We start from the raw sequence: 115343 nt of genomic DNA, 5'->3' as shown, positions 1-115343 counted from the left end.
GGACGTTGTCGACTCGTATGGTTCGAGGCGCACCACGCCATTCGATGATCTGGTTCAGCGCCCTGACGACGCGTTCCGCGGGTAGCGAGAAGTCGACCTCGATACCCAGCCCTTCACGGTTGAAGTCGTCCAGGACATTCAGCAGCCGGAACTGGCGTCCGTCCCCGAGGCGATCTGCCATGAAGGCCATGGACCAGACTTCGTTCGGCTGTTCTGGCACGGCCAACTCGTCGGGCTTCTCCCGTTTCAGCCGTTTGCGCGGCTTGATCCTGAGGTTCAGCTCCAGCTCGCGGTAGATCCGGTAGACCCGCTTGTGGTTCCAGCCATGGCCCTGGACATTGCGCAGGTAGAGAAAGCACAGGCCAAAGCCCCAGGTCTTCTTCGCCTTCGTCAGCCCAAGCAGCAGGTCGGCGATCTGCTCGTTCTCATCGTCCAGCTTCGGGCTGTATCGGTAGCAGGTCTCGCTGACATCAAATGCCCGGCACGCCAGTGCGATGCTGACGCCCTTCATCGCCACCGCTTTCACGGCCAACTCTCGGCGTTGAGCTGGCCGCTTCATTTTTTTCCGAGCGCCTCCTTCAGCAGGTCGTTTTGCATGCTGACATCAGCGAACATACGCTTCAGGCGGCGGTTCTCCTCGGCCATCGCCTTCATCTCGCTGATCAGGCTCGCATCCATACCGCCATATTTGGCCCGCCATTTGTAAAGCGTGGCACTGCTCATGCCATGTTCACGGCACAACTCGGCAGCAGGAACGCCGCCTTCCATCTGGCGCAGCACGCCCATGATCTGGGCTTCTGTGAAACGTGTCTTCTTCATCGGTATCTCCTCGTTCATCCTGCCGAGAAAATTCTACTTCCGCAGCCCCCTAAGATCGGGGGGGATTACCCACGGCATCACTGCCGAGCACCCGATGCAGCGAATTGAGATGGACGATTGGGAGATTGATGTCATGTCGCTCCTTGGTGAAAGTGGTGCGCTTGATCGTCTTTCCCCGGCAGAGCGCGCGCGCTTTGATGTCGGACGTCGATGGCTTTGCCTTGCGATCGATTGCGCCACACGATGCGTTGTCGGATTTCGCCTGACTGAAAAGCCCGAAACGACGAATGCGCTGGCGACACTGCGTCTGATCACCCAGGACAAGTCGCCTATTTCGCAAGCCGCGAATTGCGATTCGTCTTGGGATCAGTATGGAGGTATCGGCATTCTGGTCACCGATCAGGGGTCGACCTTTGTTGCGAACATGTTTCGGACGGCTGTCGCCGATGCGGGCGGTACCTATGAGGCGGCAACTGCCGGAGTGGCGAAGCTGCGCGCGCGCGTTGAACGTATGTTTAGAACATTGGGTCAGCAACTTGCCCCAATGCTGACCGGACGAACCTTCGGCAATCCGCAAGAGCGTGGCGATTACCCGTCGGAAGAACTCGCCGCGCTGACAGATGATGAACTGGCGCAAGTCATCACCCTCTTCATCGTCGATATCTACCATAACTCTCAGCATGCGGGGTTAGGCGGAGAAACCCCGGCAAATGCATGGAAACGGCTTGCTGCCGAGCAAGGCGTCACCCCGCCACCGGATTCCAACGGTCGGCGCGTGTTGTTTGGGCTTGAGCTCGAGCGAAAACTCGGCCGACATGGCGTTCGTGTTTTTGGCATCAACTACACCAACGCCAAGCTCCAGGAACTGCTCCTCCATGGCAGGCAGAGGGAGGTGAAGATCCGTGTTGATCCACACTCTCTGACATATGTTTCGGTTCTGATCGGCAAAGAATGGCATCCCGCTGAGGCTGTGAACCAAGGGGTGGAAGGGCTGTCTCTTGATGAGTGGCAGTCGATCGTTCGAAACCTTCGGACGGGTTTCAAGGATGATGCCAGGTTCTCGGTGCAGACCATTTGGGGCGCCCGTAAAAAGATCAAGGCTATTGATGCGCGCGCACGGGCGCTCAGACAAATTATGCCAAGTACGTGGACCACGGCTGATCTGGACCGTGCCGAGCGTCATTTGTTCATGGGCCTTAGAATTGGCCCGGAAGGAACATGTGCAAGTGGCACTGCACCCGTGGGCACAGGCGATCTTCTGGATGATGTAATTCATCCGCCAGAGCCGATCTCTCCGACTGACCAAGAGGATGACGCCGACACCCCTCCCGATACCGACACTCCGCCTCGCTGGAGGATCTCACGTGACTGACCCCGGTCCGGAAATTGGGCAGCGCATGCTGGCGCTCAGAGCGCATTTCGCGCATCACCCCGTTTATGAACAGCTCGAAGGGCAGTTTGAGCGCCTTCTCCGCAATCGACGCGTGGAGGTCGACAAGGGGGAGGTGCGCGAAGCGAGAGCGATCGCCCTGATTGGAGCTTCAGGCAGCGGAAAATCCACCGCCATTGATCGCCTTTTGACCAAGACATCCGGTTTGATCCTGCCCCAAGAGGGGCAGGATCATTGCGACGTTGTCAGCCTGATGGTTCCTTCACCCGCAACCCTGAAGTCCGTCGGGCGGTCTATCCTTGAAGCGCTTGGGCGCCCTCTGCGACGAGAACGAACCACCGATGCGATCTGGGAACTCGTGAGGGGGTTTCTCAAGGAGCGGAAAGTCCTGTTCCTGCATCTCGACGAAGCGCAGGACATTGCCAGGCACCAGACGCCGAAAGAAATGCAGTCGGTAATCAACACGCTGAAATCACTGATGCAGTCTCGGAGCTGGCCCGTCGGGCTCATTCTATCCGGCATGCCAGGATTGAAGGATCTTCTCAACTACGATCCGCAGTTGGCGAGACGGGTCTTCCCGCTGGAGCTTCCGCGCCTCAGCCCCTTGGGTGATATCGGCGAGGTTCGGGCTGTTGTCGGCTTCTATTCGGCAGAAGTGGGAATTCCCTGGGAGCCGGCAGCGACGGCAGCGGACGTTGCGGCGCGATTGATTCACGCCGCAGGCAGAGAATTTGGACTGCTGATCGAGATGACGATCGACGGCCTCGAGGAAGCGTTGCACTCGGGTGCTTCATCCCTTTCGGTCGAACATTTCGCTGCGGCCTTTTCTCGGCGCTCGGGATGCATCGCCGGGCTCAATCCCTTCATTGCCGATGAGTACGAGCGTATTGATGTCCGCAAGCTGCTTGGCCGGGAAGGTGAGGAATGATCCGCCTTGCGTTGACCCTGCCACTCTCGGCTTATGAATACCCGGTCGCCTATCTGTCGCGTTTGGCCCGTCGAAATCTGGCAGGGTCTGTTTCCCGGTTTGCCGAGGATGTTGGTATCGATCTTTCAGCAATGGCGCGCGGCGATGAGATATCGCTGAACCAGTTGCGATACATGGCAGGTCTGGAACCGGATGCCTTCCTGTTTACCACGATCAGGATCGCAAGCGCGACAAAATGCTTTGCGGGCAAGCAAGTGCTGCACCGGGAAACCCTGACGCGCAGAGATCTGTATGTCTGCCCTTGTTGCCTCAAGGAAAACCATGCGGGTCAGGATCCGAAATGGCGCCCGATCCACCGGCTACATTGGCAGCTTAAGCATGTTGCGGCCTGTGACCGGCATGCGGTCAGACTCATTGCCGTGCCGCAGAAGAATGATCCGGGGAGCTATCGCGATGTCACCGCAAGAATCAGCGCACATTGGGATGAGATAATCCGTCAGGCGAGCCGCGAGGAGGCCTGTCCTGCGAGCAGTCTGGAATCCTATCTTTCGGGTCGGCTCTATCGTCCCTTGGGGGACGACTGGGTCGACCAGATTGAAATTCCGACATTGTGCAAAGCCGCGGAACTCCTTGGAAGCCTCATTCAGCATGGCAAGCGAAGCCGCTTCCTTGCGCTGACAGATAAGCAGCAAAGACAGGCCGCTGAAGTTGGTTTCGACGTTTTTGCCAAAGGCCCTGACCGCCTGATCAGCACATTGGAGAAACTGCGTCGAAGCGACCCCGAGATGGTTGGAAACCAGCCACATCCACAGTTCGGAGAGTTTCAGAGGTTTCTTGCCAGTTCCAAGAAAAGCCTGAGCACAAATACCCTGCCGATCAGGCAGGTGGTCAGGGAGTATTTCGTCAGTAATTTCCCGTTCAAAGGTGGATCTGTTGTTCTGGGACAGGCGCTGCCGGAGCGAAAATTACATTCGCTGAATTCGGCCTGTATCCAAGTCAAAAGACGCCTTGAGTTTTTCAAGGATATGCTCGTCGCGGATGGGTTGGCAACGCAGGGCGCGGCTGGTCAGGTGGTTTTGACAGGTCCGCTGACCGTCGAAACTGTCGAGCGGTTGCGACACCAGAAGGACCGTCTGCTGTTTGAGAACGAAACGGCCAAACGGTTGGGTATCACGGTCGAATCGTTTCGGACACTCGTTGCTGCGGGGCTTCTGCGCCCGCGAACAGACCAAAGCCACAAGCAAAAGAAGACCTTCGACTTCTGGGTCGAAGATGTCGATGCCTTCAAGGAAGCACTTTGCGGCAACCTTCCGACGCTCGGCTCTTCCCTGAAGAATTCAGACTGGGAGCGGATCTCCAAGGTGCCGGTTCGAGCAAACTGCAACCTTGCGGAAATCCTTGAAATCATTGTGAAGGAGAAGATCAAGCCGAAAGGATTGCTGAACGGTAAATCCCGACTGGATCATCTGGTGATCTCTGTTTCCGAGCTTCGCGCTGCTCTGCCGAAAGCCGAGAACCCCGGCTTGCCCCGGATTCCTGCCTTCCGCCATCTCGGGATCTCGAACGCCACGCTGAACTGGCTTCTGGAGCAGGAATATCTTTCGTCTGTTCGTTGCTACAACAGCGACAGCCGGTTCGTCATTGAAATGGTGACCTGGAAATCAATGGCGGATTTCCAGGAGAGTTACGTCACGCTTGCTCACGTATCGCGTAAGACGGAACTCGTGCCCGGCGTGATCTACAATCGTTTGAAAAGCCGGGGAGTCACCCCCGTCGTTGACGAGAAGGGCCTCAGCAAATGCTACTGGCGGACCGATGTGCAAGACCCGCACCTCTACCTCCTGCCCGCGAAGCCAGGGCCCAGAACCGGAAAGCTATGGTCCCGGCTGTCGCCAGAGGAGCAAAAGACAGCCGAAACAGCCATTCTGGATATGACCCTTCTACGACCTGCATTGGGGCAGGTGGGCCTGTCTCGAAAGCTTCAACGCGAAGGTGTCGATATTTCAGACCAAGGTGTCCGATCGGTTCTTGTTCGGCACGACTTGGCAACCAAAGACAAACGGAAAAACAGGGCCAACTTGTCGTGACCGTTTCACGTAGTTGATCGGGTGGTCCAAATTACTGCCCTTGTCCTGTGGAAAGGGCGGACAGTCGCCATTGTGGCAAGAAATAGCGGCCAGCGATCCCTACTCGGTCAATTTGAGAAAACCGAAAACGCAGTTCTCAGAAATTCACCCACGGCCTCTGGCGACGCTTGGCGTTTTATCAAAACCATCGCGCTGGCCAGTTGCAAATCGACATAGATCGCTGCGGCGGGGTTAGACAAATCAGTCGATATCTCACCATTCTCTTTGGCGCGTGCGATCCAGTCTTCGTATATATCTAAAGTCTCTGCCCTGAGCATATCGATGGTATCTGCAGTCAACTCCCCCATTTGCCCCCGCGTCGCGGACATATCTTGCAACAGACACCCTTTTGGAGTGGGTGAATTCAGTTGGCTTGACCGCAAAAGGTCAATCAAGGCGTCCACGTTTTCTGAGAACCGACCACCAGATTGAAAAATCGCGTAAAGCGGTTCCAAGGTCTCATCGCGGTAACTTTTCAACACAGCCTGCCTTAGACCATCTTCGTTGCCAAACTCACGATACAAGCCAGGTTTCGACACCCCGGAGCGTTTGCAAATCTCGTTGATCGAGACATGCGTCGGCCCCTCGGCCCAATAGCTTTCTTTTGCAATTTCAATGAGATGATCGCGATTGAGCGTCTTGGGGCGGCCTCTGGGTGTGGGTTTTTTCTGTGTCTTCATATTTATGTACCGGTTGGTATTTTAATCTTTCCTTATATTTTCGTACCATGTAGTACGGATAAAATCAACACAGGATTACATGCCAGATTGGCAGGTTTTAGATGGAGAAGGTTATGACGAAAACTGTGCTTTTGACCGGAGTTTCCGGGTTTATTGGATTGCACTGCGCCAAAGTGTTGCTGAACCAAGGATACATTGTCCGTGGCTCGGTTCGCAGCAAAAGAAAAGAGCAGCAGGTCCGCGATACGCTGACGGCTGCCAATGTAGATGTCTCAAATCTGACGATTGTCGAGCTGGATCTGGCATCTGACAAAGGCTGGGACGAGGCCGCGGCGGGCGCGGACTATATCATGCACGTTGCCTCGCCCTTTGTCTCTGCTGCCCCCAAACACGAGGACGAAATCATTGTCCCGGCGGTTCAGGGGACATTGCGCGCCATGCGCGCCGCTAAAAATGCCGGTGTTAAGCGGGTCGTACTGACCAGTTCCGCAGGCGCAATGTTCAGCAAGCTAACAGGTGAAATTGGCCCAAAGGACTGGACCGATACCAACGCGCCTAAAATGAGCGCCTATCTCAAGAGCAAGACACTTGCCGAGCGCGCCGCTTGGGACTTCATGAAGAACGAAGCCGCCGGAACGGATCTGGAACTGACCGTCATTGCGCCGGGTGCGACCTTTGGGCCGCCTGTGGGTGACGATATCTCGGGCGAGGCCCTGTCCACAATTGACCGCATGCTTCGTGGGAAAATGCCAATGGTTCCGAAAGTTGCCATGCCCATGGGCGATGTGCGCGACGTTGCGGCGCTGCATGTCAAAGCGCTGGAAACACCCGAAGCGGCAGGCCAAAGGTTCCTTGTCGCTGACACGCCGGCCAGAAGCTTTCAAAGTGTTGCACAGATGTTGAAAGACGGAGGGTATAGTGGTCCCAGCACCCGTCTTGCCCCGAGTTTTCTTATGCGCATCATGGCGATCTTCGACAGCGAGGCCCGTGGTATGGTCGGTTGGCTTGGCCTGAATCTGAGCGGAGACAATTCTGCGACCCGCAGAACATTTGGCTGGACGCCAATGCCATTCAGAAAAACCCTGTCTGAAACGGCAGTCAAAATCTCGGCGTTGCAAACCTAAACCGATCAATCCGAACCTGATCAAAAAGAAATGTGAGGCGCGCCGAATTCACTGCGCGCCTCGGTTCAACAGGCCGCGTGCCTAAACGCTTCCCTATTTCCATTCTAAAAGGAACAACCATGTCCAGCTTTCGCGACAGAAAAAAATTCGCAACCGTCTTTGGCAGCCAGATGGCCTATATCGAAGAGGGTGAGGGAGATCCGATTGTCTTCCTGCACGGCAATCCGACATCGTCATATCTTTGGCGCAACATCATGCCGTATCTTGCAGGCAAAGGCCGCCTGATCGCACCCGATCTGATCGGGATGGGCGACAGTGACAAGCTCGAAAACAGCGGTCCTGACCGTTACACCTATGCCGAACAGCGCAAGTACCTGTTTGCGTTGCTCGAACAGTTGGGCGTGACTGAAAACGTGACTCTGGTGCTGCATGACTGGGGCTCGTCGCTTGGCTTTGATTGGGCCAGCAAGAATGAAGGGGCCGTGAAGGGCATCGCCTTTATGGAAGCGGCTGTTAAGGCATTGCAAAACTGGGATTCGTTCGACGACGAGGGCCGTGCGCTGTTTGAGGGCTTTCGGTCCCCGGCAGGCGAGCAAATGGTTCTGGAAAACAATATCTTTGTCGAAGGGTTCGTTCCCGCAGCCGTCATTCGCGACCTGAGCGAAGACGAAATGAATGAGTATCGTCGCCCGTTCCTGAATGCGGGAGAGGATCGTCGGCCCACGCTGACCTTCCCTCGCCAGATCCCGATCGCAGGTGACCCGCCAGAAGTTGCCGCGGTGGTTGACGCCTATTCCGAGTGGCTGGGAAAAACGGACATTCCCAAGCTGTTCGTGAATGCAGAGCCAGGTATCATCCTGACAGGAGAGCTTCGCGACTTTGCCCGGAGCCTGTCCAATGTCAGCGAAGTAACGGTTCCCGGTCTTCACTTCATTCAAGAAGATTCACCCGATGAAATTGGCACCGCCATTCGGGACTGGTTCGACACGCTATAGCCCGAACCAACGTGACGTAGTCATGGCGGAATGGCGCGAACAGCAAGCCATTCCGCCGTCCCCCCTCACATTTGAACGCAGCCAAAAGCCGCCCCCCTGCCGCTAATCTTCTGACGTTGTCGCCGTCCATCCCCAAATGCGGGTGGGCGGGATCGGTGCTTGGAACATATCAGAGATTTGTCCAAGCACTCATAGAAATCTGCGAACTCTCCACACCCGAAGGCGGCTGAAATGACTTCAACGCCTCCGGATATGTTTCAGCTTACAAGCTGGATGCTTCAGGACCGTCAACCGATATCAAGAGATCAGGCTTCGCTTACCCGCACGATATGTTTGCCCAGCATTTGCGATTTCGACACGGCGATCATCGCGTCCCGAACGGCGTCAAACTCGTAAATTTTGTCAACAGGCACCGATATTTTGCCTTGCTGATACAGGTCTGAAAGCTGTCTGTAGGCTGCGTTGAGTTCTTCAGCCGTGCTGTGTAACGGCAGGACACCCATGGCGCTGTACCCGCGGGCCGTCATATCACCGGCATCCAGCTTCGTCCACGCACCGCTGCCATAGCCAATCAACGCCAAACGGCCACCGATACCAATCGATTTGAGAGCATCCTCACCGGCTGCGCCACCGACCGGATCATAGATGACATCCACAGTTCCAACCAGGTCTGTCACCTGCTCTGAAATGGATCCAGCGCGGTAATCCACCACATGATCCGCCCCCAGCGACTTGCAAAAGGCAACCTTTTCCGGCCCACCTGCAACCGCCACAACAGTCGCGCCAAGCGCTTTGCCAAGCTGCACCGCAGTAGACCCGGTGCCCCCGGAGGCACCCAGAACCAACAGAGTTTCCCCAGCCAGAAGCTTAGCCCGCTGCACCATTCCAGTATGCGCAGTTAAATAGGCCACGACAAATCCGGCGGCTTGCTCGTCAGGCATTCCTTCGGGAACTTTGGTCATCAGCATCTTCGTTGACATATAGCAATATTCGGAAAACCCACCAGAGCCGCCCATAAACAGGGTAAGCCCCATGACCTTGTCGCCAACGGCAAATTCTACACCTTCGGCAACCTCTGTAACGATACCGACAACTTCCGATCCTGGGCTGACAGGCGGGGTTTGAACAAGGGGATATTCACCTTTGGTCATCAAGACATCCGGCATCCCCACCGCGGCGGCCAATACCTTTACTGTCACACAGTCGGCGGGTGGGGGTGCCAAATCGGGCGCATCAACACGTTCAAGGACTTGCTCGACTGGTCCGAAGGCTTCAGCTTTCCATGTTTGCATCGTTCTGTTTTCTTTCTGATTAGGGTGACATTTCCCCACTCTTCGAATGGAGACGAATCTGAATTTCGTACCTATCGGTATTAAATTAATTCGTCAAGGCGGCGATACACCGGCTCGCAAACCCAGCATCAATAGACAGGGGTTATCGCGGTATCTGGCTAAGGTCGCTCTTTTGCTTGGATCCTTGGCTTGGACACAGGGCTTCGAACAGTTGACCGGCAAATTGGATCTCCCCTTTCACGCTCGGTTGCTCGTGATGAACGTGGCCATGTATGATCGTTGGAATGGTTTAGGTTTCGCTGAGCGTCGCCCTTTTCGGACCGAAATGATCGGAAGCTTTGGCTGGGGCAGAGGCAAACGGCGAGTGAGCCGCCCTTACAAAGGTAGCGACAGTTGCACGGGTTTGAACAGCCGGTGGTATTTGGTCATGGCCTGAGCCCGCAGAACGACGATGTTGCGCAAATCAGGTTCGAGGATGAATGCGCCCTTTCCCGCCTTTTTTCAGCGGACGGCTTCGATCTCGGCCCGCCCGAGGGCCGAGTAGCGGTTCATGATGGCGATGCGGATCTGGATTTCGGCGGTCTGGCGGTCGGGGTCTCGTGACATGATCCGCTCGCCGAAGAGCTTCAGGCAGTTCATCAGAGCTTCGACCCGACTTCGGACGTGGTAGCCGGTCCACTTCTTCCAGAGCGTCCGGCCCAAACGCTGGGTTGCCCGCAGGATTTCGTTTCGTGCGATGGCAGCGGGACAGTCTTCTTTCCAGGCACGGCCATTGCGCCGGATTGGTATGACCGCGGCGGCACCTCGGCCGATGATCGCGCCATGGCATCGTCGTGTATCATAGGCACCGTCAGCGGTGACCGTGCCGATCGCCTCCTCCGGGGGGATCTGCGCCAGCAGGTCCGGCAGTAGTGGGCTGTCGCCTTGGCGGCTCGAGGTGAACTCGACCGCGCGCACATCCCGGTGCCCGCGTCCATGGCGATATGGACTTTCCTCCATTACCTTCGGCGGGATGGGCCATGCTTGCGGGCCTGCCACTCGCCATCGCCGCGAAACTTGATGCCGGTGCTGTCGACAAGCAGGTTCAGCGGCTGGCCAGATGTGCGATATGGGACCTGCACCGCGATCCGCGCCTGCCGCCGGCACAGCGTCGAATAATCCGGAACTGGCCAGTCGAGCCCCGCCATCTGGATCAGGCTTTCGACCAGCCCGACCGTCTGCCGAAGCGGAAGACCGAAGAGCACCTTCAAGGTCAGGCATGTCTGGATCGCAGCGTCCGAGAAGGTCTCGGGCCGTCCGCGCTTGCCGGTCTTGCCGCCATGCCAAACCATCTCGGGATCGAACCAGACCGACAACGAGCCGCGCTTGCGCAGCGCCGCGTTGTAGTCGGACCAGTTCGTCGTGCGGTAGCGGGTTGGGGAAGGCTTTGGCATGCCTTCGAGCTAACAGTCAGAACGCGCTCAGTGAATCCCCCTCACCGAGATGTGCAACAGCGCCCTTTTCAGATGAAACCAACATCAATTTCCTATCTGGGCAGATATTCGGATCGGATTAGAAGTTATATTTCACCACGTTTGGGCAATGATCAGAAGGCCAGTTTTCGAATGGTCCAGTAAACGCATATTCATATGCGTCCACGCTCTTTGTCAGGTCTGTGAATGATTGCGATACTATCTGGTAATCTATCGCTGCCTTGTCTTGCAGAGAGCATTTTGACACGCCTTCGTGGGACATGATCTTGAGCCCCAACTGTTCATTGAAGCCCAATGTGTTCATGGCTTCATCACCCCTTTGAGAAAGCCGGCGATTGAAGTCTCCGCCTATCAGGATAGGGATTCCCTTGTCGTTCTGGCTGGCGGCATAGGCCGTCAGATATGGGATCTGTTCGAATAGGGTAGAGCAAGCCTCCGCGTCGTCGCCCTCGCTGCACCCCGCTTTCAGATGCACGTTCAGGATCTCGACGGGCTGCGCGTTCAGCAACACTGTTGTGGTCAATCCGTGACGCAATGCCCCGAAAATACCAGTTCCGCCAATCGAACCGGCGCGGCTTGAACTGTGCGTGCATTCGGCTGCGTTTTGTGGCTTCGGCAGATCTGGTTGGCTCTGACAACGCCAGGTTCAGCTTTCGATGAGGCATCGAGCGGAGGACGTTTGTCATTCGATCTCTTGCGTTCTCATCCGGAGACAAACCAACCGACAAGATCCAACAGAAATTACGTCAGGCTTGCTGCCGCAAAGGTAAGAAATTGGCGGGAAAGGAAGACTTATCTGTCGTTTGACAAAGTCTGTAAAACGACAAGCTGCTTTGCCTTCCAGACGACGTGATATCAGTTACTTATGCAGTTTCCCGTCAATGAACCTTTCCCTTTTCGCCAAGGTAATATTCTTCGTCGTAATCGCGGAGGTGATCCATCGGTGGTTGATGGATGCGCCGGCGGGCCAAGCCATCGGGGATATCTTCATGCTGCGCCAGATGACGACACCGACGACACCGATGGTATCGTGCAGGTTGTCTCCAGTCTAAAATAGGGCCTGATCGCTTAAACTGATTTCAGTTCGTCAAAGCTCGCTATTGCTGCACTCAGATTGTCGATGATCTCGGCCAAAAGGATATCAGGTTCTGGCAGTGAATCGAGGTCGGTCATTGAGCTATCCTTGAGCCAGAAGACATCAAGACTTGCTTTGTCACGGGCGAGCAGTTCTTCGCGCTCAAATGCCCGCCACCGCCCGTCCGATTTTTCTTCGGACCAGGTTGCTACGCGTTCATGACGGTTTGAGGGGTTGTAGCAGGCGATAAAGTCCTGAAGATGAGCATATGTCATCGGTTTTTGCTTCAGCGTGTGATGCACGTTCGTCCGATAGTCATAGAACCAAACTTTTGACGTCTGCGCTTCGGGGCTCGCGGGTCTGTTATCAAAGAAAATCACGTTCGCCTTGACGCCTTGAGCATAGAAGATGCCAGTCGGTAGGCGAAGAATCGTATGAAGATCAGTATTTTGCAGTAGCTTTCGACGGATTGTTTCGCCGGCACCACCTTCAAATAGCACGTTGTCAGGTACAACCACAGCTGCCCGCCCGGTGGTCTTAAGCATAGTTCGGATATGTTGAACGAAGTTGAGCTGCTTGTTCGAGGTCGTCGCCCAGAAATCCTGGCGGTTGTAGGTCAGGTCGTCACTCTCTTGCTCACCTTCTGCGTTCGTGAAGGTCATTGAGCTCTTCTTGCCGAAAGGCGGGTTGGCGAGAACATAGTCGTAGGTGTCTGACGGGGGCGAGATCAGCGCATCTGCTGGTGAAACACTTGGTTCGCCGCCCATCTCGCCGATTCCATGCAGAAACATGTTCATCAAGCAAAGACGCCGTGTGCCTGCCACGATCTCGTTGCCGTGGAAGGTGCCGTTTTTCAAGAATGCTTTCTGTTCACGGTCGAGTGCAAAATTCTTCTGATCAGTCAGAAAATCATGTGCTGCCAGAAAGAAACCGCCCGTACCGCAGGCTGGATCCGCTATAGTCTTTCCCGGTTCCGGACGAATACACTCCACCATTGTGCGGATGAGTGCACGCGGAGTGAAATACTGGCCTGCGCCCGATTTCGTATCCTCGGCATTTCGCTCCAGCAGTCCTTCATAAATGTCACCTTTGACGTCTGCTCCCAGCGTCACCCATTTGGTGCCGTCCACCATGGCGATCAGGCGAAACAGCTTGGCCGGATCGGTAATTTTGTTCTGCGACTTGGTGAAAATCTGACCAAGCATACCTTTGTGTTGGCCGAGTTCGCGCAAGATCTTGATATAATGCGCTTCAAGCTCTGCTCCGCGTAGGGCGGTAAGACTCTCCCAATTATATTCAGCTGGTACGCCCACATCGCGGTTATAGGGCGGCTTGGCGTATTCGTCGGCCATCTTGAGAAAGATGAGGTAGGTCAGCTGCTCCAGATAATCACCATAGCCAACGCCGTCGTCACGCAGCGTTGTACAGAAACTCCAGACCTTGTTGACGATGGGGGCAGTGGTCATTCTTCCTTCCCCGAGTTCGCTAAAACGCCTGTTTGATCAAGCTGCGCGGATTTCCCCATAGCACTTTCGACGAGCCTGAGAAGTTCAGCCTTTCGGTGAGCGTAGAAAGCATGGAAATCGTTGGCACGAAGCAGGTCGGCAGGGATACGGTGTGTCGTCAGGATGTCGTTCATTGCTTCATCGTCTAACGCGACTTGCGTATGCTTTTGGAGCGCGGCGAGGTACTCGGATGGCGCTTTGCGCCCGATCATGCGGTTAGCCTTGTATGAAATGGGCGTCTTGTTGACGATAGCATTGTATATGTTCGCCTTGATCCCGTTGTCCTCGCACCAAGCCCTTGGAAAGATGTGGTGAATGTCCAGCGCGGTATCTTCGTCAGCCAATTCCTTGATCGTTGCTTTCCAGAAGAAATCGCGGGCGCCCTCGCGGAGGACAAGAATATTCAGGCCCTTGTATGCGGCGCTGTTGCGCGAGCGAAGGGTGTCAAGGCGGCTTTCTTGGAATGCGGCTTCACTGATTGTTCGTGGAAGGCTTCCGTTCCGTTCATTGCTTTCGTTATCGGGGTCACTCAAGAGCCAAGGCATCAGATCTTCAAAATCGTTTGCGATACGCGTTTCGACCGCCCCACCATAGAGTTCACCCAAAACACCGCACCAGAACCAGCGGGACAGGCGATCATGCACCTTGGGTTCGAGCCACCGCTCCTTGATCTGCGACAGAACGGCGGCAAGCGGCACAAGTTGCGTGCGATAAGGCAACTCGCGTCCGTCAAAGAAGCATTCCTTGCGCATGAACTTCGCTGCCAGCATAAAGCCCTCCTCCACGAGAGGGGCCCACTTTTCGTAGTCTTGGAGTGTCAATGAAAGCACGGTGGCACGCTTGGCGCTGACCGCAGAGATCATCTTCCCTTTCTTGTCAGCCTGGATATCAGCTTGGCGCTTCTCCCAGCTTTGTAGGATCGAGATCGCCTGCAGAAAATCTGCAGGTTCGGTTCCCCGCAGGATAGGTTCCTGGCTGAGACGGTGGTAGCGCCCTTCGACACTCCGCAACGTGCTGCCATACCAGTCGTCACGCAGGTTGAAACCATCAGCGGCGAATGTCGCGGTCATCAACTCGAATACTGACAGGGGCACGCCGCCCGTGTTCACCTTTTCGAACACAAGGCAAACGGCCTCCTTCGAAGTTGCCTTGCCAAGTGTGATCGCGGGAAGCTGGTAGCTTCGGAATGCCGTAAGCACATTTTTCCGGAAGGCCATGAATTTGCCGAATTTTTCGGGGGCGTACTCATGCAGGTCTTCTTCCCAAGCATCAGAACTCAGGATTTGCGAACAGGGGAAAAAGAAATTCTTGATCTCCAGTTCGCGGGTCGACAGGTCGAGAACAACATCACGATCGAAATTCGTCTTGATCTTCCGGTCGTCGGGCACAGAGATGAACGCCTCTTCCAGCCGGTCATCCTCCAAGGCGATATCAATATCGATGTAGTAATGGCGGCTGATCGCCTTGCCCTTTTCATTGAAGGTCTTGACGGGCTTGTCGAGTGCGAGGACCTGAGTCAATGATGTCAGGCGCTGCTGGCCGTCGAGGATCAGTTTTTCCGGCTCGGGCACCGGCCCGTTGAAGTCGACGTTCTCGACCGGACGGACCTGAAATCGCACATCTCCGCCCGTATCGAGCATCATGACAGCGCCCACGGGAAAGGAGCGGGCAATGCTGACCAAAAGGGATTTGACATGTTCATCGTCCCAAACCCAGCCTCGCTGAAAATCAGGGAGTTGGATCACGCCGCTTGTCACATCGGACAGAACTTGGGGAAGAGGGAGTTTGGTGCTGTCGAAGGTGCTCATCTCAATCCTTGTGTATTACGAGCTCGTCGCTCTCCCGGGCAAGTTCCCAGAATTCAACATTGTGAGGGATCATGTGGGCTTGCGTCCGGCGAAAATAGCCCAATAATGTTTCCCCGCGCCCTGGCCTCAGGCTCTGTTCAACGAAGAATATCCTTCGGTACTCAGGAGGAGCCATGTGAAAATAGAACATGGCCTCTGCCCAGTTCTTCATTTTGGCGCTTGGTACGTTGCCACTTGCTGTCCACGTCTGTGATTTGCACTCAACGATGATCTTCGGTGTCTCTGACCCCAGGTCAAAGGCATGATCCTTCTTGAGACTGTGCAAGCCACAGGGGACCCGGTGATTCAACTCCAGCGACAGACCTTGAGCGGCAAGAATTTTTTGGGCGCGCAGTTCGAATGCGCGGCCGACATGGGAGTTGCTGATCGAGCCGTCTCGCTGAAAATTGTTCATGCGCGGACCTTCCGTCTCTTCGACTTCGGGGCCTTGGCGCGCTCGGCCTTGATCCGTTCCAGCAGGACAGAGGCAGGTTCGTCCTCGGGGTCTTGGGGGACGAGACGGCCGGAGAAGGCTTTTTTCAGGATGGATTGGCGCAGAGCGTCGGCGCGGGTGAGGGCGGCGTCGATCTCGGCTTCGAGCGCATCGGCGGCTTCGAGACGCGCGTCGAGGATGCGGGTGATTTCGGCTTGTTCGGCGAGGCAGGGCAAGGGAAGTGTGAAGCCAGAAACGTGGTCTTGATTGATCTTGTAGATGCCAGCAGTTGTGCGCGCGGCCTCTTCGATTTGGCTGCGCACCGTCCAAGAGTTCCAGGCAAGCAAGAAGAAGTCGGGACGCACGGCAGAGGTGTCGAGCCGCACACGGATCATAGTATCCGGGAAGGCAACCGGCATGGGCTTTTCCATGACACGTCCGCCAATCCCGACCAGCTTCTTACTACCGTTACCACGGGCTAGGAAGATGTCCTCGTGTTCTACGAGGAACGGGCGGGCTTCATCTTCGGTCCAGTTGCCCTCCTTATTTTCAGAGAGAGCAATCTTGCCATTCTTTAAAGCAGTAAGGCGCAAGACCGGAAATCCACCAGCCTTGTCCTTGACTGAGCGCCCGTTGATCAATGGCGCTCTTAGAGTTGCTTCAACTCGGACGGTTGGCCAAAGTGATGAATTTTCCTGCGCTTGGAATTCGAATTCGGCTTGCCGCTTCGGCTTCGTGGGCTTCTTGCCCTTCTCGGCACCAGCGCGCCACTTGGCGAGGGCCTCTTGCCAAGTGTCCAGGGCGGCCTTGTAGCGGGTCTCGCGTTCCTTTTTGATGCGGGCGAGGAGGGTTTCGGGGCTTTCCAGCTTGTCCGCGTTCTGCGCGCGCCAATCGGCGGTGAGGCGGCCCTCAAAAGCGGATTTCAGCAGGGACTGGCGGTAGAGGCCGAGGGCGGTGCGCGCCGTTTGCAGGCTCTCGACCCCCTTGTCGATCTCGTCGAACATCGCCTCGATCTTCTCCACGATGCGGCGTTGTTCGTTCAGGGGAGGCAAGGGAATAGGCCATTCCTTGAGTAAACCCAGAGAGATATTTGGCTGCGCTCCACCTTTTCCTTCTTTAATCAAAGCGGCCTTCTCCGAGCGTAGAAAATGGTAAAGGAACTCGGATGACGCGACGCCATCTATTGGCTGAGCTACCGCGCAAGCCTGATTGGTCGAAGCCTCAATTCCCCAGATCGAGACTTTGCCAATGGTTGCACCGTACATCGCGATCCCGACCGAACCCTTGGCGAAAATTTTCGCGCTGCTGTTCTTTAGGCCAAGCTCTGAGAGTGACTCTTCTGTTTCGCGGATATACTTGCCAGTAAGCTCCCCGGTTTTGACCCATGGAATGCCGCCACCGAAGTAGTCGGATCGTTTTCGGCTTGGGGTGCCGCCTGACGACCACTCGGCTATTTCCTTCAAAGTCGTTGAGACCCATCCGCTCGGCAAATCCGTCATGCCGAAAGCGCCTCATTCATCTCGGTCATGACCTCGTCCATCCCATCGCCAAAGAGCGCGTACATCTGCCCCATTCCGCCCTTGCCGTCAAAGGGGGCCATCTCCAGATCGTCGCGCTCGATGGTGAAGGAGGTGGCGAGGTGGTCGCGGATCATGCGCAGCCACTCCATCTGCTCCTCGGTAAATTTCTGACCTGCGCCCGAGTGACGTTTCAGCACCCAGTTCTGGAAGTTGCGCCGCACCCGCTCGGAATGGCGGGTCAGCGTTTCGTCCAGCCCTGTGACCCTGCGGATCAGCGCCACCAGCGCGGTCAGGTCGCTGGCGGGGTTGCCACCCTTGTAGTCATCAAGATGCGCATAGGCGCGCCAGACGGTGAGCGGTGCCAGGCGGGGGCGATCCTCGGTCAGTTTCTTCAACACGTCCTTGATCATGGCAAAGGTGACCTCGGAGCGACGGGCGGGGGTGTTGAAGTAGATCTGTAGCGCCTCGATCTGATCGCGGTTCTCGGTCAGGTATTCCTCGAACTCCTGCGCGATCTGCCTGGCGTTCTCGGCCACGTCGCCCGCCCATTCGGCGCGCAAGAGCGTGTCGAGGTTGTCATGGTCGATGGTCTGTTCGTTGTCGCGGCGGATCGTGTCCATCAGGGTGATCAGCGGGCCGGTGAAGACGTTGGCGGCCTGCTTGATCCGTTCCTCGCGCGCGGCGTTCATGGCGGCATCGTCCGGCTCGGGGTGACCCGCGGCCTTGGCGTCGGCCTCGACCTTGTCAGGGTCGATGGCGTCGAAGAGGTCGCGGACGATGGCGGTGAGGGATGTTCCGGCCTCGGTTGCGATCTTCTCCTGGTCCTCGGCACCCAGCTTGTTGTCGAGCCGCGAGAGGCGTGCGGCGAGCGAGCTGACGGTTTCCTCGGACCGGTCGCCCATCATCAGCCCCATGGCGAGATCCTTGAAGGGGATCGAGGGCTTGGTGTCGAGCGGCTGACTGGCGGTCTTGAGTGACTTGGTGACACCGACGGCATCGACGATGACGTAATGGGTCTTTGCCTGGGCTGAGGGGGAGACCTTTTTCAGGTCATCGGGTTTCAGAACACGGGTGCCGCGGCCCTTCATCTGTTCGAAGTAGTTCTTGGACTTCACGTCGCGCATGAAGATCAGACATTCGAGCGGTTTGACGTCGGTGCCGGTGGCGATCATGTCCACGGTCACGGCGATGCGCGGGTAATACTCGTTGCGAAAGGCGGAGAGCGAGGATTTGGGGTTTTTCGCGCCGTTGGTGATCTTGCGACAGAAGTCGTTGCCTTCGCCGAATTCCTGCCGGACCGTCTGGATGATGTCGTCGGCGTGGCTGTCGGTCTTGGCGAAGATCAGGGTTTTCGGCAGTTCCTTGCGACCGGGGAAGATCTCGGGCCACTTTTCGTGGAAGGTGCGGATGACGGTGCGGATCTGGTCCGGGTTGACCACGGATCGGTCAAGTTGGGTCGCGGCGTAGGCCTGCTCGTCGTCTTGTGTTTCCCATCTGCGCGCGCGGGTGTCGCGTTCTCGTTTCTCGACAAGTTGCTCGGCCTTGAGCGTCTCGCCACCTTGAGTGATTTGAGTCTCGATCAGGTAGATTTCGTTGCCGACGTTGACCTTGTCGGCGACCGCCTTCTCATGCGTGTATTCGCTGACCACATTTTTCTGAAAGAAGCCGTAGGTGCGGTTGTCGGGCGTGGCGGTCAAACCGATCAGGTAGGCGTCGAAGTATTCGATGACTTGACGCCAGAGATTGTAAATCGACCGGTGGCATTCGTCGATGACAACGACGTCAAAGTATTCCGGCGGCAGCTTTGGGTTGTAGACGACCGGCAGCGGCTCCTTGCGGCGCCATTTCCGTTCAGCCGGGTTTTCTTCTTCTGCGCCTTCGTTCAGTTCCTCGCCCTTGAGTGTGGCGTACATGCGCTGGATCGTCGAAATGACGACCTGGCTGTCGTTCGCGATGGAGGGCGAGGTGAGGCGCTGGACGTTGTAGAGTTCGGTGAACTTGCGGTTGTCGTCGTTCGGGATGAAGGCCATGAATTCCTGTTCGGCCTGCTCGCCAAGGTTTTTGGTGTCGACGAGGAACAGGATGCGGCGTGCGCCGGCATGTTTGAGCAGGCGGTAGACTTGCGTGATAGCCGTGAAGGTCTTGCCGGACCCGGTCGCCATCTGGACTAGGGCACGTGGCTTGTCGGCCTTGAGCGAGGTTTCGAGGTTTGTGATCGCCGTGATCTGGCAGTCGCGGAGGCCGTCCGGGTTCAGCTCTGGCAGCGCGGCAATGCCGGTACGGAATGATTGTGCGGCCTGTGCCCACGCCTTGAGGGTTTCCGGGCGGTGAAAGGTGAACACTTCGCGCGAGCGAGGATTGGGGTCACGCCCGTTTGTGAAGCGGGTGACTAGACCGGTGCTCTCATAGAGAAACGGAAGCGGTTCAGCGTTGGAGACCCACTTTAGTTTGGCGTTCGCGTAACCCTCGGATTGTTCCTCGACGGAGGTCAGCCTCACACCCCAGTTGTCGGGCTTGGCTTCGACCACGCCGACCGCCTGCCTGTCGGCGAAGAGGACGTAGTCGGCGGGTCCGATGTCTGTTTGATATTCACGGACTGCGATGCCTTCGCCCGCAGTGAAATCAATTTCAGACTTGTTTTGGACAATCCAGCCTGACGCTCTTAGCCGTTGATCAATTCTGTCACGAGCCTGTTGTTCGGGATTTTGATTGCGCAAGGACGACATCACAAGCCTATACAAATTTGCCCGCATGTTGCGTCATGTCTAATATGATCGCAATATGGGTCCCGCTTGGTTCACTATCGCATGTGTTGCAACGCTGTGGAGCCACGATGCGGGATGTTCACCGTCAGGATCTTCTGGTGGCGGGTCAGCATGCTGAAGTTGGACACCGGCCAGTCCAAGCTGTTCAGCTTCACCAGGTTCTCGACAAACCCGGCTATCTGCTGAAGCGCGATGCCGAATAAGACCTCAATTGAAAAGCACGTGCGGTTTGCGGCATCACCGTAGGTCTGTCGGCACGACCTCCCAAGCCGTCTCGGAGGCAAACCAGATCGTCAATGAGCTCCGATGCTTGATCGCTTTATTGTAGGCTGGTCTGTACCCGATCTTGTAGGTCGGTGCTGCTCATGTTGCCCAGTTACCACGTCAAGTTTATTGGATGAATTCCTGCAGGGATTTGCACAGCATAGCCGCTGTGCGGCCCCGAGCGACGCAAGGGCGTGGCAACCTCGAAAGCCTATGCGCCGAGTTTTTCCGCCTTCCGTCGAAGTAAAAGCTGAGTTTACGTGGCTGATCAGGCGATTTGCTTGAGCCTCCTTGAAACTGTATCCGCTGAAATACCCAGAATTCTGGCTGTTTTTCGGGTGTTCCGCTGGCCGGGTCCCGAGTAGGTCGTGAGCACCTGGCGGTTCGAGATGTTGCGGCAGTGGTTTCCCCGAGGCAGCTTCCCGAAGACCGGCTCAACGATGCCTGTGACAAACGAGCGATGTTTGTGGAAGAGGGCCGCGAGTTTGCGGATCGTCATGCCAGCTGCAAATTGCTCAACGATGAGAGCGTCAGGCTTCAAGCCCTCCTTCTTTGCCAGATGGTAGGCATTGCGGGGATCCTTCGCCAGTAGATCTGACATGCATCTGGCGCGGCTGTCACTTTGATACTTCTTTCCATCAGGAAGCCGCATTTCCTCGGCGATTTTCGGTCGGGTTGGATAGAGCGGATGTGGCAGGAAATGATACATGCTCGGATTGCTGCGACAATACGCAGTGAAGATCTCGCCAGATGGGGGAATTCCTACCATTTTCCTCGCCAGATTCTCTTGGGTCACGGCAGATCCAAATCGGACAACTATATGAAATTAGTTAATTAATTTGTTGTGTGAATGATTCCCTGATGCTACCTTCAAATTACTAAATGCTGTCCGCTACACCAGATGTTGGGGGTTCTAATGCAATTGGACATAGAACGGCATGATCACGTCAAGCGTAGACTTCGTGCGTTACGCGTCACTTTTGTCGATATCGCCGCCGAACTGGGGTGCAGGCCGAGCTTGGTCACAATGGTCAGCCAAGGACATCGGCGATCCGAACGGATCGAACAAGCTATTGCGGGCCATCTGAAACTATCTCCGAGCGAGATCTGGCCTGACCGCTATCCTACAGAGAAGAAAGGAGTATCCCCATGACCGTTTAAAAGAACGACCCCGAAAGCTTGCGCTCCCGAGGTCGGATTACGATTGGTTCTCGTTATTCGATCCTCATGCGACAGCTTCAAAAAGTCAAGGCAGAGCACCGCTTTGAGTGGTGTCTGATCCCTGTTTTCTGTCAAAGGAGGCACGCCCTTGGGCGATCGGTCATGAACGGCCGGTCGTCGGGCTGACACATCATGATCAACAAAGAAATCGACGTTTACCAACCGCCATCACGCAGCCTCGCTTCGCGAATTCCGTCGGCAAGGTCACGTGGAAGCAGTCGAGGGCTGATTACAGCTCACCTCCCGGCAGATTCCGGGCCGCGGTATTTCTGGTATGAGAGCAAGCTGGAGCAGAAGGTATTCTACTTGCTCGCTGGACGCCGCGATGTCTTCAATATCCACGAGCAATCGGCCCCCATTTCCTATCGCAATCGCCGCGGCCGCCCCCAAGCTCACTATCCCGACTTTCTGTTGACGAAGCGATGCGGGACCAGGTTGGCGATAGCGGTCAAACCTCACGGACTCGTCGAAAGTACCGGTTTTCGTGACGAACTTGCTCTCGTTCGCAAGAATATGCCGCTCAGCTATGCGAAGGATCTCGTTCTCATCACCGAGAAGAGCTTTGCTCCCTGCGAGGCGCGAAATGCCGAACGGTTTCATGAATTCCGCCGCCATGCGGATCCTGACGCCGACGCGCTGATCCTGGACCTGCTGGCAAACTTGAAGATGGACACCACTATTGCTTCCCTGGTCGCGGCCAGTGGGCTGGAAGGGCGCGGTTTCCGTGCGGTGTTCCGCGCGATTTACAATGGGCTGGCAAGTACGATCAGGAAGGTAGACATCCGCCCGTCGACGGTCATCCGCACGGAGGTCAGCAAATGACTATGCGTTTTCGCCTTTCTCCGACCGATTGCGTCTCCATCTCAGGCATTGAGCACAGAGTGCGGTCTCAGTGCTCATCAGGCATCATTTTGGAACGCGTTGAAGATCCCGGCATCAACCGATCATATACACATGACGAATTCATGGACCTCCTCGCCGCGCCAGATGTGTCACTTCGGCGCGGAGAATTCAGCGCAACTTCGGCCGCACGTCGCTTGCGCTGTGACACCAAATATCTTTCGTCTCTATCGACGCAGGACAGCGATCAGGTTCTGTGGCGGGCGGCTTGGGTAGAAACCTTTCTGCAGGCCGAGCGGCAGGGTGAAGTGAAGCGGACGGAAAGATCTGTAAGTCAGATCCTTCCAGCCCTGACCGAGCAGATCAACGATGCTGAGTACCGCCGACAGTATTCTGGGAAATGGCGGCGGGCAGGGTTCGAACTGAAATCGCGGCAGGCACCTTGCCCGAAATCACTACTCTCTTGGGTTCGGCAGTACGAGGAACACGGCGCAACGCCATTGGCACTGATGCGTAAACTGCGCTCACCGTCGAGTTTTCACGTTCATTTCCGGCAGGAGGAGAAAGAGCTCCTTGCAGAATGCGTTGCAAATTATCTGGATCGCGGGCGGCCAACAAAGACGAAGATAGCAGATGACACGCGTCGGACGTTCACAGAACGTAATGCTGAAAGGGCGCTGCACGGCACTCAGCCACTTAGAATACCTTCAACTCGGACCGTCGAGAGGCGCATTGGACAGCTGGATCCTTTCGAGACCGCGGTGCAGCGTCATGGCCTCGAATACGCAAAACGCAAGTTCAGCTTCTATGAAGACGGCATCACTGCCGAGCACCCGATGCAGCGAATTGAGATGGACGATTGGGAGATTGATGTCATGTCGCTCCTTGGTGAAAGTGGTGCGCTTGATCGTCTTTCCCCGGCAGAGCGCGCGCGCTTTGATGTCGGACGTCGATGGCTTTGCCTTGCGATCGATTGCGCCACACGATGCGTTGTCGGATTTCGCCTGACTGAAAAGCCCGAAACGACGAATGCGCTGGCGACACTGCGTCTGATCACCCAGGACAAGTCGCCTATTTCGCAAGCCGCGAATTGCGATTCGTCTTGGGATCAGTATGGAGGTATCGGCATTCTGGTCACCGATCAGGGGTCGACCTTTGTTGCGAACATGTTTCGGACGGCTGTTGCCGATGCGGGCGGTACCTATGAGGCGGCATCTGCCGGAGTGGCGAAGCTGCGAGCGCGCGTCGAACGTATGTTTAGAACGTTGGGTCAGCAACTTGCCCCAATGCTGACCGGACGAACCTTCGGCAATCCGCAAGAGCGTGGCGATTACCCGTCGGAAGAACTCGCAGCGCTGACAGATGATGAACTGGCGCAAGTCATCACCCTCTTCATCGTCGATATCTACCATAACTCTCAGCATGCGGGATTGGGAGGAGAAACCCCGGCAAATGCATGGAAACGGCTTGCTGCCGAGCAAGGCGTCACCCCACCACCGGATTCCAACGGTCGGCGCGTGTTGTTTGGACTTGAGCTCGAGCGAAAGCTCGGCCGACATGGTGTTTGTGTTTTTGGCATCAACTACACCAACGCCAAGCTCCAGGAAATGCTCCTCCATGGCAGGCAGAGGGAGGTGAAGATCCGTGTTGATCCACACTCTCTGACATATGTTTCGGTTCTGATCGGCAAAGAATGGCATCCCGCTGAGGCTGTGAACCAAGGGGTGGAAGGGCTGTCTCTTGATGAGTGGCAGTCGATCGTTCGAAACCTTCGGACAGGTTTCAAGGATGATGCCAGATTCTCGGTGCAGACCATTTGGAGCGCCCGTAAAAAGATCAAGACTATTGATGCGCGCGCACGGGCGCTCAGACAAATTATGCCAAGCCAGTGGACCACGGCTGATCTGGAACGTGCCGAGCGTCATTTGTTCATGGGCCTCAGAATTGGCCCGGAAGGAACATGTGCAAGTGGCACTGCACCCGTGGGCACTGGTGATCTTCTGGATGATGTAATTCATCCGCCAGAGCCGATCTCTCCGACTGACCATGGGGATGACGCCGACACCCCTCCCGATGCCGACACTCCGCCTCGCTGGAGGATCTCACGTGACTGACCCCGGCCCGGAAATTGCGCAGCGTATGCTGGCGCTCAGAGCGCATTTCGCGCATCACCCCGTTTATGAACAGCTCGAAGGGCAGTTTGAGCGCCTTCTCAGCAATCGACGCGTCGAGGTCGACAAGGGGGAGGTGCGCGAAGCGCGTGCGATCGCCTTGATTGGAGCTTCAGGCAGCGGAAAATCCACCGCCATTGATCGCCTTTTGACCAAGACATCCGGTTTGATCCTGCCCCAAGAGGGGCAGGATCATTGCGACGTTGTCAGCCTGATGGTTCCTTCACCCGCAACCCTGAAGTCCGTCGGGCGGTCTATCCTGGAAGCGCTTGGGCGTCCTCTGCGACGAGAACGAACCACCGATGCGATCTGGGAACTCGTGAGGGGGTTTCTCAAGGAGCGGAAAGTCCTGTTCCTGCATCTCGACGAAGCGCAGGACATTGCCAGGCACCAGACGCCGAAAGAAATGCAGTCGGTGATCAATACGTTGAAATCATTGATGCAGTCTCGGAGCTGGCCCGTCGGGCTCATTCTATCCGGCATGCCAGGATTGAAGGATCTTCTCAACTACGACCCGCAGTTGGCAAGACGGGTCTTCCCGCTGGAGCTTCCGCGCCTCAGCCCCTTGGGTGATATCGGCGAGGTTCGGGCTGTTGTCGGCTTCTATTCGGCAGAAGTGGGAATTCCCTGGGAGCCGGAAGCGACGGCAGCGGACGTCGCGGCGCGATTGATCCACGCCGCAGACAGAGAATTTGGACTGCTGATCGAGATGACGATCGACGGCCTCGAGGAAGCGTTGCACTCGGGTGCTTCATCCCTTTCGGTCGAACATTTCGCTGCGGCCTTTTCTCGACGCTCGGGATGCATCGCCGGGCTCAATCCCTTCATTGCCGATGAGTACGAGCGTATTGATGTCCGCAAGCTGCTTGGCCGGGAAGGTGAGGAATGATCCGCCTTGCGTTGACCCTGCCACTCTCGGCATATGAATATCCGGTCGCCTATCTGTCGCGTTTGGCCCGTCGAAATCTGGCAGGGTCTGTTTCCCGGTTTGCTGAGGATGTTGGTATTGATCTGTCAGCAATGGCGCGCGGGGATGAGATATCGCTGAACCAGTTGCGATACATGGCAGGTCTGGAACCGGATGCCTTCCTGTTTACCACGATCAAGGTCGCAAGCGCGACAAAATGCTTTGCGGGCAAGCAAGTGCTGCACCGGGAAACCCTGACGCGCAGAGATCTGTATGTCTGCCCTTGTTGCCTCAAGGAAAACCATGCGGGTCAGGATCCGAAATGGCGCCCGATACACCGGCTACATTGGCAGCTTAAGCATGTTGCGGCCTGTGACCGGCATGCGGTCAGACTCATTGCCGTGCCGCAGAGGAATGATCCGGGGAGCTATCGCGATGTCACCGCAAGAATCAGCGCACATTGGGATGAGATAATCCGTCAGGCGAGCCGCGAGGAGGCCTGTCCTGCGACCAGCCTGGAATCCTACCTTTCGGGTCGGCTCTATCGTCCCTTGGGGGGTGACTGGGTCGACCAGATTGAAATTCCAACATTGTGCAAAGCCGCGGAACTCCTTGGAAGCCTCATTCAGCATGGCAAGCGAAGCCGCTTCCTTGCTCTGACAGATAAGCAGCAAAGACAGGCCGCTGAAATTGGTTTCGACGTTTTTGCCAAAGGCCCTGACCGCCTGATCAGCACATTGGAGAAACTGCGTCGAAGCGACCCCGAGATGGTTGGAAACCAGCCACATCCACAGTTCGGAGAGTTTCAGAGGTTTCTTGCAAGTTCCAAGAAAAGCCTGAGCACAAATACCCTGCCGATCAGGCAGGTGGTCAGGGAGTATTTCGTCAGTAATTTTCCATTCAAAGGTGGATCTGTTGTTCTGGGACAGGTGCTGCCGGAGCGAAAATTACATTCGCTGAATTCGGCCTGTATCCGAGTCAAAAGACGCCTTGAGTTTTTCAGGGATATGCTCGTCGCGGATGGGTTGGCAACGCAGGGCGCGGCTGGTCAGGTGATTTTGACAGGTCCGCTGACCGTCGAAAGTGTCGAGCGGTTGCGATACCAGAAAGACCGTCTGCTGTTTGAGAACGAAACGGCCAAACGGTTGGGTATCACGGTCGAATCGTTTCGGACACTCGTTGCTGCGGGGCTTCTGCGCCCGCGAACAGACCAAAGCCACAAGCAAAAGAAGACCTTCGACTTCTGGGTCGAAGATGTCGATGCCTTCAAGGAAGCACTTTGCGGCGACCTTCCAACGCTCGGCTCTTCCCTGAAGAATTCTGACTGGGAGCGGATCTCCAAGGTGCCGGTTCGAGCAAACTGCAACCTTGCGGAAATCTTTGAAATCATTGTGAAGGAGAAGATCAAGCCGAAAGGATTGCTGAACGGTAAATCCCGACTGGATCATCTGGTGATCTCTGTTTCCGAGCTTCGCGCTGCTCTGCCGAAAGCCGAGAACCCCGGCTTGCCCCGGATTCCTGCCTTCCGCCATCTCGGGATCTCGAACGCCACGCTGAACTGGCTTCTGGAGCAGGGATATCTTTCGTCGGTTCGTTGCTACAACAGCGACAGCCGGTTCGTCATTGAAATGGTGACCTGGAAATCAATGGCGGATTTCCAGGGGAGTTACGTCACGCTTGCTCACGTATCGCGTAAGACGGAACTCGTGCCCGGCGTGATCTACAATCGTTTGAAAAGCCGGGGAGTCACCCCCGTCGTTGACGAGAAGGGTCTCAGCAAATTCTACTGGCGGACCGATGTGCAAAACCCGCACCTCTACCTCCTTCCCGCGAAGCCAGGGCCCAGAACCGGAAAGCTATGGTCCCGGCTGTCGCCAGAGGATCAAAAGACAGCCGAAACAGCCATTCTGGATATGTCCCTTCTGCGACCTGCATTGGGGCAGGTGGGCCTGTCTCGAGAGCTTCAACGCGAAGGTGTCGATATTTCAGGCCAAGGCGTCCGATCAGTTCTAGTTCGGCACGACTTGGCAACCAAAGACAAGCGGAAAAACAGGGCCAACTTGTCGTGACCGTTTCACGTCGTTGATCGGATGGTCCAAATTACTGCCCTTGTCCTGTGGAAAGGGCGGGAAGCTGACTTTCGCTGCTGAATGCGCGAACGGCCGGTTTCGGCTTGAGAAGCTGACAGACCGCTCTTGACGCCAAGGGCGGGACCGGAATTCTCAATTCCGTGCGTATGCTAAAGGGGGATTTCAATCGCGAGGCGCTTTGGTACTCTCGCATTAGATGAGCCGGTATTGGCGCAAAATGTGCAGGAAAGATGGCGTGCATGGCTACAATTGCAACGATAAAGACGCTGAGCGGCGTCGGTGTCCTGGCAGATAAAGCTGCACGAGAAGACATACCGCCATTCCGCCAGTTTAATCTCGTTTACGGTTTCAATGGATCCGGCAAGAGCACGTTGTCGAGATTATTTGCCTGTCTTGAGGCAGGGAAACTTCACGAAGATCTTCCGGCAAACTGCAGCTTCGAGATTGCACTCGATGACGGTGAAACGTTCAAGGCCCCCAAAAAACTGGGAGGCCTTGAGAGCCACGTACGCGTATTCAATGAGGATTTCATCGCGCGGAATTTGGAGTGGAAAGAGGGCCGCGCATCGTCGATCTTTTATATTAGTGAAGAGCAGTCCGATCTTGCGGCCGAACTCCGTGCTGCCCAGCAGACACTCGCGGAAAAGAAGCAGTCACGGGATGCTGGCAAAAGAATCGCTGACGAGCGCGAAAAGGCGCTCAAGAGCTACCGCACAGAACGGGCCAAGCTGGTTGCGGCATCGCTGCATCTGGGTAACCGAAGGTACGAGGCCAAACAGTTAGAGAAAGACTACCAAACGCTACCACACGACAAAGGCGCGAGGTTGGAGGCAGAAGCCCTCAATGCTCTTGTCGATGTAGCCCGCCTCACTGCCCCGCCGCCCCCTCTGAAAGCCATTGCAATAGATGTTGATGGCATTCGGAATACGGTGGAAGGCGCACGGCACTTCGCTGAGCTGAGTATTGGGACGGTGGTGCTGGACGAAATGGAATGCCACCCTGCTATGGTTCCTTGGCTAAAAACCGGTCACGATTATCACAGCGCGAACGGCCTGGAAAATTGCCTGCTATGCGGCAATACGATCAGCGACGCTCGAAAACAGAAACTCGCTCAGGCACTGGACGACCGACTCTCGAAGCTGCTTGGAGAGCTGAAAGACGCGGGCGCGAAGGCTTCAACACTTCTGACCGAGATCCGATCCGCTTCAGACACTTGGCCCAAGGCTGCCGAACTCGAACTGCAGTTTGCGGAGCGTTACGCTGCCGCGCTCCGTGACACAGAAAGCTTCTTGAACGACTTTGTCCCTGTCATCGAGGAAGCGTCCCGAGTTTTTACTGCTCGCGTGGAACAACCAACCACTGCCATTCCGCATAATCTGCCGAGCCCCGACGAAATCGCGGCACGGAGCAAAGCCCTCAAAGAAGCCATCGCCGTGCAGAATGCCGTTATCGGCGAGCACAACGAAGCGTCTGCGGATTTTGCTAAACGCCAGGGCGACGCCCGCGAGGCCATCAAGAAACACTATCTGGCCGAAGGACACGACACCTACGCCGAACACCAGAATTTGCTGGCGGAAGCGAATGATCGGGTGAGCTCTTTCGAAGAAGAGATCCGCAAGCTGGAAGGCGATATTGCTGAACTCAGCGCCAAAGTGCGAACCCATGGCCCAGCCGCCGACCAGATCACGAAGCTTGTTCGCGCCTACCTGGGCCACGGTGAGCTGACGATAGTCGCGACCGACGACGGATACGAGCTTCGTCGCCACAACAAGATAGTTAAAGGACCGCCCAGTGAAGGCGAGAAGACTGCTATCGCGCTCTGCTACTTCATCTCATCACTGGAGGCCGACGGGCAATCGCTCAAGGACCTGATCCTCGTCATCGACGATCCCATCTCAAGCCTCGACACCAAGGCCATGAACTATGCGTGCTCGCTTATCCGCTCGCGCCTGACCGCGGCCGCCCAGCTTTTCATTTTGACCCACAATCAGCACTGCATGAACGAGTTCAAGAAAGCTTGGCGAAACCAGGCTAAGGCAAACCCTCCGACAGCCGCGCTGTTATTTCTCGATGTTTCAATGCCCGAGGGCTCAGAAGCCAGAAGTGCCCGCATTGCCGAACTGCCGTCCCAACTGCGCGCTTACGACTCCGAATACCACTTCCTGTGCCACAAGATGCTTCAGTTCGAAGCGGCTGGTGGCCAATATTCGGAGTATTGGTTTATGATGCCTAATGTGATCAGGCGGGTTTTGGACATCTTCCTCGCCTTCAAGGTTCCGGGTAGCCACCCCCTGCAACAGAAGCTCGAAGCCCTGACGAAGAAGTGCCCGGATATCGACGACGTCCGTATCAAGGCATTAGACCGCTTGATCCAGGTGGAATCACACTCTGATAGCCTCGACGATCTCGTCTCCCATTCCTCGATGACGATCGAGGAGACGCGGGATGCGAACACCGCTCTGCTCGAACTAATGGAGGCGGCGGACGCTGACCATACCAAGGCGGTCCGCAAGCAATGTAAGGCCGCATGAAACAGCCCAAGGACCGAGGAAAGCTCGGCCAATAAATCAGTTGCACGAGCGTTTGAAGCGATGGCGGCGTCCCTCGAGCCGCTGACGACCAGTTGACTTGGAACCGAAGCAGGCGTTGGCCTGAGGGGCATTGAGCATCCGCTCTGGGCCGGAAACGACTTGGTCGTGGTCGGGACGGCGAGCAGCTATTCGCTTGACTCCGAATGAATGACTGCAATGGAAGCAACCGACACTCTGCCACCGTTGCCTCCACTCAAAGATCAAGATACACGTGACCGAGCATCAGCGGCCTGCAATCAACCAAGTGTTGTGTTACCTGCGACACCTGCGAGAAGGTTACTTTCAACTCGCCCCGCTACATGCTGTTACGGAATTGCGAAATTCCCGCGATGTTGGGAATGCGAGATTGTAGGTCGTTGATGCACCCATGTCGTTAAAGCCCTTTGCCAACCTTAGACAAATCGCCTTTGCGCTTCGCCGGAATTATCGGAAGAGATTTGTCTACATCGCTTACGGACTTGCTCCAGGTGCGCGATACAAAGAATTTACCATACCAAAGAAAAGTGGTGGGACACGGCGTATTTGCGCACCGCGTATTGCGCTTCTCGGGTTGCAGCGTGACATCCTGCGCCTTCTGGAAAGCGACTATCGTCCTCGCGCCCACGTCCACGGTTTTGTCGGCGGGCATCAACGCAGCATCGTGAGCAATGCTCGACAACACGTCGGCAAGCGTTGGGTGCTCAACATTGACCTTGAAGACTACTTCGAGACCATTCACTTCGGTCGCATTCGCGGGCGTTTGATGGCCCCGCCTTATGACTATCCAGAAGAGATTGCCCAGTTCATCGCGCACATCGCTTGCTTTCAAACAGAAAAGGAGGTCGAAGGCAGTCTTCGAACAACCCATGTCCTGATGCCTGGCGCCGCACTGTCGCCAATACTTGCAAACATCGTTTCAGACAAACTCGATGCTGAGTTGGCTCGATTTTGCAGGCAACTTGGATGCACCTACACGCGATATGCCGATGACATCACAATCTCCTCCAATCGCAGGACCTTTCCGGCACCAATCGGACGTTTTGCAAACCCCGACAGCCACGATGACTTCATTCTATCAGACACCTTTCAGCAGATGATTGAGGACAACGGATTTAGAATTAACCACGCAAAGACACGACTGCTGGGCGCCGCCTTTCAACAGGAAGTCACCGGTCTGGTTGTGAATGAGAAAGTTAACGTTAAGCGCAAATTTGTTCGCGATGTCAGGGCGATGCTTCATGACTGGGAGTTTAATGGCTATGCTGCGGCATCGGCGCGCCACTTCAACGATAAACGCCCGGATAGAGGCCGGTTGCCGGAGCAGGAAGCTACGAACTTCGAATGGGTGCTCCGAGGGAAAATAGAGTTTATTCGGCAGGTGAAGGGATCCACTGACCAGGTCTTCCGCGGCCTTGCCGCGAGGTTCAACGCATTGTCCTCGGGCGGACAATTTTCGATTCCGTTGGTCGAGGATAGCGAGGTTCTAAACGCAGCCGTTTGGTATCTCGAAAATGACACAGATGGCGGATCAGTGGGCACCTGTTTCGCCGTAGCCGAGAACCTGTTTGCGACCTGCGCGCATTGCCTCGGACCAAATCTGCGCATCTTTCCGCGACAAAGCCCGGCATTCGCAATGGAAGCGGACGAAGTAGCCCGCGACGAACACAACGACCTTGCGCTCATTCGGTTAAGAACTCCAATGCCCGCATTCAATCCAGCAGCCACGCTGCAAATGGCCTCGAGAGCCGAAGCTGGCGCGCTCGGCATCCGCTCTGCGGTGCAGGCTGCGGGCTATCCTTCCAATCTGGACAGCACGTCTCTGACGATCCGCGACACCGAGGTGACAGGTTTCTCGCGGCAGACCTTTGACGGCACGCCCGCCACATCCGATAACGTGATCGCCTTGTTGTCGGGAACTTACGAGGGAATGAGTGGTGGTCCCGTGCTATTCTCTGGAAAAGTTGTCGGCGTAATCGTTAGGGGGCCAAACGACGACGACCGGACAATCCCCTTCCTCGCGGTCAGGTCAGAGTTTGTTGATGCTTTGCTTGCAACCCTTTAGCGGACATTGACGACCCAGGTGGGTGACCGTCGGCTAAGGGCCGGGATTGACGGCACACCTGGGGACACGTGTGCGCCCCGCCGCGCCGCCGCAAGTCCGGTTCGAGCCCATACCGTCCAGGCGTCCTCATCGGTTCAGGCCCATCAAAAGTTCCCCGAGAGCCATAGTGAATCCCTGATCTTCGTGCGATTCCCTGTCCTGATGTCGACCACTCATCGCAGTCGCCAGGGCAGCGCCATGGGTGAAGTCCACGAGTATGTCGCGCCACAGCTTCGTCCTCTGATGTGGCAGGCCGACTTCGGCCAGAAGGGCAGAAATCTCGTTGGTGATCCGTTCTGCCTGCTGCGGAAAAACGACAGGCCGGCTGAAGATCAAGGTGGTCAGTGCCGGGTGGCGGAGCACCTGGGCATGGTAAGCTTTTAGGAGATCACCAATCCGATCGATTGGGGTGCCGTCCTCCGGCGCCATTACCTGCGCATAGACCGCGTCCGACATCGCGCCGATCAAGCCATCCCGTCCGCCGAAGTGATGATGGATCGTCATGGGGTTGATGGCGAGGCGCTCCGCCAACGCCCTCATCGTGAGGGCGTCTGCCCCCTCGCGATCCAGAAGTTCGAGGGCGGCCACAACCATCTCGTCGCGCGAGACAGGAGCTTGCGCCCGTGGCGGCCGCCCCCGGGGCCGCTTCATGCCTCGACCCGGTAACGGGACTGGACGAGTCCGGATGGAAAGCTCTTCACCTCCTCAAGGCAGAGGGGAATGTCAGCGGCGACCTTGCCGAACAACCGGCGTCCTTCACCAAGGAGCACCGGAACGCTCGTGATCACCATGTCGGCGATCAGGCCGGCCCGAAGGAAGGACTGAATGAGAAGGCCGCCATCGACATATACCTTCCGGTGTCCTTCGACCGCCAGCATATGCATCGCCTCCTCAGGCGCTTTAGTCACGACCCGCACCTTGTTGGCCAGGTCGTCCGGCACGTCGGACTGCGACAGGGTCGAAGACAGGACGACAACTGGACAACTGTAGGGCCATGGTCTTACGGCTGCCATCTTTTCGAATGTTCCGCGTCCCATCAGAATGATGTCGATGTCCGCGATGAAGGCATCATAGCCATGGTCTTCGTCGGGATTATCGCGGTCCAGGAGCCACGCGATATCGCCGTCCTTTCGAGCGATGAAGCCGTCCAGACTGGTAGCAATGAAAACATGCCCTGTGATCATTTCACACCTTTATTTATACACTGTATAATACATGAAGGTGTGCGTCCCTCGTGTCAAGTGCAACGCCCGTCCACAGCGTTGGCACCGCATAGACTTCGTTTTGATTGACGTAACCCGAGACCGAAAGCGAACGGCAGCAGGGTCCGCATCAGCGGCATCCGACCTAGGATTTTGCTGCACCAAGCCATGAACGGCCGCTTCAGGGCAGCCGCACCGCCGCATGTGCGCGTGCTCGACCGTCCGCAATGGGCCGAAAATGCCAGTTCCGCCAATCGAACCGGCGCGGCTTGAACTGTGCGTGCATTCGGCTGCGTTTTGTGGCTTCGGCAGATCTGGTTGGCTCTGACAACGCCAGGTCCAGATTTCGACAAGGCATCGAGCGGAGGGCGTTTGTCATTCGATCTCTTGTGTTCTCATCCGGAGGCGAGCCAACCGACAAGATCCAACAGAAATTACGTCAGGCTTGCTGCCGCAAAGGTAAGAAATTGGCGGGAAAGGAAGACTTATCTGTCGTTTGACAAAGTCTCAACTGGTCGGAGCGAGAGGATTCGAACCTCCGACCCCCTGCTCCCGAAGCAGGTGCGCTACCAGGCTGCGCTACGCTCCGACCGTAGGTGGGGCAGGTAGCGCGATGTTGCGCGGATTGCAAGCCCAATCAGCTGCGTGGATGCCATAATCTTTGCAGAAGGGCTGTCTTGGGCGCGGTGACGGTCTCGTTGCGAAGCCTTGCAGAGGTTGCGGGGCGGTTGGTCGAGTTGCCGCCGCTGCGTTCGCGCCAGACGATATAGATCCCGGAGGCGATGATGATCGTCGCACCGACAAGGGTCGGTGTGTCCAGTGCCTCGCCGAAGAGGAACCAGCCATAGGCTGTTGCCCAGAGGATTTGCGAATATTGCATGGGTGCGACCAGCGCGGCCTCGGACATGCGATAGGCCTGGATCAGCAGAAAGCCCGCAGTCAGCCCCAGCGCCGCGATCACGCCGGTCAGGGCCAGATGAGGCAATTCCATCGGGCGATATTCAAGCCCCAGCGACGCGCCGGTCAGAACGAAATTCCCCAGCATGGGCCACATGATCAGCACCAGTGGACGTTCAGAGCGGCCCAGCTTGCGCACGATAACCGCCGCGGTCGAACTGCCCACGGCCCCGATCAGCGCGGCCAGGTGGCCAAGGGACAGCGGCTGGGTTCCCGGCCTCAGCACGATGAGGACGCCGATCAGCCCCATGATCACTGCGCCCCAGCGATGTGCGCCGACACGTTCGCCCAGCAGCGGGATCGACAGGATGGTGACCAGCAGCGGCGAGGCAAAGAGGATCGCATAGACCTGTGCCAGCGGCAGATGCGAGAAGGCGTAAAAGCCCCCCATGCCGGCCACCACTCCGCAGAGCGTGCGCAGCGCGACCCAGCCGGGATGTGCTGGCCTCAGCGTGCCGCTGGTCGGGTCCCGCATCAGGACCATCGACACCAGGGGAAATGACAGCAGCGAGGAAAAGAACAGGATCTGCAACGAAGGATAAGAGGCGCCCAGAACCTTGATGACCACGTCATGCGTGGCATAAAGGCCCATCGCCAGCAGCGCCAGAAACGCCCCCCGGATGTTCTCTGCGCCCATCGGCCTCTCCTGTGCTCCGTTACCGCGAACACAGAAGCCACGGACCGTTTTGTCAAGTTTTTACTGCAGGGCGGGCCGACTATTTGGCAGGGACGCCGTCTTTCCAGTCATCCCAATTTGCAATCACGGCCTGTGCAAAGGTATTGCCGACCCGGAATGCATTTTCCGTTGCCGGGCCAAAGCCACCGGAATTCGCCCCCAGCGATTCCGCTGCCGTCTGGCCGTCGTGCTGGCGGTCGAAATTCGAGGCGGTGCGCAGAACGGCGATCCGGTCGAGATCGACCCGACCGGCGGTGGCGGCGCGCGACAGCGCAGTCAGCGTGGCATTGTCTTCCATCTGCGAGGTGCAATATTCGGCCTTGCCCGCGCTTAGCTGTGCGACGTGATTCTCGATCATCTCGGCGGCGATCTTTCCGTGCCAATAGGTGTCGGCCGAGACCGTGTCGCAGAGGCTCACAAAGGGATCCCCCTGCGCAGCGGTCTGGCTGTAGGCGGCGCGATATTCCCTGGCGCGTTCGGAATCGGCCAGTTCGACATCGCGGGTCAGTTGAAAGGCCCGCTCGGCCAGATCGGCATTCAGGGCGAACACTTCGGTTCCAGCCGTCCAGCCGCCGTCCTGGCCGGGTTGCGATGTTCCCAGCTTAAGCCAGCCACTCGCCCAGTCCTGCGGGATCTCGCGCGCATCAATGTAATGCATCAGGCCACCATCCAGAACCTGGCGCGCCCAATGTGCCGATCCCAGCGTGCCCAGTTCGGGGTCTACCCCGGCAATGCCGGCGATCAGGATATAGCTGCCGGACAGGTCGACCTTGTCGCTCAGTGCGACAGCCGCGACCGAGCTGGCGGCATTGCCAAAGCCCATGGTCGTGGTCATCACGCAAAGGTCGTCATTGCAGGACAGCGCGGGTGCGGATTCCGGTAGCCCGGCGATTGCCACCGTTTTCGACAGGTCCAGATTGTCCAGCCATGGCCGGGTTTCCCCGTCGAACATCGTGATGACCAGAATCTTGGGGGCCGTCACATCCTGCGCCATGGCGGCAAGGGGGGAGGCAAGCAATGCGGTAAGCAGGGCGGTGGTGTATTTCATGTGGCGGCCTTTTGGGTCGGTGCTGGCCCGATGTGCTGTGATTGCGGCGACCGTGAGGGTCGCCGCAGGAAGGTGATCAGGCGGCAGACAATGCGGCGATGATCTTGTCGCCCATTTCGGCGGTCGAGACCGGCGTGCCGCCCTCGGCCCCCATCAGGTCGGGCGTGCGTACGCCATCGGCCAGAACCTGTTCCACGGCACGTTCCAGTTCGGCAGCGGCATCGCCCTGATCAAAGGAATAGCGCAGCGCCATGGCAAAGCTGAGGATGCAGGCAATCGGGTTGGCCTTGCCCTGACCGGCAATATCGGGAGCAGACCCATGCACGGGTTCATACAGGGCCTTGGGACGGCCATTGGCCATCGGCGCGCCAAGGCTGGCCGAGGGCAGCATGCCAAGGCTGCCGGTCAACATGGCGGCCGCGTCGGACAGGATGTCCCCGAACAGGTTGTCGGTCACGATCACATCGAATTGTTGCGGGCGGCGGACCAGCTGCATGGCGCCATTGTCGGCATACATATGCGACAGTTCGACATCGGGATATTCGTTGTCATGCACCCATTGGACCTCTTCGCGCCAAAGGATACCGGATTCCATGACATTGGCCTTTTCCATCGAGCAGACCCGGTTGCCGCGGCGCCGCGCCAGTTCAAAGGCCGAGCGTGCGACGCGCCGGATCTCTCCGCTGGTATAGCGTTGGGTGTTGATGCCGACGCGCCCGCCTTCATTGTCGGGATTGTTGTCGTCGTCATGGATGCCGCGGGGCTCGCCGAAATAGATTCCCGAGGTCAGTTCGCGCACGATCAGGATATCCAGTCCCGCGACCACATCGCGTTTCAGCGACGAGAAATCGGCAAGCGCATCAAAGCATTGCGCAGGACGCAGATTGGCGAAGAGATCCATTTCCTTGCGCAGGCGCAGCAGGCCGCGTTCGGGTTTGACGCTGAAATCCAGATTGTCATATTTCGGGCCGCCGACCGCGCCCAGAAGGACTGCATCGACGGCCTGCGCCTTGGCCATCGTCTCATCCGCAAGGGGGACGCCATGCACATCATAGGCCGATCCGCCGACCAGATCGTGGCTGACGTCAAAGCTCATGCCGCGGTTGGCCTGGAACCAGTCAATGACCTTGACCACCTCAGTCATGACTTCCGGGCCGATGCCGTCACCCGGCAGAATAAGAAGCGAATAGGCGTCGGACATGCGAAATCTCCCTCGGGTCGCGCGATTGGCTGATGGGATGTGGGGTTAGACCCGGGCCGCAAGCGGGTCAAGCTCACGTTGATTTGGTTTGCACCTCGGGCCGGCTTCATGCCCGATGGCGGCGCGAAGGACTGACTGGATATGCGATGAAACTGCTGGATGCCCTCATGGTCGCGACGATCGCCGGTGCAACGCTGCTGCTTGCAACGGCGGATGCCTCGTTTGGACAGGACCGGCTGGTGGTGCCGCTGCCCGATGTTTCGGGTTTGTCCCGGGATCAGGCGCAGGCCCTGACCGTGCGGGTCGTCGAGGCGGATATCATCGGCTCGAACTGCGGCGATTATGCCATCACCGACGGGGAATGGACGCTGCTGACCGGCACCGGGGAATTGCTGGCCGAGAAGCTTGAACTGGACCCGGTAGGATTCGAGCGGGAATTCCGCGCCCCAGCCTATGAACTGCTTGACGATCCCGGCGCCTGTGAGCGCCTGGGCCCCAAGGTCGCACCGCTGATCGCGCAGCTGGTCGGGATGGGTGGCGCAACCCGGCCACAGGCAGCGGAAGCGGACTGAACTCCAGCCTTGCACCGGACCGCGCCATGGCGCAGCTTGCCCGCGCCACAAGGGGAGGTCGCGCATCATGCCAGCATTGTCCGCCGGGCTGATAAGCCTGACGCTGGGTTACACGCTCAGCCAGTTCTATCGCGCGTTCTTGGCAGTTCTGGCCCCGGTCCTGAGCGCTGAACTGGGCGCGACGCCCGGCGATCTGGCGGTGTCATCGGGGTTGTGGTTCATCTCTTTCGCGGTGATGCAGATGCCGGTGGGCTGGGCGTTGGACCGGTTCGGGCCGCGCCGGACCGTGGCGGCAGCGCTGGGTGTCGGCGGCGCGCTGGGGGCGATGGTCTTTGCGCTGGCCACGGCGCCCTGGCACCTGCATGTCGCCATGACGCTGTTGGGCATTGGCTGTTCGCCCGCCCTGATGGGGCCATATTATATTCTGGCCCGGGAATATCCGCCGGCTTCCTTCAGTGCGCTGGCGGGAATCGTCGTCGGCTTCGGCTCGCTTGGCAATATCCTGGGAGCCGCGCCGCTCGTCTGGCTGATCGAGGCTGCCGGCTGGCGGGCGACGCTGTGGGGGCTGGCTGCAGTGACCCTGGCGGTTGCCGCGACAGTGCTGATCCTTGTGCGCGATCCCGAACCGCTGGAGGCCGATCAGCCGAAAGGCTCGATTGCACAGATCCTGCGCCTGCGGGCGCTGTGGTTCATTCTGCCACTGTTCTTCTGCAATTATGCCGCCTCGGCGGCGATCCGTGGCCTATGGGCCGCGCCCTATCTGGAACAGGTCTATGGCGCTGATCCCGAAAGCATCGGCCGGGCCACGCTGGCCATGGGGCTGGCGATGGTGATCGGCAATTTTCTGGTCGGTCCCGCCGTCAAGCTGGTAGGCAGCCTGCGGCGCACGGTGCTGATCTCGACGGCCTGCACGGTGCTGGTCATGGTCATTCTCTGGGCGTTTCCCGATGTCGGGATCGGCATTTCGACCTTGTTGCTGACGCTTGTGGGCCTGTCGGGGGCGGCTTATCCGCTGTTGATGGCGCATGGACGGTCCTTTCTGCCCCGGCATCTGGTCGGACGCGGTGTCACCTTTCTGAACATGTTCTCAATCGGCGGGGTCGGCGTCATGCAGTTCGCCTCGCGCCCGATCTATGGTGCAGCAAGCGCGACCTACCCTCCGGCGCAGGCCTTCGCTATGTTGTGGTTGTTCTTCCTGATCCCTCTGGCGGTCGGGTTCGCCCTGTATTTTCTGACGCCGGAGGCCGAAAATGGCTGAGAACCCGACCGACACGCCTCTTGTGATCGCGCCCAATCTGAAACGCCGCCTGTCGGGCGTGACGGCGACGGTGGTCCGGCTGATCCCGGTTCAGGCCGCGATGATCCCCATTCGCGCCACCGGGCCGGGCCTGCCGCCCGAGGTGCCCCATATCCCGCTGCTGCGCGCTGCGACACTGCCGCGCGACCGCTGGCGCGTCTGGCATGCCCGCCGCAACACCGAGATGGCGCTTGGCCTGATCCTGCGCCGTATCCTGCGCCGCAAGTTCCGGCTGATGTTCACCTCGGCTGCGCAGCGTCACCATACCGGCTTTACCCGCTGGCTGATCCGGCAGCAGGAGGCCTTGGTTGCCACCACCCCGCAGGCCGCCAGCTATCTTGAGCGTCCGGCCAAGGTGGTCATGCATGGTGTTGACACGGAAATCTTTCGTCCCGCCAACAACCGCGCCGCATTGCGCCGCCAGCTGGGACTGGATCCGGATGCGGTTCTGATCGGCTGTTTTGGCCGCGTGCGCGAACAGAAGGGTGTGGATCTGCTGGTGAAAGCGGGGCTGCGCCTGCTGCCCGACCGGCCCCGTGCCCAGATCATCTTCACCGGCCGGATCACTGCGGACAATCGCGCATTTGCCGACGATCTGCAGGACCGTATCAATGCTGCGGGGCTGCAGGAGCGGATAAGATTTCTGGGGGAGCTGCCGTGGGAGCGGGTCGTGCAGCATTATCAGGCGCTCGACCTGTTCGCTGCGCCCGCCAGATGGGAAGGCTTCGGCCTGACCCCGCTGGAGGCCATGGCCTGTGGCGTTCCCGCGATCGGCTCGCGCGTGGGCGCCTATGAGGCCATCATCGCGGATGGCCGCACCGGCAGCATTGTCGAAACCGGCGATCTGGATGCACTGGCTGATGCCCTGCGCCACTGGCTGGATGATGACGCCGCCCGGCAGCAGGCGGGGCGCGACGCCCGGACCCATGTCGAGGACAATCACAGCATTCAGACCGAGGCCCGCGCCTTGGTGCAGGTCTATCGCGATCTGCTGGCGCAGACGTGACGCGGCTGGGCTTCTATACGGCGCGGCTGATGCGCAATGAGGCCGCATTGGCCCGCCTGTCTGTTTCGACGGCGGAGCTGCTGGATGATCTGACCGATCGTTCGGTCGCGCTGGTCGGCAATGCGCGGGCATTGGCCCAAGGCAGTCAGGGGGACGAGATCGACGCGGCCGACCGGGTGGTGCGGATCAATCGCGCCCCGATGCCCGGTCCGGTCAGCCACGGGACCCGCACCGACTGGCTGGCGCTGGCCACGCGGTTGTCCGCTGCCGATCGCGCGCGCATCGCGCCCGGACGCATTCTGTGGATGTCACCCAAACGCAAGCGGCTGGACTGGTCCAGCGCCTCCTCGCCCGGCTTCTATCTGCACCCGCTGGAGGCTTATCGTGCCCTTGGGGACCGTCTTGCCGCGCCGCCCACGACCGGGGCGATGATGATCGACCTGCTGATGCGCTCGCGCCTGAAGAAGCTGTCGCTCTACGGGTTCGATTTCTTTGCCAGCCAAAGCCTGTCAGGCAAACGGACTGCCGCGCAGGTGCCTCATGATTTTCAGGCCGAGGCCGCCTGGGTCGATGACCTCTTGCGCCGTGACGCCCGCCTGGTCCTGCATGCACGGGGCGGGGCATAAGGCTGCCCTGACACAGGCTGCCCCTTCCATCCCGGACCTGGTTGCGCTAAACGCCAGCGACTGCAGGAAAAGGGAGTCCCCAATGGGCTACAGAGTCGTTGTTGCCGGCGCCACGGGGAATGTGGGCCGCGAGATGCTGAATATCCTGGCCGAACGCCAGTTCCCGGTGGACGAGATTGCCGTTCTGGCATCGCGCCGCAGCCAGGGGACCGAGGTCAGCTTTGGTGACCGGACCCTGAAGATTCAGGATATCGAGCAGTTCGACTTTACCGGCTGGGACATGGCGCTGTTTGCCATTGGCTCGGATGCGACCAAGAAATATGCGCCTGTCGCCGCCAAATCGGGCTGCGTGGTGATCGATAACAGCTCGCTGTATCGTTATGACCCCGAGATCCCGCTGATCGTGCCCGAGGTGAACCCCGAGGCGATCACGGAATATTCCAACAAGAACATCATCGCGAATCCCAACTGCTCGACCGCGCAGATGGTTGTCGCGCTGAAGCCGTTGCACGACCGTGCGCGCATCAAACGCGTCGTCGTCTCGACCTATCAGTCGGTGTCCGGCTCCGGCAAGGATGGCATGGACGAATTGTGGAATCAGACCAAGGGCATGTATGTCCCCGGTCAGGAAGTCGCACCTGACAAGTTCCAGAAACAGATCGCCTTCAACGTGATTCCGCAGATCGATGTCTTCATGGAAGACGGATCGACCAAGGAAGAATGGAAGATGGTCGCCGAAACCAAGAAGATCGTCGACGCCTCGATCAAGGTAACGGCAACCTGTGTGCGCGTTCCCGTCTTTGTCGGCCATTCCGAAGCGATCAATATCGAATTCGAGGATTTCCTGGACGAAGATGAAGCCCGTGACATCCTGCGCGAAGCGCCGGGGATCATGGTCGTCGACAAGCGTGAACCCGGTGGTTACACGACGCCGGTTGAATGCGTCGGCGATTTCGCCACCTTCATCAGCCGTATTCGTCAGGATGGCACGATCGAAAATGGTCTGAACATCTGGTGCGTCAGCGACAACCTGCGCAAGGGCGCGGCGCTGAACGCCGTGCAGATCGCGGAACTTCTGGGCAATCGTGTCCTGAAAAAAGGCTGATTGGCCAGAAAAATCGTCAGAACGACGGGCAGCACGACGGATGTCATTGCTGCCCGTTTTCTTTTGATCCGGGCCGTTCGATCCGTCCGGCAGGTGGATACGGACAGAGAGCCTGATCGGGCATCAAATCCTTGGCATTCCGGGTCCTGCCGCAAGCGAGAAAAGTCGGGTGGACCACCGCGCGATGGCGATGTCGCCGGTGTGCTGAATCTTTGGGCAGCGCGCCAGTATAGCCATCATTCAGAGCGGGAAATTGCTGAATGCCGCGCTGCAGCGACGCGGTGACTCAATCCTTGATTGAAGTCGTGCCCGTTGTTGGCGCAGATGGTGAACAGATAGTTGTTCTTCTTGTAGTTGAATCGTTCTGCTGCCTGCTCGCCGATGAAATCTGAACCCACCGGGAGGTATATGCATGAATACAGAAGAGCTTTCGGTGCCCATGCATCCTGTGACGATCTCCATTCCCGGACAGGTCGATCTGGTTCAGGAAGTCATTGCCACATTTCCTGCATGTGGCCGCATTCTGGACCTTGGGACCGGCTCGGGGATTGCTGCCCGGCATTTCGATCAGGCCGGTTGGGATGTGACCGCGACGGGCTATAACATGGAGGCCTATCTGCAGGACGAGCCCCTGCCCGAAAGCATCCGTGTTCTGCCGGATGTGGATATCTGCGATGCGCATCAGTTCCGCGACGGCGAGTTCGACGCCATCTGGTGTGCCCATGTGCTGGAACATGTCTCGAATACCGGTCTGGCCCTGGCTGAAATCCGACGCATTCTGAAACCTGACGGATGGCTGTTCATCGCCGTCCCTCCCTACAAGGATCAGGTCGTTGGCGGTCACGTGAATACGGGCTGGAACGTCGGAATGTTGATGTATGTGCTGGCGGATGCGGGCTTTGGCTTGGCGGAAGGACGGTTCATCCATCACGGCTACAACATCTTCGGCATGGTCCGGCGCGGGCCGGGTCCGCTGCCCGCCGGTTCCCTGCGCCGCGCCAATGGCGATATCGAGATCCTGTCCGACGCAGGGCGTTTTCCAAAGGGGTTTCCGGCGGCGCAGGGTTTTGAAGGGCGGCGGCGCGCGGTCAACTGGCTGTGGAACCAGGTTCCGCGACAGATCCCTGTGGCCCGCAAGGAGCTTGCCAACCCTCCGCCCGTTGCATCCATGAAGATCGGCCTGTTCCTGCCCTGGATCACGATAGGGCAGGGAAACGCCGAGAATGTCGGTCAGATGATGGCCAATGCCATGGCCGCGCGAGGCCATGAGGTCACTGTCTTCACCTTTGACGACAAGCAGGCACCGTCGCGCTGGCCACTGGATGATCGCATCACGCTGGTGCATCTGCCCGAGGCCGATGACGAGTCCGCCGATGATCGTATCGCCATCGAGATTGCCAGTCACGATCTGGACCTGCTGGTTGGACTGCAGATGAATCGCTTCGTGCTGCGCTATCTCCGCTGCGCCCACAGGCTTGGTCTGCCGCTGGTGCTGTCCGAACATGGAGATCCGCGCTGTCGCGACGGCATCGCAAGACCTCTGACCGGCGACCGCGCCGTGGCAATGGGCGGCGCAACGCTGATCCATCTGTCGCATCCCGAATCCATCAGGATTCTGCCCCCGGCGCTGCAGCGCAAGGCGCGCCTGATTGTCCCGGCGCTTCACGAGCCCGATCCGCTGGCCGCAGCCGCCGATTGGGAAGGCGAAGATCGTATCCTGCTGGCGGTCGCCCGGCTGGTGCCTGTCCAGAACCAGCTTCGTTTGGTCGAAGCATTTGCAGGGCTGGCGCAGGATTTCCCGCAGTGGCGCTTGCAGATTGTCGGAACCGGCCCGGTGAAGTCCCATCTCGTTGCGCGGATATGGGAACTGGATCTGGCCGAGCGTATCGATCTTGTCGATGAAAACGAGGATATCGCTGCGCTCTATGCCGGCGCGGATCTGTTCGTATCACCCTCGGTATCCGAAGGTTTCGGGATGGAACTGTGTGAAGCCATGGCGCATGGGCTGCCTGTCGTCGGTATCCGCGCCTCTGCAGGTGCGCGCGCCAGGATCGTTGATGGCAAGACAGGAGGGCTTTGCAAGGATGACGATCCGAACACGATTGCCGCCGCTTTGCGAAGCCTGATGTCGGATGACAAGACCCGCCATCGGATGGGGGCCGCTGCACGCCAGCATTTCCTGTCGGATCTTCGCAATGACGTCATTTACGCTGCCTGGGAAGAACTGTTTTCCGAGGCAAAGGACATCTACCGCCCGCTTCGAAGTCCCGATCCGGAAACCATGATGGCCATCCGCCTGTGGAAACTGGCCGAAGGCTTGACGACTGAGCCTCACGCAATCGCCAAACACAAAGTGCCCTGATCCATGTCCCATCAGCAATCATACCTTCGCTTCCAGAAATTTCTTGAAGAACGTCAGCGGTCACATGACCGCAAGCGCGACATTCGCCAGCATGTGCTGTCCTTGACGGCGAGTCAGGTCGGGACCGGATTGGTTTCCGAGGTTCTGAACACGCGATTCGGTGCCAATCTGCCCAATCTCTTTCCCAAGATTCGCGCAGTGGATGCCGCGGGCATCGAGAAATGTTCTGCCTATTTCATGCATGGAACAGTTCAGGAAAGTGAGGAAAGTTCCCACAAGGGAGCGGTGAAGCTTCTGTCCGTGGCCCCCGCCAACAAGCCGGTCATTCTGATGGAAACGAGCTTTCTGGCCACCACGCATAGCTGGATTCACAGCTCGACGGAAAAGGACCCCGCCTATGCCTGCTTGGGCTATGTCTATGACGACATCGCCCATTACTTCATGGCCGATTATCCCAACCGACTGATCCGGAAGCTGAACAGCGTGGAAACACCCTCCGAGGAGGAACTTGCGCGTGCCGAGCGGTTGTTGACGCGGATCGTGGATCAGCGGATCAGCAAGTATAATGCCCAGCCCATGCGTGCCCCGGCGATGACCGAGGGCTATGCGCGCCGGGTGATGGTCTGTGATCAGGCCTTTGCGGATGCCTCGACCATTTATGGCAAGGTTGGCGAAGCCGAGTTCGAGCAGATGCTGCAGGCTGCCATCGATGAGAACCCGGATGCGGAAATCCTGGTCAAGACCCACCCGGATACCAGCTGGGGAAATGGCAAGCGAACCGGCTATTACACGCATCTGCAGTCGTCCGGTCGGGTCCGGGTCCTGCGTGATCCGGTCAACCCCTACATGCTGTTCGATCAGGTCGACACAGTTTATGTCGGCACCAGCCAGATGGGGCTTGAGGCGCTGTTTGCGGGCAAGAAGGTGGTGACCTTTGGCGCACCTTTCTATGCGGGCTGGGGTCTGACCGACGACCGTCAGCAGATCCAGCATCGTCAGCGTGAACGGTCGCTTGCCGAAATCTTCCACTATTTCTACATCTGGTACACGATCTATCATCTGCCCGGGCAAAAGGGACCGGCCGAGATCGAGGACGTGCTGTCCTATATCGAGACGAACCGTCCCTATCCGCTGCCGCCAACCAAGGCCGAGCTTGCTGCGCCGCCAAAGGTTTCGGTGGTTGTCCCGGTATATGGGGTCGAGAAATATCTCGAACAGTGCATCAACTCGATCCAACGCCAGACGCTGCGTGAAATCGAGATCATTCCGATCAACGATGCCTCTCCGGACAATTCGCAGGCCATCATTGACCGCCTTGCGGCCGACGATGGCCGCATCCGGCCGGTCATCCTGACCAAGAACATCCAGCTGGGCATGGTCCGCAACCGCGGCATCGCAGAGGCGCGCGGAAAATACATCTGGTTCATCGACAGCGATGACTGGCTGGGCAACCCGGACATGCTGCGCCAGGTCTATGAAGTCGCGGAAGAGCGCGGTCTTGATATGGCGCGGTCCCGAAAGGCTTATGAAGCTGTCTTCGACGAGAACGATCAACTGCTGCGCAAGCGGAACGATTACTGCGAGGATTTCTTCCAGACGACCGTTCCCGAGACCAATTTTGCCGAGTCACCCGTGATCCTCAAGAGCCGGCATTGCTGGACATGGCTTTATAGAACAGAGTTTCTTCGCGAGAAGAACATCCGCTTCATGACTCCGAAATGGGAAGAACGTGCCTTCCTTCATCAGGCTTTCGTAAAGTCCCGGGCGATCGGGCTGGTTGCCACGGATGGACCCGTCTACCGCATTCGACAGAATTCCATATCCCGCAGCACGCGCAGCGAGTTCGACTATCAGTTGATGCAGGAGAACTTTCACCACACGTTCAACAGCTATCTTGAGGTGGGCGCAGAAAACCGCAACCACCCGCTGCGGGGGCATCTCAATTACCAGCTTTCCCAATTCGTTCAGCAGGTGATGACGGGGCGCGTCTATCCATACTATCGGGACATGGGCGAAGATAAGGAAGCAGAGTTCCTGTCGCGTCTGCGGGACGAATTTCAGCGCTGTGACTTTCGACCGGATGATTTCGTCACCGATATTCCAAGGCTGAGCAAGGATCATCTTCTGGGCGAAGCTTTCCCGCTGATGATTGCTGCGATCCGGGCTGATCGGGTCGACCTGCTGCGTCATGCCGTGGACCTGACAGCGGTTCCGCAGAAAACCCTCTATCAGACGCTCATGAGCGAGCCGACCAGCGAGGTGATCGCCGACCTTCAGGCAGCGGTCAACCGTTTCGCGCGCAACGAAAGGGTGCAGATCTCCGACATCACGCCTGCCGAGGGCAAGATCACCAAGCCCCGTGTCATCATCCATATCGGGGCGACCAAGACAGGCAGCACCTATATCCAGCACATGCTGGAGAAGAATCGCGCGGCCCTGCTGCGCAAGGGCGTCTGGTTCCCCGAGGTCGGCCTGTTCTGGCAACCGACGCGACCACGCAAGCAGGCAGGGCATGCCAATTTTACCCGCGCCGCCGTCAAGAAAGAGCCCGCCCTGATCGATCATATCCAGCGCGGCCTGGAATTGATGGACGGGCAGATCCATACCATCGTGCTGTCGAGCGAAGCGTTCTTCTTGCACGAAGCCGCACACCGTCTGGCCGATTACTTTGCCGGTCATCAGGTCGAAATGGTGGTATATCTGCGCCGCCAGGATGAATGGGCAAATTCGCAATACAGCGAATTCGTCGCCGGTGGTGCCGTCGGTCGCGTGGATGTTCCCTTCGGTGAATGGCTTGAGAAGGAAAATGTCCGTCGTCGGCTGGACTATTCGCTCTTGCTGCGCAAATGGCGCGACAAGATCGGTCTGCCCAATGTTCATGTACGGATTTTCGATCGGTCCCAGTTCGTTGATGGTGATCTGCTGAGTGATTTCGCGGATGCCACCGGTTTGCCGCAATTGCTTGACCTGCCGCGCCCGGATGAAAAAGAACAGAATGACGCGCGCCTGTCCGCTGCGCATGTCGAATTGTTGCGGCAGTTCAACATGCGTCCATTCAAGGACCGCGACAGCTATTTCGACTTCATTGAAGAGGTCGGAACGGCAATTACGGACTGGCGCCGTGAACGCGATCTGCCATTGCCCAAGCCCTGGATTCCCAGCGAAGCCGAGGCCGATGCGCTGATGGCTGAATATGCCGATATCAACAAGGATATCGCGCAGGAATACCTGGGCCGGCAGGATGGCGAAATCTTCGGGCCCCGAGGCAGGATTCCCGAACCCGCCTCGGTTCATGCCGGCGAAATCGAGTTGATCGATCAGATCTATCGCCGTCACGCGGCACCCTCGGCTGATGCGGTTCAGCAAAAGCGTATCAAGTCGCTGGAAGATCAGGTGGCCGATCTGTCAGCCAAGCTTCGGCGCGCGACAGAGAAAAAGCCCGCGCAGGCTGCAAAGAAAGTCAGCCCCGCTGCGGGACCGAAAAAGACCGGTTCCGCCCCGACCAAGCCGCCCCATAAGCCTGCCGCTCAGGCAGAGTCGGCAAAACCGGTCAAGGCCCCGGCCGGGAAGGCTTCGCCTCCGCTGGCAAATGGCGTCGCAGTGTCTTCCGGGAAACCGGGATTGGTTGCTGCGAATGCCATTGCCAATGACACGAAACCCAAGCAGGCCAAGCCGCATAATCAGGTCAAGCCGAAGGCCAAGGCGCCCTCGCGCCCAAGGCCGTTGCAGCTGCGTCGTATCGGCGGAAAGCTGGGCAGGATCGGGCACAGACTGTCTCGGGCGCTTCGCGCCTGAGACAGCGGCTTCATCCGCGTTTGTCGCTCTGGTGCATGGGGCAATCCTGGACTAAACCCCGGGATTGCTGATGCCCGAAGGAGCTGCCCATGTTCACCGTTTCGCTGATTGCCTCGCCCGTCACTGCCAATCTTGAAAGTGCGCTTCTGGATGGCCTGGCAAAATCATGGGAGGGCGGCGGGCCGCGCTGGCTCAATCCGGGGGTGGCCGGGGAATTCGACATCACGGCCATGCCCGCCGACGTCGAGCAGGTGTGGTCCGATCTGCAGACGATTGGCATTGATCTGGCGATTCAGCCGACCATCGGACGGCGCAAGTCCATTCTGCTGGCGGATATGGATTCGACCATGATCGAGCAGGAATGCGTTGACGAACTGGCCGATGTTGCCGGGGTCGGGCCGCGCGTCGCCGATATCACCGCCCGTGCCATGAATGGAGAGCTGAATTTCCACGAGGCCCTGGTCGAGCGGGTCGGCCTGTTGGCGGGTTTGCGGGAGACGGTCATCGAGGACGTGTTGGAAACGCGGATCACCATGGCCCCCGGCGGGCGCGAACTGGTGGCCACGATGCGTGCCAATGGCGGCTATGCTGCGCTGGTCTCGGGCGGGTTCACATCCTTTACCGGGCCTGTGGCGGCGCGTCTGGGTTTCGACGAAGATCGCGCCAATACGCTGCTGGCTGAAGGCGGGGTTCTGACGGGGCATGTCGCGCTGCCGGTTCTGGGGCGCGAAGCCAAGGTCGAAGCCCTGCAAGAGATCGCCGCGGCCCGCGGGCTGACAACCGCAGATGTGATCGCGGTCGGTGATGGCGCCAATGATCTGGGGATGCTGCAACTGGCTGGCACCGGCGTAGCCCTGCATGCCAAGCCCGTCGTGGCGGCACAGGCGGGCATTCGCATCAATCACGGTGATCTGACCGCGCTGCTGTATCTGCAGGGTTACCGGGTTTCGGAATTCGTTACCGACTGATCGCGGATCCTATCCAGACAATGTGGCAAAGCGGCTGGCGATCGCGCCGTCGCTTTGCAAGACAGCGGCAAAGGCGCATGGGTCGCATATGTTCGAACTTACCGTGGAAATTGCCCTCCTGCTGGTGGCCGCAGGCTTTGCAGCCGGATTCGTAGATGCGATCGCCGGGGGTGGAGGGCTGATCACGGTGCCGGTGCTGATGCTGGTCGGCATGCCACCGGCTCAGGCTCTGGCGACCAACAAGGTGCAGGGTGCCTTCGGGGCGGCAACTGCCGCCGTCAGCTATGCCGCGCGCGGGCAGGTTGATCTGAAGTCGCAATGGAAGTCCGCACTGCTCGCCGGGCTTGGCGGGCTGGCGGGGGCGGGGCTTGTCAGTCATCTGCCGACCGATGCCCTGCGGGTGGTCTTGCCCGTGATCCTGATCGGAATCGCCGTTTTCTTTGCGTTGAAACCGGGCCTGAACGATCTGGACCGTATTCGCAGGATGGGGGCGGGGCTGTTTGCGGCTACCGTCGTGCCGCTGATCGGCTTTTACGACGGGCTGGTCGGGCCGGGGGCCGGATCCTTTTACATGATGGCCTTCGTAACTCTTGCCGGATATGGCGTCCTGAAGGCCACTGCCCATACCAAGCTGCTGAACTTGTTTTCAAACCTGGGTGGCCTGGCGATGTTTGCCATGGTCGGACAGCCGTTGTGGCTGGTCGGGATCATGATGGGAGGGGCCCAGATCATCGGAGCCGCGATCGGCGCAAGGCTGGCCCTGCGCATCGGTTCGCGGTTGATCAAGCCGCTGCTGGTCGTGACCTCGACGTTGCTGGCGCTGCGCCTCATCTGGCAATTGATCTAGCGACAAAGGAAAAAACCGACGCCCGCTCTGCCAAGGGGGCGCCGGCTGGTCTGCTTGCCGAAAAGGCGGTCATTGGGGGATGCCGCCTTCGAGGTCATTTCAACAGATGGACATGTCGATCCTGTGACGATCTGGCACGTAATGTGCGGTTCAGACCGGGAAACCGGGGGCGGGCCGCAGTTCGCCGGTCACCATGCCGCGCCAGTTCTTCATCGGATCGGTCAGCAGCTTGCCCACCGTGGGATCGGCCTTGTCCAGAACGCCCAGATGCACAAGAAGCGCAGTGATCGCGGCCTCGCTGGCGCGGGTGCCACCATCAAGAACCTTCAGCGCAATGCCCAGCCCCATCTCGGGAAGAATGGCGACATAGACCGCCTCGGCGCCGGTCTTGGCCGCCACACGGCCCCCGGTCGCGCGCATCAGCCGGGTGCAGGCACGGCCCTCGCCTGCCACCATCTCGGGGTGGGCACGCATGGCATCTACCAGCCGTTGCATGGCCTGCCCGCGCCGGTCCTGTGCAGGATTCGCAAAGGCGGCCATGGCGCGCCCCAGCCCTTCAAGACTACAGGACCAGTTGGGGGCCGAACATCCATCGATGCCATAGCCGGGGCTGGTTTCCCCGGTGACCTCTTCAAAGGCTGATCTGACGGCCTGCTGAACGGGATGATCGGGATCGACATATTCACTGCCGCCGCCCAGTTTGCGGTTCAGGGTCAGGAAACCTGCATGTTTTCCCGAACAGTTGTTGTGCAGCTGACAGGGCGATTCGTCGCTGCAGGTCAGGCGCCGGTTTTCATCCTTGTCCTGCGGCATATGGCTGCCGCAGCGGAAATCGCTTTCAGAGATGTCTATCGCGCGGATCCATTCATCCACGGCATCGACATGGATTCGCGCGCCGCTATGGCTGGCACAGGCCAGCGCAAGCTGGCGCTCGGTCAGGCGGGCGTCATCGGCTGCGCCGCTCTCGATCAGGGGAAGCGCCTGAATCATCTTGCAGGAGGATCGCGGAAAAATGATCTCGGACGGGCTGCCCCAGGCTTCCACAACGCCATGTCTGTCGCAGACCACGGCGTGGCCCAGATGCAGGCTTTCCCGCTGATTGCCGCGCCAAAGTTCGATTAATTCCGCAGAACGCATCACTGCTCCCCTGACATTTACGCGATTTCCTGACTTGCGCTCTTTTTTGCGCAATGATTTTGGCTATCCTGATTGCGGATGGTTGAAAAGACCAGCGCAATCAGGAAAAACGCCCGTCGAAGCGGCGAAATGAATGGCAGGAGGCCAGAGCATGAAAATCATTACCTTGCGCGCCATGGCGGCCATCGCGGTCATGTCAGCGGCAGGACTGAGCGGTGCCGTTGCGCAGGAATCCACGAATGTCGTGGCGACCGAAGGCGACTGGACCGTTTTTGCTGCCAGCAATCCCAAGGAATGCTGGGCAGTATCACCGCCCAAATCGACCCTGAACACCAGAAACGGCAAAGAGGTCGAGGTGATGCGCGGCGATATTCGCCTGTATGTTGCCTATCGCGCCGGTCAGAATGGCGAAGTGTCATTTACCGGTGGCTATCCTTTCGCACCTGACTCGACGGTCGAGGTCGATGTCGGAGGACAGAAATTCGATCTGTTCACCGAAGGTGAAAGTGCCTGGACCGGCAGTCCGAATGAAGACAGCAAGCTGATCGCTGCCCTGCGCGCCGGGGTCACGGCCGTGGTTACCGGGCGTTCGGCACGTGGCACCACCACGAAGGACACCTTCAGCCTGACAGGCGTGACCGCGGCGACGAATGCCGCCAAGGCGCGCTGCCAGTAAGCCCGGCCCGAGCGGGCATTCACGGGACCCTGCAAGGGGAGCGCCAGGACAGCGAGACAATGTCCTTAAGCGCGGCCGGTTGATTTCCGGCTGCGTTTGTCCTATGTGCGGTTCTTTCACGCGCAAACTTGGTGTCCCTATGTCTGCTCCGATCACGCAGGATGTCCTGACCATTCCCCGCAAGCTGCCGGAAGGTGGCCGGAAGAATATTGTCGGCTTGACCCGCGAACAACTGCGCGCGGCGCTGATCGAGGCCGGTACCCCGGAAAAACAGGCCAGGATGCGGGTCGGGCAGGTCTGGCAGTGGATCTATCACTGGGGTGTGCGCGATTTCGCGCAAATGACCAATCTGGCCAAGGATTACCGCGCCCTGCTGGACGAACGCTTCGAGATCGCGCTGCCCGAGGTCGTGACCCGTCAGGTCAGTGCCGATGGCACGCGCAAATACCTGCTGCGCATCGCGGGCGGGCATGAGGTCGAGGCGGTCTATATTCCCGAAGAGGGGCGTGGCACCCTTTGTGTGTCCAGTCAGGTTGGCTGCACGCTGACCTGCTCCTTCTGCCATACCGGCACACAGAAACTGGTGCGCAATCTGACCCCGGGTGAAATCGTCGGCCAGTTGATGGTTGCGCGCGACGATCTGGGCGAATGGCCCCAGCCGGGTGCGCCCCGCGACGAAACCCGTCTTGTCAGCAACATGGTCCTGATGGGCATGGGCGAACCGCTGTACAATTTCGAGGGCGTTCGCGACGCGATGCAGGTGGTGATGGACAATGAAGGTCTGTCGCTGTCGCGCCGCCGGATCACCCTGTCCACCAGCGGCGTCGTGCCCGAGATCGCCCGCACCGCCGAGGAAATCGGCTGCCTGCTGGCCGTCAGCTTCCATGCCACGACCGACGAGGTGCGCAACAAGCTGGTCCCGATCAACAAGCGTTGGAACATTGCCGCCCTGCTGGATGCCCTGCGGGAATACCCGCGCCTCTCCAACAGCGAGCGGATCACCTTTGAATATGTGATGCTGGACGGCATCAATGACAGCGACGAGGATGCGCGCCGGCTGGTGCGGCTGATCCGCGGCATCCCGGCCAAGATCAACCTGATCCCCTTCAACGAATGGCCCGGCGCGCCCTACAAGCGCTCCAGCTGGGAGCGGATCGAGTCCTTCGCCGACATCATCTACAAGGCCGGCTATGCAAGCCCCATCCGCACCCCGCGTGGCGAGGATATCATGGCGGCCTGCGGGCAGTTGAAATCCGCCACCGAGCGCGGGCGCAAGTCCCGTGCGCAGATCGATGCCGAGGCCGCAGGCTGACCCGCATCTCTGTCACGATCTGATTGCCGGGTCAGAACGCTTCTTTCGTCACAGAACGGGCCATGCCGCATATGGGTGCGGGCTGGCCCGTTTCCGGGTCAGCATTCGTCAGGTTTCCAGTTGTCGATGATCGCCAGGGCCTCATCGGCGGTTTCGACGAAATGCACCAGGTCCAGATCGGCATCACTGATGGTTCCGGCATCTGCCAATGCCTGCCAGTTGATGATTCCTTCCCAGAACTCGCGCCCGAACAGCAGGATCGGAATGGCCTTCATCCGCTTGGTCTGGATCAGCGTCAGGGTCTCGAACAACTCGTCCAGCGTGCCAAAGCCACCGGGAAACACGGTGATGGCACAGGCGCGCATCAGGAAATGCATCTTGCGCACGGCGAAATAGTGGAAATTGAAGCACAGATCCGGCGTGACATATTTGTTGGGCGCTTGTTCATGGGGCAGGACAATGCCCAGCCCGATGGAATGCCCACCGGCCTCATCGGCCCCCATATTGCCTGCTTCCATCACGCCGGGGCCGCCGCCGGTACAGATCACATATTCACGGCCATAGGTCTTCATGCTGCGCTCGGTCATCTTGCGGGCGAAGATGCGGGCTTCCTCGTAATATTTCGACAGGCTGGCCAGGGTCCGTGTGCGGGCCTGATCTGCCTGTTCCGGCGCGGGAATGCGCGCGCCGCCGAACATGACGACGGTGGATTCGATGCCGCGTTCATCCATGACCAGTTGCGGTTTCAGCAGTTCCAACTGCAAACGCACCGGGCGCAACTCCTCGCGCAGCAGGAAATCACGGTCTGTGAAGGCGAGGCGATAGGCAGGCGCACGGGTCTGCGTCGTGTCCGGCATCAGATCGGCGCGGGCCGCATCTTCATCGCTGTGGGGGAAGGGATGGGCGCGATCGCGGTCGTCGGTCTGTGTCATCGAAGCCTCGTCTCTGGGCCGGCGCGGATTGCGCGGCGTTACACTCAGGCTTATAGCCCTGATGTGACAGTTTCCAGCCGCACGACATATTTCAAGGAGAAGGCCCCGATGACCCAAGCTCTAGAGACCGCCATCGAGACCGCATGGGAAGACCGCGCCGCGATCACCAGCGCCACTACCGGTGAGGCCCGCGAGGCCGTTGAGGAAACCTTGAACGCGCTGGACAGCGGTGCGTTGCGCGTGGCCGAAAAGCGCGGTGCCGACTGGCATGTCAACCAATGGGCCAAGAAGGCGGTTCTGCTGTCCTTCCGCCTGAACGACATGGAAGAAATGTCGGGCGGCCCTCAAGGCGGAAACTGGTGGGACAAGGTGCCCAGCAAATTCGTCGGCTGGGGCGACAACCAATGGCAGGCCGCAGGCTTTCGTGCCGTGCCCGGTGCCATCGTGCGCCGCAGCGCCTTTATCGGCAAGGGCGCGGTCCTGATGCCCTCATTCGTGAACCTGGGCGCCCATGTCGGCGAAGGCACGATGGTCGATACCTGGGCCACCGTCGGCAGCTGTGCGCAGATCGGCAAGAACGTCCACCTTTCTGGTGGCGTCGGAATCGGTGGTGTGCTCGAGCCGCTGCAGGCAGGTCCGACCATCATCGAGGATGATTGCTTCATCGGCGCGCGGTCCGAGGTCGTCGAGGGCTGCATCATCCGCGAAGGCTCGGTTCTGGGCATGGGTGTTTATATCGGCCAATCGACCAAGATCGTCGATCGCGAAACGGGCGAAGTCATGTATGGCGAAGTGCCGGCCGGATCGGTCGTCGTATCGGGCACCATGCCGTCAAAGAATGGCGTGAACCTCTATTGCGCGGTGATCGTCAAACGGGTCGATGCCCAGACGCGCTCCAAGACCTCGGTGAATGAACTTCTGCGCGACTGAACGCGGCGGCGTGCCCAAGGCTGCCTGCCCCCTTGGGCGGGCGGCAACTGACCGGGGAGGGCCTGATGACGACATTGTATATCGATGCGGATGCCTGCCCCGTGAAAGGCGAAGCCGAACGCGTCGCGACGCGGATGCGGGTGCCGATGGTGCTGGTCTGCAATGGGGGGCTGCGGCCCTCGCAAAATCCACTGGTTTCTCTGGTCATCGTGGATGAGGGACCGGATGTCGCGGATCAATGGATCGCTGATCACTGCGGTGCCGGAGATGTCGTGGTGACCGCCGATCTGCCATTGGCTGACCGTTGCCTCAAGGCCGGTGCACGGGTTCTGAAACATGATGGCGAGGTGCTGACCGAGGCCAATATCGGCCCGCGTCTGGCCACCCGTGACCTGATGGCCGATATTCGTGCGGCCGATCCCTTCCATCGCGGTGGTGGTTCGGCCTTTTCCAAGGCGGACCGGGCGCAGTTCCTGCAAAGCCTGGATCGCCTGCTGTCCGCAGCGAAGCGGGCATGAAAGATCGAACGCCCTGAACCTGTGATGCGGTTGCGGCGTTGCATTCGGAAGACGGGTGGGGCGGGACATCGCGATCCTGCGTGAACAGGGGTGCAAATGGCAGACCGGCAATCTCTTCAGGAAATTCTGGACCGTTTCGCCCATGCCTCGGATCAGGACAAGACCAGCGTTGCCCAGGTGATGCGGGCGCTGGGGGACAGATCCTTTGCCGCCAATTTGCTGATTGCCGCCGCAACCGTGGTGTCGCCCTTGTCCGGGGTGCCCTTCGTTTCGACCATATGCGGCATCACCATTGCCATCATCTCGGCGCAGATGCTGGTTGATCGTGACCACCTCTGGCTGCCTGAGTTCCTGATGTCGAAACGGATCAAGTCGGGATGGTTGCGTCAGGCGGGGAAACATATCAGCAAGCCGGCGGGCTGGATGGATCAGATCACCCAGCCAAGACTTGTCTTTCTGGTTCAGCAGCCCTCGTTGTTCCTGTCGCAGCTGCTCTGCCTGCTTTGTGGGCTGGCAATGCCCTTCCTGGAGATCCTGCCGTTCACCTCGTCGATCATGGGAACGATCGTTTGCTTTTTTGCCTTTGGAATGCTGGCGAGGGACGGGCTGTTTACCCTCTTGGGCTATGGCACCACCCTGGTGCTGCCATTGACGCTGTTGCTGCTGTTGCGCTGAAGGGAAGACCTGTCCGCGATGGGGAGAGGGCGCATGGCCCGGCCATCGAGGCCGGGCCATGCGCCGCCCTTCTGCCGGCCTCGATGGCCGGCAGAAGGGCCACCCCTGTTCAGGTTCCGGGCTTGATCTTGTTCGCGGTTCCCTTGGCAAAGGCGTCCAGACGGGCTTTTGCGTCTTCTTGCGTATTGACCACGCCTGCGACGACGGCTTCGGCATAAGCCGCATCCAAAGCGCTCATGTTCTGCATATGGCTGATGGCCGAGCAGATGGCGAAGTTGGACAATGGCGGGTTCTGCGCGGCATTCCGTGCAATCTCTTGCGCCTTGGCAGCGGGGTCATCGACCAGATACTGGCACAGCCCGACGTCGACGGCTTCCTGCCCCTGGTACAGACGCCCCGACAGCATCATGTCGATCATGCGCGCCTTGCCGATCAGATCTGCGACGCGGATGGTCGCCCCGCCACCGGTGAACAATCCGCGCTGGCCCTCGGGCAGGCCGAAATAGGTGCCAGGTCCGGCCACCCGGATATGCGCGGCCGAGGCCAGTTCGAGCCCGCCGCCAACCACGGCCCCCTTGAGCACCGCGATCACCGGCACACCACCATATTCCATCTTGTTGAAGGCCTCGTGCCAGCGCAGGCAGACATGCATGAAATCGCTGGCCGAGCGGTTTTCGCGATGATGTTCCACCAGATCCAGGCCGGCACAGAAATGATCGCCATTGGCATGCAGGATCGCGGCGCGGATCCCCGCGCGTGGCAGAGTGACAAAGATATCCACCAGTTCGTCGATAGTCGCCAGATCAAGGGCGTTGCGTTTTTCCGGACGGTTGAGCGTCACGGTGGCAATGCCGTCGTCATCAACCTCCAGCAGGATGTTCTTCAGTTTCAGATCGGCAATATCACGCATCAGTTCCCCCGCTTTGACTCTGGTCTTTGCATAGCCTGCCAATGGCGGCGGGTATAGTGGCCAGCCCGATCAGCCCCCGATCAGCAGGATTGTGACCGGAATTGTCAGGATGCTGAAGGCCGTCGAAATCAGGATGGCGGTCGAGACTCGCTGTGCCGCAACGCCAAAATGCTGGGCCAGGATATAGACATTCCCCGCAACCGGCAGCGCGGCGGTCGCGACCATGACTCCGGCGGCAAAGTGGTCGACATCGAACAGCCCGAATGCGGCAATGGCGACTGCGGCGGGATGCAGCGCAAGCTTGGCAAAGCTGAGCCAGAGCGAGGGACCCAGCCGCCTGACCTGCAATGCGGCAAGGCTGGCACCAATGGCAAAGAGCGCTCCGGGTGTGGCGGCCGCTCCAAGAATCGACAGGAATTCATCCAGCGGACCGGGCCACGGCAGATGCAGCGATGACCATGCCAGGCCGGCCGCCATGGAAAGGATCATCGGGTTGGCCGCGATACCCCGCAGGACCGGGAAGAGGCTGCGCAGACGCAACCTTCCACTGCGTGCGCCATGCACGATCAGGGTGATCAGGGTCGAGAATATCAGCATGTCGATGGTCAGCACCATCAGAACGGGGCCGATCGCGGCCTCGCCCAGCAGAACCACCAGCATTGGCACACCCAGAAAGCCGGTATTCCCGGCAATGCAGCATTGGGCCTCCATCGCGGCTTCGGGCAGCGGCAGTCCGCGTCGTCGTGCGACCACCAGCCCGATCAGCCAGACCAGAAGTGAACCGCTCAAATAGGCCAGAACGAAGGGCAGGTCGAAGAGCGCCGGCAGGTCAAGCCGCGCGGCAAAGCGGAACAGCATCGCCGACAAGGCAAAGAAAAACACGAATCGTGTCAGCGCGGCTGCGGCATTTTCGGGAAACAGTCGCGTGCGCACCGCCATCCAGCCCAGGCCGATCAGCCCGAAAAAGGGCAGCGTCTTCAGGAAGACCTCAAGCATCAGCGATGGCGCGCCAGATTGTCAGCGAGCAGTCCTGTCTCCGGTCTCGGCCGCTGCCGATCTGCTGGACGATGTTGCAAGCTTTTCTCCTGCAGGTTGTGCCGGCTCATCCCGATCCGATCAGCACGCCGGTTGCAAAGACCAGGCCACCACCGACCACCACCTGCAAGGCGGCGCGCCAGAAGGGCGTCTGCATCCAGCGGTTCTGGATCCAGGCGATGGCCCAGAGTTCGACAAAGACGACGATGAAGGCAATGATCGTCGCGGTCCAGAAATGTGGAATCAGATAGGGCAGCGCATGTCCCAGCCCGCCGATGGCGGTCATCACCCCCGAAGAAATGCCGCGCTTCAGCGGAGAGCCTCGTCCCGACACCACGCCATCATCCGAGGCGGCCTCGGTAAAGCCCATGCTGATCCCGGCGCCAAGGCTGGCAGCCAGGCCGACAAGAAAGGTCGTCGAGGTGCTTTGTGTCGCAAAGGCGGCGGCAAAGATCGGTGCAAGCGTCGAGACGCTGCCATCCATCAGCCCGGCCAGTCCCGGCTGAACCCAGGTCAGCACGAACTCGCGATGGGCGACGGCATCTTCCTGTTCCCGCGCTTCGGGTGTCAGGTTCTGTTCGGTCAGATCGGTGGCGCGGGCTTCATGGCCGCGCTCTGCCGCGGCCAGATCACCCAGAAGCTTGCGCGTTCCGGCATCGCTGCTGACCTGCGCGGCGCGGGCATAGAATTCTGCCGAGTCATGTTCCATCAGCGCCGCTTCGCTGCGGATCGCCTCCAATGTCAGGTTCTGCATCATCCAGGCCGGGCGGCGTTTGTAATAGCCTGCCACATGTTCGCGCCGGATGACGGGGATCACCTCGCCGAAACGGGCGCGATAGGCCTCGATCAGGCGGCGGCGATGTTCGTCCTCTTCCGCGCCCATCTGCTCGAAGACCTCTGCCGTGGCGGCGTAGTCCTTGCGCAGGAAATCGGCCCAGTTGCGATAGATCTGCGCGTCATCCTCTTCCGAGGCGATTGCCAGTGCCAGCACCTCGCGTTCGGTCAGGTCCGAAAAACGTCTTTGATGTCCTGTGATCCGCATCATCCTGTTCTCTGTTCATTCCGTTTCGGGCGCATTCGGGTCGTCCTGCGACCTGTCGGGACCGCGTTCGATGACAAATTCGTGCTGGCCATCCCCCAGATCGCATGTGGTGACCATGACATGACCGGCACCGGCACAGAAATGCGGCACATCGACCACCGCCATCGGATCGCTGGCCAGCAGGCGCGCGCGGCCGCCCGGAGGCAACCCCTGCAGGATCTTGCGCAGCCGCAGAACCGGCAGCGGGCACAACATCCCCCGTGCATCGACCAGAACCGGCGCCGTCACGGGCGCTCTGCCACGGCCCGGGCGCACCAACGCCCCAGATCTTCTGGCGCGATGCGCTGTGCCAGATCACCGCTGAACTGCGCGAACGCCTGACGTTGCTGCGCAGGCACATGGAGGATGACCGGCAGGTCTTCGGAGGCAGCCTGTGCGATGACCGAACAGAATCCACGGCCCAAGGCCTCTTGCCGGCCGAATTTCGGCAGCACCAGCAGTTCAGCGCCCGCCATCCGCTGTGACACGCGCGCCGCTGCCTGTTCCAGCGCACCGGGGTCCAGACGGCAGCCCGTCGATCCCGTTCCGAGGGACTGGGAAATGCGAATGGGCGGCGCATCATCGCCAATCACGACGACATCCATGTCGCAGGCGCATTCGGGATCGGGGGTGCTGTTGACCTGCACCGCGCCAGCCACACGGACACCCTGAGCCGAAAGGTCACGTGCCAGCTGGCCCAGCAGATCGTCTGCTGCGCCGGGTTGCGCGTCTTCGTCCAGCCCGAACCACCCCATCAACATGTCACCATCCTCACTGCCAGGGTGCGGCGATCAAACGCCGCTATCCAATGCAAATTTCATCAAACCGTTGATGCCGTCCACGTCAAGTTTGCGCTTGAGCGCGGATGAAGTATTCGCGGCCGTCTTGTAGCTGACCCCCAGCTGATCCGCGATGGCCTGCAGGCTGAGCCCGCGCCCGATCAGGGCCAGCACCTGGCGTTCGCGATCGGACAGCGCTGCCAGCGGGTCGGCGCTGGCACCGGCGCGCAGCGTGGCCAGGGCCACGGCCTGCTTGGCGGACAGGTAGAATTCGCCCTGCTCCAGAGTTTTCACCGCATCGCGGAAATCGGCAGGCGGAGCGTGTTTGGACAGGAAGCCCTGCGCCCCCGCCTGCAGGGCGCGTGCGGCGAAGCCGGTCTGGTCATTCATCGAGAATACCAGAATGGCAACCTGGGGCAGAGCATCGCGCAGCGACAGGATCAGATCCAGACCGCTTGCGCCGGGCAGGTTGATGTCCAGAATGATCAGCGAGGGGGACAGCCCGTCAGATATCTGGCTCAGCGCGTCTTCGCCCGACATGGCCTGGGCGATCTGTTCATAGCCCAGATCGCGCAACAGCCTGTTTGCGCCCAGATGGGTGATGGGGTGGTCGTCGACGACCAGAACGGTCTTCATGTCATGGCCTCATTGCGTCTGCCCGCGTGGCAGGGCTGCTTCGATTGTCGTTCCGCTTCCGTCCGAGGTCAGCTGCAAACTTCCCCCCAGAAGGGTGATCCGTTCGCGCATGCCCGTCAGCCCGGTGCCTTCGCGATGCTGCCGGGGAAAGCCGGGCCCGTCATCAGACAGGATCATGCGCCAATGGGCCGGATCGGTCCAGACCCGTATATCGATCCGCCGCGGATGTGCATGTCGCAACGCATTGGTCGAGCCTTCCTGAAGGATCCGGAACAGGGTGGTCGCCGTCGGCTCGTCCGGTTCGGGCAGATCGGGCGCGATTTCCAGTTTGATCCGCGTGTCGGCAGCCATGCGACGCAGATCGTTCACATAGTCGCCAAAGACGACCGGCAGGGGCAGTTGCCCGATGGCCGCGGGACGCAGATCCTTCAGCAGGGCGCGGTTCACGCTGGAAATCTGGTCGGCAATCGCCATGATCGCCTCGGCCCCCTGCCGGTCATCTTCGGATTTCGCCCGGTCGCGCAGGGCCTCGGCCTCGACGCGCAGACCGAACAGGCAGGGCCCCATTTCATCATGCAGGTCGCGGGCAATGGACTTGCGTTCGTCATCGGCGCGGCTGACCACCTGACGTTGCAGGCGGGCACGATCGGTCTCGGCCTGTTCCAGCGAGGCCGCCAGGTGATCGACCTTCTCTGCCAGGGGGGCCAGATCCGGTTGCGGCAAGGCGCCGACGCGGGCGCTCAGATCGCCCTTCGCGATATCGGACAGGCGCGATGTGATCGCCGTCACCGGGCGCAGCGCCGCCCGCACCGCAAGCAGGATCAGCAAGGTCTGCAGCACCGAGGCCAGTGCCGCAAGGCCAAGCGTCTTGCGGATGTCGCGCCACGCCCGATCGATTTCACTCGCGGGATCGGTTGCGATATGGACGAAACCGCGCAGCCGGTCCTGCAGCCGGACGGGCAGGCGGGTTTCCAGGGCCTCGGGTGCAACCATGCGCACAAACCAATGCGGGGCAGTCGGGCCGTCCTGATCCGCATGCCCGATCTGGTGGATCACCCCGTCGCTGGCATCCAGGATGGCGATGCGGGTATGGCGCGGCGGCACCAGTCGCTCGGGCAGCATGGCCATCAGCCTGTCATCTGGCACCGCCCCCTGCATGGTGCCGATGGTCGCCAGAACCAGCGAGCGCGCCGTCTGCGCCGCCAGCCTGGTTTCCGTGGCGATTTCCCGGCGCAGCCCGTCCAGATTGGCCATGGCCAGCATGACGAACAGCATGCCCTGCACGACCAGAATGACAATGAGGATCCGTATGGTCAGAGACAGTCTTTTCATGATCGAGACCTTGGCCCAGCACGCGCGCTACTGAAAGGGTGTCTGACGCAAAAGCGGACTTTCGATCCGGTGGGCGAGCGCGTAAACGGGAAGAATGTGTGATTATGACTCGCTTGCCGCCCGAATCCATGCCCTGACCGAAGGCGAGACCGACGTGGTCGCGCTGATGGCGACGATGGCCTGTGAAATTCATCATTCCGATGATCGTTTCGACTGGACCGGTTTCTACCGTGTCACGGAACCCGAATTGCTGAAGATCGGGCCGTATCAGGGCGGCCATGGTTGTCTGGTGATTCCCTTCTCGCGCGGGGTCTGCGGCGCGGCGGCGCGCAGCGGTCAGCCCCAGATCGTGTCCGATGTCGATGCATTTCCCGGCCATATCGCCTGCAGCAGCAGCACGAGGTCCGAATTGGTCCTGCCGGTATTCGACCGCGAGAAGAGGGTGATCGGCGTTCTGGATATCGACAGCAATCAGAAAGATGCCTTTACCGAAGAGGATGCGGCCCGGCTGGGGCAGATCCTTGCGGGGGTCTTTGGACAGATCGGAGCATCGCAGGCAGCATGATCTGGGAAACCCTTGCCAATATTCCGGTCGGACAGCTTACGGCCTTCATCGCCGGCGGGCTGGTTCTGAATTTCGCCCCCGGTCAGGATGTGTTCTTTGCCAGTGCCTGCGGCATCCAGGGCGGTCCGCGTGCTGGTGTTCTGGCGGGTTTCGGGGTCGGCCTTGGCGTCCTGATGCATCTGGCCATGGCAACTGCGGGTCTGGGTGCGGTTGTGGCCGCCCATCCCGAGGCGCTGCGGGCCATCAAATATGCCGGGGCGGCCTATCTGCTGTGGCTGGCCTGGAAAAGCTGGAATGCCGGGCCTGTTGATCCTTCGGCGCGCGGCAGCGTGCGGCCGTGGAACATCATTAAACGCGGTTTTCTGTCCAATGCACTGAACCCCAAGCCCGTGCTGTTCCTGCTGGCTTTTCTGCCGCAGTTCACCAATCCCGACTGGGGGCCTGTCTGGCAGCAGATATTGGGCTTGGGGCTGATCTTTGCGCTGACCGGAACGCTGGTGACCATCGGGTATGGCATCGTCGGCGGCGTGGCGGGACATGTGATCGGCAAGCAGCTTGGCCTTGTGAACCGGATCGCGGCGGTCATGTTCGCGGGGCTGGCCATCCGTCTGGTCGCGAAATGAGCTTTGTCTACGCTCCGCCCATGGATGCGCCCGAGATCATCCATGCCGATCACGAAATTCTTGTCGTGAACAAGCCCTCGGGGCTGTTGTCGGTGCCAGGGCGCGGCCCTGAAAAGGCCGATTGCATGATCGAGCGTTTGCGCGGCGCGTTCCCGACCGTGCTGCTGGTTCACCGGCTGGATCTGGATACCTCTGGGGTGATGGTTTTCGGGCTGACACCCCATGCGCAGCGCAATCTGTCCCGGCAATTCGAAGAGCGGCGCACGAAAAAGGTCTATATCGCCCGGCTTGACGGGCGGCTGGAGCCCAAGACCGGGCGCGTGGATCTGCCGCTGATCGTCGACTGGCCCAATCGCCCGCGTCAGAAGGTCGATCACGAGACAGGCAAGCCCGCCCAGACCGATTGGCGCGTCATGAAGTCCAGCGATACCGAAACACGGGTGCGGCTGTTCCCCCTGACCGGACGCAGCCATCAGCTGCGGGTGCATATGCTCAGCACCGGTCACGTCATTCTGGGCGACCCGCTCTATGCCTCGGGGGCGGCGGCGGATCACCCGCGCCTGATGCTGCATGCCGAGAGCTTGCGCCTGAAACATCCCGACAGCGGGATGCAGATGACCTTCAGGGCGCCCGTGCCCTTCTAGGCCGGGCCAATCCCGCGACAGGGCTGCCCTTGCACCGGGCCATGCGCATGGATCCGGCATTTTCACGAACTTCGGCCCCCCTCATCGCGGCAGCGCGCCCCCGGCCCTTCGGACGAAAACGGTCGGATCGGTGGCCTGACGCGGAGGTGATCCAAATTGCGGGACGCAAGGGATCGCTCTGCGCTATGATGGCAAGAGTTTTGCAAGGGATAGAGTGCCATGAATGCGATGAAGACTTTTGTCCTTACCAGTCTGTTTGCGGGATGCGCTGCCGCCCAGGGTTTCAATGACCGTCCGCCCAATGGTTCGGACCAGGAACCGGCCTTTGAAAACCAGACCCGCGCACCGGCCCTGCCACGCGTTGCCGTGGCGCACAGGACGGTGGTGGATGGGCTGGAGCATCCATGGGGCATGGCGCAATTGCCCGATGGCAGCTGGCTGGTGACCGAACGTCCGGGCCGGTTGCGCCTTGTCGCGCCCGACGGAACGCTGTCGGCGCCGATCACCGGTTTGCCAAAGGTCGATGCCGAAGATCAGGGGGGCTTGCTGGATGTGATCGTCGGTGACGATTTCGCCGACACCCGCCGCCTGTGGGTCAGCTTTGCCGAACGCGATCCCGACAATCTGACCCATGTGTCGGTCGCCACCGGCGTCCTGTCCAAAGATGCGACCCGCGTCGAGGATGCCCGTGTCATCTGGCGTCAGACGCCCTATCCGTCGACGCTGCATTACGGATCGCGTCTGGTCCTGGACGACAAGGGCGGGCTGTTCGTCACCACCGGCGAGCGGGGCGGCAACGAATTCCGCCATGCCGCGCAGGATCTGCAGACGACCCTGGGAAAGGTCGTGCGGATCGACCCGCTGACCGGCGCGCCGATGGGCAAGCCCGGCGTTGCGGGTGCCCTGCCGGAGATCTGGTCCTGGGGGCATCGCAATATGCAGGGCGCGGCGCTTGCGCCCGATGGATCCCTGTGGACGACCGAACATGGTCCGATGGGCGGGGATGAGCTGAACAAGCCACAGGCCGGGCGCAATTACGGCTGGCCCGATGTCAGCTATGGCACCGAATACAGTGGCGAACAGATCACCGAGGGGCTGACGCAGAAAGAGGGGACCGAACAGCCGGTCTATTACTGGGATCCTTCGATCGCCCCCAGCGGGCTGGTATTCTATGAGGGAGAGATGTTCCCGGACTGGAATGGCGACCTGCTGCTGGGCGGATTGCAGTCAAGTTCGATCGTCCGCCTGAAACTGTCGGGGGATCGTGTCGTCGGAGAGGCGCGCTATCTGCAGAATGTCGGCCGGGTGCGCGATGTCGATGTGGCACAGGACGGTGCGATCATGCTGCTGACCGACGAGGACGGCGGCGCGCTGATCAGGATGACACCGCGCTGATCAGACCGGTTTCTGCAGGTCGTCCTCGGCATCCTCGGGCGAAAGACCCAGCGCATCCATGCCGGCCTCCAGCAGGTCGGACAGCTGCGGTTCGCCCATCAGGTAATCTTCGGTCGGTGTGGTGTTTTCCTCGCGCGCCGTGCGCATGGCTTCGTCCAGATCGGCGGCGTCGAAACTCTCCCGACCGATCCACATGACGGCGACAAGGCTGGCTTGTTCGTCTTCGTTCAACCCCGCGATGAAGTCATGCAGTTCGGTGCGGTTTCCGTGCTGTCGGCCGCCCCCCTGATGCGCCCAGGCATTGACGCCGCTGTCATATTCACGGGCACGGATGATCACATGGGCGATTTTTTCGGGGCTGATCTGAAGCATGAAAACCTCCTGCGGTTGCCCAGTTGTCGCGCCGCAGGGCGGGCGGGTCAATCCCTTCTGCCAAACAGCCTTTCGATATCGGACAGGCGCAGTTTGACCCAGGTGGGACGACCATGATTGCATTGCCCCGATTTCGGCGTGCGCTCCATTTCGCGCAGCAGGGCGTTCATTTCCTCGGCACTCATGCGCCGCCCGGATCTGACAGAGCCATGGCAGGCCATCGAGGACAGCACCGCGTCGATCCGCGCGCGCAGGCGGTCCGAGGCCCCCTGATCGCTGAGATCGTCCAGGATGTCGCGGATCAGCGCCGGGCCGTCCAACCGGGTCAGCATGGCGGGGGTTTCGCGGATGGCAATGGCGCCGCCGCCGAAAGCCTCGATGATCAGGCCCAGTTCTGCCAGTTCGTCGCGGATCGACAGGATGCGTGCGGCATCGGATTCGCTCAGCTCCACGATCTCGGGGATCAGCAGCGCCTGTGACGGGATACCATTGCTGTCGGCCTGCGCTTTCAGACGCTCATAGACCAGGCGTTCATGGGCGGCATGTTGATCGACGATGACCAGCCCATCCTCGGTCTGGGCGATGATGTAATTCTCGTGAATCTGCGCGCGGGCCGCACCAAGTGGGGCCAGGACCTGGCTGTCATCCGTGGCGGTTTCCTCGAAGCGGGCCGATGGGGTTTCGGCAAAGCCGTGGTCGGGCGCGGGGGAAGCGGGGACCGGAGCCTGCAGGTCGAATGAGGCCCGTCGTGCCGTGGCCGAGGGGCGGTATTCCATCTGATAGCGCCGCGCCGACGAGGGCTGGCTGGCCTCGGGCTGAAATGCCGCCAGCGTCGCATCCCCCACCGTTGACGAAGCGCGATGCCCGGCATTGGCCAGCGCATGCCGCAGGGCCGAAACCACAAGGCTGCGCGCGGCCGAGGGATCGCGAAAGCGGACCTCGGCCTTGGCGGGGTGGACATTGACATCGACCAGCTGCGGATCGCAGGTCAGATACAGAACCGCGGCGGGATATCTGCCTGAAGCCAGCACATCCATATAGCCTGCGCGCAACGCCCCGGTCAGCAGCTTGTCGCGTACCGGCCGCCCGTTGACATAGAGATGCTGGGCCACCGCAGCCCCGCGCGAATAGGTCGGCAGCGCAGCAAAGCCGGTCAGGGTGATGCCCTCGCGTTCGGCATCGATGGGGATGGCGTTGTCGATGAAATCGTGGCCCATGACCTGCGCCAGCCTTGCCTGAAGGGCTCCGAACAGATCGCCCTGTTCGGCATCGGCACGAAACAGGCTGCGGCCATCGGCGCTGAGGGTAAAGCCGACATAGGGTTCGGCCATGGCCAGCCGTCGCATCGTGTCGGTCACGGCCTGCGTTTCGGCCCTGTCGCTGCGCATGAACTTGAGCCGCGCAGGCGTGGCATGAAACAGGTCGCGCAATTCGACCACCGTACCGCGATTTCCCGCCGCCGGACGCACGGGACCGACCTTGCCGCCCTTCACCGAAATCTCGGCTCCCTCGGCCCCGGCCGCGCGCGAGGTGATGGTCAGCCGCCCCACCGCACCCAGTGACGGCAGGGCTTCGCCGCGAAAGCCGAAACTGTTGATGGCCAGCAGGTCGCTGCCGTCGATCTTGCTGGTGGCATGTCGCGAAAGGGCCAGCGGCAGATCTTCGGCGGTCATGCCACAGCCGTCATCGCTGACCCGGATCAGGCGCTTGCCGCCCTGATCAATGGTGACATCGATCCGTTCCGCCCCGGCATCCAGCGCGTTCTCGACCAGTTCCTTGACAGCCGAAGCAGGGCGTTCGACCACCTCGCCCGCGGCGATACGGTTCGCCGTCGCATCATCCAATTGGCGGATGATCGGGCGGATGTTGGGGGCGTGGCGGGTCATGCGTCCATATCTAGCAGTTCTCGGGATGAGTCGAAAGTTCCTCGTCACGGTTCCGGGTGCCGTTGCAACCAATATGCCTGCGGATCGGTTGACTGTTGAGATCGAATGAACAGGAAAGGAAGATCGCCATGACGACCGTTCAGATGATGCTTGTTGGTGTGGCCTCGGTCGCGCTTGTCGCCTGTGGGCAGAATACCGCGACCCGGGCGACCACCGGTGCCGCGACAGGTGCCGTGGTGGCGGGGCCGGCCGGTGCCGTGGCAGGTGCCGCGCTTGGGGGAAGCGGCGCGGTGCAGGTCAAATAAGTCGTGATCCCGGCCCCTGATGCGTGGGGCCGGGATCGGTTTCCGGGTCAATCCTGTCCGGCATCGTCTTCGGTCTGGACACCTTCGGGGCGCCCGACCAGCACGAAGCGCAACTCGTCGGACTTCAACAGTCGCTGCGAGACGCGTTTGACGTCATCGGCGGTCACGGCCTCGACCCTGGCATTGCGGGTGTTGATATAGTCGATCGGCAATCCGATCAGCTGCATGCCCGACAGGATCGAGGCGATCTTGCCATTGCCATCAAAGCGCAGGGGGTATTCGCCGGTCAGATAGGTCTTGGCATCGGCCAGTTCCTGTTCGCTGACGCCCTCTTGCCCCATCCGGTCCCATTCGGCGCGGATCAGGTCGATCGCCTGCCCGGTCGTGGCATTCGATCCGGCCATGCCTCCGCGCCATGTCTGCCCATAGATTCCGGTGGCAAGCCCAGTGCCGACACCATAGGTCAGCCCGCGCTTTTCGCGGATTTCTTCCATCAGGCGCGAACTGAAACCGCCACCGCCAAGGATGTGGTTGGCGACATATGCCGCGAAATAGTCAGGGTCGTCGATGGGCAGGCCCGGCCCGGCAAAGCTGACGATGGTCTGCGGGCTGTCCCAGTCGATGACGGTAACACCACCAGTCAGCTGCAGTTGGGCCTGTTCGGGCAGGGGGGCCGTGCCCTTTTCAGGCAGGCCGCCCAGAATCTTGTCCAGCATCAGGCCCAGTTCCTCGGGGGTGATGTCGCCTGCGGCGCCGACCACGACGCGATCCCGCGCCAGTACACGGTTCTTGGCGGTGACCAGATCCTTGCGCGTCAGGGCTGCCACGCTGTCGGGCGTCCCATTGATCGAGCTGCCATAGGGGTGATCGCCCCATGCCTGACGAGCCATTTCCTTGGCGGCAATGGATTGCGGATCGCTGGCTTCCGAGCGGATGATGGCCTGAACCTGCGCCCGGACCCGTTCTACCGCACTGTCATCAAAACGGGGCTGAGCCAGCGCCTGCGCCAGAAGACCGGCGGCCTCATCGCGGTTTTCGGTCAGCGCCTGCATCGAAATGCCAAGCGAATCGTCAGAGACATCGAAATTCAGCCTTGCGCCCAGATCTTCCAGCGCCTGGGCATATTCTGTCGCATCCAGCTTGCCCGCGCCCTCTTCCAGGGTGGCGGTCATCAGGTTGATGGCTCCGCGCTTGCCGGGGGCGTCAAGGCTGGCACCGCCCTTGAAATCCAGCTTCAGCGCCACGAAGGGGATGGAATGATCTTCGACCAGCCAAGCCTCGACCCCTTTGGGTGATGTGACCTGCTGGATGTCGATGGCATGGGCGGGAACGGCAAGAACCGCCAGAAACAGGGCGAAGGCGGCACGGATCATTTCTGCACCTCGGATTGGGTTGCTGCATGGGCGGGCGGCGTCTTGGCCTTGACAGGCGTTGCGCCGGCGGGCTGCTCTGGCGGGGCGGGCAGCAACCAGCCTGATACCGTGGCCTTGCTGTTCAGCAGGCTTGCGGCGGCCTTGCGAATATCGTCTGCGGTGACAGCGGCCAGGATGTCGGGCCAGTCATTCACATCGTCGATGGTCAGCCCGATGCTGAGGCCCTGACCATAATCATAGGCGCGGCCATGGGCTGAATCGCGGCTGTAGATTTCCGCAGCGCGGATACGGGTCTTGACCCGTTCAAGGTCCGCTTCATCCGGTCCCTGCTTCAGGAATTTCGCCAGCGCCTCGTCCAGCAGCCGTTCCGCGCGCGCGGGGTCGACATCATCGGCGGGCACCATGGTCAGGGTGAAGGTCGTGGGATCGACGGACAGCCCGTCATAGCTGGCATTGATCCACAGCGCCTTGCCCGGCAAGGCAAGCTCGCGCCCCAGAACCGAGGTCTGCATGGAGCCGCCAAGCAGTTCGGCAAGAATGGTCAGCGCCGCTGCCGGAGCCTGATCGCCGGGATTGCGTTCCGTCGCAAGATAGCTGCGCGTGAAGGTCGGCTGGGCGACGCGCGGATCCTGCATTTCAATGCGCCGGGGGGCGCGTTGTTGCGGTTCCTGAGGCCGCAGGCGAGGGGTCGTGTTACCCTTGGCGGGAATGTCGCCATAAAATTCCTCGGCCAGTTCCCGCGCCTTTTCAGGGGTCACATCACCGGCCAGAATCAGCACCGCATCATCAGGGGAGTAATGGGCGTCATACCAGGCGATGGCGTCTTCGCGGGTCAGCCCCTCCATTTCCTGACGCCAGCCGATGATCGGGCGGCCATAGGGATGGTTGTAGAACTGGATCGCATCGCGTTCCTCGGCGAACAGGGCGCGCGGGTCGCTGTCGACACGCTGCGCGCGCTCTTCCAGAACCACCTGCCTTTCGGCCTGCCAGTCATCTTCGCCGATCTTCAGATTGGCCATGCGGTCGGCCTCCATCTCCATGATCAGCGGCAGCCGGTCCGAGGCGATGCGCTGGAAATAGGCCGTGTAATCATAAGAGGTAAAGGCGTTGTCGCTGCCGCCATTGGCGGTCACGGTCTTCGAGAATTCGCCCGGCTCCATCTTGTCCGTGCCTTTGAACATCAGATGTTCCAGATAATGCGCGATGCCCGATTTGCCCGGCACCTCATCGGCGGCCCCGATCCGGTACCAGACCATCTGAACCACGACCGGCGCGCGGTGATCCTCGATCACGACGGTCTCAAGACCGTTGGGCAGGGTGAAATGGCTGATGTCTTCCGGCATCTCGGCCACGGCGGCCGGCGGTGCCAGCAACAGCATCAGCGGCAGGGCGACGGATAAGGCGAATGGGCGCATTGGGGGGAACAACCTCCTCTTTCCTGCGAAGAAATCTGAACGCAGGCGGCTGCAGGCGCAAGCCTGACTCGCGCTAATGTGTGGCATGGTGACCGGAAAGCGGCTCGCGGCCTGTGTCTATGCCGGCGTCACGGTGACCGGAAGGCACAGGGGGCCATGCGCCTGAAGTCCGGTTTTCCAGAGCACTGAACCTGACAGCCTGATGTCGGAGGTGCGCGTCAGCAGGGCAGAAAACAGGATGTCCATGTTCAGTCGTGCCAGATTGTTGCCAAGACAGACATGGGGACCCGCGCCAAAGGCCAGATGGACATTCGGTTTGCGCGCAATGTCGAAACTGTCGGGACGGTCGAAGGCGGCGGGGTCGCGGTTGGCGCTGGCGTAAAGCAGGCCGAATTTCGTGCCCCTGGGCCAGTCGCGCCCGCAAATCGTCAGGTCTTCGCTGGCGAAACGGTGAAAGAACGGCAGCGGCGCGGCATAGCGGAACATTTCCTGCACCGCCGTGGGCATCAGGCCGGGGTCGCTGCGCAGGCGTGCCATCTGCTCGGGGTTGACCAACAGGGCATGCAGGCCACTGCCCATCACATCTATCGTCGATCCGTGACCGGCATGCAGGATCTGCATCACGGTGGCGATCAATTCGTCATGGGTCAGCAGACCGGCCACTTCGGCGCCGATCATTGCGCTGATCAGATCATCGCGCGGCGCGACCTTGCGGCGCTGATAGAGGTCTTGCAACAGGTCGTGAAAAAGCCGCGTGGCTTCCTCGGCGCGGGCTTTTTTGGCGGCGCTGCGGTCAATGTCGAAATAGCTGACCACATCTTCGGACCAGCGCGTCATTTGTGGTGCCAGTTCCGGGTCGGTGCCGATCAGATGGCCAATGACCTGGCCGGGAAGATCTGCAGCAAGACCGGCGATGAAATCGAAAGAGCGTTGCTCCAGAATTCGATCCAGCGACCGGCAGACGTAATCCGTGACCCATTCGCGCAGCGATTCCAGCCGGGTCTTGGTAAAGAAGGGAAAGACCGCCCGGCGCAGCCGGTCATGGTCGGGGCCGTCGATTTCCAGCATCGAGGTCTGCACGAAGCGTTCGTGAAACGGCATGTCGTGAAAATTTGCCGCGACCTGCAGGCGGCGGCGTTCCTCGGGCGTGGCGAAGCTTTCGGTGCCGCGCACCATGCGCCGGTCCAGTGCGATCTGGCGCACATCTTCGAAACGCGCGGCCAGATAGCCGTCAAAGCCGGGCCAGAAGGGCAGGCCCTTCTGGCTGCGCAGGGCGGCATAGCTGGGCCAGGGGTCTTGTCCGAACACGACCGAAGTCGGATCGAAGCCGGGGATCATTCCGTTTCCGGTGCCGGAGATGTCGATGTGCGTGCGCCGGCCCGCTGCCAGCGCAGCTGTTCGGATTCCGCATCCAGTGTCATGGAGCGATAGGCGCGCAGATAGACCGAGGTGCCAAACAGTGCCTCCAGCGGACGGCGAGAATGGCGCGAACGCCATTTCAGATCGGCCTCGGCCAATTCGGTGCGGATCGCGGGATTGGTGCCGCGGCGCGCGGCATAGGCCACCAATGCCTGATCCGATGCCGAGATGCCCTGATCGGTCAGCCGTGCCGGATTTCCGCCAAGCGCGGCGACGGCATCGGCCTGCGGTGTCGGATCGGTGATATTGCTGCCTCCCGGCGTCGGGGACGGCAGAATCGCCAGATCCGGCGGCATGGACAGGGGTTTGGTCGGCAGGATGGCGAATTCATCCGGGCTCGACTGGCCGGATTCGATGTTCATCAGATGCGGATCGCCGCTACAGGCTGCCAGCCCGGTCGTCAGCGCGACGCTGATCATCAGTGCAAATGCCCGCATTCCTCGCCCCTTTGTCATTCGTGCCCGTTCTAGCGTTATTTTTCGCCGCCGTCACGGGGGTTGTCCCCGGTCTTTGACGCTGGTGCCGACGAAGGGCTGGCCGCCTTCCTGCCACGCGGTTTGGCGGTGGGTTTCGAGGCGGTCCTGGTGGCGGCCGGGTTCTTCTGCGGCACCAGAACAAGCGCGATGGCCCCGGCGAAAATCGCGATGTCGGCGACGTTGAAGCTGTAGGGGTTCTGCCAGCCGGGCAGCGACATGTTCAGGAAATCCGCGACCGCGCCATAACAGATCCGGTCGATCACGTTTCCGATGGCCCCGCCGATCAGAAATCCCGCCGCGATCCGGGCCAGCAATCCTGCCGCACTGCGCCAGATCCAGATCCAGACCCAGGTGCAGATCACCACCGCCACCGCGATCAGAATCCATCGCGTCAGATTCTGATCCGAAGCCATCAACCCGAAATTCACGCCCTGATTCCACGCCATGCGCAGGTTCAGCCAGGGCGGGAATACATCCAGATTTCGGACCTCATCCAGATGCAGGCCGTGAACCACCAGATATTTCAGCGCCTGATCCAGCACGATGACGGCAAGGGCGATCCATGCCGTCAGGCGCATGTTCGCGCGCACAGGCGGGCTGGGCTTGCGCGGCGCGCGGGGGCGCTTGGGTTTGGGTGCCGGTTCCGGCGCAATCTCCAGCGGGAGTTCCTGTTGCATCAGTGCCTGAAATGTCGCTGTCCTGTGAACACCATCGTTAGGCCAAGTTTGTTGGCCGCTGCAATCACTTCCTCATCGCGCATCGATCCGCCGGGCTGGATCACCGCCTTGGCACCGGCTTCGGCGAGGGCTTCGATGCCGTCGGCAAAGGGGAAGAAGGCATCCGAGGCCACGGCCGAGCCGATGGTCAGCGGCTGGGACAGGCCAAGCGCCTGGGCCATGTCTTCGGATTTGCGCCGACCGATGCGGGTGGAGTCAACGCGGCTCATCTGGCCTGCGCCGACACCCACGGTGGCCAGATCCTTGGCATAGACGATGGCGTTGGATTTCACATGTTTGGCGACGGTCCATGCAAAGAGCAGATCGTTCAGCTCTTCGGCACTGGGCTGGCGCTCGGTCACGATCTTCAGCGCGTCGCGGCTGACATGGCCATTGTCGCGAGACTGGGCCAGAAAGCCACCCGCAACCTGGCGGAAGGTCATGCCGCCCGCACGCGGATCGGGCAGGCCGCCGGTGGTCAGAAGGCGCAGGTTCTTCTTGGCGGCGAAGATGCGCTTGGCATCTTCATCTGCATCGGGGGCGATGACGACTTCGGTAAATATCTTCACGATTTCTTCGGCGGTTGCCCCGTCCAGCGGCTGGTTCAGCGCCACGATGCCGCCGAAGGCCGAGGTCGTGTCGCAATCGAAGGCGCGCTTGTAGGCCTCGATGGCGCTGTCGCCACGCGCAACGCCGCAGGGATTGGCGTGCTTGATGATCGCGCATGCCGGACCATCGGCGGGATCGAATTCCGCGACCAGTTCAAAGGCGGCGTCGGTGTCGTTGATATTGTTGTAGGACAGTTCCTTGCCCTGCCATTGCTGCGCGGTGGCCACGCCGGGGCGGCTGTCTCCGGTCACATAGAAGGCGGCCTGCTGATGCGGGTTTTCGCCATAGCGCAGGCTTTGGGCCAGCGTGCCGGCAAAGGCGCGGCGGCGCGGCGTTTCCTCGCCGATGGCCTGCGCCATCCATGTGCTGACAGCGGCGTCATAGGCAGCGGTGCGCGCATAGGCGATCTGGGCCAGACGCTGGCGGAAGGCCATGGTGGTGTGGTCGTCATTGGCGTCCAGTTCGGCCAGCAAGGCGTCGTAGTCCTGAACATCCACGATCACGCTGACAAAGCCGTGGTTCTTGGCCCCCGCGCGGATCATGGCCGGCCCGCCGATGTCGATATTCTCGATGCAGTCTTCATAGGCCGCGCCCTTGGCCACGGTTTCCTCGAAGGGATAGAGATTCACCACCAGCAGATCGATGGGCCCGATTCCATGGGCCTCCATCGCGGCCAGATGTTCCTCGTTGTCGCGCAGCGCCAGCAAACCGCCGTGAACCTTGGGGTGCAGCGTCTTGACGCGACCATCCATCATTTCGGGAAAGCCGGTGACATCTGCAACATCGGTTACGGTCAGCCCGGCCTCACGCATGGCCTTGGCGCTGCCTCCGGTGGACAGAAGTTCGATGCCACGGGCAGCAAGCTGGCGCGCGAAATCGATGAGGCCGGTCTTGTCGGATACCGAGATCAGCGCGCGTTTCAGGGCGACGGGATGGGACATGGCAGGGCCTCGCAGATGGATTTGCCGCTGAACTATCGTTCTGGCGCGGGAAGGTCCAGCGTCACAGGCCGCTTCAGGCGGGCTTTTGCAGTCTTGCCATGTAAAAGCCGTCCATTCCGCCCCGTTCCGGCCAGTAATCGGGCCGCAATCTGATGCCGCCTTCGGGGGTGATCCAGGCGGGCTCTGCGCCCGGCAGGGTCACGGGTTCCACGGTCAGCCCCGGATGTCGGGCCAATGCGGCCTTGATCTGGGCCTCGCCCTCATCGGGCAGAAGCGAGCAGACGGCATAGACCAGCCGCCCGCCGGGCCGCAGCAACTCCAGCGCATGGTCGATCAGCCGTGATTGCAGCGCGACCAGCTGCGCCATGCCCGACCCGTCACGCAAAAAGGGCAGATCGGGATGGCGCCGAATGGTTCCGGTGGCCGAACAGGGGGCGTCCAGCAGGATCGCGTCAAGGGGCTGTTCGGGTTTCCATGTCAGCGCATCGGCGCGGGTCAGATTGGCCGACAGACCGCAGCGCGACAGGTTTTCGGCGACGCGTTTCAATCTGGCCGAGCTGATGTCTATGGCGGCGACCTTGGCCCCGGCAGCGGCAAGCTGCATGGTCTTGCCCCCCGGTGCGGCGCAGAGATCGGCGATATGTTCATCGGGCTGCGGGTCCAGCAGGCGCACCGGCAGCGCGGCGGCGGCGTCCTGCACCCACCAGTCGCCGGATTCAAAGCCCGGCAGGGCGCTGACCTGCACCTGTCCGCGCAGGCGCAGGGATCCGGTCGGCAGGGGCTCGGCATTTTCAAGAGTCGTGGCTGTTGACTTGACGGTCAGATCCAGCGGGGCGGCATTTTGATGGGCGGCCTCGATGGCGATCGCGGCATCTTCGCCATAGGCGGCCACGACGGGGCCGCGCAGCCAGTCCGGCATCGGCTGGGGCGGCAGATCCTGCCATCCCTGATGCCGGGACACCTTGCGCAGCACGGCATTGACCATGCCCGCTGCGGCATTGCCACGTTTCCCCAATCCACGGCAGAGCGTGACATTGGCATGCACCACGCCATGCGCGGCCCCGCCCAGATGCAGCAGTTCCACCGTCCCCAGCCGCAGCACATCGGCGATCTGCGGGGCGGGCTTGCGGCTGACGTAATCGGCAAGGACAAGATCGGCGCGGGATTGATGGCGCAGGGTCTCGGCCGCCAGCCTTGCGGCGCGGGCCTGTTCCGATGGCGTCAATGCCTTCAGGGAAGCGGATTGGTCCGCCAGCGACAGGCCGTCGCGCACGCCCTGCAGCAATGTCAGCGCTGCCTTTCGCGCCTTGTCTTCACCCGGCTTTGCCAAATCGCTTTCCTTCGCTTACATCTTTGATGAAAGAACAAGCGTGATCCTTACGCTGAATGAGAGGATGTTTCCATGAGTGATCGGTCCGAATTGCCGCCCGCTGCCCAACGCGCGCTTGCCGAGGCAGAAGAACGCCGCAAGACCGCAGCCCGGAAAGCCGCGCTGCCCAAGGAATACGGAGGGCGTGACGGCCCCGAACCGGTCCGTTTCGGCGACTATGAGAAGAACGGCCTGGCGGTGGATTTCTGAAAATGGTTGATTGGCTGCGTGAATCGGCGGTCCGGCAGGGACGCGCCATGCTGGCGGGAATTCTGGACCCGATTGACCAGACCGAAGCCTATCTTGATGCCGCCCGCTCTCATCCCGATGGCAAGCGCATCTATGCCCGGATCACGGCTGCGCGTGCGCGTTCCGAAGCGGTTGCCGCCCATGATCGCGCCAAATCCGATCAGCGCAAATGCGTTCTGGATGGCGTGGCCATCAACTGGAAGGACAATGTCGATTCCGGCGGTACGCTGACCGAGGCGGGGTCGCGGCTGCTGGAGGCGCGGATCCCGCGCAAGGATGCCACGGTGCTGTCGCGCGCCGCGCGCGAGGGGCTGGTGTGTCTGGGCAAGACGCATATGAGCGAACTGGCCTTTTCGGGTCTGGGCCTCAATCCCAGCACGGCAACGCCCCCCAATGCCCTCGACCCGGATCTGGCACCGGGCGGCTCGTCCTCGGGGGCGGCTGTGTCGGTGGCGCTGGGGCTGGCTGCGGCGGCGATAGGAACAGATACCGGTGGTTCGGTGCGGGTGCCCGCAGCCTGGAACGGGCTGGTCGGGTTCAAGCCGACCCATGATGCGGTGCCCGAAAAGGGCGTGGTGCCGCTGTGCCGGAAATTCGATGTCGCAGGCCCCATTGCCCGCAGTGTCGAGGATTGCGCCGAGCTTTTCGCCGTCATGGCCGGAGATCGCGGTGCCGATCTGCATGGTGCCAGCGCTCAGGGGCTGCGCCTGATGGTTCTGGAAGGGCTGCCCTTTGACGATGCCGATCCGGCCCCGCTTGTCGCCTTTCAGGATGCGCTGGAACGTCTGGGCCGGGCGGGTGCACGGATCACCCATGTTTCCAGCGACTGGATGGATCAGGCCATGGCCCTGTCTCCGCAGCTTTTCGCGCCGGAAGCCTATGGGATCTGGCGCGCCCAGATCGAGGATGCGCCGGAACTGATGTGGACGCCGATCCTCGAGCGTTTCCGGGGCGGGGCGAAGGTCGGTGCCGCGGATTACGTTGCCGCCTGGGAGCAACTGGTGCGCATTCGCCGCAAATGGATCAAGGAGGTCGCGTCAGGCTATGATGCGGTCGTCTTGCCGACCGTGCCGATCCTGCCGCCCGGCACCGACAGGCTGTTGCGCGACAAGGATTACTTTGTGCAGGCCAATCTGCTGGCCCTGCGCAACACCCGCATTGCCAATGTGCTGGACCTGCCTGCCGTGACCCTGCCCACCGGACATCCGGCCTGTGGCATCATGCTGATGGGCCATGCCGGTCGCGACCGGCACCTGCTGCGCGTGGCCGCGGGGGCCGAAGCCAGCCTGGCTGTCATCTGAGCATCCTCTGCAACACTGCCCCGCCTTTCCCGGGCTTTGTCTGGACGCAAGAGGGGGATCAGGCTAAAGTTCCGGGCATTCAACGGGGCCAAAGACCCCGAAAGCGAGGCAGATATGGCAATTCCCGAGCGGTTCTCGAACCTGCCCGACTATGCGTTTCCGCGGTTGCGGTCGCTGTTGTCCGGCGTCGAACCGGGCCTGCAGGCCGATGAGGCTCCGACGGTTCTGACCATCGGCGAGCCGCGCCACCCCATGCCCGACTTCGTGGCGGCCGTGATGGCCGATCATGTCCATGAATTCGCGAAATATCCCACCAACGAGGGGACGCCAGGATTGCTGAACGCGATCGGGACATGGCTGCAGCGTCGCCATGATCTGGATGTCGCGCCGGAACGGATCATGGCGCTGAACGGTACGCGCGAGGGACTGTTCAACGCCGCGCTGGCACTGTGCCCCGAGCGCAAGAACGGTCAGCCGCCGGTCGTGCTGGTGCCGAACCCCTTCTATCAGGTCTATGCCGTGGCGGCGGCCTCGGTCCAGGCGCAGCCGGTCTTTGTCTCGGCCATGCCGGAAACCGGGAATCTGCCCGATTACGAGAGTCTTTCCGAAGACCTGTTGAGCCGCACGGCCATCGCCTATCTGTGCTCGCCCGCCAATCCGCAGGGGGCCATTGCCTCGCGCGACTACCTGCAGCGGCTGATCGCCCTGGCAGAGCGCCATGATTTCCTGATCTTCGCGGATGAATGCTATTCCGAGATCTATCGCGATGCACCGCCTCCGGGCGCGCTGGCTGTGGCCACCGAAATGGGGCAAGCCGACCGCGTCGTGATGTTCAACTCATTGTCCAAACGGTCGAATCTGCCGGGTCTGCGGTCGGGATTCGCCGCTGGCAGCGCGGAAAACATCGCGCAGATGCGGCGTTTGCGCAGCTATGCCGGGGCGCCGCTGTCCCTGCCCGCGCAGAGGGTCAGCGAAGCCGCCTGGCTGGATGAGGATCACGTGATCGCCAGCCGCAGCATGTATCAGCGGAAATATCAGATTGCGGACCGCGTGCTGGGAAATGTGCCGGGATATCGCCCGGTGGATGGCGGTTTCTTCCTGTGGTTGCCTGTCGAGGATGGCGAGGAAGCAGCGATCCGCCTGTGGTCCCGGGCCGGCATACAGGTCCTGCCGGGCGCATATCTGTCGCGGGAAGTTGACGGGGTGAATCCGGGGCGCGGTTTCATTCGCGTCGCATTGGTGGCCGATGAGGCGCAGACCGAAGAGGCGCTGACCCGGCTGCGCGGGATATTGTACGATGACGTCTGAGTGCAAAGAGGGATAACGGGATGGCAAGCTGGCAGGCAAAACACCGCGACCCGCTGTTCGACCAGAACACGAAAGCGGCACTCGAGCGTCGTGGCAAGGAACTGGCCGGTGCCGGGCTGGTCATCCTGGGAATCCTGATCGCGATGATGCTGGGCAGCTGGTCGGCGGACGATCCCAGCTTCCTCTCGGCCACCGATATGCCGGCGCAGAACATGCTGGGCAGTTTCGGTGCCTATATCGCCGCGCCGATGATGATGATTTCGGGCTATGGCTCATGGATGCTGGTTGTGGCCCTGGTTTTCTGGGGCCTGCGGCTGATGCTGCACAAGGGTGAAGAGCGGCTGATGCGCGGGATCTTCACGCCGCTGGCCATTGCGCTGGCCTCGATCTATTGCAGCACCCTGTCACCGCACCCCGCATGGCAGCAGAATTACGGTCTGGGCGGGCATTTCGGCGACATGGTGATGGGCGCCATGCTCAGCATCCTGCCGATGAAGGCGCAGATCGGGATCCGTTTCGCGGGACTGGTCGTTGCAATCGCCATGGTGGCGATGTCGATCTTCGTGCTGGGTTTCGACAAGGTTGAAACCCGTGCCATCTGGCGACGCTTTCTGCTGGGGCTTGCCGTTGCCTATGACATGACCTTGAAGCTGCTGGACAAGGGGATCAGGCTTGCGGCCCGCCTTGCCATGCGGCTCGGTGCCGGGCGCGGGGCAGGGCAGGCCGGTCCCGCCCGGGCCGAGGGCAAGCCTGTGGCGGCTGCGCAGGTTTCGGCGCGCCGGACTCAAGTCCAGCCTGCGCAGTCGGGCTTTCTGGAACTGGAGGAAGAGCTTCCCGAGCCCGAACTGATCGAACGTGATTCCGATTACGATGGCGAAGGCCCGTCAGCCGAAGAGGTCAGCGGCCGCATCAGCGATGCGATCCGCACCCGGTCCGGGAAACCTTCGGTGCTGGCGGCAGTGACAGCCCGTCTGGCACGCGAGGGACAGGCAAACATACCGGCTGCCGCGCCGGTCGATCCTGCCCTTCATGACGGCGCCCCCGATGCCGTCGAAGCCGATACCCGCCAGAGTTCAGCCCCATTGCCACGCAAGGCCGCGGCTGCGACAGCGCGGAAGACCCGCTCGGCTTCGGCCGAACCCTTGCCTGCGGGTGGCGACTATGAACATCCGCCGCTGGCATTGCTCAGCGCGCCTTCTGCCGATGATCACACCCAGATCTCGGAAGAGGCGCTGATGGATAACGCCCGGATGCTAGAGGCCGTGCTGGATGATTATGGCGTGAAGGGCCAGATCACCGAGGTTCGCCCGGGTCCGGTTGTCACCCTGTATGAACTGGAACCCGCTCCGGGGCTGAAGGCCAGCCGCGTGATCGGTCTGGCCGATGACATCGCGCGGTCCATGTCGGCCCTTTCGGCGCGTGTCAGCACCGTGCCGGGGCGCAGCGTGATCGGGATCGAACTGCCCAACGCGCGCCGTGAAAAGGTGCTGCTGCGCGAGATACTGTCCTCGCGCGCCTTCGGGGACGGAACGCAGCCGCTGCCGCTGGCCCTGGGCAAGGATATCGGTGGCGACCCGATCGTGGCCAATCTGGCCAAGATGCCCCACCTGCTGATCGCCGGGACAACGGGTTCGGGCAAATCTGTCGCGATCAATACCATGATCCTGTCGCTGCTGTACAAGCTGACGCCCGATGAATGCCGCCTGATCATGATCGACCCCAAGATGCTGGAACTTTCGGTCTATGACGGCATTCCGCATCTGCTCTCGCCCGTCGTCACCGACCCGAAAAAGGCCGTCGTGGCGCTGAAATGGGTGGTGGGCGAGATGGAGGACCGCTATCGCAAGATGTCCAAGATGGGTGTGCGCAACATCGAGGGCTACAACGGTCGCGTGCGCGAGGCGCTGTCCAAGAACGAGCTGTTCAAGCGCACCGTGCAGACCGGCTTTGACGAGGATACCGGCGAACCGATCTTCGAAACCGAAGAGTTCAAGCCCGAAACCTTCCCCTATATTGTCGTCATCGTCGACGAGATGGCCGATCTGATGATGGTTGCGGGCAAAGAAATCGAGGCCTGCATCCAGCGTCTGGCGCAGATGGCGCGGGCTTCGGGCATCCATCTGATCATGGCGACCCAGCGGCCCTCGGTCGATGTCATTACCGGCACGATCAAGGCGAACTTCCCGACCCGGATCAGCTTTCAGGTCACATCCAAGATCGACAGCCGCACGATCCTTGGCGAACAGGGGGCCGAACAGCTGCTGGGGCAGGGTGACATGCTGTATATGGGCAATGGCGCACGCATCACCCGGATCCATGGCCCCTTCGTCAGCGACGAAGAGGTCGAAGAGGTCGTTACCCATCTGAAATCCTTCGGACCGCCTTCTTACCAGTCGGGCGTGGTCGAAGGCCCCGAGGACGGAAAGGCCGACAGCATTGATGCGGTGCTGGGTCTGGGCGGCGGCGACAACAGCGACGATGCGCTGTATGATCAGGCCGTGATGATCGTGGCAAAAGATCGGAAATGTTCCACATCATACATTCAACGCAAGCTGTCGATCGGCTATAACAAGGCAGCCCGCCTCGTCGAACAGATGGAGGATCAGGGCGTCGTGTCCTCGGCGAACCATGTCGGCAAGCGCGAGGTGTTGGTGCCCGAAGTCTAGGTTTCGCCTGAATGACAGTCTGGAATATTCACTTTCTGAACGCGCGTCATGGTCTGACGCGCGTTTTGCCTGAGATGCGCGCTGCTGCTCGGCAGGCCGTGGCCCTGGTCGAAAACCATTGCGACCTGCCGCGATTCGATCTGGTGGTGAAACCTGCCGAGGGGCGACGCAATGCGGTTCGCGGGCCATTGGCGCGGACCCCGGCAGCCGGCCAGATCGAACTGGCCATCAATCCCGAGACCTTTTCCGAGGAGGTGACCATCCGCGCATTGGTGCGGGAAATGCATCATGTGATCCGCCATGACGGTCCGGGCTATGGGACATCGCTTGGCGACGCGCTGGTCTCCGAGGGCATCGCCGGTCACTTCGTGCTGCATGTTCTGGGTGGCAGCGCCGATCCCTGGGATGCGATCTCGCCCGCGCCGGGGCTGGCGCGGCGGGCGCTGAACGAATGGTCGCGTCTGGGTGTTGATCGCGGCCTGTGGTTTCACGGCAAGGGCGATATCCGCAAATGGGCGGGCTATGGTCTGGGGCATCGGCTGATCGCCGATGAACTGGCACAGATGCCGGATGCCGATGTCACCGCGCTGTCGCTGGTCAAGGCCGAGGCGCTGCGTCCCGCCATGCGGCGGCTGATCAGCGCCGAGGGGCAGGCAGCCGAGCCAGAGGATCAGGACGACGCGCCCGCCGAAGGCGCCGAGGCCATGGCAACGGGCGCGGAAAAGGCCGAGGGATGATTACCGCCGTGCGGGTTTGATCAGCGCCAGCGCCGCGCCCATGATCAGCCCGGCCACCACGCCGCCCAGATGTGCCTGCCAGGCGATCGAGGGCACCAGAACGGTGATGGCGACATTCAGCAGCAGGATCAGCAACACGCTGCGCCCCAGTTGCATCAGCGGATCACCGCGGCGATAAAGCCGGATGCCGACAAAGCCGATCAGCGCCCCCGCGACGCCGAAGACGGCCCCCGAGGCCCCGACCATCGGGCCCGAGACAGGCTGCATCCATGCAAAGGTCAGCGCGGCGATGATCTGGCTGAGCAAGTATATGACTGCCATCTGCCACGACGGTATCCAGCGGGCCAGTTCACGCGCAATGGCGGCCAGCGAGATCATGTTCATCGCCAGATGCGTCAGTCCGGAATGCAGCAGCCCATAGCTGAGGAACATGGTGAGATTCTGGCCGGGAAAGAAGGGCGGACTGCTGCCCCAGAACATACCGGACCAAAAGGCGCCAAAGGCGGTGATCGCGCGGCTGGCCAGCGGATAGCCAGCCATTGTCGCCGCGATCTGGGCCAGTTGCACCAAGGTGCATAGCAGGATCAACCCTGTTACCCAGCGCGGCATCACTGCCGGCCTGCGACGCCGGGGTGCAAGGCGCGGGACGGGATCACGCAGCGGGGTGCCGGGGTCAGTCATCGGCCTTGATCTGGCGGGCTTCATCCACAAGCATGATGGGAATGCCCGCGCGAATCGGAAAGGCCAGACCGGCAGCATGCGAAATCAGCTCCTGCCGTTCCGCGTCATAGCTGAGGGTGGCATGGGTTACCGGGCAGACCAGTGCTTCAAGCATATGGCGATCAAAGGCCGGGGCGGCCGGTTTGTCGTTCATTGCAGGCGTTCCTCCTGATTGTCGCCGCCATGCAGCGCGAATTCGATCAGCCCCTGCAGCAGTTCGCGCCGGTCGGCAAGGCGCGGAGATTCCAGCAGCGCCTGTTTGTCCGCCGAGGAAAAGGGCAGCATCATCGACAGGGAATTGATCAGCATCTCATCCTCGGCACGTTCGGCGGCCTCCCAATCGGTGGAAAGCTCATGCTGCTCCATATAGCGTTCCAACAGGGACAACAGTGCCTTGCGGTCCAGGCCGGGGTCATGCTCGGCGGCGGTCATGTCGTGTTCAAAAGATGACCAATCGGGCGTGCATTGCAGATAGGGCGTAAAGCCCTCGTGCAGTTCGGTCAGCCGGAAACGCGAGATCGCCTTGAGAGAGACCATCATCCGGCCATCATCTGTTTCCGAAAAGGCAAAGACGCGACCGGCCGTGCCAATCATGGCCAGCCCCTCGCCCTCGGGCTGGATCAGCCCGATCATGCGATGCTCGGTCTTCAGCGTATCTTCCATCAGCTGCAGGTAGCGCGGCTCGAAGATATGCAGCGGCAGGCGCGCGCGCGGCATCAGAACGGCCCCGTCCAGAGGCAGCAGCGGGATGCGCTCGGGAAGGTCGAAATGCGGCCGCATCACGCGAAGATCAGCGAAGACAGCCGCCGCCGGCCTTTCTGGCCAATCGGGTCCGTCGGCTTGAGGCTGTCAAAGATGGTCAGCAATTGCGCCTTGGCCGCGCCGCCATTCCATTCGCGATCCTTGCGGAAGCTTTCCAGCAGCACATCGACGGCCTCTTCCAGACGACCTTCGGCATGCAGCGCCTGCGCATATTCCAGACGGGCTTGCTGGTCTTCGGGGTTGGCCTCGACCCGGGCCTGAAGTTCCGCCAGCGGTCCGGCGCTTTCAGCCTGTTGGGCCAGTTGCAGCTGTGCGCGTGCGGCCTCGACCGGGGCGGACTTCGCAAGGGCGTCGGGCACCTGTTGCAGGGTCGAGGCAGCGGCTCCGACATCCCCGGCGGCGATATGGGCGCGGATCAGCCCACCCCAGGCCTCGGCGTTTTCAGGTTCTTCTCCGATGATCGCGGCAAAGGTCTCCACGGCATCGGCAGCTTCGCCTTCCTCAAGCATGGCTTCCGCTGCCGCCAGGGCCTCGGCCAGACCGCCATCGTCACCGCCCAATGCGGCCAGCTTGTCGACGAATTGCTTGATCTGGCTTTGCGGCACGGCACCCTGAAAGGCATCGACCGGCCGTCCCTGGAAAAACGCATAGACGGTGGGAATCGACTGAACCTGCAACTGACCGGCAATCATCTGGTTCTCGTCGACATTCACCTTGGCCATGCGCACGCGGCCCTTGTGACGGGCGACCTCGGCCTCAAGCTGGGGTCCAAGCGTCTTGCAGGGGCCGCACCATGGTGCCCAAAAATCGACGATGACGGGAACTTCCATCGATTTCTCGACCACTTCGGCCATGAAATCGGCTTCGGTCACGTCCTTGATGAAGTCATTGGCTTGCGGCGCGTTCTGCCCGCCGTCGAAAATCATGGTCATATCGGTCCCAATCGGTTCGGATCAGTGTGTTTGCCGCAATATGGGTGGTCATCGGCCCGAACAAAAGGGCCGATCGCGGTTCATGCCGCCCCATTGTGGCTACAAATCAAAGCTGGCAAAGACCGGGGCATGATCGCTTGGCTTTTCCCAGCCGCGCGCATCGCGCAGGATCCGGCTGCCATGAGCGGCATTTGCGATGTCGCCGGTGGCCCAGATGTGATCCAGCCGCCGGCCCTTGTCGGCCGCGTCCCAGTCGCGGGCACGATAGCTCCACCAGGAATAGAGCTGGCCTTCGGGAATGTCCTTGCGGGTCACATCCACCCAGTCGCCCGCGTCCTGGGCGGCAAGCAGATGCTCCACCTCGATCGGCGTGTGGCTGACGATCTTCAGCAATTTCTTGTGCGACCAGACATCATCCTCGCGCGGGGCGATGTTGAAATCACCGACCATGATCGAGCGCGCGGGCTTGTCGGCGTGAAACACGTCGCGCATCTCGGACACGAAATCCAGCTTCTGTCCGAATTTCTCGTTCACCTCGCGGTCGGGAACATCTCCGCCTGCCGGGATATACATATTGTGGATCACCACGCCGTTTTCCATCCGCGCGGCGACATGGCGGGCATGGCCCAGCTTGGCATAGTCGCGTTCGCCCGCATCGGTGATGGGCAGGCGCGAGAGGATGGCGACGCCATTATAGCCCTTTTGGCCGCGTGCCACCATGTGGTGATAGCCTAGCTGACTGAACATCTCGGTGGGGATCTTGTCGACCGGCGATTTGCATTCCTGAAGGCAGAGGACATCGGGTGCTTCTTCCTTCAGCAGCCGGGCGACAAGCCCTTCGCGCAGACGGACCGAGTTGATGTTCCAGGTGGCGAGTGTGAACATGAATAGGCTCCTTTGCGCGGACCCTAACCATGGCACGCGCGGCTGTCGAGGCGGCGCGACCGGGATCGGCGCTTGGTGCAGGGCTCCAGGGGCGTTAAGCATGCGTACAGGGTCGGCAGAAGGACGGGGCCATGCAACTGACGGTAGACGAAGCCTTGGGACGCGCGGGAACGGGGCGATTTCACAAGAGATTGCTGGGAATCTTCGGTCTGGTCTGGGCCGCTGATGCCATGCAGGTGATCGCGGTCGGATTTGCAGCCCCCTCGATTGCTGCAACCTTCGGGCTGGAACGAGTGACCGCGCTGCAGATCGGCACGATCTTCTTTCTGGGCATGTTCATCGGTGCCTTCGTCTTTGGGCGGGTGGCGGACCGGATCGGGCGGCGAAACATCCTGATCGTGACCGTGGCCATGGATGCGGTTTTCGGTCTGGCATCGGTTTTCGCGCAGGATTTCACGCTGCTTCTGGCGTTGCGGTTCATGACCGGGATTGCCGTTGGCGGCACGCTGCCGGTGGATTACGCCATGATGGCCGAGTTCCTGCCACCGCGAAATCGCGGCAAATGGCTGGTCTGGCTGGAAGGTTTCTGGGCCGTCGGCACGATTGCCATCGCGATCACGGCATGGGTCGCTGCCAGCCATGCTGCCGCGGCACCCTGGCGGTGGATTTTCGCGATTGCCGCGCTGCCGGCATTGATCGGCGTCTTTCTGCGGTTCTGGGTGCCGGAATCACCGATGTATCTGATCCGCCGGGGCAAGACGGCCGAGGCAATGGCCGTGGTGAACCGTATCCTGACCGCCAATGGCGCCCAGCCGCTGCCCGCCGATGCGGTTCTTGTCGCGCCGACCATCCCCGCAGGGGGCGAGCGGACAATCTTCTCGCCCGGACTGCGGCGGCGGTCCCTTGCGATGCTGGCCGTATGGTTTCTGGTTTCCCTGTCCTATTATGGGGTCTTTGTCTGGGTGCCGGGGCAACTGGCGACAGAGGGATTTGGCTTCGTGCGTGGCTATGGGTTTCTGGTCATCCTCGCGCTGGCGCAGCTGCCCGGATACGCCCTTGCGGCCTGGGCTGTCGAGGCGATTGGCCGTCGCCGCACGCTGATGGCCTTTCTGATCCTCAGTGCGGCGGGTTGCCTGATGTTCACGCTTGCCTCTGGCGCCGCACTGGTCGCCCTGGCATTGATTGTCATGAGCTTCGCCCTGCTGGGCACATGGGGCGCGCTCTATGCCTTTACGCCTGAACTGTATCCGACGGCATTGCGCGGAACCGGCATGGGAACGGCCAGCGCCATGGCGCGGCTGGGCGGTATTCTGGCACCAAGCCTGCTGGCGATTGCCTTTGCCAGGGGGTTCGGATTTGCCATCGGCAGCTTTGCGGTTCTGTTATTGATCGCGGCGGGTATTCTTGCCTTGGTCGATGCAGAGACGCGTGATGCGCAAATCGCCTGATCAGGGCAGAAACAGGAGAAGACATGGGGCAGTTGGTCAGGGGCGTCTGGAAGGATGAATGGTATGATACCGATGCGCATGGCGGTGAATTCATGCGCGACACCGCAAGGTTTCGCAACTGGGTCACGGCGGATGGCACGCCGGGACCGACTGGCGGGGGTGGCTTTGCCGCAGAAAGCGGACGATATCACCTTTATGTGTCCTATGCCTGCCCCTGGGCGCATCGCACCCTGATCTTTCGGGCCATCAAGGGGCTGGAAGACCATATCGGCGTTTCGGTGGTGCATCCCGACATGCTGCAGGATGGCTGGAGCTTTGACGACAGCTTTCCCGGCGCAACCGGCGACCAGCTGTTTGACAGCCAGTTCATGCGCGACATCTATCTGCGCGCGGATCCGCAGGCTTCGGGGCGGGTGACGGTGCCGGTCCTGTGGGACAGGGAAAGGGATACCATCGTCTCGAATGAAAGCGCCGATATCATTCGCATGTTGAATTCGGCCTTTGACGGCATTTCCGGCAATGACGATGATTATTACCCCGAGTCCCTGCGACCCCGGATTGATGAGCTGAATGACCGCATTTACGACAGCGTGAACAATGGCGTCTACAAGGCCGGTTTCGCCACCAGCCAGCAGGCCTATGATCGCGCCGCGGGACCGCTGTTTGACAGTCTGGACTGGATCGAGGGGCTGCTGGCGGAGCATCGCTATCTTGCAGGATCACGTCTGACCGAGGCGGACTGGCGGCTGTTCACCACCATCTGCCGCTTCGATGCGGTGTATCACACGCATTTCAAATGCAACCGCAAGCGGATCGTGGATTACCCCAACCTGTGGGGCTGGGCGCGCGAGCTGTATCAATGGCCGGGGATCGCGCAGACCGTGCGACCTGACCACTTCATCCGGCATTATTATTTCAGTCACGCCACGATCAATCCGCATCGCATCCTGCCGATCGGCCCAGCCGAGGATTGGACCACGGATCACGGGCGGGGCTGATCCGGACAGGGGAAAGCCCCGGTGCGGGGACACCGGGGCATCAGAGAGAGAGTTGTGGTCGCATCCTCCGACCACTGGGCTTCGGGTGTTCAACGTGCGGGATTGGCCTGTGGTTCCATCCCGGTTCGAAACACAGAGAAAGGGCCCGACCTTGCCGATCGGGCCATCAGTCGCGTCAGGCCACCAGCCGGTATCCGCCGGATTCGGTCACCAGCAGGCGGGCATTGCCGGGATCGGGCTCGATCTTCTGGCGCAGGCGATAGATATGCGTTTCCAGCGTATGGGTGGTGACGCCGGCATTATAGCCCCAGACCTCATGCAGCAGCACATCGCGCGGCACGACGCCATCCTGGGCCCGATAGAGGAATTTCAGGATATTGGTTTCCTTTTCGGTCAGGCGGATCTTGCGGTCCTTCTGGTCGATCAGCATCTTCATTGCCGGTTTGAAGGTATAGGGCCCAAGCTGGAAGATCGCGTCTTCGGATTGCTCATGGGTGCGCAGTTGCGCCCGCAGCCGGGCCAGAAGAACAGGGAACTTGAACGGCTTGGTCACATAATCATTGGCACCGGCATCCAGCCCAAGGATGGTATCGGCATCGGTGTCATGCCCCGTCAGCATCACGATCGGGCATTTCACGTTCAGCTTGCGCAGCTTCTTGCACAGCTCGCGCCCGTCGGTATCGGGCAGGCCGACATCCAGAATGACAAGGTCATAGATCGCATGTTTGCTGGCCTCGACCGCCTCGGCCCCGCTGCCGGCTTCGATCACGTCGAACTCGTCAGTCGCGACAAGTTGTTCGGCCAGTGCCTCGCGCAGGTCTTCTTCGTCATCGACCAGGAGAATCTTTTTAAGTCCGGGCATACTTGCCTCCTTTGCCTCATTACGCAAAGGAGTGGGGTGCAACCGCTGTCCCGTCCAGCATCATGTCGAAATTCTCACATGGAGTTGTCGGAAAAAGCCACTATGTTTCAGTTTGTTTCAATTTTCCGGGACTGAAGAACCGATATGAGCCTTGTTCCGACCCTTGCGGAAACCGTTTCCCGCGCCCGTGCCGACCTGCGCATGGGGCTGCCCGTGATGCTGGGGGGCCATCTGGTCGGCGCCGTCGAGACGCTGTCGGCCGAGCGGCTTCGCGACTTCCAGGCGCTTGGCAAACCTGTGCTGGCCCTGACCGAGCGTCGCGCCGAAACGCTGAAGGCACGGGTCTATGACGATGGTCTGGCGCGGATCGAATTGCCCGATGATGCCGATCTGCACTGGCTGCGGGCGCTGGCGGATCCGTCCGGCGATCTGATGACACCAATGAAGGGGCCGCTGTTCACGCAACGCGGCGGGGATGCCACGCCGCATATGGCGGCGCTGGCACTGGTGAAATCGGCACAGCTTCTGCCCGCGGCACTGGTCGTTCCGGCCCGTGCGCTGGCCGGGCTGACGGTTCTGGCGCCGGGGGCCGCGCTGGCCCAGATGGCGGGCGAAGCCGCGATGGACCCGGTGGCTGCGGCGCGACTGCCGCTGGCCTCGGCGGAAAGATCGCGTCTGCATATCTTTCGCCCCGATGATGGCGGGGCCGAACATTATGCGATCGAGATCGGTGATCCTCCACGCGATGCGCCGGTGCTGAGCCGGCTGCATTCGGCCTGTTATACCGGCGATGTGCTGGGCAGTCTGAAATGCGATTGTGGCCCGCAGCTGCATGCCGCGCTGGATGCGATGGGGAAAGAGGGCGCGGGCGTCTTGCTTTATCTGAACCAGGAGGGGCGCGGCATCGGTCTGGCCAACAAGATGCGCGCCTATGATCTGCAGAATCAGGGCTTTGACACGGTCGAGGCCAATCACCGCCTGGGCTTCGAGGATGACGAACGCGACTTCCGCATCGGTGCGGCCCTGCTGCGGCGGCTGGGATTCGATCAGGTTCGGCTGATGACCAACAATCCGCGCAAGGTCAGTATGTTGCAGGGCCATGGCATCACCGTGACCGAGCGGGTGCCGCTGGTCACCGCGCGCAACCGTTTCAACACCAATTACCTGGACACCAAGGCCAGCAAATCGGGGCATCTGCTGTGACGCGCGAGGATCTGGTTCTGACCCCTCGGGGCATCAGGTTTCGAAATCGCCTGTTGCCCTGCAGCATTGGCCGCAATGGCCTGACCGCAAGGAAGGTCGAGGGCGACAGTGCAACGCCCATCGGCATCCATCGGATCACCGGGCTGTGGTATCGCGCCGACCGGATGGCGCGGCCGGCCCATTGGGCGCGCAAGATCGGGCCGCAGGATCTTTGGTGTGATTCGCCCGACCATCCGCTGTACAACCGGCATTGTCGCGCTCCTCTGGCCGCCAGCCATGAGCGGATGCGCCGCGCGGATCCGCTGTATGACCTGGTGCTGACCACCGACTGGAACTGGCCGGATGCGGTGCCGGGGCGCGGCTCGGCGATTTTCCTGCATCAGTGGCGCAGGCCGCGCTTTGGCACCGAAGGCTGTATCGCCTTTGCCCGGCAGGATCTGTTGTGGCTGGCCCGGAACCTGCGGCCCGGTACCCGCCTGATCGTGCCGCCGCTGGCCATGGGCGCGGCGGCAATGGCTGCGACCTAGCTGTAATCGCGGGCGCCGAAAATGGCCGATCCGACGCGCACATGGGTGGCACCCTCGGCAATGGCGCTTTCGAAATCCGCGCTCATTCCCATGGACAGGCCGGTCAGGCCGTTTTCCTTGGCCAGACGGCGCAGCAATCTGAAATGCGGCGTCGAATCCTGCGATTCGGGGGGGATGCACATCAACCCATAGGGGTTCAGCCCCATTTCACGACAGGCGGCAATGAAGCCGGGCAACTCATCGGCCAGAATTCCGGCCTTTTGCGGTTCATCACCGGTATTGACCTGAATGAACAATTGCGGCGAACGCCCCTGTTCCGCCATCTGATGGGCCAGTTTGCGGGCCAGAGAGATTCGATCCAGGCTGTGAATCGCATCGAACAGCTCGACGGCCTGTTTGGCCTTGTTGGATTGCAGCGGGCCGATCATATGGACCGAGCAATCCGGATAACGCGCGCGCCAGGCGGGCCATTTCCGCTGTGCTTCCTGCACATAGTTTTCGCCATAGATGCGGTGCCCTGATTCAAGAACGGCTTCGACCCGTTCCGGGGGTTGCACCTTGCTGACGGCGATCAGGGTAACGGATCCCGGTTCACGTCCTGCGGCGGATTCGGCGGCGGCGATGCGGGTTTTGATATCGTTCAAGCTCATGATGGAACCAAACAAAAAGAAAAGAGCGGGCGCAAGGCCCGCTCTTCAAGACTGTAGGGATCGTTTCGATCAGAAGTCGAAGCGAACACCCATGTCGGCACGGACGTTCTCGTCGTAGCCACGCTCGATCGAGCCGGCCAGGTAAGCGCCGCCCAGGTCGTATTTCGCACCGATACCGAAAGCGTTGTCGGTTTCGTTGCTGTCACGATCGTTGTTGGCGATGTAGGCGCTCAGCGTGGTCATCGGAGCGACTTCATAATCGCCGTACAGAACGATGGTCTGACCTTGATTGTCGGCATCCGAATCTTCGTCGATGTAGTTCAGGCCGATGCCGTTGTTGGTGCCTGCCATGGTGTAGTAGGCGCCGATGAAGTATTTGTCAGCATCTTCCGTGCCAGCAGCGTTCTGCACATAGGCAGCCGACAGGGCAATGTTGTTCCAGGTGTAGTCAGCCTTGATGCTGAACTCTTCCGACTGACCATCGGTGGTTTGGTCGGGGTCGATATACGACGCCATGATGCTTGCGCCGGCGATTTCGTATTCGACTGCAACACCCATACGGTTGTTGTTGTCATAGGCATCGGAATCGAAGGCATAGAAGTCGCCTTGAGCGTTACCATACGAACGGCTGATCAGGCCGACTTCCGATTCATAGATCAGGCCAGCCGAGTCAAAGGCGGTGTTGACGTTACCAACCGAAACGGTCAGGCCGTTGGCCGACACGTACAGGTAAGCAGCCGAAACGTTGGTTTCGCTGTCGCCGTCGTTGTATTGCAGACGGACCCGACCACCGAAGTCAACGCCTTGATCCGTCGACGTCGATGCGTCGATGTTCATGCGCAGGCGGGTTTCGATCTTGGCATCGCTCAGTTCGTCGCCAGCATCGTTGAACCCACGGTCTTCTTGATAGTCAACACCGAAACGGCCATAGCCCGAAATGGTGACGTCAGCAGCCGCGATGCCACCGGATACGACCAGCGCCGTCGTCGCGAAAAGAACCTTTTTCATGGTCTTTGTTCCCTCTTATCTCTCTGATGCCCAAACCGGAGGCCCGCCCTGGGTATGCAACTTGTTTCACCTGTTCAGCCTCACGATGCAATGAAATCACGTTTTCGTCGGGGGTATTGGTGGACTCTGTGATGCACAAGCGCCACACATCGACGGGTCGGCCTGCCTGATTGCCGGGCGGTATCGCGCGCGCAGGGTGCCATGACGCTTGTGGCGTGGGGGTGATCCGCGCTAAAGCTGCCTCGGACGGAAATACCGGGGGACCGCATGACGACCGCACGCGCCGCGCGCCTGATGATTGCAACGACGCTTTGCGCAGGCTTGGCTGCCTGCGGTGGCGCCGGTGACAACAGCAAAGCCGACCATCACGAAGCCGACATGAGACCAGAGCTGCGTCGCAGCACCATCTGGGATCTGTTCAACAATGACGAGAACCCTAATTACAGCGTTGCCGTGAACAAATATCTGTGGAACGCCAGTCTCGAGGTTCTGGACTTTCTGCCGGTTCAGGCGGTCGATCCCTTCACGGGTGTGATCACCACCGGTTACGGCACGCCCCCGGGCGGCGGCCGTTCATATCGTGCCACGATCAAGATCAGCGATCCTGCGCTGGATGCGCGCAGCCTCAAGCTGTCGCTGCAGGGTGCGGGCGGTTCGGCCATCGCGCCGGGCACGGTTCGCGCCGTCGAGGATGCGATCCTGACGCGGGCGCGTCAGCTGCGGCTGCAGGACGGCCGGCTTTAAGCTGGCTGTCGGGGCCGTCGTGGCACTGGACCAGACCTGCCGGCGCGTATAAACCCTGCGGGCAACGAATGATGCCCGAGGACCGCAATGCCCTATGATCCCTCCAGCAGCGAAGCCCGTTGGCAACAGGCCTGGGCCGATGCCGGCAGCTTTACCGCCATCCGCGACGAGCGTCCGAAATATTATGTGCTGGAGATGTTCCCCTATCCTTCGGGGCGCATCCACATGGGCCATGTGCGCAATTACACGATGGGCGACGTCGTGGCGCGGTTCAAGCGCGCGCAGGGCTTTTCCGTGCTGCATCCGATGGGCTGGGATGCCTTTGGCATGCCCGCCGAAAATGCCGCGATGGAACAGGGGGGCCATCCGCGCGACTGGACCTATGCCAATATCGCCACGATGCGCGATCAGCTGAAGCCGCTTGGCCTGTCGATCGACTGGTCGCGCGAATTCGCCACCTGCGATGACAGCTATGTCCAGCAGCAGCAGGCGATGTTCCTGGACATGCTGGATGCGGGGCTGATCACCCGCAAGTCGGCGCAGGTCAACTGGGATCCGGTCGACATGACCGTGCTGGCCAATGAGCAGGTCATCGACGGCAAGGGCTGGCGGTCGGGCGCCGTGGTCGAGCGCAAGGAGCTGACCCAGTGGTTCTTCCGCATCAGTGATTATTCCGAGGAACTGCTGTCGGCGCTGGACGGGCTGTCCGGCTGGCCCGAAAAGGTGCGGCTGATGCAGGCCAACTGGATCGGCAAGTCGCGGGGGCTGCAGTTCCGCTTCGAGACGGTCGATGCGCCCGAGGGCTTCGACGCGATCGAGGTCTATACCACGCGCCCCGACACGATGATGGGGGCCAGCTTTGCGGCGCTGTCGCCCGATCATCCGCTGGTGCGCAAACTGGCAGAGACGCGACCCGAGATTGCCGAATTCATCGAGGAATGCAAACGCATCGGCACCACCGAAGAGGCCATCGAAACCGCGCCCAAGCTGGGTTTCGACACCGGGCTGAGCGTACGCCACCCGCTGGACGCAGACTGGCATCTGCCGATCTGGATCGCGAATTTCGTGCTGATGGATTACGGCACCGGCGCGATTTTCGGCAGCCCCGCCCATGATGAACGCGACCATGAATTCGCCACGAAATACGGTCTGCCGATCCGCGCGACCTTCGGTCAGCCCGGCATGACGCTGGAACAGGCCGATGCGCTGGTCGCCGAAGGTCCATTCGTGCCGCTGAAATCCGAAACCGTGACCTATGTCCGCGGCTTTGCGGGCGAGTCAGATCAGACCGGCGAAGCTGCGGTCGATGCCGCCATCGCCCATGCCGAGGCCCATGGCTATGGCGAGGGTGTGACCAAATACCGGCTGCGTGACTGGGGCATTTCGCGCCAGCGCTACTGGGGCTGTCCGATCCCGGTTGTGCATTGCGACAGCTGTGGCACGGTCCCCGAGGCCAAGGAGAATCTGCCCGTCCTGCTGCCGCAGGATGTCACTTTCGATGTGCCGGGCAACCCGCTGGACCGTCATCCGACATGGCGTCAGACGACCTGTCCGAAATGTGGCGGTGCCGCGACGCGCGAAACCGACACGATGGATACTTTCGTTGATTCGTCCTGGTATTATGCGCGCTTCACCAGCCCGCATGCCGAAACGCCGACGAATCGTGCCGATGCCGATTACTGGATGAACGTGGACCAGTATATCGGCGGGATCGAACATGCGATTCTGCACCTGCTCTATTCGCGCTTCTTCGCCCGCGCCATGGTCAAGACGGGTCATCTGCCCGAGGCCGCGAAAGAGCCTTTTGATGCGCTGTTCACTCAGGGCATGGTCACGCATGAGATCTATATGACCCGCGACGCCAAGGGGCGGCCGGTCTATCACCTGCCCGAGGATGTGACCGACGGGAAACTGGCCGATGGCACCGAGGTCGAGATCATCCCTTCGGCCAAGATGTCGAAATCCAAGAAGAATGTCGTCGATCCGGTGAATATCGTCGAAAGCTTTGGTGCCGATACCGCGCGTTGGTTCATGCTCTCCGACAGCCCGCCCGAGCGCGATGTGGAATGGACTGCCGCCGGGGCCGAGGCCGCCTACAAGTTCCTGAGCCGCGTCTGGCGTCTGGCCGAAGAGACCGGCGCGGATGTCGAGGATCCGGCGCTGATCCGTACCGCCCATCGCGCCATCGCCGATGTCACCCGTTCGATCGAGGGTTTCGCCTTCAACAAGGCGGTGGCGAAACTGTACGAGCTGGCCAATGCGATTGCCAAGTCCAAGGCCGATGGTGCGCCGCGCAAGGAGGTCCTGCGGATCATGGCGCAGCTGATGGCGCCGATGGTGCCGCATATGGCCGAGGATCTGTGGGCGATGTCGGGCGGCGAAGGCATGGTGGTCGATGCGCCATGGCCCAAGGCGGACCCGGCCCTGCTGGAAGATGACGCGGTGACATTGCCGATCCAGATCAATGGCAAGCGGCGCGCCGAGATCACGGTGGCCAAGGATATGCCCAAGGACCAGATCGAATCGCTGGTTCTGGCCGATGAGACGGTGCTGCGCTTCCTGAACGGGGCTGCCCCGAAAAAGCTGATCGTGGTGCCGGGACGGATCGTGAATGTCGTCGCGTAGACTCCTTGGCCGCCGGGCTGCCCTGTTGGGCGCCTTCGCGCTTTCAGCCTGTGGGCTGGAGCCGATCTATGGCGCGAAAGGGGCAGGCAAGCGGCTGTTTGGCAAGGTTCGTCCGCGTGATCCCGACACTTATCAGGATTTCTCCTTCAACACCCGGATCGCGGAACGTCTGGGTCCGGATGAAGGGGCGGTCTTCGATCTGGATTACCGTCTCAGCATCGGTGTGGTGGCCCAGGCCATCACGCAGGAACAGGTGACGACCCGCTATTCGTTGAACGGCACAGCGGATTTCGTCTTGAAGGACCGCAACGGGAAAGCCCTGACCTCGGGACGGGTGAGCACCTTCAGCTCTTATTCCACGACGGGGACGACCATCGCCACCCTGACCGCCGAGGCCGATGCACGGCGGCGGCTGGCCAGGATGCTGGCCGATCAGGTCGTGACCAGATTGCTGGCCGCTTCACCGGACCTGCCGGAAACATGATCCTCAAGGGCGGAGAAATCGCCCGCTATATTGCGCGGCCCGATCCCTCGCGTCCGGCGCTGCTGATCTATGGGCAGGATGCCATGCGTGTGGCGCTCAAACGCGCCGAAGCCGTGTTGGCCCTGACCGGTGAACATGCCGAGGAAGAGATGCGCCTGACCCGCATGGGGGGGGGACAGCTGCGCAAAGACCCCGCCCAGCTGATGGATGCGATCAAATCCGTCGGCTTTTTTCCCGGCCAGCGCGTCGTGCTGGTCGAGGACACGCCCGATGGCGCGGCCGATGCAATCAAACAGGCCCTGGGCGCCTGGGAGCCGGGTGACGCGGTCATCGTCGTGACGGCATCGGGGCTGGCCAAATCCTCGGCGCTGCGAAAGCTGTTCGAATCGCATGGGCGTGCCGTCGTTGCGCCGATCTATGACGACCCTCCCGGAGAGGAGGAGATCCGTCGCTGGACAGAGGCTGCGGGTCTGCGTGACATCTCGCGCGAGGCGATGCGCGACCTGATGACATTGGCGCGGGCGCTGGATCCCGGAGACATGCGCCAGACGATCGAAAAGATCGGGCTCTACAAATATGGCGATGCCGCACCGCTGACCCCGGATGAAATCGCGCTGATGGCCCCGGCGACCATCGAAGCCGATCTGGATGAGGTTCTGCATGTCGTGGCCGAAGGTCGGGTTGCGGAATTCGGGCCGCTGATGCGACGGGTCGAAGGGCAGGGTGTCACTCCGGTTTCCCTGTGCATTTCGGCGCTGCGCCATTTTCGCATGCTGCATCTGGCATCTGTCGATCCGCAGGGTCCGGCTTCGGGCTTGGCGCGACAGCGGCCGCCGGTCTTCGGGCCGCGTCGCGACCGCATGGCGCGGCAGGCGCAGGCCTGGGGAACCGCAGCCCTTGAAGAGGCGGTTTCGGCCTTGCTGTCCGCCGACCTGACCCTGCGCAGCGCCTCGCGGGCCCCGCAGATGCCGCTTGTCGAGCGCGTTCTGATCCGGCTGGCGATGATCGGGCGGGGACGGCGGAGGTGACGGATTCGGGCTTTGCCCTTGTGATCGGTGCCGGTCCGGCGGGCCTGATGGCGGCCGAGGTCATGGCAAGGGCCGGGCAGCGGGTGATCATCGCCGAGGCCATGCCTACACCGGCGCGGAAATTCCTGATGGCCGGGAAGTCGGGGCTGAACCTGACCAAGGATCAGCCTCTTGACGATTTCATGCGCTGCTTTCGCACCGGTGACGGAACGGATCTGCCTTCGTCCGCTGCGGGCTTTTTCGATCCGCGCCATGACGGCTTCGGACCGCGCGAGGTGATGGATTGGGCCGAATCCCTGGGCATTCCCCTGTTCGTGGGATCGACAGGCCGGGTCTTTCCGACCGTCATGAAGGCCTCGACGCTGCTGCGGGCCTGGCTGGGCCGCCTTGGCGAAATGGGTGTCGAAATGCGCACGGGCTGGCGCTGGAACGGCCTGGAAGATGGCTTTGCTTTTGCCACGCCACAGGGGCGCCACCTGCTTCGCCCCGATGTGACCGTTCTGGCGCTTGGCGGGGCAAGCTGGCCGCGACTGGGATCGGATGCCGGATGGGTCGATATCCTCGCGAGTGCGGGCGTTGCGATTGCGCCCTTCCGGCCCGCGAATATGGGATTTCTCGTCAATTGGTCCGAACCCATGGTCCGGCATTTCGGCTCTGCCGTGAAGGGCGTCGCGATTCGCTGTGGCGGGATGAGCAGCCGTGGCGAATGGGTGATCTCGCGAAGTGGTGTCGAGGGGGGCGGCATCTACGAGGTTTCGGCCGCGATGCGTGACGGCGCGGCGGCCCTTGTCGACCTGTTGCCCGATCTGTCGGTGGATGAGTCGGCCCGGCGTTTCACCCGCCCGCGCGGCAAACTGTCGATCGGGAACTGGTTGCGCCGCGTTCTTGGCGATCCGGTCAAGGTTGCTCTGTTGCTGGAATGGGGGGCGCCCTTGCCCGCCAACGCCCATGACTGGGCGGAACGCGCGAAGAACCTGCCGCTGCATCATACAGGCCCCGCCGCGCTGGAAGGCGCGATTTCTGCAGCCGGAGGCATCCGTTTCGACGCCGTGACCCCGCAACTGGAGCTGACAGCCCTGCCGCGGGTTTTCGCCGCGGGCGAAATGCTGGACTGGGAGGCCCCGACCGGGGGGTATCTGTTGACCGGATGTCTTGCGACGGGGCGACGGGCCGGGCAGGGGGCGCTGGCACGGATGCCGGAAAGCCGCCTATAGGTTGGCGGCGCGCAGATAGGCCGGGCGGCCGCGCATGCGTTCCAGATAGGTGGTCAGTCGATGCTCGACGACCGGAAATTTGGCGGACAGCGCCCATGTCAGGCAATGGGTCAGAATCAGATCTGGCACGGTCATCCGGTCACCCATGACGAATTCACCCTCGCCGATCCGGTGAACCAGGGTTTTCTGGCTGCGCTCGAACTCCCACCGCAGGGTGTTCTTGATCGCGCCAAGGCGTTTTTCCTCGGGCAGGACAAAGCTGTGGCGTGCGGCCAGCCAAAGGGCCGCATCGAATTCATCCAGCAGGAATTGCGTCAGACTGTCCTGCCGTGCGCGGTCAATCGTTCCGGCCGGATAGGTGAAATCGCCATGCCGGTCAGCCAGATAGGTCAGGATGGCGGTCGAATCGGTGATCGGGGTTCCGTCATCGATCAGGACCGGCACCTTGCCCGCCGGATTGAATTCGATCACATCCTCATTATGGGGATTGGCCTTGATATGCTTGTAGGGCTGGCCCAGCTCTTCCAGCATCCACAACACGCGCATGCTGCGGCTCTTCGATGTCCCGATCACGGTATACATGACGTCATCCTTTCGCGACCGCCTGTCAGTCAGGACGGTCACGCCATTCAAGCACAAGCTGGGTCTGCGTCACAATCGCCGCGACCTTGTTGTCCTCGCGCATGATCTGCGTCTGCCAGACCTGTGTGGTCTTGCCGCGATGCAGGGGCTCGGCCACGGCGCGCACGGTTTCCCCCATCCGTACCGGGCGCATGAAGTTCGTCTTGCTTTCGATGGTTGTGGTGTTGCGGTTTTCGGGAAGGTTCAGAATGGTTGCAACGCCGCCGACATTGTCTGCCAGCCCCATGATCGCACCGCCATGCAGCACGCCATTGGTATTTGCCAGGAAGGAGGTGACCTTCATTTCGAACTCGACCCGGTCCGGCGTGGCCAGTGTCATGCGTGCGCCCAGATGTTCGGCAAAATTTGTCCGTACTCTCGCCAGTCTGATGTCAAGGTCGTCCTGATGCTGCATCGATCCTCCTGACGCTTTTCGCCATATCGGCCTGACAGAAGGGATTTGGCAAGCCCGCGATCATGCCTTGCCACATGACACGAGCTGGCTGCGATACATGCGCGCGCGTGCGCCGACCTTCGAGGCAACGCGCATCAGCCAGCTCTTGGACCGATAGGATTTGCGCGCATATCCCGTGCGGCCTTCGTGATAGGCCAGATATTGCGATGTCGCGTCCCACTTCGAAATGCCCAATGCCCGGGTCGAGCCATCCATGTACCAGCCCATGAAATCAGTCGCATCGCTGATGTCATTGCGTTTGGCGCGGCGGTTTCCGGTTTCTGCCTTGTATTCTTCCCAGGTGCCGTCCAGTGCCTGGGAATATCCATAGGCACTGCTTTGCCGACCAATGGGAATCACCCCAAGCGCATATTGATGCGGGGTTCTGGCGTCCGCGACGAATTTCGATTCCTGATGGATTGCGGCCATCTGAACGTGAACGGGAATGCCCCAGCGCCGCTCTGCCTTTTTCATCGCGCGCAGATAGGCGGGGCGCTCGGCGACAATCGCACAGGCATTGTCCAGATTGCGCGGTGCCTTATGTGTGCCGCCTCCACATGACGCGACGAGCCCGACGATTGCGAGTTTCAGAAACCTGTTCATCCTGCCCTCTGGTCGTTTTCACGCGATACTAGGGGAAAATGACCAGAGGGGAAATCACAAACCCTGAAATCAGACCGAGATGACGGCATTGACCGCCCGCTGCCACGCGGAATACCGCCGATCCCGCAGCGCCTGATCCATGGCGGGTTCGAAGCGCCGGTCCAGACGCCAGGCCTTGGCGTATTCTTCCGGGGCGGGGCACAGACCGGCACGATATCCGGCAAGCCAAGCCGCACCCTGTGCCGTTGTTTCCGTGTTCATGGGGCGGTCCACCGGCGCACCCAGAATATCAGCCAGGAACTGCATCGCGGGTTCGCTGGCAGTCATGCCGCCGTCAACGCGCAGCACCGCATCGCCTGCTCCGTTCCAATCCGCGCGCATGGCTTCCAGAAGGTCGCGTGTCTGGAAGCCGACGCTTTCCAGTGCGGCGCGGGCCAGTTCGGCAGGGCCGGTATTGCGTGTCAGTCCAAAGATCGCACCCCGCGCATCGGGTCGCCAATGTGGCGCTCCCAGACCCGTGAAGGCGGGAACCATGATGATCTGCTGGCTGTCTTCGGCAGAACGGGACAGCTCTTGCGTTTCGCCAGCCTCGCGGATCATCTTCAGCCCGTCACGCAGCCATTGTACCACTGCACCGGCGATGAAGATGCTGCCTTCCAGCGCAAAGGTGGTCTTGCCGTCCAGACGGTAGGCGATGGTCGTCAGCAGGCGGTTTTCCGAGGCGACGGCCTGATCGCCGGTATTGAGCAATGCGAAGCAGCCTGTGCCATAGGTCGATTTCATCATGCCGGGCTGGAAACAGGCCTGACCGACCGTAGCTGCCTGCTGGTCGCCGGCAACACCCAGAATCGGGATGGCACGGCCGAACAGGTCGGGGCGGGTCTCGCCGAACTCGGCCGCGCTGTCCTTGACCTCGGGCAGGATTGCCTTGGGCACATTGAACAATTTGCACATGGCATCAGACCATTCGCCCTTGCGAATGTCATAGAGCATCGTTCGGCTGGCATTGGTGGCATCGGTGACATGCTCCTTGCCGCCTGTCAGTTTCCAGATCAGGAAGCTGTCCACCGTCCCGAACGCCAGTTCGCCCCGTTCGGCACGCGCACGGGCGCCATCGACGCGATCCAGCATCCATGCGATCTTGGTGGCGCTGAAATAGGGATCCAGCAGCAGGCCCGTTGCAGCCGTCACTTCGGGTTCTGTACCCTCGTTCTTGAGCCGCGCGCAAATGTCTGCGGTGCGACGGTCCTGCCATACGATCGCGCGATGAATGGGTTGCCCCGTCTGGCGGTCCCAGATGAGGACCGTTTCCCGTTGATTGGTGATGCCAATGGCGTCGATGCGCGGGTTCCCGGCCTTCTCGATCGCACCACGTGCGGTCGCCGCACTGGTCATCCAGATGTCGTCCACTTCATGCTCGACCCATCCGGATTGCGGAAAATGCTGGGTAAATTCCTGTTGGGCGGCGGCCTGTACCTGCAGGTCGTCGCTGAATACCAGCGCGCGCGATGATGTGGTTCCCTGATCCATGGCAAGAATTGTCATCGCGGCTCTCCTATGTTCGTTTCTTCTTCGTCCAAATACCCGGAACGATTGCCTCGCGGCACAGTCGGATCAGGGTATTTGAACAAAGAAGAAGGGCGTTCGATCCTGCGCGCCCTCTTTCGCTGCGGTTTCAGATAAAGGCAAATCATCGATTCGTCACAGGTGATCGCGGGCGGATTGCCGTGTTCTCACGCGGCCTGTCTGGCGTTGGTCATCCATGCGTCAATCGCGGCGATTTCCTCGGCGCTCATGCGCAGGCCCAGTTTGGAACGGCGCCAGACGACGTCATCGGCATGGCGCGCGAATTCATGGCTCATCAGCCAGCGGAGTTCCGCTTCGGTCAAGGTGGCGCCGAAGTCGCGCCCCAAGTCGCTGGCTTGTACTGCATCGCCCAGAATGCTTCTGGCATCAGTGCCATAGGCCCGCACCAGTCGCTTTGCCCATTTGGGGCTCAGGAACGGATAGTCGCCTTGCAATCGGGCAATTTGCTGATCAACACTGTCCACGGGAAAATCGCCGCCAGGCAGGGGGGCGCCAGCGGTCCATGCGGGCCCAGCCTTGCTGAAATGGGGCAGCAGCTTTTCCATGGCGTGTTCCGCAAGGCGGCGGTAGGTGGTGATCTTGCCGCCAAAGACGTGCAGGCAGGGCGCGCCCTTTTCGTCCAGCGACAAGACGTAATCACGTGTCGCGGCGGTCGCGGATTTGGCACCGTCATCATAGAGAGGGCGTACCCCGGAATAGGTCCAGACGATCTGATCGGTCGTGACCGGTTTCGCGAAATATTCCGATGCGAACTTGCAGAGGTATTCCTGCTCTTCCGGGGTGCAGGTGGCGTCAAGCGGGCTGCCGTCGTGGTCGCGGTCGGTCGTGCCGATCAGCGTGAACTCATCCTGATAGGGGATCGCAAAGATGATCCGCCCGTCGCCGCCCTGGAAGAAATAGGCCTTGTCATGGTCATAGAGCTTCGGCACGACGATATGGCTGCCCCGGACAAGACGGACGGTTTCGGTGCTGTCCAGATTGGCGACTTCGCGGATCACGCGGCCGACCCAAGGGCCACCGGCATTGACCAGCGCGCGGGCGTAAAATATCCGCCCGTCATCGAGCGTGATCCGCCAGTTGCCGTTTTCGCGCACGGCTTCGGTCACCTTGGCGCCCACCATGATATCGGCACCCTTCTGCGCAGCATCGCGCGCATTCAGCGCCACCAGCCGCGCATCATCGACCCAGCAATCGCTGTATTCATAGGCCTTTTGCAGGCGATCTTGCAGCGGTGCACCCTCGGGGCTGTCTTTCAGCGAAAGCGAGCTTGTTCCCGGCAGGATCTTGCGCCCGCCCAGATGGTCATAGAGGAACAGCCCTGCGCGGATAAGGAAATTCGGGCGGTGCCCCTTGTTCCATGGCATCACCATGGCCAGAGCCTTGCTGACCGGCGTGTCCGATTCAAAGGTCATCTTGGGGTCCAGCGGCAGGACAAAGCGCATCGGCCAGCTGATATGGGGCATGGCCCGCAGCAGGGTTTCGCGCTCTTTCAGCGCCTCGCGGACAAGCCGGATTTCAAGGTATTCCAGATAACGCAGGCCGCCATGAAAGAGCTTCGTCGATTTCGAACTGGTCGCCTGGGCCAGATCACCCATTTCTGCAAGACGGACGGAAAGGCCGCGCCCGGCAGCATCGCGGGCGATGCCGCAGCCATTGATGCCGCCGCCGATGATGAAGAGATCGGTGATATCAGCCATGGGGCCCTCCTGTCTGCGCCAATTCGATCATGGAAATGCGCGTTATGTCAACTTGAATCTTCGTTTTGGCGCGTTTTCATTCGAATTGACAAAAACCGCACATGGCGCTTTCGTGAGGGCAGAGCAAGCCGGGATTGTGAAAATGGTACTGAATATCCGTCAACGTGAAATCCTTGATCTGGCGCGGGCCGCGGGACGGGTTGGTGTCGAGGAACTGGCCGAGAAATTCGATGTGACCTTGCAAACCATCCGGCGCGATCTGGGGGAATTGTCGGATCAGGGCATGCTGGACCGGGTTCATGGCGGGGCGGTGCTGCGCAGTGGCGTCAGCAATATCGGCTATGAGGAACGACGCCGCATGCATGACGCTGCCAAGGCGGCCATTGCGCGCGCCTGTGCGCGCCAGATTCCGGACAACAGTTCGGTCATTCTGAACCTGGGAACCACGACCGAAGCCGTGGCACGCGAATTGCTGAATCATCGCAATCTGACCGTGATCACCAACAACATGAATGTCGCCAATATCCTTGTCAGCAATGAAAGCTGCGACATCATGGTTGCGGGTGGCGCGTTGCGGCGGTCGGACGGGGGGCTTGTCGGGGATCTGACGACGGAATTCATGGCACAGTTCAAGCCCGATTTCGCCATCATCGGCACATCTGCGCTGGATGGTGATGGCGATCTGCTTGATTTCGACATGGCCGAGGTGCGGGTCAGCCGCGCGATCGCTGGCCTGGCGCGCAAGACCTTTCTGGTCACCGATATCAGCAAGCTGGAGCGTTCGGCCCCGGTCAGGATCATTTCGATGGCTGAACTGGATGCGGTTTTTGTCGACCGCCCCCTGCCTGCGCGTCTGATGGAAAAATGCAAGGACTGGGAAACACAGGTGGTGATCGCGGAATAGGTCCGGAGTCAGCGTTCCGGATTCAGCAGGGCATTCAATGCCTCGATATCCTGCGAGCCATGGTCGCGCAGGATCTGTTCCAGGCGCCGGAAATGCGTCAGAACCTCATGTCCGGTCGGGGTCAGGACGGCGCCACCGCCCCCGGGGCCGCCACGGCTGCTGTCGACCAGCGGGCGGATGAAGCCGGTATTCATTTCATCCACCAGTGACCATGCGCGGCGATAGCTCATGCCCATTTCGCGTCCCGCGGCAGAGATCGATCCGGTTCTGGCGATGAGTTCCAGCAATTCGGCCTTGCCCGGACCCAGCACGAGCGCGGGATCATATTGCAGGCGCAGCTTGATGCGGGGCTGTTTCATGCTATCGCGCCGGCATCTTGCCCGCGAGGGCCCTGACCAGCAGGGCCGCGCGCTGACGGTGCATCATTTCATGGGTGCAGGCGAAGGCCTTGTCGCGCGCCGCGCCGGCCATCTTCTGCAGGCGCGCGGGGGTCAGGTCGGGTGCAGACAGGCCGCGCGCAAGGTCGGCGGGATCGCCGCGTTTGACCAGGATGGCGTTTTCTCCGGCCGTGGTGACCTCGCAGTTCCCCGGAGTGTCCGAGGCAATGACGGGCACCCCCTGCGAAAAGGCATCCAGAATGACGCGAGGCTGTTCGTCGCCGATCGTGGGCACCAGAACGGCGTGATAATTGCGAAGCAGGGGCAGGAATTCGGTCGCATAGGCGACCTCGGGCAGCATGGTAAGCCGGACATGGCGAGAGGTCGCGGCAAATCGGGTGAAGTCTTTGGCCATTGCTCCGCTGCCGACGATATCGATTTCCAGCGAATGGCCCTGATCTTCCAGCTGGCGCAGCGCGGCAAGCACCGTTTCGCTTCCCTTTTCCACCGTCAGGCGCGAGGCCAGCAACAGCCGCAATTGCTCTGGCTTGTCGCGCCAGCTGGCCGTGACCTCTTCGACGGACATCACGTCTTTCTGCCTGATCCAGGATGCCGGGGTGACGGCGGATACCGCCCCTGGGCGGACAGGCAGGGACTGGGCATAGGAACGATGTGTATAGATACCCAGGGCGGCGTGGGACGCGGACCAGCGGGCGAAACGCTCGGTGGCGGCGGCCTCGATGCGCCACCGCAGGCTGGCCCGGGTGCCTTCGGGAATGCGCCAGAAGGCGCTTTCAATGGCGATGATCAGGGGAATTTTCCGCCTGACGGTCATGGGGTTCAGCAGGACTCCGGGCGGAATCGGCCAGCCTGCGACGCCGCTGTGAACCACATCTGCGTCCCGCAGCAACTCGCGCATGACGTGCCGCATCCGGGGCAGGGCCCGCGGCAACTGCCGTCGGCCTGTCAGAACCGGACCGCTGGCGACAAAGCGCAGCCTCTGTCCGGGGCCGGTGATGACGGGCAGCATGTCAGGTTCGGGTGGCCCTGGAAGCTGCGCGGCCAGAATGGTCAGATCGGGGATATATTCCAGATGCATCATCAGGTCGCGATGCCACAGATCGCCGACCCAGACCTGCCCCGAAGGGTCGCGGTGAAAGGGAACCAGCGAACTCAGGATGTAACGCCGATCGGCCAGCATGTCGCGGCAGGTCGCAAACTCATCACTCATGGGGCAGCCCGGTTGCGGATTGTTCGGGGCCACGATAGGGGCTTTCCGCCCAAGTCGCAATTTCACCGGTTAACGTTGCGACAGAATTCAAACAGTGCTTTGTCAGATCATCGTCCGCGCCTATGATTTCCTCCGAGGAAGCGGAGGAGGCAGAGCCAATGTCCGGCAACGATATCGTCATTCTGTCCGGTGCGCGCACCGCAATCGGAACCTTTGGTGGCAAGCTGGCCGCCCTTACCCCCATCGAACTGGCGACCATCGTGACGCGTGCCGCGCTGGAGCGGGCAAATGTCGCGCCTGACAGGATCGGTCAGGTCGTCTTCGGACATGTCATCAATACCGAACCGCGGGATGCCTATCTCAGCCGGGTCGCAATGCTGGACGCGGGCATTCCCGACACCACTCCCGCGATGAATGTGAACCGTCTGTGCGGTTCGGGCGCGCAGGCCATCGTCTCTGCCGCGCAGGCGCTGATGCTGGGCGATGCCGATTTTGCGGTGGCGGGTGGTGCGGAAAACATGTCGCGCGCGCCCTATGCCCTGACAACGGCACGCTTTGGCGCGAAGATGGGCGACCAGAAGGTGCTGGACATGATGCTGGGGGCGCTGACCTGTCCGATGGGCACCGGGCATATGGGCGTCACCGCCGAGAATGTCGCCGCCGAGCATGATATCTCGCGCCAGGCGCAGGACGAATTCGCGCTGCAGTCCCAACGTCTTGCCGCCCATGCCATCGCCGCCGGACATTTTCGCGACCAGATCGTTCCGGTCGAAATCCGTACCCGCAAGGGCGTCGAACTGTTCGATACGGATGAGCACCCCAAGGAGACCAGCCTTGAAAGGCTGGGCGGGTTGAAACCGGTCTTCCGCAAGGACGGGTCGGTCACGGCGGGCAACGCAAGCGGTATCAATGATGGCGCGGCGGCGGTGGTGCTGGCGCGGGCGGATGCCGCTGAAAAGGCCGGTCTTGTTCCGAAGGCGCGAATCCTGGGCTATTCGGTGGCTGGCGTGCGCCCCGAGGTCATGGGCATCGGGCCGGTTCCGGCGATTGAGTCCTTGCTGAGAAAGACCGGACTGGCGGTGCAGGATTTCGACATCATCGAATCCAATGAGGCATTCGCGGCGCAGGCTCTGGCCGTCAACAAGGGGCTGGGTCTGGATGCCGCGAAGGTCAATCCCAATGGTGGCGCGATTGCGCTGGGTCATCCGGTTGGTGCAACCGGCGCGATCCTGACGATCAAGGCCCTGTACGAGTTGGAACGTCGCGATGCCCGGCGCGCCCTGATCACCATGTGTATCGGTGGCGGACAGGGCATCGCCCTGGCCATCGAGCGCTGCTGAATCGCCGGGACATTCGGTTCCATCCTTGCCATGCGACGGGCTGTCCGGTGACGGGCAGTACGCTGCAACACGATGGATTTGCAGCGGGATGATCCGAAATCCTGCTGAATTACCTGTATCTTTGGACAGGTTTGCGTCGCGGGTAATTGACCAAATGGTCTGAATGGTTGTTGGTGAGAACACCAGCCGCAGAGTGAGGGTGCGGCGGGGTGTGTTGTTAACGAGTTCGGTCGCTTTGCGGCCATTGTGCGAGGATGTTCAATGCCGGACTATGTCGAGACCTGGGGTCTGATTGCGCCCACAACTGTGGCGTCCAATGTCCTTCTGGCCGGATCGACCCTGACCACTGCTGACTATACTGATGCGCTGTATATCGTGGATGATCCGGCCAACGGGCCCGGCGGTGAAATCTACGACAATGATTTTCTGGGCCTGAGCCCTGACCCGGATACCAGCCTGTCCCAGCCCAACGAGGGTTTCGCCGATTCCGATGGCGGCCCGATCGTGGCCATCGAGGAAATCGGCAGGTTCAACGACAGCACCGTGACCCTGAACAATGGCGCGACGCTGACCGTGCCGATGTATGCCTTCCGGCTGACCGACGGCAGAACCATTCTGCGCGTTCATGATTTCGAGCTTGCCGGCTTCAACAATGCCGGATTTTCCCTGGAAGATATCCAGAGCATTACCCTCAGCGGTGCAACGGAATACGAGCATCTGACCAGCGTCGAGGGATTCCGCTTCGACCTTCCCTTTGCGGTGATCTGCTTTGCCGATGGCACCCTGATCGAGACGGAACATGGCCCGGTGGCGGTCGAGGATCTGAAGCCGGGCATGATGGTGCGCACGGTCGATCACGGCTATCAGCCCCTGCGCCTTGCCCTGGGCCGTCAGATTGACGGGGTGATGCAGCGCAAGAACGACAAACTGCGGCCGGTGCATATTACCGCCGGGGCACTGGGCCACGGTCTGCCCCATCGTGATCTGCGTGTTTCACGCCAACACCGGATGCTGGTATCCTCGGTCATCTGCCAGCGGATGTTCGGCACCTCGGATGTGCTGGTGCCTGCGATTCGCCTGACCGATCTGCCCGGTATCTATGTGGATGAAAGCTGCGCGCCGGTGACCTATTTCCATCTGCTGTTCGATGATCATGAGGTCATTTTTGCCGATGGTGCCCCCGCCGAAAGCTTTTTCGTCGGAGAGCAGGCCCTGCGCACCCTGACGCCTGAAGCGCGCGAGGAACTGTTGACGCTGTTCCCGGATGCCGTGGCGCAAAGCAAGGCGGCCTTGCCCGCGCGGCATGTGCCCTCGGGTCGGCGCGCGCGGCGTCTGATCGCGCGCCATGGCAAGTCGGGCAAGCCCGTCGTCCAGCCGTATATCTGACAGGGGCTGCCTTCAGCGACAGGATCCCGAGAAAAGGAAACGGGCCGCCTAGATATGACGGCCCGCGAGTTCCACGGAGATGGCCCGGTTAGGGATGGAAAAAATCCGTCCGGTCCCAATCAAGGTTTACGACCCAGAGGGCTGCCTCTAGGCCACGGCCCCCCTGACTGTTCCGACACCTCTCTCCACTATCACTCTCGACACTGGACCACCTCCTTTCAAAAAGTTGCCGTTATGATTGAAAGGGTGCCATAGATCGAAATTCTGTCAATCAGATTTCTTGGTTTTTGCGCAACAAATTGCGGACGATGATGCGGAAGGGCACAAGAGCAAGTAGCGCAAGCGTCAGTTTGACCAACCAGTCAGCAGTTGCCAGCGAAACCCACAAAGTGGTGACGGGACCGAAGCCCAGCAGCGGAACGGCGTCATTCGACCAGCCTGTATTGACGTCTGCGGGCAGTGCCGCCGAAAAGGCGATGCCGAAGAACAGCGCCGTATCGACGACAGATCCGATCAGCGTCGAGGCCAGCGGTGCCACCCACCAGCGGGCTTTGCGCAGCATGTCGAAAATGGCGATGTCCAGAAGCTGCGCGACCAGAAATGCGGTGCCTGAACCGATCGCGATGCGCAGGGTCGTGCGGTCGAAACCGGCAGCAACCAGCGAGCAGACGACCCCGACAACGAAGCCGGCGATCACGATCCGCCGCGCAGGTGCCGCGCCATAGACGCGGTTCATCACATCGGTGACCAGAAAGGCGAAGGGATAGGTGAATGCGCCCCAGGTGAGCCAGTCACCGATGACGAATTGAACGAGGATGTTCGAGGCCACGACAATGGCGGCCATGGCAATGATGCCGGGAAGGATGCGGGTCATATCGCGGGGTTTCCGTTTTACAAGGTGGCGGAAGAACTCGGCCCCATGCCGGCGAATGCCGATGCGGGACAGGGCGCGCATACGCTTTCACCCGCGTCTGGTCAACTGTTGCCGCCGCGTCGGTTTCTAGTCGCGCAGCCGATATTCGACCAGTTCGGTGCGCTGAACGATCAGGAAATTGTCGTCCGAGATCAGGGTCAGGCGGATACCCAGCCCGTCCTGCCACACGGCCAGCCCCTCCAGATTGTCATATTGCAGGGGCTGGGTCGTCAGCAGGATTTCCTCGTCTTGCGGACCATCCGGGGTCAGGCGCATGCGACGAACGCGTGAAGAGAACCCCAGCAGGCCGTGGAAATCCCGTTCCAGCAGGTAGAGATATCCATCCGGTCCGAAATCGGCCCCCACCGCCAGCCAGCGCGGATCGCGACGGATCGTGCCGTATCTGCTCCATGTATCATCGGTATATCGCAGAACCGGAAAGGGTTGGTCCTCCCGTGCCGATTTTTCCGGCAGGCTGTAAAGATCGCCCTCTGCGTCGATGGCCAGCGCCTCCAGTCCGGCGTTCAGGCGCATTCCGGGCAGTTCCGGTGGCCTGGCATGCAGCGTGGCCGCGGCATCGGGATTGTCGAAACTGGCCAGCCGGTCCAACCCCTCGAATGTCACCCAGATCGTGCCGTCAGCGGCAACCGCCAGCCCCTCGCTGTCGCCCAGATAGCCGGGTTTCAGCGGGGTGCCCTTGCTGTCTTTCAGCTGAGCGCGGCCGGCCACGCCGACTTCGCGGATCCGCCCCTCGGGGTCACGATGAAGGCTGCCCCAATACAGCCAGGCCCGATCACTGAGCGCGTGGAATTCATGGCCATCGGGGCTGATCTCTATGCCGGAAAAGCCGCCGAAGCTGCGCTCATTGCCGCGCCAGACATAGGTGCCCACATATTCCAGCGTCGTGGCCGCCGCAGGGGCGGCGATCACGGCCAGCGACAGGGAAAGCCGGGCGATCAGGGCGCGGCAGCGACGGTGCGGCATTGTTGCGGCAGTTCGCTCAGCCGGAAGCTGCGCGGATGACGGTAATTCGGATTGGGTGGCGAGGGTTTGACGCGGCTGGGATCGATGCGGTTCTTGATCCATTCCGCAGCTTCGGCGCAGCCGTCGCCCGGCGGTGGGGCGTCCTGCTTTTGGCAGATCGACCCTTTCGGGCAACTCATCCGGATGTGGAAATGATAGTTGTGGTGGTTCAGGGGACGGACCTTGCGCAGCCAGTTGCGGTTGCCGGTCTCCATCTGGCACATGGCGACCTTGACGACCGGGTCGACGAAAATCCGTTCCACCCGGCGGTCCCGCGCGGCGGCGCGGATGATCGACATATGGCCCTGGTTCCAGTATTTCGTCAGTCCCGTGCCGCGTTTGTCCACGACCGAGACCGAGGACAGGCTTTCGCGCTGTGCTGCAGACAGGTTCAGGGAACTGGGCGGCAGCATCCAGACATCTGCATCCAGCCCCATCTGGTGGCTGGCATGGCCGCTGAGCATCGGCCCGCCGCGCGGCTGGCTGATGTCACCGATATACAACCCCTTCCAACCCGATTTCTGCGCCGCCTGGGACAGGCCGATCAGAAGGTTGATCAGATCGGGATGCCCCCAGTTGCGGTTGCGCGACAGGCGCATGGCCTGCCAGCTGGGGCCGGTTTCGGGCAGTTGGGTCAACCCCTGCGCGCAGCCCTTCGAGTAATAGCCGATCGAGACGGCCGGCCCCCTTGAAGGCTGGCTGAACCGGCCAAAGATGTCCTTGGCAAGAGGCTCGGCCATGGCCGGAGCCGAAAGCCCGGCGATCACGATGGCGGCGGCTGTCAGGAACTGGCGGATCATGGGGCGACCTCTCCTTCGGGTTTGACCCACAGTAGCAGAATCATGGCCAGAAGGAACATGCCGATCAGCGGAGAAATTCCGACCCTTTGATTCCCGGTCATATCGGTGACGACCGCGATGAACAGCGGGGCCAGGAAGGCCGTGGCCTTGCCAGACAGGGCGTAGAGGCCGAATCCTTCGGTTGCGCGCTCGGGGGTGGTGTGGCGGACCATCATGGTGCGGCTTGCCGCCTGCATTGCACCACCGGCACCGCCGATCAGCGCCCCGCAGAAAAAGAAGATCGCATCAGGCATCTGCAATCCCGCGATCACCGGCTGATCGGGCAGGGCAAACCCGTAGAGGGCCGTCCGGTCCATGCCGACCACGGTGACGCAGACCGCTGTCAGCACCAATATGCAGGCAATGATCACCGGTTTCGGTCCCCAGCGTCGGTCGGCGCGCCCGCCCAGCCAGCTGATGAGGGCGGCCGATATGGCGCTGATGACACCGAAGACACCGGCCAGAAAGACCGGCCATCCCAGCACGGTTCCGGCATAGACGCCGCCAAAACCATAAAGCGCGTTCAGTGCATCGCGTGACAGCATCGAGGAGATCAGCCAGTTGGTCAGACTGCGCCGATGTCCGAGGCTGCGGATCAGCGCCCAGAGATCGGCCATGGCCACGCCCAGGCGGATTGGCTGGCGGAGGCCCGCAGGTTCCTTGACCCAGAGGAAGAAGGGAATCATGAACAGCATGTACCAGATGGCAACGAAGGGGCCGACGATGCGGGTGCCCTCGCGCAGATCGGGGTTCAGTCCGAACAGCGGGTCCAGACCGATCAGGGTCTTGCCGTCAGGGGTTTCCTGAAACAGCGCCAGCATCACGGCCAGGGACAGCACGCCACCGGCATAGCCAAAGGCATAGCCGGTCCCTGACAGGCGGCCGATCTCGTCGCGCGGGGCCAGCCCCGGCAACAGCGCATTGGTGAAGATGGTCGCGAATTCGACCCCGATCAGGCCGATGCCGAACAGGACGACGGCCTGCACCAGCGCCGGTTGCTGTGGCATCAGGAACCACAAGCCGCTGGATCCGATCACATAGAACAGCGAAAAGAACCAGATCCAGGGCATCTTTCGCCCCGATGTATCGGCGATGGCACCCAGCACCGGGGCCAGCACGGCAATGATGATGCCGCTGACCGAAAGCCCGTATCCCCAGAATGTCTGCGCGCGGGCCCCGGCAAGGGTCTGGCCAAGGCCCAGATCCTGAAAATGCTGCTGCGCGACTTCCGAGAAATAGACCGAGAAAATGAAGGTCAGCAGCAGCGTGTGGAATGGCTGGCTGGCCCAGTCAAAGAACCACCAGCCCCAGATCCGCCTCTTGTTCATGCCGCCGTCCCCCTGTCGCGCTGCCAGCGCAGATAAGGACAAAGCGGGTCAGGCTGGCAAGTGGGCTTTCGCCTCGGGTGGTATTTCGGGTGGCCAGGGGCGGGTGGCGTCGGCCTTTATCCAGGCCTGCACCCAGTCGGGCAGGGGCGGGCTGTCGAAGGTCATGTCCAGCGCCTCCATGATGCGCGAGGGCGCGACGATCCCCTCGGAAGAGGTGACGGCCGATCGCAGCAGCATGTGGTTGCAGCATTCACCGCGCCGCCACATGGATTGCTCCATGTAGATGAAGCGGTGGTCCCAGCCGATCACGCGCGAGACCATGGTGAAACGGTCGAACATGCGGATGCGGCGGCGATAGCGGGTCGAGTTTCCTGCGACCGTAATGCCCCAGCGCTTTTTCCGCATGACCGATATCAGGCCGGTCCGCTGCGCCATCGGAATGCGGCCCAGGTCATATAGGGTCAGCGTGCGGCCGTTGTTCAGTTCGATCCAGGGGTCCAGATCCCAGGGCCAGCAGATATGGGTCGAAACATGCGCCTCGATGGGGCTCAGCGGCGGCGCATTGCGGAACTTGATCATTTCCTTGACAAAACGGATCAGCGGATACATCGGCGGCCTCATGTTCGAACGGGTCAGCCCTGCTCTGCCCTCTCGAAAAGGTCAACCTCGACGCTGCGGCAACATGCTTGCGCCCGCGCGCCCTCGCGGCCATACAGGGTCGGATCATAAAATGAGGGTATTATGGGAACGCTCTACGAGGCCTTGCAACTGATCCTGCAAGTGGTGTGGTTTATCATGATCGCCCACATCATCATGTCATGGCTGATCAATTTTCAGGTCCTGAACCTGCGCCAGCCGCTGGTGGCACAGATCTGGGATGGTCTGTCGCGGCTGCTGGAGCCAATCTATACGCCGATCCGCAACCTGCTGCCCAATACCGGCGGGCTGGATCTGGCGCCCCTGGTGGTCTTCATCATCATCATTGTTCTTCAGCGTGCCCTGGCCAATAACGCCGGCTTCTTTTACGGCATGTGATGCCCACGGACCTGCTGCGCCAGGTCTGGGGCTTTGACGGCTTTCGCCCCGGGCAACGCGAGATCGTCGAGACCGTGGCAAGCGGGCAGGACGTGCTTGCGATCATGCCGACGGGCGGGGGCAAGTCACTTTGCTATCAGTTGCCCGCCCTGATGCGCGAAGGGGTGACGGTGGTCATCTCTCCGCTGATTGCGCTGATGCGCGATCAGGTGCGCGCATTGCGCGAAGCCGGGGTTTCCGCCGGAGCCCTGACCAGCGGCAACACGCATGACGAAACCGATGCCGTCTTTCAGTCGCTGGAACAGGGGGCGCTGAAGCTTCTGTACATGGCGCCCGAACGGCTGGCCTCGGGGGGCACCCTGCAGTTGCTGCGCCGCGCCGGAGTCACGGCCATTGCCGTGGACGAGGCGCATTGCGTCAGCCAATGGGGGCATGATTTCCGCCCCGACTATCTGCGCATCGGCGAATTGAAGCGCGACCTGGGCGTACCGCTGTCCGCCTTTACCGCCACAGCTGATGCCGAGACGCGGGCCGAGATCATCTCGCGTCTGTTCGATGGTCGCGATCCGGCGATCTTCCTGCGCGGCTTTGACCGCCCCAATATCCGTCTGGCCTTTCAGCCCAAGGACAGCCCCCGCAAGCAGGTGATGAATTTCGTCGCGGCGCGCCGGGGCCAGTCGGGCATCATCTATTGTGCCAGCCGCGCGCGGACCGAAACGCTTGCGCAGGCGCTCAATGAGGCCGGGCACAGCGCCGTCGCCTATCATGGCGGCATGGAGGCCGAACCCCGGCGTCATGTCGAGGGCCGCTTTCAGCGCGAGGACGGGTTGATCGTGGCTGCGACGGTGGCATTTGGCATGGGCATCGACAAGCCGGATATCCGCTGGGTCCTGCATGCCGATCTGCCCAAGTCCATCGAGGCCTATTATCAGGAGATCGGTCGCGCGGGGCGTGATGGTGATCCGGCCGAGACGCTGACCCTCTATGGCCCCGATGATATCCGCTTTCGCCGCATGCAGGTGGATGAGGGGCTGGCGGAAAGCGCCCGAAAAGGGGCCGACCACGCCCGCCTGAATGCCCTGCTGGGTCTGGCCGAGGCCACGGGCTGCCGCCGCCGCCGTCTGCTGGCATATTTCGGCGAGGATATGGCCGAGGATTGCGGCAATTGCGATCTGTGTCTCAACCCGCCGAAACTGTTTGACGGAACCATGGCCGTGCGCAAGGCGCTGTCGGCCATGCTGCGCACGGGTGAATGGTTCGGCAGCGGGCATCTGATCGACATATTGACCGGGAATGACACCGAGAAGGTGCGCGATCGCGGGCATGACAAGCTGCCGACCTTCGGGGTCGGGCGCGAATTCAGCCGTGGCCAATGGCAGGCGATCTTCCGGCAGATGATGGGGCTGGACCTGTGCCGCCCCGATCCGGAACGCCACGGCGCCCTGCATCTGACCGATATGGCACATCCGATCCTGCGCGGGGAAAGCAGCGTGACGTTGCGCCATGATACGACGCTGAAGGCCAGGGGCGGCAATGTCGTCAAGACGCAGGTTTCGGAAGAGGACGAACCCTTGCTGTCGGCGCTCAAGGCCAAGCGGCGCGCGCTGGCCGAGGCAGGCGGCGTGCCCGCCTATGTGATCTTTCCCGACCGGACGCTGATCGAGATGGCACAGCGCCGCCCCGCCACCCTGGACGAGATGGCGCATATAAACGGCGTGGGCGCCAAGAAGCTGGAACGCTATGGTGATGCCTTCCTGACCGTCATTGCCGGTGAACAACCCGAGATGCACCCGCAC

General features: G+C 60.8%; 104 protein-coding genes, 1 tRNA gene and 2 pseudogenes (1 of these 107 running past the window's edge). 51 read left to right on the top strand and 56 right to left on the bottom strand.

Annotated features, from left to right (window positions below):
* Positions 1-4 precede the first annotated feature (4 nt).
* Positions 5-819 (bottom strand): annotated as a pseudogene (locus JHW44_RS00595) (IS3 family transposase); the annotation flags it as partial.
* Between JHW44_RS00595 and JHW44_RS00590 the strand changes: the two are divergent.
* Genes JHW44_RS00590 through JHW44_RS00580 form a run of 3 tightly spaced genes read left to right on the top strand, consistent with a single transcriptional unit; the run spans position 800 to position 5224 of the window.
* Positions 800-2191 carry a Mu transposase C-terminal domain-containing protein gene (locus JHW44_RS00590; RefSeq protein WP_272850310.1) on the top strand — a complete coding sequence of 464 codons (1392 nt, stop codon included), beginning with the start codon at positions 800-802 and terminating at the stop codon, positions 2189-2191. The pseudogene JHW44_RS00595 and the gene JHW44_RS00590 sit on opposite strands and share 20 nt — an antisense overlap.
* Positions 2184-3137 carry an ATP-binding protein gene (locus tag JHW44_RS00585; protein WP_272850285.1) on the top strand — a complete coding sequence of 318 codons (954 nt, stop codon included), beginning with the start codon at positions 2184-2186 and terminating at the stop codon, positions 3135-3137. Before JHW44_RS00590 ends, JHW44_RS00585 begins: the two co-directional genes overlap by 8 nt.
* Positions 3134-5224: a TniQ family protein gene (locus tag JHW44_RS00580; RefSeq protein ID WP_272850284.1), complete on the top strand. Its 2091-nt coding sequence runs from the start codon at positions 3134-3136 to the stop codon at positions 5222-5224. The genes JHW44_RS00585 and JHW44_RS00580 overlap by 4 nt, the downstream gene beginning before the upstream one ends.
* A 107-nt stretch (positions 5225-5331) precedes the next feature.
* Here the strand turns inward: JHW44_RS00580 and JHW44_RS00575 are convergent, their stop codons facing one another.
* On the bottom strand, positions 5332-5943 hold the full coding sequence (locus JHW44_RS00575; RefSeq protein ID WP_089346190.1) for a TetR/AcrR family transcriptional regulator: 612 nt from the start codon (positions 5941-5943) through the stop codon (positions 5332-5334).
* Between the two features lie 113 nt (positions 5944-6056).
* On the opposite strand from JHW44_RS00575, the gene JHW44_RS00570 reads away from it, so the two are divergent.
* Positions 6057-7067 carry an NAD-dependent epimerase/dehydratase family protein gene (locus tag JHW44_RS00570; RefSeq protein WP_089346193.1) on the top strand — a complete coding sequence of 337 codons (1011 nt, stop codon included), beginning with the start codon at positions 6057-6059 and terminating at the stop codon, positions 7065-7067.
* A gap of 119 nt (positions 7068-7186) precedes the next feature.
* Entirely contained in the window at positions 7187-8062 is an 876-nt protein-coding gene (locus JHW44_RS00565) for a haloalkane dehalogenase (protein ID WP_089346191.1), read from the top strand.
* A 305-nt stretch (positions 8063-8367) separates the two neighbouring features.
* Here JHW44_RS00565 and JHW44_RS00560 read toward each other — a convergent pair whose 3' ends face one another.
* The 10 genes and pseudogenes from JHW44_RS00560 to JHW44_RS00520 all read right to left on the bottom strand — a co-directional run bounded on the left by JHW44_RS00560 (position 8368) and on the right by JHW44_RS00520 (position 21031).
* A complete protein-coding gene (locus JHW44_RS00560) occupies positions 8368-9354 on the bottom strand; it encodes a quinone oxidoreductase family protein (RefSeq protein WP_089346192.1) in 987 nt (328 codons plus the stop codon).
* A gap of 501 nt (positions 9355-9855) precedes the next feature.
* Positions 9856-10787: pseudogene (locus JHW44_RS00555) on the bottom strand (IS5 family transposase).
* Between the two features lie 118 nt (positions 10788-10905).
* Positions 10906-11349: an endonuclease/exonuclease/phosphatase family protein gene (locus JHW44_RS00550; protein ID WP_143811515.1), complete on the bottom strand. Its 444-nt coding sequence runs from the start codon at positions 11347-11349 to the stop codon at positions 10906-10908.
* Between the two features lie 545 nt (positions 11350-11894).
* Positions 11895-13367, bottom strand: a complete 1473-nt coding sequence (locus JHW44_RS00545) for a class I SAM-dependent DNA methyltransferase (protein ID WP_089346123.1) — start codon at positions 13365-13367, stop codon at positions 11895-11897.
* The gene (locus JHW44_RS00540; protein ID WP_089346122.1) at positions 13364-15214 is read right to left on the bottom strand and encodes a GmrSD restriction endonuclease domain-containing protein; all 1851 of its coding nucleotides are present in this window, start codon (positions 15212-15214) and stop codon (positions 13364-13366) included. The genes JHW44_RS00545 and JHW44_RS00540 overlap by 4 nt, the downstream gene beginning before the upstream one ends.
* A 1-nt stretch (position 15215) precedes the next feature.
* Complete coding sequence (locus tag JHW44_RS00535; RefSeq protein ID WP_089346121.1) at positions 15216-15668, bottom strand: PDDEXK family nuclease; 453 nt, start codon at positions 15666-15668, stop codon at positions 15216-15218.
* Complete coding sequence (locus JHW44_RS00530) at positions 15665-17185, bottom strand: restriction endonuclease subunit S (protein WP_089346120.1); 1521 nt, start codon at positions 17183-17185, stop codon at positions 15665-15667. Before JHW44_RS00530 ends, JHW44_RS00535 begins: the two co-directional genes overlap by 4 nt.
* Positions 17182-19932, bottom strand: a complete 2751-nt coding sequence (locus JHW44_RS00525) for a type I restriction endonuclease subunit R (protein WP_089346119.1) — start codon at positions 19930-19932, stop codon at positions 17182-17184. Before JHW44_RS00525 ends, JHW44_RS00530 begins: the two co-directional genes overlap by 4 nt.
* 74 nt (positions 19933-20006) lie before the next feature.
* Positions 20007-20255 (bottom strand): transposase, encoded by a 249-nt coding sequence (locus tag JHW44_RS20435; protein WP_089346118.1) that lies wholly within the window; start codon positions 20253-20255, stop codon positions 20007-20009.
* 248 nt (positions 20256-20503) lie between these two features.
* On the bottom strand, positions 20504-21031 hold the full coding sequence (locus tag JHW44_RS00520) for a hypothetical protein (RefSeq protein WP_143811514.1): 528 nt from the start codon (positions 21029-21031) through the stop codon (positions 20504-20506).
* A gap of 105 nt (positions 21032-21136) precedes the next feature.
* Between JHW44_RS00520 and JHW44_RS20430 the strand changes: the two genes are divergently transcribed.
* The 7 genes from JHW44_RS20430 (at position 21137) to JHW44_RS00490 (ending at position 32096) form a co-directional block, all read left to right on the top strand.
* The gene (locus JHW44_RS20430; RefSeq protein ID WP_419182505.1) at positions 21137-21388 is read left to right on the top strand and encodes a helix-turn-helix domain-containing protein; all 252 of its coding nucleotides are present in this window, start codon (positions 21137-21139) and stop codon (positions 21386-21388) included.
* Positions 21389-21588: 200 nt separating this feature from the next.
* Positions 21589-22278 (top strand): PDDEXK family nuclease, encoded by a 690-nt coding sequence (locus JHW44_RS00515; protein ID WP_143811513.1) that lies wholly within the window; start codon positions 21589-21591, stop codon positions 22276-22278.
* Positions 22275-24410, top strand: coding sequence for a Mu transposase C-terminal domain-containing protein (locus JHW44_RS00510; protein ID WP_089346115.1), 2136 nt, complete (start codon positions 22275-22277; stop codon positions 24408-24410). The genes JHW44_RS00515 and JHW44_RS00510 overlap by 4 nt, the downstream gene beginning before the upstream one ends.
* Entirely contained in the window at positions 24403-25356 is a 954-nt protein-coding gene (locus JHW44_RS00505) for an ATP-binding protein (protein WP_272850283.1), read from the top strand. The genes JHW44_RS00510 and JHW44_RS00505 overlap by 8 nt, the downstream gene beginning before the upstream one ends.
* Positions 25353-27443, top strand: coding sequence for a TniQ family protein (locus JHW44_RS00500; protein ID WP_272850282.1), 2091 nt, complete (start codon positions 25353-25355; stop codon positions 27441-27443). Before JHW44_RS00505 ends, JHW44_RS00500 begins: the two co-directional genes overlap by 4 nt.
* Before the next feature lie 260 nt (positions 27444-27703).
* On the top strand, positions 27704-29995 hold the full coding sequence (locus JHW44_RS00495) for an AAA family ATPase (RefSeq protein WP_089345373.1): 2292 nt from the start codon (positions 27704-27706) through the stop codon (positions 29993-29995).
* A gap of 427 nt (positions 29996-30422) precedes the next feature.
* Positions 30423-32096: a reverse transcriptase domain-containing protein gene (locus JHW44_RS00490; RefSeq protein WP_089345372.1), complete on the top strand. Its 1674-nt coding sequence runs from the start codon at positions 30423-30425 to the stop codon at positions 32094-32096.
* Between the two features lie 126 nt (positions 32097-32222).
* On the opposite strand, the gene JHW44_RS00485 is transcribed toward JHW44_RS00490, so the two are convergent.
* From JHW44_RS00485 to leuB, 6 genes are all read right to left on the bottom strand, one after another.
* Positions 32223-32786, bottom strand: coding sequence for a TetR/AcrR family transcriptional regulator (locus JHW44_RS00485; RefSeq protein WP_089345371.1), 564 nt, complete (start codon positions 32784-32786; stop codon positions 32223-32225).
* Positions 32783-33319 (bottom strand): dihydrofolate reductase family protein, encoded by a 537-nt coding sequence (locus tag JHW44_RS00480; protein ID WP_089345370.1) that lies wholly within the window; start codon positions 33317-33319, stop codon positions 32783-32785. The genes JHW44_RS00485 and JHW44_RS00480 overlap by 4 nt, the downstream gene beginning before the upstream one ends.
* Positions 33320-33849: 530 nt before the next feature.
* Positions 33850-33926 (bottom strand) — tRNA-Pro (locus JHW44_RS00475).
* Between the two features lie 48 nt (positions 33927-33974).
* Positions 33975-34931, bottom strand: coding sequence for a DMT family transporter (locus JHW44_RS00470; protein WP_089345369.1), 957 nt, complete (start codon positions 34929-34931; stop codon positions 33975-33977).
* 79 nt (positions 34932-35010) lie between these two features.
* A complete protein-coding gene (locus tag JHW44_RS00465) occupies positions 35011-36018 on the bottom strand; it encodes a purine-nucleoside phosphorylase (RefSeq protein ID WP_089345368.1) in 1008 nt (335 codons plus the stop codon).
* A 76-nt stretch (positions 36019-36094) separates the two neighbouring features.
* Positions 36095-37219, bottom strand: a complete 1125-nt coding sequence (leuB, locus tag JHW44_RS00460) for a 3-isopropylmalate dehydrogenase (RefSeq protein ID WP_089345367.1) — start codon at positions 37217-37219, stop codon at positions 36095-36097.
* 146 nt (positions 37220-37365) lie between these two features.
* Here leuB and JHW44_RS00455 point away from each other — a divergent pair, with 146 nt between their 5' ends.
* The 10 genes from JHW44_RS00455 (at position 37366) to JHW44_RS00410 (ending at position 49797) form a co-directional block, all read left to right on the top strand.
* Positions 37366-37791: a hypothetical protein gene (locus JHW44_RS00455; protein WP_245847308.1), complete on the top strand. Its 426-nt coding sequence runs from the start codon at positions 37366-37368 to the stop codon at positions 37789-37791.
* A 67-nt stretch (positions 37792-37858) separates the two neighbouring features.
* Positions 37859-39049, top strand: coding sequence for an MFS transporter (locus JHW44_RS00450; RefSeq protein ID WP_179217766.1), 1191 nt, complete (start codon positions 37859-37861; stop codon positions 39047-39049).
* A complete protein-coding gene (locus JHW44_RS00445; RefSeq protein WP_089345366.1) occupies positions 39042-40094 on the top strand; it encodes a glycosyltransferase family 4 protein in 1053 nt (350 codons plus the stop codon). Before JHW44_RS00450 ends, JHW44_RS00445 begins: the two co-directional genes overlap by 8 nt.
* A complete protein-coding gene (locus JHW44_RS00440) occupies positions 40091-40720 on the top strand; it encodes a glycosyltransferase family 29 protein (RefSeq protein ID WP_089345365.1) in 630 nt (209 codons plus the stop codon). The genes JHW44_RS00445 and JHW44_RS00440 overlap by 4 nt, the downstream gene beginning before the upstream one ends.
* A gap of 82 nt (positions 40721-40802) precedes the next feature.
* Positions 40803-41825, top strand: a complete 1023-nt coding sequence (locus JHW44_RS00435; RefSeq protein ID WP_089345364.1) for an aspartate-semialdehyde dehydrogenase — start codon at positions 40803-40805, stop codon at positions 41823-41825.
* Positions 41826-42085: 260 nt separating this feature from the next.
* A complete protein-coding gene (locus JHW44_RS00430; RefSeq protein WP_272850281.1) occupies positions 42086-42217 on the top strand; it encodes a hypothetical protein in 132 nt (43 codons plus the stop codon).
* 20 nt (positions 42218-42237) lie between these two features.
* Complete coding sequence (locus tag JHW44_RS00425; RefSeq protein ID WP_089345363.1) at positions 42238-44187, top strand: glycosyltransferase; 1950 nt, start codon at positions 42238-42240, stop codon at positions 44185-44187.
* 3 nt (positions 44188-44190) lie between these two features.
* On the top strand, positions 44191-47982 hold the full coding sequence (locus JHW44_RS00420) for a capsular polysaccharide export protein, LipB/KpsS family (protein ID WP_089345362.1): 3792 nt from the start codon (positions 44191-44193) through the stop codon (positions 47980-47982).
* An 89-nt stretch (positions 47983-48071) separates the two neighbouring features.
* A complete protein-coding gene (gene serB / locus JHW44_RS00415) occupies positions 48072-48950 on the top strand; it encodes a phosphoserine phosphatase SerB (protein ID WP_089345361.1) in 879 nt (292 codons plus the stop codon).
* Between the two features lie 88 nt (positions 48951-49038).
* Positions 49039-49797, top strand: a complete 759-nt coding sequence (locus JHW44_RS00410; RefSeq protein WP_089345360.1) for a TSUP family transporter — start codon at positions 49039-49041, stop codon at positions 49795-49797.
* Positions 49798-49947: 150 nt separating this feature from the next.
* On the opposite strand, the gene JHW44_RS00405 is transcribed toward JHW44_RS00410, so the two are convergent.
* Positions 49948-50934 carry an asparaginase gene (locus JHW44_RS00405; RefSeq protein ID WP_089345359.1) on the bottom strand — a complete coding sequence of 329 codons (987 nt, stop codon included), beginning with the start codon at positions 50932-50934 and terminating at the stop codon, positions 49948-49950.
* A 151-nt stretch (positions 50935-51085) separates the two neighbouring features.
* Here JHW44_RS00405 and JHW44_RS00400 point away from each other — a divergent pair, with 151 nt between their 5' ends.
* Positions 51086-51610 carry an invasion associated locus B family protein gene (locus JHW44_RS00400; RefSeq protein WP_089345358.1) on the top strand — a complete coding sequence of 175 codons (525 nt, stop codon included), beginning with the start codon at positions 51086-51088 and terminating at the stop codon, positions 51608-51610.
* A 139-nt stretch (positions 51611-51749) separates the two neighbouring features.
* A complete protein-coding gene (rlmN, locus tag JHW44_RS00395; RefSeq protein ID WP_372801557.1) occupies positions 51750-52922 on the top strand; it encodes a dual-specificity RNA methyltransferase RlmN in 1173 nt (390 codons plus the stop codon).
* A gap of 98 nt (positions 52923-53020) precedes the next feature.
* Here rlmN and JHW44_RS00390 read toward each other — a convergent pair whose 3' ends face one another.
* Entirely contained in the window at positions 53021-53854 is an 834-nt protein-coding gene (locus JHW44_RS00390; protein WP_089345356.1) for an LOG family protein, read from the bottom strand.
* Between the two features lie 108 nt (positions 53855-53962).
* Between JHW44_RS00390 and dapD the strand changes: the two genes are divergently transcribed.
* From dapD to JHW44_RS00375, 3 genes are all read left to right on the top strand, one after another.
* Positions 53963-54784, top strand: a complete 822-nt coding sequence (gene dapD / locus JHW44_RS00385; protein WP_089345355.1) for a 2,3,4,5-tetrahydropyridine-2,6-dicarboxylate N-succinyltransferase — start codon at positions 53963-53965, stop codon at positions 54782-54784.
* Positions 54785-54849: 65 nt separating this feature from the next.
* On the top strand, positions 54850-55302 hold the full coding sequence (locus JHW44_RS00380) for a YaiI/YqxD family protein (protein ID WP_089345383.1): 453 nt from the start codon (positions 54850-54852) through the stop codon (positions 55300-55302).
* 96 nt (positions 55303-55398) lie between these two features.
* Positions 55399-55977, top strand: a complete 579-nt coding sequence (locus JHW44_RS00375) for an exopolysaccharide biosynthesis protein (protein ID WP_089345354.1) — start codon at positions 55399-55401, stop codon at positions 55975-55977.
* A gap of 109 nt (positions 55978-56086) precedes the next feature.
* On the opposite strand, the gene JHW44_RS00370 is transcribed toward JHW44_RS00375, so the two are convergent.
* The 7 genes from JHW44_RS00370 to JHW44_RS00340 all read right to left on the bottom strand — a co-directional run bounded on the left by JHW44_RS00370 (position 56087) and on the right by JHW44_RS00340 (position 61750).
* The gene (locus JHW44_RS00370) at positions 56087-56887 is read right to left on the bottom strand and encodes a crotonase/enoyl-CoA hydratase family protein (RefSeq protein ID WP_089345353.1); all 801 of its coding nucleotides are present in this window, start codon (positions 56885-56887) and stop codon (positions 56087-56089) included.
* Between the two features lie 69 nt (positions 56888-56956).
* The gene (locus JHW44_RS00365) at positions 56957-57883 is read right to left on the bottom strand and encodes an AEC family transporter (protein ID WP_089345352.1); all 927 of its coding nucleotides are present in this window, start codon (positions 57881-57883) and stop codon (positions 56957-56959) included.
* A 106-nt stretch (positions 57884-57989) separates the two neighbouring features.
* A complete protein-coding gene (gene mbfA / locus JHW44_RS00360) occupies positions 57990-58967 on the bottom strand; it encodes an iron exporter MbfA (RefSeq protein WP_089345351.1) in 978 nt (325 codons plus the stop codon).
* Between the two features lie 12 nt (positions 58968-58979).
* Positions 58980-59252: a sulfurtransferase TusA family protein gene (locus JHW44_RS00355; protein WP_276327952.1), complete on the bottom strand. Its 273-nt coding sequence runs from the start codon at positions 59250-59252 to the stop codon at positions 58980-58982.
* Positions 59249-59764, bottom strand: a complete 516-nt coding sequence (locus JHW44_RS00350) for a DUF2478 domain-containing protein (RefSeq protein ID WP_089345350.1) — start codon at positions 59762-59764, stop codon at positions 59249-59251. The genes JHW44_RS00355 and JHW44_RS00350 overlap by 4 nt, the downstream gene beginning before the upstream one ends.
* Positions 59765-59794: 30 nt before the next feature.
* Positions 59795-60418, bottom strand: coding sequence for a response regulator (locus tag JHW44_RS00345; RefSeq protein WP_089345349.1), 624 nt, complete (start codon positions 60416-60418; stop codon positions 59795-59797).
* 9 nt (positions 60419-60427) lie between these two features.
* Positions 60428-61750 (bottom strand): ATP-binding protein, encoded by a 1323-nt coding sequence (locus JHW44_RS00340; protein ID WP_089345348.1) that lies wholly within the window; start codon positions 61748-61750, stop codon positions 60428-60430.
* 94 nt (positions 61751-61844) lie between these two features.
* Between JHW44_RS00340 and JHW44_RS00335 the strand changes: the two genes are divergently transcribed.
* The 4 genes from JHW44_RS00335 (at position 61845) to JHW44_RS00320 (ending at position 64977) form a co-directional block, all read left to right on the top strand.
* Positions 61845-62315 (top strand): GAF domain-containing protein, encoded by a 471-nt coding sequence (locus JHW44_RS00335; protein ID WP_089345347.1) that lies wholly within the window; start codon positions 61845-61847, stop codon positions 62313-62315.
* On the top strand, positions 62312-62938 hold the full coding sequence (locus JHW44_RS00330; protein ID WP_089345346.1) for a LysE family translocator: 627 nt from the start codon (positions 62312-62314) through the stop codon (positions 62936-62938). The genes JHW44_RS00335 and JHW44_RS00330 overlap by 4 nt, the downstream gene beginning before the upstream one ends.
* On the top strand, positions 62935-63582 hold the full coding sequence (locus JHW44_RS00325; protein ID WP_089345345.1) for a pseudouridine synthase: 648 nt from the start codon (positions 62935-62937) through the stop codon (positions 63580-63582). Before JHW44_RS00330 ends, JHW44_RS00325 begins: the two co-directional genes overlap by 4 nt.
* Before the next feature lie 228 nt (positions 63583-63810).
* Positions 63811-64977 (top strand): PQQ-dependent sugar dehydrogenase, encoded by a 1167-nt coding sequence (locus tag JHW44_RS00320; RefSeq protein WP_272850280.1) that lies wholly within the window; start codon positions 63811-63813, stop codon positions 64975-64977.
* On the opposite strand, the gene JHW44_RS00315 is transcribed toward JHW44_RS00320, so the two are convergent.
* Complete coding sequence (locus tag JHW44_RS00315; RefSeq protein ID WP_089345343.1) at positions 64978-65349, bottom strand: DUF3775 domain-containing protein; 372 nt, start codon at positions 65347-65349, stop codon at positions 64978-64980.
* Between the two features lie 47 nt (positions 65350-65396).
* On the bottom strand, positions 65397-67235 hold the full coding sequence (gene mutL / locus JHW44_RS00310) for a DNA mismatch repair endonuclease MutL (RefSeq protein ID WP_089345342.1): 1839 nt from the start codon (positions 67233-67235) through the stop codon (positions 65397-65399).
* A 128-nt stretch (positions 67236-67363) separates the two neighbouring features.
* Here mutL and JHW44_RS00305 point away from each other — a divergent pair, with 128 nt between their 5' ends.
* Positions 67364-67540, top strand: a complete 177-nt coding sequence (locus tag JHW44_RS00305; RefSeq protein ID WP_179217762.1) for a hypothetical protein — start codon at positions 67364-67366, stop codon at positions 67538-67540.
* 47 nt (positions 67541-67587) lie between these two features.
* On the opposite strand, the gene JHW44_RS00300 is transcribed toward JHW44_RS00305, so the two are convergent.
* The 7 genes from JHW44_RS00300 to JHW44_RS00270 all read right to left on the bottom strand — a co-directional run bounded on the left by JHW44_RS00300 (position 67588) and on the right by JHW44_RS00270 (position 75819).
* Positions 67588-68913 (bottom strand): M16 family metallopeptidase, encoded by a 1326-nt coding sequence (locus tag JHW44_RS00300; protein WP_179217765.1) that lies wholly within the window; start codon positions 68911-68913, stop codon positions 67588-67590.
* The gene (locus JHW44_RS00295) at positions 68910-70328 is read right to left on the bottom strand and encodes a M16 family metallopeptidase (protein WP_089345341.1); all 1419 of its coding nucleotides are present in this window, start codon (positions 70326-70328) and stop codon (positions 68910-68912) included. Before JHW44_RS00295 ends, JHW44_RS00300 begins: the two co-directional genes overlap by 4 nt.
* Positions 70329-70445: 117 nt before the next feature.
* Positions 70446-71666, bottom strand: coding sequence for a cytochrome P450 (locus tag JHW44_RS00290; RefSeq protein ID WP_089345340.1), 1221 nt, complete (start codon positions 71664-71666; stop codon positions 70446-70448).
* On the bottom strand, positions 71663-72184 hold the full coding sequence (locus tag JHW44_RS00285) for a DUF3035 domain-containing protein (protein WP_089345339.1): 522 nt from the start codon (positions 72182-72184) through the stop codon (positions 71663-71665). The genes JHW44_RS00290 and JHW44_RS00285 overlap by 4 nt, the downstream gene beginning before the upstream one ends.
* Positions 72185-72219: 35 nt before the next feature.
* Positions 72220-72900, bottom strand: coding sequence for a signal peptidase II (gene lspA, locus JHW44_RS00280; protein ID WP_245847307.1), 681 nt, complete (start codon positions 72898-72900; stop codon positions 72220-72222).
* Positions 72900-74489 carry a bifunctional phosphoribosylaminoimidazolecarboxamide formyltransferase/IMP cyclohydrolase gene (purH, locus tag JHW44_RS00275; protein ID WP_089345338.1) on the bottom strand — a complete coding sequence of 530 codons (1590 nt, stop codon included), beginning with the start codon at positions 74487-74489 and terminating at the stop codon, positions 72900-72902. The genes lspA and purH overlap by 1 nt, the downstream gene beginning before the upstream one ends.
* Before the next feature lie 73 nt (positions 74490-74562).
* Positions 74563-75819 (bottom strand): RsmB/NOP family class I SAM-dependent RNA methyltransferase, encoded by a 1257-nt coding sequence (locus JHW44_RS00270; RefSeq protein ID WP_089345337.1) that lies wholly within the window; start codon positions 75817-75819, stop codon positions 74563-74565.
* A gap of 72 nt (positions 75820-75891) precedes the next feature.
* On the opposite strand from JHW44_RS00270, the gene JHW44_RS00265 reads away from it, so the two are divergent.
* The 5 genes from JHW44_RS00265 to JHW44_RS00245 all read left to right on the top strand — a co-directional run bounded on the left by JHW44_RS00265 (position 75892) and on the right by JHW44_RS00245 (position 82119).
* Entirely contained in the window at positions 75892-76068 is a 177-nt protein-coding gene (locus JHW44_RS00265; protein ID WP_089345336.1) for a DUF1674 domain-containing protein, read from the top strand.
* A 2-nt stretch (positions 76069-76070) separates the two neighbouring features.
* On the top strand, positions 76071-77408 hold the full coding sequence (locus JHW44_RS00260) for an amidase (RefSeq protein WP_089345335.1): 1338 nt from the start codon (positions 76071-76073) through the stop codon (positions 77406-77408).
* A gap of 114 nt (positions 77409-77522) precedes the next feature.
* A complete protein-coding gene (locus JHW44_RS00255) occupies positions 77523-78716 on the top strand; it encodes an aminotransferase class I/II-fold pyridoxal phosphate-dependent enzyme (RefSeq protein WP_089345334.1) in 1194 nt (397 codons plus the stop codon).
* A 20-nt stretch (positions 78717-78736) separates the two neighbouring features.
* On the top strand, positions 78737-81382 hold the full coding sequence (locus JHW44_RS00250) for a DNA translocase FtsK (RefSeq protein WP_089345333.1): 2646 nt from the start codon (positions 78737-78739) through the stop codon (positions 81380-81382).
* Positions 81383-81393: 11 nt separating this feature from the next.
* Positions 81394-82119, top strand: a complete 726-nt coding sequence (locus tag JHW44_RS00245; protein ID WP_089345332.1) for a DUF2268 domain-containing putative Zn-dependent protease — start codon at positions 81394-81396, stop codon at positions 82117-82119.
* Here the strand turns inward: JHW44_RS00245 and JHW44_RS00240 are convergent, their stop codons facing one another.
* From JHW44_RS00240 to JHW44_RS00220, 5 genes are all read right to left on the bottom strand, one after another.
* Entirely contained in the window at positions 82120-82728 is a 609-nt protein-coding gene (locus tag JHW44_RS00240; protein ID WP_272850279.1) for a rhomboid family intramembrane serine protease, read from the bottom strand.
* Positions 82729-82792: 64 nt separating this feature from the next.
* Complete coding sequence (locus JHW44_RS00235) at positions 82793-82993, bottom strand: Trm112 family protein (protein WP_089345330.1); 201 nt, start codon at positions 82991-82993, stop codon at positions 82793-82795.
* Positions 82990-83619, bottom strand: coding sequence for an LON peptidase substrate-binding domain-containing protein (locus JHW44_RS00230; protein WP_089345329.1), 630 nt, complete (start codon positions 83617-83619; stop codon positions 82990-82992). Before JHW44_RS00230 ends, JHW44_RS00235 begins: the two co-directional genes overlap by 4 nt.
* Positions 83619-84527, bottom strand: a complete 909-nt coding sequence (gene trxA, locus JHW44_RS00225; protein WP_089345379.1) for a thioredoxin — start codon at positions 84525-84527, stop codon at positions 83619-83621. Before trxA ends, JHW44_RS00230 begins: the two co-directional genes overlap by 1 nt.
* A gap of 105 nt (positions 84528-84632) precedes the next feature.
* Positions 84633-85418, bottom strand: coding sequence for an exodeoxyribonuclease III (locus JHW44_RS00220; protein WP_089345328.1), 786 nt, complete (start codon positions 85416-85418; stop codon positions 84633-84635).
* A gap of 131 nt (positions 85419-85549) precedes the next feature.
* Here JHW44_RS00220 and JHW44_RS00215 point away from each other — a divergent pair, with 131 nt between their 5' ends.
* Together JHW44_RS00215 and JHW44_RS00210 are read left to right on the top strand one after the other, a co-directional pair.
* Complete coding sequence (locus JHW44_RS00215) at positions 85550-86866, top strand: MFS transporter (RefSeq protein WP_089345327.1); 1317 nt, start codon at positions 85550-85552, stop codon at positions 86864-86866.
* Positions 86867-86889: 23 nt separating this feature from the next.
* Positions 86890-87864, top strand: coding sequence for a glutathione S-transferase family protein (locus JHW44_RS00210; RefSeq protein WP_089345326.1), 975 nt, complete (start codon positions 86890-86892; stop codon positions 87862-87864).
* Between the two features lie 175 nt (positions 87865-88039).
* Here JHW44_RS00210 and JHW44_RS00205 read toward each other — a convergent pair whose 3' ends face one another.
* Entirely contained in the window at positions 88040-88726 is a 687-nt protein-coding gene (locus JHW44_RS00205; protein WP_089345325.1) for a response regulator transcription factor, read from the bottom strand.
* Positions 88727-88870: 144 nt separating this feature from the next.
* Between JHW44_RS00205 and ribA the strand changes: the two genes are divergently transcribed.
* Both ribA and JHW44_RS00195 read left to right on the top strand, forming a co-directional pair.
* On the top strand, positions 88871-89929 hold the full coding sequence (gene ribA / locus JHW44_RS00200) for a GTP cyclohydrolase II (RefSeq protein ID WP_089345324.1): 1059 nt from the start codon (positions 88871-88873) through the stop codon (positions 89927-89929).
* Positions 89926-90456: a L,D-transpeptidase family protein gene (locus tag JHW44_RS00195; protein WP_179217763.1), complete on the top strand. Its 531-nt coding sequence runs from the start codon at positions 89926-89928 to the stop codon at positions 90454-90456. The genes ribA and JHW44_RS00195 overlap by 4 nt, the downstream gene beginning before the upstream one ends.
* Here the strand turns inward: JHW44_RS00195 and JHW44_RS00190 are convergent.
* Both JHW44_RS00190 and JHW44_RS00185 read right to left on the bottom strand, forming a co-directional pair.
* Positions 90453-91106 carry a YggS family pyridoxal phosphate-dependent enzyme gene (locus JHW44_RS00190; protein WP_089345377.1) on the bottom strand — a complete coding sequence of 218 codons (654 nt, stop codon included), beginning with the start codon at positions 91104-91106 and terminating at the stop codon, positions 90453-90455. The genes JHW44_RS00195 and JHW44_RS00190 overlap by 4 nt on opposite strands.
* A gap of 69 nt (positions 91107-91175) precedes the next feature.
* A complete protein-coding gene (locus JHW44_RS00185; protein WP_089345323.1) occupies positions 91176-92114 on the bottom strand; it encodes a porin in 939 nt (312 codons plus the stop codon).
* A 267-nt stretch (positions 92115-92381) separates the two neighbouring features.
* On the opposite strand from JHW44_RS00185, the gene JHW44_RS00180 reads away from it, so the two are divergent.
* From JHW44_RS00180 to JHW44_RS00160, 5 genes are all read left to right on the top strand, one after another.
* On the top strand, positions 92382-92858 hold the full coding sequence (locus JHW44_RS00180) for a DUF3576 domain-containing protein (protein ID WP_089345322.1): 477 nt from the start codon (positions 92382-92384) through the stop codon (positions 92856-92858).
* 87 nt (positions 92859-92945) lie between these two features.
* Positions 92946-95483: a leucine--tRNA ligase gene (leuS, locus tag JHW44_RS00175; RefSeq protein ID WP_089345321.1), complete on the top strand. Its 2538-nt coding sequence runs from the start codon at positions 92946-92948 to the stop codon at positions 95481-95483.
* On the top strand, positions 95470-95967 hold the full coding sequence (gene lptE, locus JHW44_RS00170; RefSeq protein ID WP_089345320.1) for an LPS assembly lipoprotein LptE: 498 nt from the start codon (positions 95470-95472) through the stop codon (positions 95965-95967). Before leuS ends, lptE begins: the two co-directional genes overlap by 14 nt.
* Complete coding sequence (gene holA / locus JHW44_RS00165) at positions 95964-96995, top strand: DNA polymerase III subunit delta (protein WP_089345319.1); 1032 nt, start codon at positions 95964-95966, stop codon at positions 96993-96995. The genes lptE and holA overlap by 4 nt, the downstream gene beginning before the upstream one ends.
* Positions 96992-98209, top strand: coding sequence for a BaiN/RdsA family NAD(P)/FAD-dependent oxidoreductase (locus JHW44_RS00160; RefSeq protein WP_089345318.1), 1218 nt, complete (start codon positions 96992-96994; stop codon positions 98207-98209). The genes holA and JHW44_RS00160 overlap by 4 nt, the downstream gene beginning before the upstream one ends.
* Here JHW44_RS00160 and JHW44_RS00155 read toward each other — a convergent pair.
* The 5 genes from JHW44_RS00155 to glpD all read right to left on the bottom strand — a co-directional run bounded on the left by JHW44_RS00155 (position 98204) and on the right by glpD (position 103171).
* A complete protein-coding gene (locus tag JHW44_RS00155) occupies positions 98204-98791 on the bottom strand; it encodes a glutathione S-transferase family protein (protein ID WP_089345317.1) in 588 nt (195 codons plus the stop codon). The two genes, JHW44_RS00160 and JHW44_RS00155, sit on opposite strands and share 6 nt — an antisense overlap.
* Positions 98792-98816: 25 nt before the next feature.
* The gene (locus JHW44_RS00150; RefSeq protein ID WP_089345316.1) at positions 98817-99245 is read right to left on the bottom strand and encodes a PaaI family thioesterase; all 429 of its coding nucleotides are present in this window, start codon (positions 99243-99245) and stop codon (positions 98817-98819) included.
* A 60-nt stretch (positions 99246-99305) separates the two neighbouring features.
* Positions 99306-99887, bottom strand: a complete 582-nt coding sequence (locus JHW44_RS00145; RefSeq protein ID WP_089345315.1) for a transglycosylase SLT domain-containing protein — start codon at positions 99885-99887, stop codon at positions 99306-99308.
* Positions 99888-99956: 69 nt separating this feature from the next.
* Positions 99957-101432: a glycerol kinase GlpK gene (gene glpK, locus JHW44_RS00140; protein WP_089345314.1), complete on the bottom strand. Its 1476-nt coding sequence runs from the start codon at positions 101430-101432 to the stop codon at positions 99957-99959.
* A 188-nt stretch (positions 101433-101620) separates the two neighbouring features.
* The gene (glpD, locus tag JHW44_RS00135; protein ID WP_089345313.1) at positions 101621-103171 is read right to left on the bottom strand and encodes a glycerol-3-phosphate dehydrogenase; all 1551 of its coding nucleotides are present in this window, start codon (positions 103169-103171) and stop codon (positions 101621-101623) included.
* A gap of 142 nt (positions 103172-103313) precedes the next feature.
* Here glpD and JHW44_RS00130 point away from each other — a divergent pair, with 142 nt between their 5' ends.
* Complete coding sequence (locus tag JHW44_RS00130; protein ID WP_089345376.1) at positions 103314-104075, top strand: DeoR/GlpR family DNA-binding transcription regulator; 762 nt, start codon at positions 103314-103316, stop codon at positions 104073-104075.
* A gap of 8 nt (positions 104076-104083) precedes the next feature.
* Here JHW44_RS00130 and JHW44_RS00125 read toward each other — a convergent pair whose 3' ends face one another.
* A complete protein-coding gene (locus JHW44_RS00125) occupies positions 104084-104434 on the bottom strand; it encodes a winged helix-turn-helix domain-containing protein (RefSeq protein WP_089345312.1) in 351 nt (116 codons plus the stop codon).
* 1 nt (position 104435) lies between these two features.
* Positions 104436-105683, bottom strand: a complete 1248-nt coding sequence (locus JHW44_RS00120) for a glycosyltransferase family 4 protein (RefSeq protein WP_089345311.1) — start codon at positions 105681-105683, stop codon at positions 104436-104438.
* 158 nt (positions 105684-105841) lie between these two features.
* On the opposite strand from JHW44_RS00120, the gene JHW44_RS00115 reads away from it, so the two are divergent.
* Entirely contained in the window at positions 105842-107023 is a 1182-nt protein-coding gene (locus tag JHW44_RS00115; protein WP_089345310.1) for an acetyl-CoA C-acyltransferase family protein, read from the top strand.
* Between the two features lie 261 nt (positions 107024-107284).
* Positions 107285-108409 carry a Hint domain-containing protein gene (locus tag JHW44_RS00110; RefSeq protein ID WP_089345309.1) on the top strand — a complete coding sequence of 375 codons (1125 nt, stop codon included), beginning with the start codon at positions 107285-107287 and terminating at the stop codon, positions 108407-108409.
* A 271-nt stretch (positions 108410-108680) separates the two neighbouring features.
* Here the strand turns inward: JHW44_RS00110 and JHW44_RS00105 are convergent, their stop codons facing one another.
* From JHW44_RS00105 to JHW44_RS00085, 5 genes are all read right to left on the bottom strand, one after another.
* Positions 108681-109283, bottom strand: a complete 603-nt coding sequence (locus JHW44_RS00105) for a queuosine precursor transporter (protein WP_089345375.1) — start codon at positions 109281-109283, stop codon at positions 108681-108683.
* A gap of 126 nt (positions 109284-109409) precedes the next feature.
* Entirely contained in the window at positions 109410-110306 is an 897-nt protein-coding gene (locus JHW44_RS00100) for an esterase-like activity of phytase family protein (protein WP_089345308.1), read from the bottom strand.
* A complete protein-coding gene (gene mepA / locus JHW44_RS00095; RefSeq protein ID WP_089345307.1) occupies positions 110279-111145 on the bottom strand; it encodes a penicillin-insensitive murein endopeptidase in 867 nt (288 codons plus the stop codon). Before mepA ends, JHW44_RS00100 begins: the two co-directional genes overlap by 28 nt.
* Positions 111142-112512: an MFS transporter gene (locus JHW44_RS00090; protein ID WP_089345306.1), complete on the bottom strand. Its 1371-nt coding sequence runs from the start codon at positions 112510-112512 to the stop codon at positions 111142-111144. The genes mepA and JHW44_RS00090 overlap by 4 nt, the downstream gene beginning before the upstream one ends.
* 48 nt (positions 112513-112560) lie before the next feature.
* Positions 112561-113121 carry an acyl-CoA thioesterase gene (locus JHW44_RS00085; RefSeq protein ID WP_089345305.1) on the bottom strand — a complete coding sequence of 187 codons (561 nt, stop codon included), beginning with the start codon at positions 113119-113121 and terminating at the stop codon, positions 112561-112563.
* 132 nt (positions 113122-113253) lie between these two features.
* Here JHW44_RS00085 and JHW44_RS00080 point away from each other — a divergent pair, with 132 nt between their 5' ends.
* Positions 113254-113547 carry a YggT family protein gene (locus tag JHW44_RS00080; RefSeq protein ID WP_089345304.1) on the top strand — a complete coding sequence of 98 codons (294 nt, stop codon included), beginning with the start codon at positions 113254-113256 and terminating at the stop codon, positions 113545-113547.
* On the top strand, positions 113547-115343 hold the 5' portion of the coding sequence (recQ, locus tag JHW44_RS00075; protein WP_089345303.1) for a DNA helicase RecQ. It continues 237 nt past the right edge of the window; the window shows 1797 of its 2034 coding nt (coding positions 1-1797); it begins with the start codon at positions 113547-113549; its stop codon lies off the right edge, out of view. Before JHW44_RS00080 ends, recQ begins: the two co-directional genes overlap by 1 nt.

This window comes from Paracoccus seriniphilus (assembly GCF_028553745.1).
GTDB lineage: Bacteria > Pseudomonadota > Alphaproteobacteria > Rhodobacterales > Rhodobacteraceae > Paracoccus > Paracoccus seriniphilus.
This window is presented reverse-complemented; position numbering and strand designations above follow the sequence as displayed.

Excerpts from the sequence above, each read along its gene's own strand:
- JHW44_RS00580 (WP_272850284.1), top strand. The coding sequence starts at position 3,134 with ATGATCCGCCTTGCGTTGACCCTGCCACTCTCGGCTTATGAATACCCG.
- JHW44_RS00575 (WP_089346190.1), bottom strand. The coding sequence starts at position 5,943 with ATGAAGACACAGAAAAAACCCACACCCAGAGGCCGCCCCAAGACGCTC.
- JHW44_RS00570 (WP_089346193.1), top strand. The coding sequence starts at position 6,057 with ATGACGAAAACTGTGCTTTTGACCGGAGTTTCCGGGTTTATTGGATTG.
- JHW44_RS00565 (WP_089346191.1), top strand. The coding sequence starts at position 7,187 with ATGTCCAGCTTTCGCGACAGAAAAAAATTCGCAACCGTCTTTGGCAGC.
- JHW44_RS00560 (WP_089346192.1), bottom strand. The coding sequence starts at position 9,354 with ATGCAAACATGGAAAGCTGAAGCCTTCGGACCAGTCGAGCAAGTCCTT.
- JHW44_RS00545 (WP_089346123.1), bottom strand. The coding sequence starts at position 13,367 with ATGACCACTGCCCCCATCGTCAACAAGGTCTGGAGTTTCTGTACAACG.
- JHW44_RS00540 (WP_089346122.1), bottom strand. The coding sequence starts at position 15,214 with ATGAGCACCTTCGACAGCACCAAACTCCCTCTTCCCCAAGTTCTGTCC.
- JHW44_RS00535 (WP_089346121.1), bottom strand. The coding sequence starts at position 15,668 with ATGAACAATTTTCAGCGAGACGGCTCGATCAGCAACTCCCATGTCGGC.
- JHW44_RS00530 (WP_089346120.1), bottom strand. The coding sequence starts at position 17,185 with ATGACGGATTTGCCGAGCGGATGGGTCTCAACGACTTTGAAGGAAATA.
- JHW44_RS00525 (WP_089346119.1), bottom strand. The coding sequence starts at position 19,932 with ATGTCGTCCTTGCGCAATCAAAATCCCGAACAACAGGCTCGTGACAGA.
- JHW44_RS20430 (WP_419182505.1), top strand. The coding sequence starts at position 21,137 with ATGTTGGGGGTTCTAATGCAATTGGACATAGAACGGCATGATCACGTC.
- JHW44_RS00515 (WP_143811513.1), top strand. The coding sequence starts at position 21,589 with ATGATCAACAAAGAAATCGACGTTTACCAACCGCCATCACGCAGCCTC.
- JHW44_RS00510 (WP_089346115.1), top strand. The coding sequence starts at position 22,275 with ATGACTATGCGTTTTCGCCTTTCTCCGACCGATTGCGTCTCCATCTCA.
- JHW44_RS00500 (WP_272850282.1), top strand. The coding sequence starts at position 25,353 with ATGATCCGCCTTGCGTTGACCCTGCCACTCTCGGCATATGAATATCCG.
- JHW44_RS00495 (WP_089345373.1), top strand. The coding sequence starts at position 27,704 with ATGGCTACAATTGCAACGATAAAGACGCTGAGCGGCGTCGGTGTCCTG.
- JHW44_RS00490 (WP_089345372.1), top strand. The coding sequence starts at position 30,423 with ATGTCGTTAAAGCCCTTTGCCAACCTTAGACAAATCGCCTTTGCGCTT.
- JHW44_RS00485 (WP_089345371.1), bottom strand. The coding sequence starts at position 32,786 with ATGAAGCGGCCCCGGGGGCGGCCGCCACGGGCGCAAGCTCCTGTCTCG.
- JHW44_RS00480 (WP_089345370.1), bottom strand. The coding sequence starts at position 33,319 with ATGATCACAGGGCATGTTTTCATTGCTACCAGTCTGGACGGCTTCATC.
- JHW44_RS00470 (WP_089345369.1), bottom strand. The coding sequence starts at position 34,931 with ATGGGCGCAGAGAACATCCGGGGGGCGTTTCTGGCGCTGCTGGCGATG.
- JHW44_RS00465 (WP_089345368.1), bottom strand. The coding sequence starts at position 36,018 with ATGAAATACACCACCGCCCTGCTTACCGCATTGCTTGCCTCCCCCCTT.
- leuB (WP_089345367.1), bottom strand. The coding sequence starts at position 37,219 with ATGTCCGACGCCTATTCGCTTCTTATTCTGCCGGGTGACGGCATCGGC.
- JHW44_RS00455 (WP_245847308.1), top strand. The coding sequence starts at position 37,366 with ATGAAACTGCTGGATGCCCTCATGGTCGCGACGATCGCCGGTGCAACG.
- JHW44_RS00450 (WP_179217766.1), top strand. The coding sequence starts at position 37,859 with ATGCCAGCATTGTCCGCCGGGCTGATAAGCCTGACGCTGGGTTACACG.
- JHW44_RS00445 (WP_089345366.1), top strand. The coding sequence starts at position 39,042 with ATGGCTGAGAACCCGACCGACACGCCTCTTGTGATCGCGCCCAATCTG.
- JHW44_RS00435 (WP_089345364.1), top strand. The coding sequence starts at position 40,803 with ATGGGCTACAGAGTCGTTGTTGCCGGCGCCACGGGGAATGTGGGCCGC.
- JHW44_RS00430 (WP_272850281.1), top strand. The coding sequence starts at position 42,086 with ATGCCGCGCTGCAGCGACGCGGTGACTCAATCCTTGATTGAAGTCGTG.
- JHW44_RS00425 (WP_089345363.1), top strand. The coding sequence starts at position 42,238 with ATGAATACAGAAGAGCTTTCGGTGCCCATGCATCCTGTGACGATCTCC.
- JHW44_RS00420 (WP_089345362.1), top strand. The coding sequence starts at position 44,191 with ATGTCCCATCAGCAATCATACCTTCGCTTCCAGAAATTTCTTGAAGAA.
- serB (WP_089345361.1), top strand. The coding sequence starts at position 48,072 with ATGTTCACCGTTTCGCTGATTGCCTCGCCCGTCACTGCCAATCTTGAA.
- JHW44_RS00410 (WP_089345360.1), top strand. The coding sequence starts at position 49,039 with ATGTTCGAACTTACCGTGGAAATTGCCCTCCTGCTGGTGGCCGCAGGC.
- JHW44_RS00405 (WP_089345359.1), bottom strand. The coding sequence starts at position 50,934 with ATGCGTTCTGCGGAATTAATCGAACTTTGGCGCGGCAATCAGCGGGAA.
- JHW44_RS00400 (WP_089345358.1), top strand. The coding sequence starts at position 51,086 with ATGAAAATCATTACCTTGCGCGCCATGGCGGCCATCGCGGTCATGTCA.
- rlmN (WP_372801557.1), top strand. The coding sequence starts at position 51,750 with ATGTCTGCTCCGATCACGCAGGATGTCCTGACCATTCCCCGCAAGCTG.
- JHW44_RS00390 (WP_089345356.1), bottom strand. The coding sequence starts at position 53,854 with ATGACACAGACCGACGACCGCGATCGCGCCCATCCCTTCCCCCACAGC.
- dapD (WP_089345355.1), top strand. The coding sequence starts at position 53,963 with ATGACCCAAGCTCTAGAGACCGCCATCGAGACCGCATGGGAAGACCGC.
- JHW44_RS00380 (WP_089345383.1), top strand. The coding sequence starts at position 54,850 with ATGACGACATTGTATATCGATGCGGATGCCTGCCCCGTGAAAGGCGAA.
- JHW44_RS00375 (WP_089345354.1), top strand. The coding sequence starts at position 55,399 with ATGGCAGACCGGCAATCTCTTCAGGAAATTCTGGACCGTTTCGCCCAT.
- JHW44_RS00370 (WP_089345353.1), bottom strand. The coding sequence starts at position 56,887 with ATGCGTGATATTGCCGATCTGAAACTGAAGAACATCCTGCTGGAGGTT.
- JHW44_RS00365 (WP_089345352.1), bottom strand. The coding sequence starts at position 57,883 with ATGCTTGAGGTCTTCCTGAAGACGCTGCCCTTTTTCGGGCTGATCGGC.
- mbfA (WP_089345351.1), bottom strand. The coding sequence starts at position 58,967 with ATGATGCGGATCACAGGACATCAAAGACGTTTTTCGGACCTGACCGAA.
- JHW44_RS00350 (WP_089345350.1), bottom strand. The coding sequence starts at position 59,764 with ATGTTGATGGGGTGGTTCGGGCTGGACGAAGACGCGCAACCCGGCGCA.
- JHW44_RS00345 (WP_089345349.1), bottom strand. The coding sequence starts at position 60,418 with ATGAAGACCGTTCTGGTCGTCGACGACCACCCCATCACCCATCTGGGC.
- JHW44_RS00340 (WP_089345348.1), bottom strand. The coding sequence starts at position 61,750 with ATGAAAAGACTGTCTCTGACCATACGGATCCTCATTGTCATTCTGGTC.
- JHW44_RS00335 (WP_089345347.1), top strand. The coding sequence starts at position 61,845 with ATGTGTGATTATGACTCGCTTGCCGCCCGAATCCATGCCCTGACCGAA.
- JHW44_RS00330 (WP_089345346.1), top strand. The coding sequence starts at position 62,312 with ATGATCTGGGAAACCCTTGCCAATATTCCGGTCGGACAGCTTACGGCC.
- JHW44_RS00325 (WP_089345345.1), top strand. The coding sequence starts at position 62,935 with ATGAGCTTTGTCTACGCTCCGCCCATGGATGCGCCCGAGATCATCCAT.
- JHW44_RS00320 (WP_272850280.1), top strand. The coding sequence starts at position 63,811 with ATGAAGACTTTTGTCCTTACCAGTCTGTTTGCGGGATGCGCTGCCGCC.
- JHW44_RS00315 (WP_089345343.1), bottom strand. The coding sequence starts at position 65,349 with ATGCTTCAGATCAGCCCCGAAAAAATCGCCCATGTGATCATCCGTGCC.
- mutL (WP_089345342.1), bottom strand. The coding sequence starts at position 67,235 with ATGACCCGCCACGCCCCCAACATCCGCCCGATCATCCGCCAATTGGAT.
- JHW44_RS00305 (WP_179217762.1), top strand. The coding sequence starts at position 67,364 with ATGACGACCGTTCAGATGATGCTTGTTGGTGTGGCCTCGGTCGCGCTT.
- JHW44_RS00300 (WP_179217765.1), bottom strand. The coding sequence starts at position 68,913 with ATGATCCGTGCCGCCTTCGCCCTGTTTCTGGCGGTTCTTGCCGTTCCC.
- JHW44_RS00295 (WP_089345341.1), bottom strand. The coding sequence starts at position 70,328 with ATGCGCCCATTCGCCTTATCCGTCGCCCTGCCGCTGATGCTGTTGCTG.
- JHW44_RS00290 (WP_089345340.1), bottom strand. The coding sequence starts at position 71,666 with ATGATCCCCGGCTTCGATCCGACTTCGGTCGTGTTCGGACAAGACCCC.
- JHW44_RS00285 (WP_089345339.1), bottom strand. The coding sequence starts at position 72,184 with ATGCGGGCATTTGCACTGATGATCAGCGTCGCGCTGACGACCGGGCTG.
- lspA (WP_245847307.1), bottom strand. The coding sequence starts at position 72,900 with ATGCAACAGGAACTCCCGCTGGAGATTGCGCCGGAACCGGCACCCAAA.
- purH (WP_089345338.1), bottom strand. The coding sequence starts at position 74,489 with ATGTCCCATCCCGTCGCCCTGAAACGCGCGCTGATCTCGGTATCCGAC.
- JHW44_RS00265 (WP_089345336.1), top strand. The coding sequence starts at position 75,892 with ATGAGTGATCGGTCCGAATTGCCGCCCGCTGCCCAACGCGCGCTTGCC.
- JHW44_RS00260 (WP_089345335.1), top strand. The coding sequence starts at position 76,071 with ATGGTTGATTGGCTGCGTGAATCGGCGGTCCGGCAGGGACGCGCCATG.
- JHW44_RS00255 (WP_089345334.1), top strand. The coding sequence starts at position 77,523 with ATGGCAATTCCCGAGCGGTTCTCGAACCTGCCCGACTATGCGTTTCCG.
- JHW44_RS00250 (WP_089345333.1), top strand. The coding sequence starts at position 78,737 with ATGGCAAGCTGGCAGGCAAAACACCGCGACCCGCTGTTCGACCAGAAC.
- JHW44_RS00245 (WP_089345332.1), top strand. The coding sequence starts at position 81,394 with ATGACAGTCTGGAATATTCACTTTCTGAACGCGCGTCATGGTCTGACG.
- JHW44_RS00240 (WP_272850279.1), bottom strand. The coding sequence starts at position 82,728 with ATGCCGCGCTGGGTAACAGGGTTGATCCTGCTATGCACCTTGGTGCAA.
- JHW44_RS00235 (WP_089345330.1), bottom strand. The coding sequence starts at position 82,993 with ATGAACGACAAACCGGCCGCCCCGGCCTTTGATCGCCATATGCTTGAA.
- JHW44_RS00230 (WP_089345329.1), bottom strand. The coding sequence starts at position 83,619 with ATGCGGCCGCATTTCGACCTTCCCGAGCGCATCCCGCTGCTGCCTCTG.
- trxA (WP_089345379.1), bottom strand. The coding sequence starts at position 84,527 with ATGATTTTCGACGGCGGGCAGAACGCGCCGCAAGCCAATGACTTCATC.
- JHW44_RS00220 (WP_089345328.1), bottom strand. The coding sequence starts at position 85,418 with ATGTTCACACTCGCCACCTGGAACATCAACTCGGTCCGTCTGCGCGAA.
- JHW44_RS00215 (WP_089345327.1), top strand. The coding sequence starts at position 85,550 with ATGCAACTGACGGTAGACGAAGCCTTGGGACGCGCGGGAACGGGGCGA.
- JHW44_RS00210 (WP_089345326.1), top strand. The coding sequence starts at position 86,890 with ATGGGGCAGTTGGTCAGGGGCGTCTGGAAGGATGAATGGTATGATACC.
- JHW44_RS00205 (WP_089345325.1), bottom strand. The coding sequence starts at position 88,726 with ATGCCCGGACTTAAAAAGATTCTCCTGGTCGATGACGAAGAAGACCTG.
- ribA (WP_089345324.1), top strand. The coding sequence starts at position 88,871 with ATGAGCCTTGTTCCGACCCTTGCGGAAACCGTTTCCCGCGCCCGTGCC.
- JHW44_RS00190 (WP_089345377.1), bottom strand. The coding sequence starts at position 91,106 with ATGAGCTTGAACGATATCAAAACCCGCATCGCCGCCGCCGAATCCGCC.
- JHW44_RS00185 (WP_089345323.1), bottom strand. The coding sequence starts at position 92,114 with ATGAAAAAGGTTCTTTTCGCGACGACGGCGCTGGTCGTATCCGGTGGC.
- JHW44_RS00180 (WP_089345322.1), top strand. The coding sequence starts at position 92,382 with ATGACGACCGCACGCGCCGCGCGCCTGATGATTGCAACGACGCTTTGC.
- leuS (WP_089345321.1), top strand. The coding sequence starts at position 92,946 with ATGCCCTATGATCCCTCCAGCAGCGAAGCCCGTTGGCAACAGGCCTGG.
- lptE (WP_089345320.1), top strand. The coding sequence starts at position 95,470 with ATGTCGTCGCGTAGACTCCTTGGCCGCCGGGCTGCCCTGTTGGGCGCC.
- holA (WP_089345319.1), top strand. The coding sequence starts at position 95,964 with ATGATCCTCAAGGGCGGAGAAATCGCCCGCTATATTGCGCGGCCCGAT.
- JHW44_RS00155 (WP_089345317.1), bottom strand. The coding sequence starts at position 98,791 with ATGTATACCGTGATCGGGACATCGAAGAGCCGCAGCATGCGCGTGTTG.
- JHW44_RS00150 (WP_089345316.1), bottom strand. The coding sequence starts at position 99,245 with ATGCAGCATCAGGACGACCTTGACATCAGACTGGCGAGAGTACGGACA.
- JHW44_RS00145 (WP_089345315.1), bottom strand. The coding sequence starts at position 99,887 with ATGAACAGGTTTCTGAAACTCGCAATCGTCGGGCTCGTCGCGTCATGT.
- glpK (WP_089345314.1), bottom strand. The coding sequence starts at position 101,432 with ATGACAATTCTTGCCATGGATCAGGGAACCACATCATCGCGCGCGCTG.
- glpD (WP_089345313.1), bottom strand. The coding sequence starts at position 103,171 with ATGGCTGATATCACCGATCTCTTCATCATCGGCGGCGGCATCAATGGC.
- JHW44_RS00130 (WP_089345376.1), top strand. The coding sequence starts at position 103,314 with ATGGTACTGAATATCCGTCAACGTGAAATCCTTGATCTGGCGCGGGCC.
- JHW44_RS00125 (WP_089345312.1), bottom strand. The coding sequence starts at position 104,434 with ATGAAACAGCCCCGCATCAAGCTGCGCCTGCAATATGATCCCGCGCTC.
- JHW44_RS00120 (WP_089345311.1), bottom strand. The coding sequence starts at position 105,683 with ATGAGTGATGAGTTTGCGACCTGCCGCGACATGCTGGCCGATCGGCGT.
- JHW44_RS00115 (WP_089345310.1), top strand. The coding sequence starts at position 105,842 with ATGTCCGGCAACGATATCGTCATTCTGTCCGGTGCGCGCACCGCAATC.
- JHW44_RS00110 (WP_089345309.1), top strand. The coding sequence starts at position 107,285 with ATGCCGGACTATGTCGAGACCTGGGGTCTGATTGCGCCCACAACTGTG.
- JHW44_RS00105 (WP_089345375.1), bottom strand. The coding sequence starts at position 109,283 with ATGACCCGCATCCTTCCCGGCATCATTGCCATGGCCGCCATTGTCGTG.
- JHW44_RS00100 (WP_089345308.1), bottom strand. The coding sequence starts at position 110,306 with ATGCCGCACCGTCGCTGCCGCGCCCTGATCGCCCGGCTTTCCCTGTCG.
- mepA (WP_089345307.1), bottom strand. The coding sequence starts at position 111,145 with ATGATCCGCCAGTTCCTGACAGCCGCCGCCATCGTGATCGCCGGGCTT.
- JHW44_RS00090 (WP_089345306.1), bottom strand. The coding sequence starts at position 112,512 with ATGAACAAGAGGCGGATCTGGGGCTGGTGGTTCTTTGACTGGGCCAGC.
- JHW44_RS00085 (WP_089345305.1), bottom strand. The coding sequence starts at position 113,121 with ATGTATCCGCTGATCCGTTTTGTCAAGGAAATGATCAAGTTCCGCAAT.
- JHW44_RS00080 (WP_089345304.1), top strand. The coding sequence starts at position 113,254 with ATGGGAACGCTCTACGAGGCCTTGCAACTGATCCTGCAAGTGGTGTGG.